74 protein-coding genes (1 of these 74 running past the window's edge) are annotated in these 115,343 nt (G+C 71.3%); 35 read left to right on the plus strand and 39 right to left on the minus strand.

From position 1 onward, the window contains the following. Positions 1 to 103 precede the first annotated feature (103 nt). The 4 genes from OO52_RS15395 to OO52_RS15410 all read left to right on the plus strand — a co-directional run bounded on the left by OO52_RS15395 (position 104) and on the right by OO52_RS15410 (position 2,693). Positions 104 to 349 carry a thiamine pyrophosphate-dependent enzyme gene (locus OO52_RS15395; RefSeq protein ID WP_030644354.1) on the plus strand — a complete coding sequence of 82 codons (246 nt, stop codon included), beginning with the start codon at positions 104 to 106 and terminating at the stop codon, positions 347 to 349. Positions 350 to 363: 14 nt separating this feature from the next. Next, positions 364 to 1,152: an acetolactate decarboxylase gene (budA, locus tag OO52_RS15400; protein ID WP_030644357.1), complete on the plus strand. Its 789-nt coding sequence runs from the start codon at positions 364 to 366 to the stop codon at positions 1,150 to 1,152. A 400-nt stretch (positions 1,153 to 1,552) separates the two neighbouring features. Continuing rightward, positions 1,553 to 2,017, plus strand: coding sequence for a cupin domain-containing protein (locus OO52_RS15405; RefSeq protein WP_030644360.1), 465 nt, complete (start codon positions 1,553 to 1,555; stop codon positions 2,015 to 2,017). Between the two features lie 109 nt (positions 2,018 to 2,126). Further along, a complete protein-coding gene (locus OO52_RS15410) occupies positions 2,127 to 2,693 on the plus strand; it encodes a TetR/AcrR family transcriptional regulator (protein ID WP_030644362.1) in 567 nt (188 codons plus the stop codon). 224 nt (positions 2,694 to 2,917) lie between these two features. Here the strand turns inward: OO52_RS15410 and OO52_RS15415 are convergent, their stop codons facing one another. Beyond that, positions 2,918 to 4,390 (minus strand): pyridoxal phosphate-dependent decarboxylase family protein, encoded by a 1,473-nt coding sequence (locus OO52_RS15415; RefSeq protein WP_051818410.1) that lies wholly within the window; start codon positions 4,388 to 4,390, stop codon positions 2,918 to 2,920. Positions 4,391 to 4,490: 100 nt separating this feature from the next. Here OO52_RS15415 and OO52_RS15420 point away from each other — a divergent pair, with 100 nt between their 5' ends. After that, positions 4,491 to 5,048: an Lrp/AsnC family transcriptional regulator gene (locus tag OO52_RS15420; protein ID WP_199819928.1), complete on the plus strand. Its 558-nt coding sequence runs from the start codon at positions 4,491 to 4,493 to the stop codon at positions 5,046 to 5,048. A 61-nt stretch (positions 5,049 to 5,109) separates the two neighbouring features. Continuing rightward, entirely contained in the window at positions 5,110 to 5,475 is a 366-nt protein-coding gene (locus tag OO52_RS15425; RefSeq protein WP_030644368.1) for a response regulator, read from the plus strand. A 67-nt stretch (positions 5,476 to 5,542) separates the two neighbouring features. On the opposite strand, the gene OO52_RS15430 is transcribed toward OO52_RS15425, so the two are convergent. The 3 genes from OO52_RS15430 to OO52_RS15440 all read right to left on the minus strand — a co-directional run bounded on the left by OO52_RS15430 (position 5,543) and on the right by OO52_RS15440 (position 9,778). Beyond that, positions 5,543 to 6,202, minus strand: a complete 660-nt coding sequence (locus OO52_RS15430) for a response regulator transcription factor (RefSeq protein WP_030644371.1) — start codon at positions 6,200 to 6,202, stop codon at positions 5,543 to 5,545. A 132-nt stretch (positions 6,203 to 6,334) separates the two neighbouring features. Further along, positions 6,335 to 6,892, minus strand: coding sequence for an isochorismatase family cysteine hydrolase (locus OO52_RS15435; RefSeq protein ID WP_030644372.1), 558 nt, complete (start codon positions 6,890 to 6,892; stop codon positions 6,335 to 6,337). Positions 6,893 to 6,946: 54 nt separating this feature from the next. Continuing rightward, a complete protein-coding gene (locus OO52_RS15440; protein ID WP_030644375.1) occupies positions 6,947 to 9,778 on the minus strand; it encodes a helix-turn-helix transcriptional regulator in 2,832 nt (943 codons plus the stop codon). A gap of 634 nt (positions 9,779 to 10,412) precedes the next feature. Here OO52_RS15440 and OO52_RS15445 point away from each other — a divergent pair. From OO52_RS15445 to OO52_RS15455, 3 genes are all read left to right on the plus strand, one after another. Continuing rightward, positions 10,413 to 11,027: a hypothetical protein gene (locus OO52_RS15445; protein WP_030644377.1), complete on the plus strand. Its 615-nt coding sequence runs from the start codon at positions 10,413 to 10,415 to the stop codon at positions 11,025 to 11,027. A 113-nt stretch (positions 11,028 to 11,140) separates the two neighbouring features. Continuing rightward, a complete protein-coding gene (locus OO52_RS15450) occupies positions 11,141 to 11,545 on the plus strand; it encodes an SsgA family sporulation/cell division regulator (protein ID WP_030644379.1) in 405 nt (134 codons plus the stop codon). An 89-nt stretch (positions 11,546 to 11,634) separates the two neighbouring features. Next, complete coding sequence (locus tag OO52_RS15455; RefSeq protein ID WP_030644381.1) at positions 11,635 to 11,913, plus strand: WhiB family transcriptional regulator; 279 nt, start codon at positions 11,635 to 11,637, stop codon at positions 11,911 to 11,913. A gap of 673 nt (positions 11,914 to 12,586) precedes the next feature. Here the strand turns inward: OO52_RS15455 and OO52_RS15460 are convergent. Continuing rightward, positions 12,587 to 13,348, minus strand: coding sequence for a type VII secretion system-associated protein (locus tag OO52_RS15460; RefSeq protein ID WP_234339533.1), 762 nt, complete (start codon positions 13,346 to 13,348; stop codon positions 12,587 to 12,589). A 63-nt stretch (positions 13,349 to 13,411) separates the two neighbouring features. Next, on the minus strand, positions 13,412 to 31,171 hold the full coding sequence (locus OO52_RS15465; RefSeq protein WP_030644385.1) for a hypothetical protein: 17,760 nt from the start codon (positions 31,169 to 31,171) through the stop codon (positions 13,412 to 13,414). Between the two features lie 984 nt (positions 31,172 to 32,155). On the opposite strand from OO52_RS15465, the gene OO52_RS52650 reads away from it, so the two are divergent. Beyond that, positions 32,156 to 33,085 carry an RICIN domain-containing protein gene (locus OO52_RS52650; RefSeq protein ID WP_234339534.1) on the plus strand — a complete coding sequence of 310 codons (930 nt, stop codon included), beginning with the start codon at positions 32,156 to 32,158 and terminating at the stop codon, positions 33,083 to 33,085. 108 nt (positions 33,086 to 33,193) lie between these two features. Here the strand turns inward: OO52_RS52650 and OO52_RS15480 are convergent, their stop codons facing one another. The 8 genes from OO52_RS15480 to eccD form a co-directional block, all read right to left on the minus strand. Beyond that, the gene (locus OO52_RS15480) at positions 33,194 to 33,538 is read right to left on the minus strand and encodes a hypothetical protein (RefSeq protein ID WP_030644391.1); all 345 of its coding nucleotides are present in this window, start codon (positions 33,536 to 33,538) and stop codon (positions 33,194 to 33,196) included. Next, positions 33,531 to 33,953, minus strand: coding sequence for a YbaB/EbfC family nucleoid-associated protein (locus OO52_RS46015; RefSeq protein WP_051818412.1), 423 nt, complete (start codon positions 33,951 to 33,953; stop codon positions 33,531 to 33,533). Before OO52_RS46015 ends, OO52_RS15480 begins: the two co-directional genes overlap by 8 nt. A gap of 60 nt (positions 33,954 to 34,013) precedes the next feature. Beyond that, a complete protein-coding gene (locus tag OO52_RS15490; protein ID WP_030937472.1) occupies positions 34,014 to 36,866 on the minus strand; it encodes an AAWKG family protein in 2,853 nt (950 codons plus the stop codon). Between the two features lie 31 nt (positions 36,867 to 36,897). After that, the gene (locus OO52_RS15495) at positions 36,898 to 37,365 is read right to left on the minus strand and encodes a type VII secretion system-associated protein (RefSeq protein WP_030644402.1); all 468 of its coding nucleotides are present in this window, start codon (positions 37,363 to 37,365) and stop codon (positions 36,898 to 36,900) included. A gap of 42 nt (positions 37,366 to 37,407) precedes the next feature. Then, positions 37,408 to 37,704, minus strand: coding sequence for a WXG100 family type VII secretion target (locus OO52_RS15500; RefSeq protein ID WP_048910276.1), 297 nt, complete (start codon positions 37,702 to 37,704; stop codon positions 37,408 to 37,410). A gap of 65 nt (positions 37,705 to 37,769) precedes the next feature. After that, on the minus strand, positions 37,770 to 38,171 hold the full coding sequence (locus OO52_RS15505; RefSeq protein WP_030644406.1) for a hypothetical protein: 402 nt from the start codon (positions 38,169 to 38,171) through the stop codon (positions 37,770 to 37,772). A 124-nt stretch (positions 38,172 to 38,295) separates the two neighbouring features. Beyond that, entirely contained in the window at positions 38,296 to 39,816 is a 1,521-nt protein-coding gene (gene eccB, locus OO52_RS15510) for a type VII secretion protein EccB (protein WP_030644408.1), read from the minus strand. Between the two features lie 18 nt (positions 39,817 to 39,834). Beyond that, on the minus strand, positions 39,835 to 41,235 hold the full coding sequence (gene eccD / locus OO52_RS15515; protein ID WP_030644410.1) for a type VII secretion integral membrane protein EccD: 1,401 nt from the start codon (positions 41,233 to 41,235) through the stop codon (positions 39,835 to 39,837). A 300-nt stretch (positions 41,236 to 41,535) separates the two neighbouring features. On the opposite strand from eccD, the gene eccCa reads away from it, so the two are divergent. Then, the gene (gene eccCa, locus OO52_RS15520) at positions 41,536 to 45,567 is read left to right on the plus strand and encodes a type VII secretion protein EccCa (protein WP_078876819.1); all 4,032 of its coding nucleotides are present in this window, start codon (positions 41,536 to 41,538) and stop codon (positions 45,565 to 45,567) included. Between the two features lie 364 nt (positions 45,568 to 45,931). Here eccCa and OO52_RS15525 read toward each other — a convergent pair whose 3' ends face one another. Continuing rightward, entirely contained in the window at positions 45,932 to 46,960 is a 1,029-nt protein-coding gene (locus OO52_RS15525) for a S8 family serine peptidase (RefSeq protein ID WP_234339535.1), read from the minus strand. A gap of 725 nt (positions 46,961 to 47,685) precedes the next feature. Here OO52_RS15525 and OO52_RS46020 point away from each other — a divergent pair. The 3 genes from OO52_RS46020 to OO52_RS15540 all read left to right on the plus strand — a co-directional run bounded on the left by OO52_RS46020 (position 47,686) and on the right by OO52_RS15540 (position 56,045). Beyond that, positions 47,686 to 50,784 (plus strand): hypothetical protein, encoded by a 3,099-nt coding sequence (locus OO52_RS46020; RefSeq protein ID WP_051818414.1) that lies wholly within the window; start codon positions 47,686 to 47,688, stop codon positions 50,782 to 50,784. Positions 50,785 to 50,855: 71 nt separating this feature from the next. Continuing rightward, positions 50,856 to 52,658: a hypothetical protein gene (locus OO52_RS52655; RefSeq protein ID WP_234339537.1), complete on the plus strand. Its 1,803-nt coding sequence runs from the start codon at positions 50,856 to 50,858 to the stop codon at positions 52,656 to 52,658. 36 nt (positions 52,659 to 52,694) lie between these two features. After that, on the plus strand, positions 52,695 to 56,045 hold the full coding sequence (locus OO52_RS15540) for a right-handed parallel beta-helix repeat-containing protein (protein WP_030644419.1): 3,351 nt from the start codon (positions 52,695 to 52,697) through the stop codon (positions 56,043 to 56,045). Positions 56,046 to 56,644: 599 nt separating this feature from the next. On the opposite strand, the gene OO52_RS15545 is transcribed toward OO52_RS15540, so the two are convergent. Then, positions 56,645 to 58,045 (minus strand): hypothetical protein, encoded by a 1,401-nt coding sequence (locus tag OO52_RS15545; protein WP_234339539.1) that lies wholly within the window; start codon positions 58,043 to 58,045, stop codon positions 56,645 to 56,647. A 1,017-nt stretch (positions 58,046 to 59,062) separates the two neighbouring features. Between OO52_RS15545 and OO52_RS15550 the strand changes: the two genes are divergently transcribed. The 3 genes from OO52_RS15550 (at position 59,063) to OO52_RS15560 (ending at position 62,854) form a co-directional block, all read left to right on the plus strand. Continuing rightward, entirely contained in the window at positions 59,063 to 59,473 is a 411-nt protein-coding gene (locus tag OO52_RS15550) for an SPW repeat protein (RefSeq protein ID WP_030644423.1), read from the plus strand. A 72-nt stretch (positions 59,474 to 59,545) separates the two neighbouring features. Then, the gene (gene ftsH, locus OO52_RS15555; protein WP_030644425.1) at positions 59,546 to 61,504 is read left to right on the plus strand and encodes an ATP-dependent zinc metalloprotease FtsH; all 1,959 of its coding nucleotides are present in this window, start codon (positions 59,546 to 59,548) and stop codon (positions 61,502 to 61,504) included. Between the two features lie 303 nt (positions 61,505 to 61,807). After that, positions 61,808 to 62,854, plus strand: a complete 1,047-nt coding sequence (locus OO52_RS15560) for a PAS domain-containing protein (RefSeq protein WP_030644427.1) — start codon at positions 61,808 to 61,810, stop codon at positions 62,852 to 62,854. Between the two features lie 171 nt (positions 62,855 to 63,025). Here OO52_RS15560 and OO52_RS15565 read toward each other — a convergent pair whose 3' ends face one another. After that, complete coding sequence (locus tag OO52_RS15565) at positions 63,026 to 64,423, minus strand: CHASE3 domain-containing protein (RefSeq protein ID WP_030644428.1); 1,398 nt, start codon at positions 64,421 to 64,423, stop codon at positions 63,026 to 63,028. A gap of 182 nt (positions 64,424 to 64,605) precedes the next feature. Between OO52_RS15565 and OO52_RS50760 the strand changes: the two genes are divergently transcribed. The 6 genes from OO52_RS50760 (at position 64,606) to OO52_RS15595 (ending at position 71,100) form a co-directional block, all read left to right on the plus strand. Continuing rightward, positions 64,606 to 64,806 carry a hypothetical protein gene (locus tag OO52_RS50760; protein WP_030644430.1) on the plus strand — a complete coding sequence of 67 codons (201 nt, stop codon included), beginning with the start codon at positions 64,606 to 64,608 and terminating at the stop codon, positions 64,804 to 64,806. Positions 64,807 to 65,573: 767 nt separating this feature from the next. Continuing rightward, positions 65,574 to 67,205 (plus strand): peptide ABC transporter substrate-binding protein, encoded by a 1,632-nt coding sequence (locus OO52_RS15575; protein ID WP_030644432.1) that lies wholly within the window; start codon positions 65,574 to 65,576, stop codon positions 67,203 to 67,205. Between the two features lie 5 nt (positions 67,206 to 67,210). Further along, the gene (locus tag OO52_RS15580) at positions 67,211 to 68,134 is read left to right on the plus strand and encodes an ABC transporter permease (protein WP_030644434.1); all 924 of its coding nucleotides are present in this window, start codon (positions 67,211 to 67,213) and stop codon (positions 68,132 to 68,134) included. After that, positions 68,127 to 69,095 (plus strand): ABC transporter permease, encoded by a 969-nt coding sequence (locus tag OO52_RS15585; protein ID WP_030644436.1) that lies wholly within the window; start codon positions 68,127 to 68,129, stop codon positions 69,093 to 69,095. The genes OO52_RS15580 and OO52_RS15585 overlap by 8 nt, the downstream gene beginning before the upstream one ends. Before the next feature lie 9 nt (positions 69,096 to 69,104). Further along, entirely contained in the window at positions 69,105 to 70,079 is a 975-nt protein-coding gene (locus OO52_RS15590; protein ID WP_030644438.1) for an ABC transporter ATP-binding protein, read from the plus strand. Further along, positions 70,072 to 71,100, plus strand: a complete 1,029-nt coding sequence (locus OO52_RS15595) for an ABC transporter ATP-binding protein (protein ID WP_030644440.1) — start codon at positions 70,072 to 70,074, stop codon at positions 71,098 to 71,100. The genes OO52_RS15590 and OO52_RS15595 overlap by 8 nt, the downstream gene beginning before the upstream one ends. A gap of 304 nt (positions 71,101 to 71,404) precedes the next feature. Here OO52_RS15595 and OO52_RS15600 read toward each other — a convergent pair whose 3' ends face one another. The 7 genes from OO52_RS15600 to OO52_RS15630 all read right to left on the minus strand — a co-directional run bounded on the left by OO52_RS15600 (position 71,405) and on the right by OO52_RS15630 (position 81,781). Beyond that, positions 71,405 to 72,769 (minus strand): ParB/RepB/Spo0J family partition protein, encoded by a 1,365-nt coding sequence (locus tag OO52_RS15600; protein ID WP_037629044.1) that lies wholly within the window; start codon positions 72,767 to 72,769, stop codon positions 71,405 to 71,407. After that, a complete protein-coding gene (locus OO52_RS15605; protein WP_030644444.1) occupies positions 72,766 to 74,019 on the minus strand; it encodes a ParA family protein in 1,254 nt (417 codons plus the stop codon). The genes OO52_RS15600 and OO52_RS15605 overlap by 4 nt, the downstream gene beginning before the upstream one ends. 221 nt (positions 74,020 to 74,240) lie before the next feature. Next, positions 74,241 to 77,261: an alpha-mannosidase gene (locus tag OO52_RS15610; RefSeq protein ID WP_030644446.1), complete on the minus strand. Its 3,021-nt coding sequence runs from the start codon at positions 77,259 to 77,261 to the stop codon at positions 74,241 to 74,243. A gap of 66 nt (positions 77,262 to 77,327) precedes the next feature. Then, positions 77,328 to 78,599 (minus strand): glycoside hydrolase 5 family protein, encoded by a 1,272-nt coding sequence (locus OO52_RS15615; protein ID WP_106971993.1) that lies wholly within the window; start codon positions 78,597 to 78,599, stop codon positions 77,328 to 77,330. A gap of 33 nt (positions 78,600 to 78,632) precedes the next feature. Further along, the gene (locus OO52_RS15620; RefSeq protein WP_030644450.1) at positions 78,633 to 79,571 is read right to left on the minus strand and encodes a carbohydrate ABC transporter permease; all 939 of its coding nucleotides are present in this window, start codon (positions 79,569 to 79,571) and stop codon (positions 78,633 to 78,635) included. Then, positions 79,568 to 80,479: a carbohydrate ABC transporter permease gene (locus OO52_RS15625; RefSeq protein ID WP_030644452.1), complete on the minus strand. Its 912-nt coding sequence runs from the start codon at positions 80,477 to 80,479 to the stop codon at positions 79,568 to 79,570. The genes OO52_RS15620 and OO52_RS15625 overlap by 4 nt, the downstream gene beginning before the upstream one ends. Positions 80,480 to 80,485: 6 nt before the next feature. Then, the gene (locus OO52_RS15630; protein ID WP_030644454.1) at positions 80,486 to 81,781 is read right to left on the minus strand and encodes an ABC transporter substrate-binding protein; all 1,296 of its coding nucleotides are present in this window, start codon (positions 81,779 to 81,781) and stop codon (positions 80,486 to 80,488) included. 282 nt (positions 81,782 to 82,063) lie between these two features. On the opposite strand from OO52_RS15630, the gene OO52_RS15635 reads away from it, so the two are divergent. Continuing rightward, positions 82,064 to 83,074, plus strand: a complete 1,011-nt coding sequence (locus OO52_RS15635; RefSeq protein WP_420711391.1) for a LacI family DNA-binding transcriptional regulator — start codon at positions 82,064 to 82,066, stop codon at positions 83,072 to 83,074. Between the two features lie 791 nt (positions 83,075 to 83,865). Here OO52_RS15635 and OO52_RS15640 read toward each other — a convergent pair. The 7 genes from OO52_RS15640 to OO52_RS15670 form a co-directional block, all read right to left on the minus strand. Further along, positions 83,866 to 84,921 carry a class I SAM-dependent methyltransferase gene (locus OO52_RS15640; RefSeq protein ID WP_030644458.1) on the minus strand — a complete coding sequence of 352 codons (1,056 nt, stop codon included), beginning with the start codon at positions 84,919 to 84,921 and terminating at the stop codon, positions 83,866 to 83,868. Positions 84,922 to 85,105: 184 nt separating this feature from the next. Further along, on the minus strand, positions 85,106 to 88,474 hold the full coding sequence (locus tag OO52_RS15645; RefSeq protein ID WP_030644460.1) for a S8 family serine peptidase: 3,369 nt from the start codon (positions 88,472 to 88,474) through the stop codon (positions 85,106 to 85,108). A 178-nt stretch (positions 88,475 to 88,652) separates the two neighbouring features. Further along, positions 88,653 to 89,174: a hypothetical protein gene (locus tag OO52_RS15650; protein ID WP_037629045.1), complete on the minus strand. Its 522-nt coding sequence runs from the start codon at positions 89,172 to 89,174 to the stop codon at positions 88,653 to 88,655. Positions 89,175 to 89,394: 220 nt separating this feature from the next. Continuing rightward, positions 89,395 to 90,651: an ABC transporter permease gene (locus OO52_RS15655; RefSeq protein ID WP_030644463.1), complete on the minus strand. Its 1,257-nt coding sequence runs from the start codon at positions 90,649 to 90,651 to the stop codon at positions 89,395 to 89,397. A 104-nt stretch (positions 90,652 to 90,755) separates the two neighbouring features. Continuing rightward, on the minus strand, positions 90,756 to 91,532 hold the full coding sequence (locus OO52_RS15660) for an ABC transporter ATP-binding protein (RefSeq protein WP_234339551.1): 777 nt from the start codon (positions 91,530 to 91,532) through the stop codon (positions 90,756 to 90,758). Between the two features lie 176 nt (positions 91,533 to 91,708). Then, positions 91,709 to 92,884: a hypothetical protein gene (locus tag OO52_RS15665; RefSeq protein WP_051818416.1), complete on the minus strand. Its 1,176-nt coding sequence runs from the start codon at positions 92,882 to 92,884 to the stop codon at positions 91,709 to 91,711. Beyond that, the gene (locus tag OO52_RS15670; RefSeq protein WP_030644473.1) at positions 92,865 to 93,575 is read right to left on the minus strand and encodes a hypothetical protein; all 711 of its coding nucleotides are present in this window, start codon (positions 93,573 to 93,575) and stop codon (positions 92,865 to 92,867) included. The genes OO52_RS15665 and OO52_RS15670 overlap by 20 nt, the downstream gene beginning before the upstream one ends. Positions 93,576 to 93,687: 112 nt before the next feature. On the opposite strand from OO52_RS15670, the gene OO52_RS15675 reads away from it, so the two are divergent. Both OO52_RS15675 and OO52_RS15680 read left to right on the plus strand, forming a co-directional pair. Continuing rightward, positions 93,688 to 94,446 (plus strand): response regulator transcription factor, encoded by a 759-nt coding sequence (locus OO52_RS15675; RefSeq protein WP_030644474.1) that lies wholly within the window; start codon positions 93,688 to 93,690, stop codon positions 94,444 to 94,446. Beyond that, entirely contained in the window at positions 94,436 to 96,331 is a 1,896-nt protein-coding gene (locus OO52_RS15680) for a sensor histidine kinase (RefSeq protein ID WP_030644476.1), read from the plus strand. The genes OO52_RS15675 and OO52_RS15680 overlap by 11 nt, the downstream gene beginning before the upstream one ends. A gap of 446 nt (positions 96,332 to 96,777) precedes the next feature. Here the strand turns inward: OO52_RS15680 and OO52_RS15685 are convergent, their stop codons facing one another. Both OO52_RS15685 and OO52_RS15690 read right to left on the minus strand, forming a co-directional pair. After that, a complete protein-coding gene (locus OO52_RS15685; RefSeq protein WP_030644478.1) occupies positions 96,778 to 97,740 on the minus strand; it encodes an SDR family NAD(P)-dependent oxidoreductase in 963 nt (320 codons plus the stop codon). Between the two features lie 189 nt (positions 97,741 to 97,929). Continuing rightward, a complete protein-coding gene (locus OO52_RS15690) occupies positions 97,930 to 98,964 on the minus strand; it encodes a DUF4331 family protein (protein ID WP_030644480.1) in 1,035 nt (344 codons plus the stop codon). 608 nt (positions 98,965 to 99,572) lie between these two features. On the opposite strand from OO52_RS15690, the gene OO52_RS15695 reads away from it, so the two are divergent. After that, positions 99,573 to 99,935 carry an SsgA family sporulation/cell division regulator gene (locus OO52_RS15695; RefSeq protein ID WP_234337862.1) on the plus strand — a complete coding sequence of 121 codons (363 nt, stop codon included), beginning with the start codon at positions 99,573 to 99,575 and terminating at the stop codon, positions 99,933 to 99,935. 183 nt (positions 99,936 to 100,118) lie between these two features. After that, positions 100,119 to 100,709 (plus strand): hypothetical protein, encoded by a 591-nt coding sequence (locus OO52_RS15700; protein ID WP_037629046.1) that lies wholly within the window; start codon positions 100,119 to 100,121, stop codon positions 100,707 to 100,709. Positions 100,710 to 100,908: 199 nt separating this feature from the next. Here the strand turns inward: OO52_RS15700 and OO52_RS15705 are convergent, their stop codons facing one another. Beyond that, positions 100,909 to 101,736, minus strand: coding sequence for a PrsW family intramembrane metalloprotease (locus OO52_RS15705; RefSeq protein WP_030644487.1), 828 nt, complete (start codon positions 101,734 to 101,736; stop codon positions 100,909 to 100,911). 324 nt (positions 101,737 to 102,060) lie between these two features. Here OO52_RS15705 and OO52_RS15710 point away from each other — a divergent pair, with 324 nt between their 5' ends. Further along, a complete protein-coding gene (locus OO52_RS15710; RefSeq protein WP_030644489.1) occupies positions 102,061 to 102,729 on the plus strand; it encodes a hemerythrin domain-containing protein in 669 nt (222 codons plus the stop codon). A gap of 292 nt (positions 102,730 to 103,021) precedes the next feature. Here the strand turns inward: OO52_RS15710 and OO52_RS15715 are convergent, their stop codons facing one another. Beyond that, positions 103,022 to 103,771, minus strand: coding sequence for a TetR/AcrR family transcriptional regulator (locus OO52_RS15715; protein ID WP_030644491.1), 750 nt, complete (start codon positions 103,769 to 103,771; stop codon positions 103,022 to 103,024). 134 nt (positions 103,772 to 103,905) lie between these two features. Between OO52_RS15715 and OO52_RS15720 the strand changes: the two genes are divergently transcribed. The 3 genes from OO52_RS15720 to OO52_RS15730 all read left to right on the plus strand — a co-directional run bounded on the left by OO52_RS15720 (position 103,906) and on the right by OO52_RS15730 (position 107,312). After that, positions 103,906 to 104,817, plus strand: coding sequence for an SDR family NAD(P)-dependent oxidoreductase (locus tag OO52_RS15720; RefSeq protein WP_037629047.1), 912 nt, complete (start codon positions 103,906 to 103,908; stop codon positions 104,815 to 104,817). Between the two features lie 133 nt (positions 104,818 to 104,950). Continuing rightward, the gene (locus OO52_RS15725) at positions 104,951 to 105,958 is read left to right on the plus strand and encodes an aldo/keto reductase (RefSeq protein ID WP_030644496.1); all 1,008 of its coding nucleotides are present in this window, start codon (positions 104,951 to 104,953) and stop codon (positions 105,956 to 105,958) included. 388 nt (positions 105,959 to 106,346) lie between these two features. After that, on the plus strand, positions 106,347 to 107,312 hold the full coding sequence (locus tag OO52_RS15730; RefSeq protein WP_420711390.1) for an amidohydrolase family protein: 966 nt from the start codon (positions 106,347 to 106,349) through the stop codon (positions 107,310 to 107,312). Positions 107,313 to 107,412: 100 nt separating this feature from the next. On the opposite strand, the gene OO52_RS15735 is transcribed toward OO52_RS15730, so the two are convergent. Then, the gene (locus OO52_RS15735; RefSeq protein WP_030644500.1) at positions 107,413 to 108,477 is read right to left on the minus strand and encodes an NAD(+)/NADH kinase; all 1,065 of its coding nucleotides are present in this window, start codon (positions 108,475 to 108,477) and stop codon (positions 107,413 to 107,415) included. Between the two features lie 227 nt (positions 108,478 to 108,704). On the opposite strand from OO52_RS15735, the gene OO52_RS15740 reads away from it, so the two are divergent. Further along, positions 108,705 to 109,985: a helix-turn-helix transcriptional regulator gene (locus OO52_RS15740; RefSeq protein WP_030644502.1), complete on the plus strand. Its 1,281-nt coding sequence runs from the start codon at positions 108,705 to 108,707 to the stop codon at positions 109,983 to 109,985. Between the two features lie 13 nt (positions 109,986 to 109,998). Here OO52_RS15740 and OO52_RS15745 read toward each other — a convergent pair whose 3' ends face one another. Further along, positions 109,999 to 110,772 (minus strand): GNAT family N-acetyltransferase, encoded by a 774-nt coding sequence (locus tag OO52_RS15745; RefSeq protein ID WP_231408398.1) that lies wholly within the window; start codon positions 110,770 to 110,772, stop codon positions 109,999 to 110,001. A 502-nt stretch (positions 110,773 to 111,274) separates the two neighbouring features. Between OO52_RS15745 and OO52_RS15750 the strand changes: the two genes are divergently transcribed. After that, positions 111,275 to 114,013, plus strand: coding sequence for a helix-turn-helix transcriptional regulator (locus OO52_RS15750; protein WP_030644507.1), 2,739 nt, complete (start codon positions 111,275 to 111,277; stop codon positions 114,011 to 114,013). Between the two features lie 48 nt (positions 114,014 to 114,061). Here the strand turns inward: OO52_RS15750 and OO52_RS15755 are convergent, their stop codons facing one another. Further along, entirely contained in the window at positions 114,062 to 114,538 is a 477-nt protein-coding gene (locus OO52_RS15755; RefSeq protein ID WP_196946713.1) for a hypothetical protein, read from the minus strand. A 287-nt stretch (positions 114,539 to 114,825) separates the two neighbouring features. Between OO52_RS15755 and OO52_RS15760 the strand changes: the two genes are divergently transcribed. After that, complete coding sequence (locus OO52_RS15760) at positions 114,826 to 115,215, plus strand: response regulator transcription factor (RefSeq protein WP_048910283.1); 390 nt, start codon at positions 114,826 to 114,828, stop codon at positions 115,213 to 115,215. Here OO52_RS15760 and OO52_RS15765 read toward each other — a convergent pair. Next, positions 115,205 to 115,343, minus strand: partial view of a response regulator transcription factor gene (locus OO52_RS15765; protein WP_030644519.1) — the 3' portion only. The gene runs 521 nt beyond the window's last position; 139 of the gene's 660 nt are visible here — the last part of the coding sequence; its start codon lies off the right edge, out of view; the stop codon is at positions 115,205 to 115,207. The two genes, OO52_RS15760 and OO52_RS15765, sit on opposite strands and share 11 nt — an antisense overlap.

Raw genomic sequence — 115,343 nt, forward strand, 5'->3', positions numbered from 1 at the left:
CACATGTTCAGGCGAAGGCCGCTTCCATGTACGGCGGATACCGGACCGAGTGATCAAGTTCGACGCACCATTCGACGTCGGCCGTTAAAGATCAAGCTATGACATGGTCGGTTTCCAGCAGGACCTCAAGTACGGGCGCAGGAGCGGGGTCGCCCTCGGCGACTACGACGCCGTCGCCTACGCGGAGGCGTTCGGCGCCCGGGGCGTCCGCGTGCGGAGCATGGAGGAGTTCGGCGACGCCCTGCGCGGGGCGCTCGAGGCCGACGGACCCACGATCATCGACGTGCCGGTCGACTACTCGCGCAACACCGAACTGGGCGAGCACCTGATCCCCGGCGCGTTCGAGTGAGGAGAGAACAGGACATGACCCCGACCGAAGCCGCGGCCGACCGGCTGCACCGGTTCGTCTCCGCGCTACGGCGCCTGCCACCGTTCCGCGGGGCGCCGCCGGCCCTCTACCAGACCTCGACCATCGCCGCCCTGCTCGCCGGGGTCTACGACGGTGACCTCACCGTCGCCGGCCTGCTGCGCCACGGCGACTTCGGCCTCGGCACGTTCGACGCGCTCGACGGCGAGATGCTCGTCCTCGACGGGACCTGCTACCGCCTGCGCGCCGACGGCTCGGTCGAGGAGGCCGGCGGGGAGGAACTGACGCCCTTCGCCGCGGTGACCCGCTTCCGGCCCGAACGGCGTGCCAGGCTGTCGGGGCCGCTGACCCGGGCCGAGACGGAAGAGGCCGTGGGCGGACTGCTGACCAGCCCCAACATGGTGCACGCGGTACGCATCGACGGACGCTTCACCGAGCTGCGCACACGGACCGTGGCCCGGCAGCACCGGCCGTACCCGCCCCTCGCCGAAGCGACGGCCGGCCAGGTGGAGAACACCTTCTCCGAGGTGCCCGGCACACTCGCCGGCTTCTTCACCCCCTACTACGAGCAGGGTGTGTCCGTCGCCGGCTACCACCTGCACTTCGTCGACCGGAGCCGGACGCGTGGCGGCCACAGCCTGGACTTCACGCTCGCCGACGGACGCGTCACCGTCGAAGCGATACCGGAACTGCGGCTGCGGCTGCCCACCACCGAGGAGTTCCTGCGGGCCCGCACCCCCTCGACCCCCGTGGACGAGCAGATCCGCCGCATCGAGAACGGCTGACCGACGCGGTCGTCCCGGGAAGTCTCCGGACACCCTGAGCGGGTGTCCGGGGCGTGGCCGGGGACGTCAGCGGCGCGCGGCGTACCGGGCATCGGGGTGGCCGCCCCGCCCTCTTCCCAGGAGCGAGGACGACCACCCCCTCTTCTCCGGGAGCGGGCGCCAGCCGACAGGCACCACGTCCGCGGAGAGTCTCCCCAGTATCCGAACGGTCGGGACGGGGCCGGAGTTCACGTTCCGTGGAAGAACGTACCGGCGAATCCCGTCGGGACACCCGCGGCACACGTGTCCGAGTGGCCGACATTCACCCTTGTGTGTGCGCGGAAACGTGTGATTGCCTCGCAGAAAGAACGGTCGTTCTGCCTGCGCGGCTCCGACCGCGCCCGACAAGGAGGAACACACGATGATCGACCGACGCCTTCTGCTCCGTACGAGTGGCGGCGCGGCGGCCGGCGCGCTCGGCGCCCTCGCCCTGTCGTCCACCGCCGCCGCGGCGGCCGAGCCGGCCGGGCACTCCACCGCCCACCACCCGGTGGACCCCGATCCCACCGCGGGCGTGACGCGCACCCTGCTCCAGGAGCACCCCTCGCCCGCCGAGGGCTGGGAGGCCGTGCAGACGCTCGTGCAGATCCCGCGCCACAAGGAATCGGGCCGGCACAGCCACCCCGGCATCGAGGTCGGCTACATCATCCACGGCGACGTCCTGATGGAGTTCGACGACAGGCCGCCCCTCAGGCTGCGCACGGGGGACCCGTTCTTCATCCCCGACGGCGCCGTCCACAACGCCCGCAACGTCGGCACGGTGACGACGATGATGCTCTCCACATACGTCGTCGACGAGACGAAGCCCCTCGTGACCACCTACTGACGGCGGGTGGGCGCACCTCGTGGGCCGGGTGCGCCCCGGGCACCGTGGTGACCCATGGGATCCACCTGTGGGCCGCCCGCCCGGTGCGGGCTTTCCGTACCCTGCTGCCATGACGTCGGGCGCCACCCACCACACGCATCCGCGAGACCGGCTGCTGGGCACAGCGGCCCGGCTGTTCTACGAGCACGGCATCCACACCGTCGGCGTGGAACAGCTGGTCACCGAGGCCAAGGTCACCCGGGCCACCTTCTACCGCCACTTCGCCGGCAAGGAGGGCCTGGTCCTGTCCTACCTGCGGCAGCGGGACGCGCGCGTGCGCCAGGAGGTGGCCGCCATCCTCTCCGCCCACCGGGGACGCGAGGCCCTGCTCGCCCTCATGACGATGACCGGTGACAGCGTGCGGCGGCCGGGGTTCAGGGGCTGCGGTTTCCTCAACGCCGCCGCCGAACACCCCGACCCCGGGCACCCGGTGCGCCGCTGCGTCGCGGAGCACCGCCGGTGGTTCCTGGACGTCCTGCGAGGCGCGGCCGAGGAGGCGGGCCACCCGGACCCCGAGGGCGTGGCACGGGCGCTGGTCGTCCTGCGGGACGGGGCGATGGCCGGCGGGTACCTCGACGACAGGGGGAACGTCGCCGAGACGCTGCGGAAGACGACGCAGAGCCTGCTGGACACCTGACCGGCCCGGGTGCGGCTGACCGGCCCGGGCACTGGGCGGCTCTCCGGGGAAACGGCGTCACCGGGCACCCATCCCTCACAGGTGCCCGGTAACGCCTGCCGCGGTCCGTGCGTCCCTGGGGGCCGCGGCGTTTCCTCGGGGGTAGGACATATGTTTCTCCCTGCGGACGGCCGACGCGATGGAGCGGGCCCCATGTTTCCGCAGCGGTGTGTGTAGGGCCCTCCCTACAGGTGCGCCTGGGTGACGCCGCTCTCGGGGTGGAGGGCCAGGCCCAGTTCGTCCGCCACCTCCAGCACCGTCTGCACGGCGTCGGGGGTGGTCCGGAAGTTCACGAAGCAGGTGCGCAGGCAGGTGCGGCCGTCGACGACGGCGGGTGCGAGGAAGACACGGCCGTCTGCCTGCATGGCGTGGGCGAGGCGCTCGTTGTGGATGTCTAGTTCGGCGTCGCTCATCCCGGGAACGAGGTGCCGGAAGCAGACGGTCGACAGCATCGGCTCGTGCAGCAGCTCGAACGAGGCGTGCGCCCGCACCTCGTCGGCGAGCAGCGCGGCGTTGGCGAGCGTCCGCTCGATCCAGGCACGGAACCGGTCGGCGCCGTGCACCCGCAGGGACAGCCACAGGCGCAGGGAGCGGAAGGGGCGCGAGTACTCGAAGGTGTGGTCGACCGGGTTGGCGGTGTCCTCCTGGTGGAGCATGTAGCGCTCCTCGTGGCCGAACGCCGCCCGCAGCGGGCCGCGCCGCCGCAGCAGGACCACGCTGCAGCTCTTCTGCACGCCGAGCCACTTGTGCGCGTCGACGGTGACGGAGTCCGCCCGGTCGAGCCCGGTGAACAGGTGCGCGGCCGTCCCGGTGGCGGCGGCCGGCAGGCCGTAGGCGCCGTCCACGTGCAGCCACACGCCCTCGCGCTCGCACACGTCGGCGATCGCGGCGAGCGGGTCGACCGCCCCGGTCAGCGTGGTGCCGGCGGTCGCGACGACAGCGACCGGGGTGCAGCCCTCCGCCCGGTCGCGCACCAGGGCCGCGCGCAGCAGGTCCGCCCGCATCCGGCGCCGCCCGTCGGTCGGTATGCGGCGCAGCGCCCGGCGCCCCAGTCCCGCCGCCTCCACGGCCCGTACGACGGAGTGGTGCGCCTCGTCCGAGCAGTAGACGGTGGCCCGACGGCCGGCCACCCCCTGCTCGCGGGCGCCCGGCAGTGCCTGCTCCCGCGCCGCGAGCAGCGCGGTGAAGTTGGAGGTCTGGCCGCCGCTGGTGAAGTGTCCCTCCGCCATCGGGTAGCCGACGAACTCGGCCACCCAGCGCACGGCCTGCTCGTCGAGCAGATCGGCGGCCCCGGCGGCGGTCGCGAGGTTCGCGTCGTACGCGGCGGACAGCGCCGAGGCCAGCACACCCGTCTCCAGACCGGTGGAGCCGACGTAGGCGAGGAACAGCGGTCGCGACGGCGACACACTGGCCTCCAGGACGCGCACCGCGTCGTCCAGCGCGGCACGTGTCTCGCCCGGCAGCTCCGGCAGCGCGCCGCCGAGCCTGCCGACCAGCTCCGCGTCCACGTGCGGTTCGCTCGGCCGCGGGCGGTCGAACGACTCCCACGCCGTCGCCAGGTGGTGGCGGAGGTCGTCGAGGAGCCGCGCCCGCTCGGCCGGCGCGGCGGGCGAGTCGCAGAACGGCACGGACAGAGGGGTTTCAAGGGATCGAGCCATGTCGGCAGCGTGCAAAACACGTGTGCGTTCCCGCAACAGAGCAACTTGGCACTGAGCAGTATGATACGTGTAATAAGCACCGAACATCAGAATGGTCACCATGGATGCTCTCGACGCCCGTATCCTGCTCGCCGTCGACGACGACCCCGACGCCACCGCCCTCGCCCTCGCCAAGCGGCTGGGCATCGCCCGCAACACACTCCACGCCCGGCTCCAGCGGCTGCGGACGAACGGCGCCGTCCGTGAGTTCTCCCGTCGCGTCGATCCCGCGGCCCTCGGCCACGGCCTCGTCGCCTTCGTCTCCGTCGCGCTGAGCCAGACCACCGGGCGCCGGGCCATCGTCGCGCTCGCGGCCTTCCCGGAAGTGGTCGAGATGCACTCCACCACGGGCGAGGCCGACCTGCTGCTGAAGATCGTCGCCCGCGACACCGAGGACCTGCACCGCATCTCCGGGGAACTCCTCGACGTTCCCGGCGTCGTGCGCACCAGCACGGTCATCTCGCTGCGCGAGGAGCTGCCGCCGCGTACCCGCGCGCTGATCGAGCGGGCCGCCGAGCGGGGAGGCGAGCCCGGGCGGCCGAGGCGGAACCCGTCCGAAGCCGCCCGTCCGGTGAGGGCGGCCACGAGGGCCCATGCGGAGGTCCCCTTGCATGAGTGATACACAAACCGTAGGGCTCCCCCTATGGTCCCGCCGTCCGACCGTTGGGCATGCTGATGCCATGTGCATCAACATCGTCGTCGTCGACGACGACCCCGGATTCCGCCGCATCGCCACGACGCTGCTGACGGCACGGGGCCTGCGTGTCGTGGCGGAGTCCCGGGACGGCGCCTCGGCCCTGGCCGCGGTGCGGGCACACCGCCCCGACGGACTGCTGCTCGACCTGCACCTGCCGGACCTGGACGGACTGAGCGTGGCCCGTCAGCTGACCGAGGAGGACGATCCGCCGCGGATCGTGCTGACCTCCACGGACAAGTCGTTCTGGTCGCAGGAGGAACTGCAGAGAGCGGGAATCGAGTCCTTCGTCGCCAAGGACAAGCTGTTCGACGCCGACCTGCGGGGCCTGTTCGCCCGCTCCGCGTCGTAAGGGCCCGACGTGCGGGGCCCCGTCCATGAGCCGGGGCCGGCTCGGGCGGTGAGCCCCGGCGACCCCGTCACTGTCCGAGGTAGCGCAGCACCGCCAGCACCCGCCGGTGCTGCCCGGAAGCCGTCTGGCTGAGCCCCAGCTTCATGAAGATGCCGGTCACGTGCCGCTCCACGGCGGCGACGCTCACGAAGAGCTTCTCGGATATCCCGGTGTTGGAGTGTCCCTCGGCCATCAGGGCCAGGACCTCCCGCTCCTTCGGCGTCAGCGCCGCCAGCGGGTCCTCCGGGCGCTTGCGTCCCAGCAGGGCCGAGATCACGTCCGGGTCCAGGGCCGAGTCACGGGCCACGACCCGCTCGACGGCGTCTATGAGGATCTGGGGACTGGCCACCTTCTCCTTCAGCAGGTAGCCCACCCCGCTCGGATCGTCCCCGACCAGGTCGAGCGCGTAGGAGGCGTCGAGGAACTGGGAGAGGACGATCACGGCGGTCTCCGGCCGCGCCGCGCGGATCTTCCGTACGGCGTCCAGGCCATCGGCCTCCAGGGCCGGCGGCATCCGGATGTCGGTGATCACCACGTCGGGCCGGTGCTCCTCGGCGGCGCGGACGAGGTCCACCGCGTTGTCGACGGACGCGACGACGTCGATGCCCGCGTGGCGCAGGATGGTCGCGATGCCCTCGCGTACGATCGGCTGGTCTTCTCCGAGCACCGCCCGCAGTGGTTGGCTCATGTCGGAATCTTAGCCTGCGGTGTGTCGTGTCGAGTTGACGAGGAACGTGATCGGCACCGATCGTCGCGCCGGACGGGACATCACCCCGGCCACCAGTAGGCGGCCGGGGCGATGTCCGGGCGGGCGCGAGGCTCAGCTCGCGTCGGCGAGAGCGGCCAGGACGTCCTTGGTGGTGCCGGTCTCGGCGATGCGCGGGTAGATCTTGGCGATGGTGTGATCGTGCGCCGCGCCGTCGGTGTCGGTGACCGCGTCGAGCGGAACCGTGACGTGGAAGCCCTGCTCGTGCGCGTCACGGACGGTGGACTCCACGCCGCTGCTGGTGGCGATGCCGGTGACGACGACCTGGGTCACGCCTCGTTCGCGCAGCCACTCGTTCAGGCCGGTCTTGGTGAAGGCGCTGCGCGAGTACTTGGTCACCAGGTGGTCGCCGTCGGTGGCGCCCAGCTCCGGGACCAGTTCGGTCCACTCCGCAGTCGGGGTGGGGAAGCTCGCGCCGAGGTCGTTGCGCCCGGCGGGGCCTCCGGCGACGTTGACGAGGACGACGGGCAGGCCGCGGCGGCGGAACTCCGCGAGCAGCTCGGCGTTCCGAGCGAGCACATCGGCGGCCGGGTGCGCGAGGGGCAGTCCGACGAAGCCTTGTTCCGAGACACCCGGCTCCCCGTGGGCGACACCTGTCGTGGGCGACCTCAGATACGCGGTTCCCTCCCGCGTACCGTCGAGCGTGCCGGGAGTGGCGCCGGCCGCTCACGCGGAGACCGCTGTCGAGTCGACCTCTCGCGCGTAGAGGCGCGCCAGCTGGACCCGGGAGCGGACGCCGAGCTTCTCGAAGGCGTGCCGCAGGTGTGTGTTCACGGTGTGCGGGGAGAGGAACAGCCGCTCCGCCGCCTCGCGATTGGTGGCACCGTGGGCGATCAGCCGCACCACGCCGAGTTCGGACCTGGTCAGCCCGCGCCATTCCGGCTCCGGGGCGGCAGGGGCGGCGCCCGCCGTGCTGAGCAGCCGGACGCCGAGCTTGCGGAGCCGGCCGTGCACCCGCCGCGAGTCGCGCTCCGCCCCGCACGCGGTGTAGAGCCGGAACGCCTCCTCGAAGCGGGACCGGGCCGTGGCGGCGTCGGCCGCGGCGCCGCACTCCCCGGCGTCCTCCAGGGCGCGGGCCCGCAGCAGGGGACGGGCGGCCCCATGGTGTTCCGCCGCCTCGGCGAGCAGTTCCGCGTCCCGGGTGAACAGGCCCCGGGCGTGCGCGGCAGCACCCGCGAACAGCGGCAGGCCGGGGTTGAGCCGGGCCCGTTCCTCGGCGAACTCCACCGCCGCGGCGGCCAAGTCGCGCTGCCCGGAGGCGAGCGCGGCCGCCACGAGCAGCACCACGTCCCCGGCGTCGAGGCAGGTCGCGTGGAGGAAGCCGCGGCGCAGGTGGGCGGCGGCCGCGCCGAGCTGGTGACGGGTCAGGGTCTCGTCCCGGTACAGGGCGGTCAGGACCGCGATCCACGCACCGGCCCTGCGCACCTGCCGGTCCTCGCCCTCCGGGCAGGCCTCCGCCAGGGCCGAACACGCCTCCAGCCCTTCGTCGTCCCCGGTGTGGAACGCGATCCGGGCCCGGGTGCACAGCACGGCCGCCTCACTCGCCGCGGACGTCCCCGGCGCGTGCGGTCCGGTCCCGGCCGCCGCGAGTTCCCGTGCCGCCTCCGGCAGCCGGCCGCCGTCCAGCAGCAGCCGGGCCCGCGCGGTGCGCCACAGCGGCAGGTACGCCCGCCGGCCTCGCTGCTCCGCGTCGGCCAGTCCGCCTTCCACCAGGTCCGTGGCGGCCGTGTCGTCGCCGGCCATGCCCAGCAGGGCGGCCCTCCAGACCGTCGACAGGACCACTTCGGGGAGGGCGGGTCCGTACGCCGGGTCCAGTTCGGCGGCCGTCGCGGGCACCGAGTCGCTGTGGCTCAGCGCCTCGGTCCACCGCTGCCGGTGGCAGGCGCTCATCGAGCGGAGGGTGCGCTGGGTCAGGTCGTTCAGCGGGTGTGTGCCGCGGGCGCGCGCCAGGGACCCGGCCAGCGCTCCGCCGGCCTCCTCGGCCTCGCCCGCCAGCAGACGGCTCAGCAGCGTCGTCGACAGCAGCTGGTCCTTCACCGGCTGCGGCACGCCGCGGTGGCCCAGGGCCCGGCGCAGATGCGCCTCGGCCTGGGCCACCGGGAACCGGCCGCCCATCCGGGTCAGCTCCAGGCACACCCGCGCGTGGGTGGCCGCGTCCGGCGGCACCTGGACGACCTCGCGGGCCAGGGCGCGGGCCTCGTCGGACTCGCCGGTCTCCCACAGCAGCGGAATCAGGCGCGCCGCCAGCCGCATGCGCCGGGGTGCGGCGTCATGGCTCAGCTCCAGCGCGCGGCGCAGGTGTGCCGCCGCCGTCGCGGGCGAGTGGGGCGCCAGTTCCCGGGCAGCGGCCTCCAGGACGCGGATCGCGTGCTCGTCGCCGGGCTCGGCCAGTTCGGCGATCTCGGCCGCGAGCGCCACCGCAGGCGTGCCGTCCGCGAGCCGCAGGTCGACCGAGCGCCGGCGCACGGACAGCCGTACGGGCGGCGGCAGGGTGGCGGCGACGGCGTCACGCACCGACGGGTGCGCGAAGGCGAGATGGTGCTGCTCGGCCCGCATCAGCCCGGCCGCCAGCACCTCGCGCAGGGGGCGCAGCAGGGCGGACTCGCCGCGGCCGAGCACCCGGGACAGGTGCCGGACGGTGAGGCTGTCGCCCAGCGCGGAGGCGATCAGCACCAGCTCCTTCGCCGGCTGCGTCAGCTGGTCGAGCCTGTGGGCGGCGAAGACCCCGGCCACCGGGTCCTCACCGGCACGGGTACCGCCGGTGGTTCCGGTCCGCGAGGTGAGGAGTGCGCACAGCTGCCGGACGGCACCCGGCAGGCCGCCGCACAGGGGCAGGTACGGATCCGCCTGCGGGGCCCGCGGCCCCAGCAGGTCCCGGACCAGCAGCCGTACGGTGTCCGGGTCCAGGGGCGCGATGTCGAGGGCGACCGCCCGCTCGATGAGCAGATCGCGCCGCAGCGACTCCACGGCCGGCACGTCGAGGTGGGACCGCGCGGCGAGCACCCACAGCAGCGGCAGCCCGGCGAGCCGCGCGGTGAGCCGGCGCACCGCGAGCAGGGTCAGCTCGTCGCAGTGCTGCACGTCGTCGAGGACGACGACGAGCGGCCGGTCGCGGGCGAGGTCCCGCAGGCCGTCCTCCACCCGCCGCAGCCACTCGTACGGAGAACCCGCCTCGGGGTACGGCCATCCCGGCTCGCACCGCGTCGAGCCGAGGGCCTCCAGCAGCGGAGCCAGCGGTGGCATGCCCTGCCCGGCGACGCCGCTGCCGGTCAGGACCAGCGCCCCGGCCGCCTCCTCGGCGGCCGAGGCCAGCAGACGGGACTTCCCGGCGCCGGCGGGCCCCTCGATCCACAGCACCCCGCCCTCCGCACGGTGGAGGAGCCGCAGCACCCGCTGACGGAGCTGCTCCCGCTCGCGCCGGTGCCCGCGCGGGACCGCCGCGGGCACGGGGACGGCGGTGCCGTCTGTCGTCGGCGGGATGTCAGTCGCCCGGATCAAGGCAGCCTCCAGTGGTCCGTGTGCCGTGCGGCCGGCGCGGTGCTCCGTGCTGTGCGGCACGGGCGAGCCGAAAGCGGCCTGCCGCGTCCGCACCTCGTCGAGGGCCCGCACACGTGGTGTGTCCTCGGTGCGTGACACAGGATGTGTCGCCGTCGCGTCCAGTGGCTGTCAAGCACACCTGAGAGGCGCAGGGGGGCGTACTCCACGGGTGATGTGGGGACAACCCGACGTCTGGACGTGTTCCACCCCGGATCCGGTCGGCGCGGCCCGGCCGGCGCGAGCGCATCGCCGCACGTCACGCAGCCGATGCTCGCCGCGGTGTGGGGTGGGCCCTACACAGGCGTGGGGGAGCCCCTAGGAAGGCAGAGGGAGCACACGACAGACCCGGACGCGGCCCGCTTCGAGACTAACGCTTGTATCCGGGGGGTTCCCGGCCGGCCGACCCGCCACCACGGGGGTCGGAGGGCCGGCTTGCGGAAGGGCGTTGTACCGGGCCGACGCGATGCGACGGACAGCCGCCAACGCTGGACACGTTTCGCGCCGACCGACCCGCCGGAACCGACACGTTTGACCGACAGAACAAGATAGGCCCGCAGCGCACCGGACGCCTGCGGCTGACGAACGGGAACTGGGCATGGCACAGCTGGAAACCATTCGGGCCGAGGTCCGTCACCCCCTGGGCAGCACGGGCGTCCGGATGGTCGCCGGCCCGGGCGGTGGCCTCACCCGGGGGGCGATGCTGGCCGGTTCGCTGGTCTCGGCCGCCGTCGGTGGCGCGCTGATCCTGGCGCCCGTCCGTACGGTGACGCAGGCCGGGGAGTTCTTCGGCGTGCACCTGGCCGTCCAAGGGATCCTGCAACTGCTGGCGGTCCACGAGTCGAAGGCGTCGGCATCGGTCCGCTGGATGCTGTCCGCCGGAGGCTTCGCCGCCCTGCTGCTCGGCGCCGCTCTTTTCCTCGGTTGGACCGACACCGTGTTCCTGCTCGGGCTGTGGACCGGCTGCGGCTGGCTGATGCGGGGACTCACCATGGCCGTCTCGGCCACCTCGGCCTCGGTGAGCCACGTCTTCGTCTACGACGACGTCCTGAACGCGGTGATCGTCTCGGCGGGTCTGTTCCTGACCGCCTTCCCCTTCTCGTCCCTGGGGCAGCTGGCCGACGTCGGCGGCTCCGTACTGATGGCCATCGGCGCGGTCGAGGCGTTCGCCGCCGCACGACGGCACCCCCGCACCCTCCGCGCGATCGACTGAGGCGAGCCCCGGCCGGGGCGGCGCACTCGCAGACAGCCGCGCGGCGGGACCGCAGGAGCACGACAACCCACGTTTCCAGGCCGGTCGACCGGCCGAGCCCCGAGGAGGCGACCATGAAGAAGTGCCAGCTCTCACTGGAGGTCACACACTGGGTGACCTCGGACCTCACCCTCACCCTGAACTCCGAGATCTCCTACGACGCCCATGACCCGCTGGCCGTCACCCTGGTCCTCGACGCCGACGGCGAGCGGCCGGTGCGCTGGGTCTTCTCCCGGGATCTGCTGGCCGACGGCATGTCCGCCCGGGTGGGCGAGGGTGATGTGGTGCTCTGGCCGGTGTGTGACCTCGACGGCGAACCGTCCACCTTCTGCGTGCGGGTGGGAGGCGCCCACACGGCGCTCTTCGAGATTCCCGCCGAACCGGTCACGACGTGGCTCGACGGGACCTACACGATGGTGCCGCGCGGGGCCGAACTGGACGGGGTCGACTGGGACGAGCTTGTCCAGCTGGCGGAGTGAGGCGTCCACCGCCGGCACAGCACGAGCGAGCGGATACCGGGACGTGCGTCCCGAACGACTGTCACACACCCCTCATGGAAAGGAAGACGATGCCTAGCAACCCGCGGCCCCTCCTCAGCGACTGGCAGTGGCAGCAGAGTGCCGCCTGCCGCGGCATGAGCAGTTCCACCTTCTTCTCCCCGCCGGGGGAGCGGGGGCGGGCGCGCCGCGACCGGGAGGAGCGTGCCCGGCGCATCTGCGGCCGGTGCGAGGTCGCCGACATCTGCGCGGCCACGGCCCTCAAGCACGGGGAGGCCTACGGGATCTGGGGCGGCATGTCGGACGTGGACCGCCGGCAGTTCGACAAGGGCACCGCGGGCGCGGCCTAGACCGACGCCGGCCGTGGCAGCGTCGAACGGGTGGAGGTACCACCCCGCTGACACATCGCCCGCCTGCGCGGACCGTGGCGTTCGGAAAGGCCGGCCTTGTGACATGTCCGAGGAACTGACGAGGCCCTTCGAGGTCCGCTGGGACGACGTCGACCTGAACGGTCATCCACCGTGCTCCGCCCTCACTCAGACCGACGACGCGCGAGCTGACGAGGACCCCTTCGAGCGGGGAGGAGGCGGCCGTCGTTCGCACCCTGGGGGCGCGGATCGACCTCCGCGCCCGCAGGATCGCCCCGCCGCCGTCCGGCCTGCCGGCCGCGGTGTCGCCCGCGCGGGCGGACGACCATGCACTGATCACGTCGGCTTCATGAGCGGGTTGAGGGGGCGGGCCGGGGGTGAAGCGGCCGCCCTCACGCCAGGGAAGAACGCGGGGCGGCCGCTCCCTTCCTGCGGCCGGGCCCGCCGCTGAACACACCGGCCGCAGGAGTCCTTCGGACCAGGCTGCCGTTGGCGCCCGCCGTCCACTTCTGCCCGCTGCTCCCGTTGCACACCTGGAGCGCCGAGGCCGCTACAGCCCAGCTCGCGCACCGGCTTCTCGGGCAGCTCCCGCCGGCATCCATCTCCTCGGCCGGGCCGGCACGGCGGGCGGCGTCCGACCGCCGTGCCGGTGGGGTCAGGGACCGACGGAGGCCTGAAGCGGCTCCTCGGCCTCCGCGGACTGTGTGGGCACGGGCACGAAGGGCGGTTCGAGGTCCGGCGACAGGTCTTCCGGGCGCTCGGCTTCGGCCGACGACCGGGCCACCGCCTCCCGCACCGCCTCCCGCAGCGCCTCGGTCCGCACGCGCATGGCGACCGGACCGGCGGGGTTGAGGTAGAACTCGTGGCCGTCAGGGAGCCCGTCCAGCAACTCGGCGACGGGCGCCGTATGCGCGGTCAGGCGGCCGACGCCCAGCAACTGGTCCGGGGCCGTGTAGACGGGGACCACCTCGGCGCCGTCGTGGGAGAGGGCGGTGACGAAGGAGCCGTCCAGCGTGGTGAGGACGGCGACCTCCTCGGCCTCGACGAGGGCCTCCAGGACTGCCCCGACAGGTCCGAATCCGGTCGCCGCCGCCTGCATCGCCTCGTCCACCGGATCCGTCGGTTCGGCCCAGCCGAGGGCCAGGGGGGAGGGCCGGTAATCGTCATTCGGACGCCAGGCGACGATCAGCCCTCTGGAATCGGTCTGCCACTCGCCGACGATCGCCCAGGACGGCACATCCTCCTCGTCCGCCCAGAAGGGATCGACCTCTCTGAGCCACTGGCCGCGGGCGAAACGGGCGGCGCTGATGATCTCCGGTGGCGGGATGGGCAGGGCGATGGAGTCGGAGTCGTCATGTGTGTCGTCGGTGGGTGCCGGATCCATGTTCCGCCCGCCGAGTGCGTGCTGCTCCGTCATGCGAAATTCCTGTCACATAGGCACTGTGCGAACAGTGGCGATCGACTTGGTACGGGATCGGCCCTACCTGTTCGGCAGCGCTCCTCCGAAGGCCGTGTACATGGCCATCCACTGCGGGCTCACAGGGTGTCCCTCTACCAGGCGTGTGAAGACTTCTGCGACGAATTCCATCGGGTTGTGACCGGCGTATCCGGGTGCTGTGCCGATGGTGGTGGCGCCGGCGGCAAGATGTTGTGTCCTGTCGTCTTTCCAAGTCGACATGTCCAACTCTTCGTAGAGGGAGGAATTGCGATCAAAATGCAGAGCGTGCCCGATCTCATGTATGAGGTCGTGTTCGGACACGGCAGACCGGGTGAGAATCACCATCGCTCGCGGGGCCAAGAAGAAGGCCACCCTGTTGTCGTGAAAAATTGCCGTGCCGCCGCTGGCATCGATCGGGCGTACCTCCACGGTCTTGTCCTTGTGAATGACGTAGTGTGAATGGTTGTATCGTGATACGTGGACCTCGATCTCGGGGACGTCAAACCTCGTGAGGACCTTCTGAAGCGCCGCCGTGTATGTTCTCAGTACATGCCTCGTGAAACCCTCGCCGGAGACCGTGTGCAGCGTAAAAGCGGTGTTTCCGACCTTGTGCCTGCTGTAACCCGGCTTTCGTATCACGGCGTCCTGCGTGCTGTTTCCGTGCCTCTCCTGGTATTCGAAGAACGAGCTCAGCGGCGGATACTGGCTTCGTAGGTAATCTTTCTCATGCTGCGACAAGGGGCCTGAGTACTGTGTGACAGATCCTTGCCTTGCGGCCTCCGTCATGACTTGGTATTGCTGAAGTCTGATGTCATACCGGGGCTTGAGATATTGCGGGAGGATGGTGCCTTCCCTGCCTGTCGGATGATTACTGAAGCGTGGCGCGCCACTCAAAAACTGGACTGCTTTGGGCGCAACGGCCAGATATCTGTCGAGATCGGGTGCCATTACCGGCCTGGCAGGCGTCTGGGTCATCGGGTGCGGCCGCGAACCCGCAGGCTGCGCGTGCATCGCGCCTTGGGGGTGAACGTGTGTCGGGGCATGCGCCTGCGGACCGCCCTGCGGCGGCGCGCTCACGGCCATGGGCTGGAACTGGTGAGGAACGCCGCTGACCTGACTGTTCCCTGCGGCCGGCCACTGGCTCGTGTGGTGCGCGCTCACGGGGTAGGGCTGGAGCGTGCCGTAGGGGTTGGCGACAGGCGGATTGTGCGCGTTGCCTGTCCGTGTCCTCGACGAGCTACGGCCACGCGGCGGCTCCGCGTGGAATCCGGATGCCGAGGGCGGTCGTCCGGGCCCGCCGCTCCCCCATGACGCCTGCGGGTCGATCGGCTGGACGTGCACCGGGCCCTGCGCGTAGGAGGCGTGCCTCTGCGGGCCGCCGTGCCACGTCTGGCCCATGCCCATGCCCTGGAACGAGCCGACAAGGCTGTCGACACTGACCTGGCTCGACGAACGCCTGCGGCCCGGCGCCGGAGCGCCGGCCGAATAGTGCTGCGCAGTGCCGTGGGCGCTTCCCGGATACTGCTGGTGCGCGGTGTCCGGGCGGGCCGACGAAGACGACCGGTGCCGGGACGGACCGGCAGCGTACTCTCCAGCCGCGGACGGCGGCCGCTCCGGGGCCGGACCGGTCCAGGGCACGTGCTGACCGGTGAACTGCGGGTGGAGCGTGCCCTCGGGATGGGCGACGCCGTCCCTCTTGCCACCGCCACGGGAAAGCGAACGCCTGAAGGCATCTCCGATGCGTCCGACGAGACTGCGACTCCTCGAGCGGCCCCGGCCCGACCCGTCGGCGACCGAGGCGACACTGCGGTGGGAGTCCCGGCTGCTGAAGCGTTCCAGGCCGTGGCCCATGTCCAAGTGGCCCGCCGAAGTGATCCGCTGCGCCTCTCCGGCCTCCGCGAGCAGCCGCTCCCGCAGCTTCCGTACCTTGCTGCCGATGGAAGTGGAAGCCTTCGCGGCACTCGTTTTCTGGAATGCGTCGATACTGCTGAGAACCGGCCTGACGTCTCCACCATGCGCACGCCACGCCAGGAGGCCGTCACGGATCGCGACGATCTTCCTGTTCTTCAGATCACCCGGTGAGAGATCCGCCGCCCAGTGGTCGTAGAACTCACCCGACGGTCGCGCCGGTGCGTGGGGCGGGAAGACCGGCTGGTGCCGGCCGAAGTCCGGCTGCGCATAGGGCGCGTGAGAAGTGGGCGCCTGCACGTCACGACCGCCCTCGGTGACCGTTCGGGTCACCTTCCGCAGGCTGGGCATACCGCCGCCGAGCCCGGGCCCCTCGTACCGCTGCACCTGCGGCAGCGGCTCGCCGTTCGTCACCTCGAACCAGTGCGCCTCCGCCTCGGACAACGCGTGACCGGCCCACACGTACTCGTCGTACGCCTGCGCCAGGCGCACGTCGTCGTCGACGCCGCCCACGCCTTGCCCGATCTGTTCCCGTATCCCCTCCAGCACCGACTCGGCACGTGCCAGATCGAGCCGGGCGGACGTGAGCGCCGCGCCCGCGTCGATCACCGCGCCCTCGTCCCGGGCGCGGTCCACGTCGTCGCCCTCCCGGACGTAGGCACGCTCCTTGCCCGTGTCCACCGGCGCTCCGACGGCATCGTCGACGTCACGACGGTCGGGGCCGGAAGTGTCCGGACCGAGGCCGAGGAACCTCTCGCCGGGGTAGGGGCCTTCCACGAGGGACTTCGTTGCCGAGGTCGTCTGGCCGCTCCCCGAGGACGACGTGTCCACTGCCGCGTGGACGCCGCTTCCGGAGGGCGAGGCGTCCACGGCGTTCGAGCCGGTCGCGACGAACCTGTTGTCGTGCTCGGGTCGTCCGGGGCTGCCGGCGAGGCCCTTGGGGTTCGCCTGGGGAAGGCCGAGTCGGTCTCGGAGGGTGCGGGTGTGGGCGTGGGCCAGGGCGTCCGCTGCTGCGGGGTCGTTCTGGTGGTGGGCGAGGATGTGTGCGATGTCGGTGAGGGCAGAGTGGGCGGCGGGGTTGGTGTGGGCGAGGCCGCCGTCCAGGTTCGGCGGCACGTCGATCGTGGAGCCGACGATGTCGGAGGCTCGCAGGACGAGGTGTTTGTAGGTGTCCTCGTCCAGTTCCTGCCGGAGATGGTCGTGGATCGCTTCCGCCTCGTCCGCCGACAGCAATCTGATTTCCAGGGACGGCGGAGTGATGGCGGGGACCGGTACGTCGGGTTCGATGGCCCGGGCCTTGCCCTTGTCGCCGGCGCTGTCGTGGGCGGTGACAGCGTTGCCGGCGATGGTGAGGTGGGTCTTGATCAGGCCCTTCAGCGTCTGGTAGCCAGAGGCCTCCTGGCTGTGCGACCGCAGCGGACGGTTGAATTCGAAGTCGTGCGGGTTCTGCTCCAGGAGCTTGTATGAGCCGTGTTCCGCGAGCCCGTCGAACACCTGCCGTTCCATCGCCTTGCCCAGAACGGAACCCTTGTCGGCGAGCGCGCTCACCGCGTCGAGAGAGAGGGTGTCCGCGGCATCGCCCCACGCGATGCGTGCGCTGCGGTTGTAGTACCAGTCGCGGGGATGGAGTGCCCAACTGCGCGGGGCCCGGATCGCGTCCATCGTCGCGTTGAGCCGATGGGCATAGGCGTGCTGGTAGACGGCGAGGGCCTTGACCCTGCCGTCGAAGCCCCGCTCGGCCAGGTAGGCACCCAGGTAGTGCTGTGCGGCGAACAGCGAGAGGCCGCTTTGGGTGTAGTCGATCAGCACGATGTCCTTGCCCGCTTCGAGATACGGGTGGACGAACTCGTCGAAGTGCGCGGAGAGCAACCGGCGCTGGATGTCGGTGAGCGGCGGATGCCCCGCGTAGACGTCCTGGAAGATCGACCGCCTGCCGTCCACCGGGGACGGGCGGAAGCTGGACAGCGGAAACGACTGGGCGGAATGGCCGGTCTCCTGCAGAGCGGCGATGATCGCCGCGGGGCTGCGGCCAAGACCCAGATAGAAGTGCGTGGCGGGCGGGTACTTCCCGGTGATCAGCGCAGACGTCTCCACCACGGCGTCGATCACGGTGTCCTGGTCGGACTGCAGCTGGGTGTGAGCGGTCCGCCTCAGGTCCCCGAGCAACTGCTGGATTTCGTGTGCCTGGTAGACGACCTCGCCGTCCCCGGTCCCGTACAGGTGTTCGTCGACCGCTTCGCGTATCGGACCCGGGGGTACGTACAGACCCTCGTTGGCCAGCCAGTCCCTGACGCCCCTGGGTGTGAGACCGACCCTCCGGCCGTCGTCGAGCACACGGAAGACACGCGACGAGGGTTCGTACGGACGTGATGTGTAGGTGGCCGCCGTCTCACCGCTGGGGTACGTATAGACGACGGGCACTTGCCTTTCGTAGGGAATCACCCATGGCTGCTCCCCGGGACCGGAATACGTCCCGGCCGCTGTCGGCCGGGAATTGCCGGGAGGCACCGCCGCGCCTGTGTCGGCAGTCGTCGAGGATCGGCCCCCGACAGACGGTCCGGCTTCAGGGGTGTCGGCATGGTTGCCGTTGCGCTGTGGCCGGGGGCCGCTGCCGAGGCCCTTCGGCGCGGCCTGGGGCAGACCCAGTTCCTCGCGCCGGGCGATGGTGTGCTCACGGGCCGCATCGGCCGCTGCTGCCGGGTTGTCCCGGTTCCGCGCCAGGATGGCCGTCACCTCGGTCAGCACGGAGTGGACGGCTGGGTCGGTGGCGGCCAGGCCTCCGTCGAGACGCGGCGGCATGTCGATGACGGAGCCGGTGATCGCGGAGGCATGCGAGAGGATCTCGAGGTAGCTCTCGTCGCCCAGCTCATCACCGAGGAGACCGTCGCTGTCAGGGAGGATCTCCCGCCCCTTGCCCTTGTCCGTCGTGCTCGGACTGGTGCTGGTGTCCGCCCGCGTAGGTGCGGGTTCGGTGTGGTCGCCGACGGCTGCTTCCGTCTGCTCGGGCTGGCCGAGTTTCTCGTTGATGAGGGTGTAGAGGGTGTGGGTGATCGTTTCTACCGAGGCGCTGCCTTGGAAGAGAACGTGGAAGTCTTCGTGGTAGACGGGGGGAAAGCCTTGCTGGAGGAGTAGTTTCGGCAGGACGAGGCGGATGTTGAGCCGGCTGTTCGCGTCGGTGAAGGGGTGGATCACCATGAGGGCGCGGACGGCGCGGGCGATGGCACTGAGCTGTGCGGTCCGGTCGTTCCCGGCGTGCGCGATTTCTTCGTAGTACCGTTCGTAGACGGCGTTGACCATGAGTGGTGCTTGTTCTCCGCTATGGTTCGTGTTGAGCGCACCGATTCCTTTGCTGTAGGTGGAGACGGCCTCTTCTTTTGCCTTGGGGTCGTAGTAGGCGACCAGCCGCCGGCCGAGCAACCTTTCTTCCAGGATGTCAGCGCTGAGGTCGGCGTATCGCACGAGCCGGCCCATTTCGTCGCGGATTTCGTTCCGGAGCGGGAACGCGGTCTTGCCCGCCGACCACGTGAATTTTCCGGGGATTCCGCCGGTGAGGATCGCGTGCATCCGCTGATGTTCGTCGGCGTCCAGGCGCCTGGTGAGGACCTTCGGGTTGTCCAGAACCTCTCGGTAGGCGCGGATCATGTTCTTCTGGTAGCCGGGAGAGCCCTTGATGCCGGGGTTGCCGAAGTCGAAGTACACGCCGGGGTCGTTCAGGAGTTCCGGCCTGCTCCGGGCTTGTTGCAGTGCCTCGTCGTGTTTCGCAGGGTCGATGTAGAGCCGCCACCAGTCCTTTTCCGGCATGTGCTCGGACAGGAGGGTCGGCCTGGTTCCGGTGGCGGGTTCGGACGGCCGCGGGCTCTCTTCATCGCCGGACATGGCTTTGGCGATGCCGTGCGCTATTTCTGTCGCGGTGTGGTCACCGTGGAACATGTTCTGCAGTTCCACGGATGTCGCCGGAGGGAATCCCTGTTCGAGCAGGAGTTTGGGCAGGAGCAGGTTTTCATGGAGGATCTCGCTGCCCTGGGCGAGGCCGAGCATGGTGAGTGCGCGCATGGTGCGGGCGATGGTCGTCAGGATTCCCATCTCGTCACTCGAGTCGGTGGCGGCGATGTCCTGGTAGTGCCGGGTGAAGACGGCGTCGATCAGGTGCGGGATCTCCTCAGGGCGGTAGTTGGAGATGACCCAGGGTCCCTCTTCGGTAGTGATGATCTCCAGGAGGGAGTCGCTCGTCTCGAGTGAGGCGTGGTTCCTGGTGATCAGGGGCCGGCCCAGGAGTGTTTCTTCGAGGAGGTCGGAACTGACATGTCCGGATTGCGGGGGACGGCTGCCCCAGCCCTGCTGGGACCAGGGAATCCGGTCGTCGTTCTCGAGGCCGTTCACGAGTGAATACAGGCGCGCGTATTCTCCTGAGTCCAGAGGCCGCGCCACGGCCTCCTGGTCTTCAAGGACCTCGTGGTACGCGTTCAGCATCCGCTGTGTGTGGCCCGGTTCGTACGCGTCGTAGTAGTCACCCGGATTGCCTTGCCCTCGGGCCCGGCGCCAGTCGGACACCACGGTGTGCTGATGAGCCGCGGGGACGTGGATCCGCCACCAGTCCGCCTCGTCGACCATCTCCGACAGCACGGCCGCCCCGTCCAGCTCCCCAGGGGGCGATGTGCCGACTGCAGCCTGCACCGGTACACCGGAGTCACCGTCTGCCCCGTCCGTCCGCCCCGCGACCGCGTGCACCGGGGCATCGTCGGCTGCGGCACTGCCGTCCGAGTGCCCGGCGGTTTCGCCGGCGAGTCCGTCGATCTGGTCCGCGCCCGATTCGACGGCGTGCGCGGACGGCCCTCGCGTGGCGGACGACGGAGAGGTCGTGGCGGAGGTCTCATGCGTGCCCGGGGCGGGCGCGGTCAGCAACTCCATCACATGGTCACTGATGCTCCGCGGCGGTGTCGCGGTGGGCGCTGCGGGGGCGGTGTCGGCGTGGGTGTCGTCCGTGGCCGCGAGCTGGAGGCGGGACGGTCCGGCCTGCGTGGTGTCGGACCGGGTGACCACGCCGTCGTCACCGCCGGGTACCGGTCCGCCGGCCAGGCCCTTCGGCGTCGCGTGGGGCAGACCGTGGGCGTCGCGGACGGCGGTCGCGTGGGCGCCGGCGATCTCGTTGCCGGTGGTCTGGTCGTGCTGGTGGGCGGCGAGGATGTGCGCCACGTTCGTCAGCACCGAGTAGGCGGCGGGGTGGGTGTCGGCGAGACCGCCCTCCAGACGGGGCGGCATGTCGATCACGGAGCCGACGATCCCGGAGGCCTGCCGGATGACGTCCTGGTAGGTGTTGTCGTCCAGTTCCTGTCGGAGGTGGTCGTGGATCGTCTCGGCCTCGTCCGCGGTCAGCAGTCCGACGTCGAGGGATGGCGGCCTGATGCCGGAAATCGGCAGGTCGGGTTCGGTGGCCCGGGCCTTGCCCTTGTCGCCGGCGGTGTCATGGGTGGCGACAGTGTCGCTGTCGATGGAGAGATGGGTTTTGACGAGGCCTTTCAGTGCGTGGTAACCGGTTGCGTGTTGTGCGTGTTCCAGCAGGGGGCGGTTGACTCGGAACGTTTGCGGGGTCTGCTGAAGCAGTTTGTAGGACCCGTGTTCCGCGAGGCCGTCGAATGCCTCTTGCTTGAAAGCCTGTCCGAGGACGGGGCCCTTTCCGGCGAGGGCGCCTTCCGCGCCCAGGGCGAGGGTGTCTGCCTTGTTGCCCCATTCGATGCGGTGGCTGGTGTTGTAATACCAGTCGAGCGGCTGCTTCAGCCAGCTGCGAGGGGCCCGAATGGCGTCCATGGTCGCGCCGAGGTTGGCGGCGTCGATGTCCTGGTGCAGGGCGAGTGCTTTGACCTGGCTGTCGAAGCCCCGTTCGGTGAGGTAGTCACTCAGGTAGTGCTGTGCGGCAAAGAGTGAGAGGCCGGTCTGGGTGTAGTCGATGAGGACGATGTCCTTGCCCGTTTCGATGTGCGGGCGGACGAACTCGTCGAAGTGGGCGTGGAGCATCCGGCGTTGTTCGTCGGTGAGTGCCGGATATTTTTTGAACGCGTCGCGGAAGATGGACCAGTCGTTGTCTTCCGGGGCGGGGCGGAAGTCGGACAGCGGGACGGATCCGGCCTGGTGGCCGGTTGTCTGCAGGGCGGCGATGACTGCTGCGGGGCTGCGGCCCAGGCCCAGGTAGAAGTGCCGGGAGGGCGGGTACCTGTCGGTGATCAGGGCCGACGTCTCGACAACGGCGTCGATCACGGCGTTCTGGCCGGTCTGCAGTTGTGTGTGAGCGGCGGATCGCAGGTCCTGCAGCAGTTGTGCGGTGTCGTGCGTCTGGTAGACGACTTCTGCGCCCTCTGCCTCGTAGAGGTGGTAGGGGACCGCTTCGCGGACGGGGCCGGGCGGGACGTTGACGCCTTCCTCGACCAGCCAGTTCCTGACCTCTACCGGGGTGAGTCCGGTCTTCCGGCCGTCGAGCATGCGGAAGACGCGGGGCGAGGGCGCGTACGGGACCCGTACGAATTGTTTCTGAGGTGCACCGGTGATGGGGTCGACGACGGGCTGCCCGGTTTCCGGGTCGACGTTGGCGACCGCCACGTACCTGCCGTCGGAGACCATCCACGGTCGCGTACCGGGGCGGGACGAGGTGTGAGTGGTGGCCGTCCCGGCATGGTCAGCGGATCTCGGCTCGTTCGTTGTGCCGGTCTCACCAGTTTCATGCCCGGACTCCGCGTCATACCAGACGCCGTCAGAATCAGAATCAGAATCGGCAGGGGAATGGCCGGAACCCGGCGTCTCCGTTGTCCGCTCGGCGGTGGAAGGTGCGGGCTCGTGGTCGGCGGTCGTCGGCGTGGGCTGTTTCGGGGTGGGGGGTGAAAAGCCCAGGTAGGTGCCGATCTGTGCCAGGTCTTCGTGGGCGAAGCCCCGGTCGGTCCTCGTGAGGTTGGTGCTTGTGAGTGTCTCGTACTTCGTCGTCGCCGAGTCGGGCGCGTTGCCGCGCCATGGCAGTGTTTTCGGTTCGCCTCCTGCCTGGCTCACCTCGTGGGTGACCCATTGTCCGGTCAGTGTCGGCACCTTTGAGATGGTGATTCGCTCGTAACCGACGGTCGAGTGCCAGGGTTCCAGGCGGCCGGCCTGGAGATTTCCGGCTTCCTCCAGGTAGCGGACCTGGTGGCCGATCAGTGCGTAGGGTTCGAGGTTGCCGCTGCGGAAGCCGAGGTGCTTGAGGTCGGCGCCTTTTTGGGCGAGGGAGTCGAAGACCTTGAACTGGTCGGCGCGCGTGGCGTTGGGGAAGTGGCTGCGCCACGCCGGCTGTTTCCAGAACTCGGTGAGGTCGAAGACGTTCGGGTGCGTCTGGGCGAGTTCCTGGTAGCGGTCGGCTCCGCTGGGCCGCTTGTCGCCGGCGATGATCACCGTCACGTCGTCCGGCAGCGCGTCGATGATCTGCCGGAGGCCGGTGACGCTGGTGTCGTGCTGGGGGTGCGCCCCGCCGTTCTTCCCGCTGAACCTGGACCACAGGACGACGTACTTGTCGTTGTCCGGCACGCCTTGCTTGGCCAGGAACGCTTTGGCCCGGGTGTCAGGGGTGCCGCTCAGGCCCCAGGCCGCGCGGATCTTGTTCCGTTCGTGGCCCTGGGTACCCCAGCGCTCCGTGACCTCGTGCGTGGAGTGTGCGACCGGCCGCTGGAGGTGAACGCTGCGCAGATTCTCCGGGACCGGCGGATCGGCCAGCTCGTGCGGCAGCAGCTCGTCCTTGCGGGTCACCGACGTGTAGAGCCCGTGGGGGTCCTCGGAGTACAGGACGTGCACGCGGGCGAATTCGGCAGCCCGTTCCTTCTCGAACCGGGTCCGCAGATCCTTCTCTCCCGCGGCCAGTGCCTCGGGAGCGATTCCCGGTTTGTTGCGCAGCTTGATGAGGTCCCGCTGGTACCGCGCCTGTATGGCGGGCTCGAGGCTGTTGCGCAGGAAGCCCCCCACCTGATCGGGGTGCTTGGGACCGGTCAGAACGGTGACGTGGAGTTTGGGGTTGACCACGAGCGCGGCGGCCGTTCCGAACATGTCGCCCGTGAAATTTCCCGCGGTCACGATCATGTTGCGGTGCGGACCCGGACCGGCACGGAAAGTGCCCTTGAGATCATCCAGGGTCTGAGTGAGGTGGACGATCTCGTGCTCGTCGGCGCCGAATTGCTTCCACTGCTTCGTCAGCGCGCTCATGTTCTTCGGGCCTGAGAGCTTGGCGAGTTCGGTGGTGAATTTGCCGCTCAGCGACGAGTTACCGGCGGCGGCCGTGCCGGTGTTCATCCTCCTGAAGGCGGCGCCGCGCTCGACATCCAGTTTCTGGTGCAGCTTCAGCGAGCCGGCCGGGTCCTGCCGCAGTGACCACAGCAGGTCGAAGAGGTCCTTCTGCTGCTTTTCGCCGGAACGGACCGCGAACGAGAACGCCTTGTCCACCACCGCGTCCAGGTCGGACGCGACCACGATGCCGTCGATCTCGACGGTGTCCTTGTACGAGGTGTTACTGGGTCCGACGGTGATTTCCACGTCGTTGACCCAGCCCGTGAGGGCCCGCTTGTCCTTGGCATCCGGTTTGAAGGGCTCGGTGAGCCTCACCTGCGGACCGGCGTCGACGATCGCCTCGTTCAACCGGTCGGCGAGCGCCGCCACATGCGGTATCTCCGCACGGAAGTCGAGGTCCGCCAAGGGGCGCGGGCTGCCGTGCTTCAAGACGATCTGCCCGCCGCCGGCCAGCATCACCGGCTGCTGCAGCTTGTCCTTCATCAGCTGACTGAACCAGGCGCCGGTCGCGAACTTCGCCTCGTTGCTGACCTGCGGAGCAGCGGCCTTCTGGGACGAGGGGCCGTCGACCTGGCTCGGTGCGGCCTCGGGCAAGGACTGCTCGGAGGACTTCAGTTGCAGCTGCAGGCTCAGCGTCCTCGGCTTGTTGTCCACCTCGTAGGCGAGGAGCAGCTTCTGCTTGCCCAGCTTCACGGGGGCGTCGTCACCGGTGAAGCTGACAGCGGTGCGGTGCTCGCCGGCCCCGATCGTGTCGACGAGCCGGTCCAGGAGCGCGGAGATCGGGATGGAGGTGCCGTCGATCTCCAGGTCGAGCTTCTTCCCGCTGCCGGCCGCCTTCTTGAACGCGCTTTCCAGCGCCTGCGCGGCCGTCGCGGTGACCTGCAGCTTGGGGGAGGCCCCGCCAGACGCCTTCGGCCCGCCGCCTTTGCCGGGCCGGGACTTCCCGGCATCGGCGGCCTTGGCGGCGCCGGTCGCGGCCTTCGCGGGTTCGCCTCGCTCCGCCTTCGAGCGCGACGGCCCGGCCCCGTTCGCGTCCGCCTCGGCGGTGCCGTCCGCGCCGTGGACGGGACTGCCTCCCAGGCCCTTCGGTTTCGCGGGGGGCAGGTCGAGGGCGTCGCGGACGGCGGTGGCGTGGGCGGTGGCGATCTCGGTGCCGGTGACGGGGTCGTGCTCGTTGGCGGCGAGGATGTTCACCACGTCGGTGAGGACGGAGTAGGCGGCGGGGTGGGTGTCGGCGAGGCCGCCGCCCAGCCGCGGCGGCATGTCGATCACGGAGCCGGTGATCGCGGAAGCCTGCGCGACGATCCGCCGGTAGGACTCGTCACCCAGCTCCTGCCGGAGCTGCTCGTGAACGATGTCTGCCTCGTCCGGCGACAGCTGCCCCTCATGCTGCCCACCGGAATCGACCGCCCGCCCCTTGCCCTTGTCCGGACGGGGTGGTGTTTCCGCGCCGGGCATGTGCTGCCCGGCCGGGAGGTCGTCCGTGGCGGGCCGGTCTCCCACCACGGGTCGCGTCCCGGGCTCGGTGACATCGCGGAACGTCGGGGCGTCGTAGGTGTTGAGGGCCGCCTGGAGCCGGGCGTGTTGCTCAGGGGAGAGATCACCCTTGCTGAGCTCCTGGACCAGGACTTCCTTGTACGGGTTCTCGTCGACTCGTACGTTCCGGACCGTGATGTCGGGGGACTGCTGCGGTGGCCGGTTGAAGACGGTGACGGGGTCCCGGTCGGCGAATGTGGCGACGGTCAGGTCTCTGACCTGGATGGTCTTGCCGTCGATGACGGCGACGGTCTGGTCGGGTCCGACGAACGCGTCGACGAGCAGACCGGCGGAGACGCCGGACCGGGCGGCGCCCGACGTGCGGAAGCCGTGCTCGGCGTCCTCGGGGGTGGTGGAGAAGGTGACGAAGGCGGTCGACTCGACGCCGTCGTGGCGCGGGAACTGCGCTTCGCCTGCCGGGAGTATGGTGACCGGCTCTCCCTGGTACCCCGTCCGGGGTGCGGTCGCGGGGTGGACGCGGTGGATGGGCAGGCCGCCGTTGAGGAACTTGGTGACCAGGTTCGCGACGGCGGGGGTGACGGCGCCTTGGGCGTCGATGTGGGTGTTGCTGATGAAGACGGTTCCGCCGTCGGCGGTGTCGAAACGGTGGAAGCCGTTCTCGTCGGTCATCGGCTGGGACACGTCGCCGAGGAGCACGTGGTGCTCGTGCGGTGGGGTGAGGGGTTCCGGCGTGGCGAGGGGTTCCGTCGGGGTGGGGACGGGTTCCGCCTGCGTGAGCTGGTGCTGGGACACCGGTTCGTGCGCGGGCCGCTGTGGTTCCGGCGGCCGCTTGTCGGCAGAGCGCCAGGTGCCGTGTTCCGTTCCCAGTCGCCAGGAGAGTTGCCGGGCGGCGTGTTCGCCTTGTGTGTGGTAGGTGGCCGCGATCAGGTAGCGGAAGGAGCGCAGCAGGTCGTGCATGGCTGCGCCGGTTTCGGGGTCCTGCTCGTTGGACGGTTTCTGGTGGTCGAGGGCGACGCGCAGTTTCGCCCATGCCTGTGCGGCGTCGAATTCTTCCCGGGTGTTGTAGACCGGTTCGTGGGCGAGTCGGCTGAGTGTTTCTTTATGTGTGTCGGTGAGTTCGGTGACGGGTGTGTTCGCCTTGCTCCAGGAACGGTCCACGTCGGCCTGCATCGTCTCGTGGAATTGGGACGATGCGTGGGCCTCGGGTTTGAAGACGGCGTTGAGCGTCTTAGCGAAGGAGAAGTTCGTCGGGCGGGAAGCGACCGGGTCGCTGCCGAGCACCTTCGTGAGGAAGTCCTGGGTGAAGGTGAAACTGTTGTAGGAGGAGGCTTTGTACGGTGTCGCGATGTTGTCGAGGGCGTACCGGTAGCCGGTGAGAACCTGAGCGGCGCCGACCGGGAACGTCTTGAGGATTTCGATGTCGGGGTCGAACGGGCGGTCGGAGTGCTCCAGGAAGAGGCTGCCTTCCTTCATCTCCCATCCCAGGGCGCCCGCGTCCTGCCGTCCCACCCCGAACCGCATGCCGATCAGCCGAGGGTGTCCGGGCAGTTTGATCCCGAGCGAGGGCCGGCCGTTCTGGTCGGCCATGACGACGACCTCGGCGTCCTTGGCGGCCGGGTCGGCGGCCTGTTCGGCGTAGGAACGCAAGGGTTCCAGCATGTGCTCGACCGTCTGCCGGATCTGTGGGTGGTCATGGCGGGAAGTGCCGTACTTCACGCCCAGATCGTGCAGGAGTTGCAGTGCCGCCGCTTCGCCGGCGTGGTGGTATTTCTCCGCTGCAAGAGTGCCTATGTGCGCGAGCAGGTCCAGCTGTCGCTGCTGGGTCCTGTCGGGTGTGCCCGACACCACGGGACGCTGGTGGTCGATGAACACCCGGTCCAGGGCCCAGCGCATCTCCGACGTGCGGTCATGGCTGTTCAGCCATGCGTGGGCCCTTTCCAGGTGGAGCCGGTCCTCCGGAGTGAGCTCCAGGAACCGTGGATTCTCGACCCAGTCCCGGTGCGTGCCCACGCGCATCTCTTCGATGAGCGAGTTCGGCGCGTTCACGGTGAGCTTGGGCATGTCCGCACCGGTCGCGGCGTGCACGAACTCCTGCGCGAACACGACACAGTTGTATTTGATCAGGTTGTAGGTCGTGCGGGATTTCTCCTCGGCGTACTGGTACGCCTTTTCCAGCTGTTCCGCGTCGACCTTGTACGACCTGAGGATCTCGGCCGAGAAATGATCGAAGGCGTCCGCGGCCTCGTGCGTGACACCGCCCGGCGCGGTGCCGTCCACGAGACGCCCGTGGGAGACGTCCTCGATGACTCGGAAACCGAGATTGACCGGCGCTTCACGTCCGGGCAGCCGCACGGCGACGAACGCGTGCCCGGTTCCCGCCGTCCTGATGAGTTCCACGATGTTGTGGGCGCCCGGATAGGACATCAGAATGATCTCCGCGTCCTCCGGATCCTTCGCGCCCTTCACACCCTTCGCCTTCTCGGCCTTCTGCGCGGCGGCCTGGGCGATGTACGACCGGATGGGCCGCATCAAGTCGCGGAAGTCCTCCGGCAGGTTCGGGTTCTCGTCCGCTGCCTGCGCGAAAAGTGATTCCGGGGCGTCGTCGTGGGTGTCCGTGACGGCCGCGGCGTGCGGCCGGAATTCCTCACCCGGCTCCGAAGCGTGCCCGGTCAGGACCTCGTCCGGGCCCCTGGCGCCATCGGACTCCACCTCGACCACGAAGGGATGCTCCGTGGAATCACCGTGGCCGGAACCGTGACCGTTCGGGAGTTCGTACAGCTCCACGTCGTCGTCGGACAGCTCCTCGACCACGAGGGCGTCGTCTTCCGGCACGTTCCTGACGGCGGTGGGGAGGCCCTCGTCCGTCTCCGTGACATGACCGACCACCGTCTCCGGCCGGTCCTCGAAATCGAGGTCGTCGAAATTCAGCTCGTCGAAACGACGCTGAATGTCCTCCATCAACTGCTCAATGGTGTTCCCGTCCCGACTGGGACCGGCCGTCGGGAACCGCTCAGGCGACTGAGGGAAATCCGCCTCGTCCAGGTCGACTCCGCCGGGCAGGCCCGTGGTCCGTCGTGTCCCGTAGCGCTGGGCCAGGTCCAGGGAGAGCGCGCGGGCCGCGTCAACGCTGTCCGTGAGCAGGCTGTGGCTCAGCAGGGTGACGAAGGCACCGAGCAGTTCCCGGCGCTCGGCCGCGTCGGGGTGGTGACCGTCGAGGAACCAGGTGTGATCGTTGGACACCTGGGTGCGCGCCCATTGCTCCGCCCTCGCCAAGTCCTCCGGCGGCACGGTCCCCAGGAACGTCTTGGCCGTGTCCAGCGCCGGCCGGTCCTCGACCTTCAGCGCCGCCTCGTCCGGGGTACGGGCATGTGTGGCCGCCCCTGTGACGGGGCGCTCCGGTCCGGAGACGGTGATGCCGGCGGACCGCGCCTGCTGCACGGCGGCGTCGACGTCCTGCGGTGTCCCCCGCAACAGCTTCTGGGCGACGATCGCCACGTGCCGGTCCGCCGGGGCCAGGGCGCCGAAGTCGTCGATGTGCCGGCCGAAGCGCGTGATCAGCAGGTCCGCGTGCTCGGGCGCCCCGCCCAGGAGTACGTAAGCCTCCGTCACCGCGGTGCGCAGCGGTGCGGGGAGTTCGTGATCGGCGGACGTCTTCCCCCACAGCCGGTGGAACGATCCCAGCGCGTCGGTGTCCTCAGGACGTCCCGCGCCGTCCTGTTCGAGTCCGGCGTCCTGGTCCGCGGGCCTGCCCGGGGCGGACGTGCCGGAGCCGGCCGGGACGTCGTTTCGCACCGGCTGGGACCCGTCACCCGGCCTCACCGGCACGTCGGGATGCCCAGCGGCCTCGTGCGGCGCGGTGCTCTCCTGCGGCGCGACCGTGGCCTCGTGGGGCGCCATCGTGGCCTCGTGCGGCGGCGCCGCGTCGGTCCCCGGGTGCTGGGTGTCGGCGCCGAGGAGCACCCGCTCGACGTCGTCGCGCGCGTGCCCCGTGGCCGGTGACTCCGTGCTGTCCGGCGCATGGCGTCCGGGCGCCCGGGTTTCGCCCGAGGAGACGGTGGACATGCGGTCGGACCGGGTCGGGTCCGGCTGCGATGTGCCGGTCTGCGCACGGGACGTACCCGCGGACGGGTTCTGGGTGGTGCCTTCGGTGCCCGGTCGGCCGGGTTCTCCACCGGCCGTGCTCGTGGTGCTGATCCGGGTCGGGGCGGAGGACGGTGTCCGGCCGGCCGACGGCAGGGCGCCGGGTCGGGCCGTGGCCCCGCCGGTCGTGGGGGGTGTGGCCGCCGCGGCGGGGTTCTGCGTTCCCGCGCCGGCCACGGGAGCGCCGGAGCCGGTCGCCGGGGTGGGCCCGGCGTTCGAACTCGTCGGCAGGGGAGTGCCCGTCGCCGCCGGTCGAGCGGCGGGGGAGGGGACGGGGGAGGGGACGGGGGAGCCGGGCGACGTCTGTGCTGCGGCGGCCCCGGGGCCACCGTGCGACGGCGCACCGAGCGCCGGGGTGCCGACCGTGGGGGCGTTGACGGTCGGGATGTTGATGGTCGGGATGTTGACGGTGGGGGCGTTCAGCGTCGGGACGTTGAACGACGGCGCGTTGATGGCCGGCGCCGAGAACGAGGCGCCGGTGGACGTGCCGTGGGCGGGCGGCGCTGTGAACCCTCCCGCGTTCGGACCACCGGCGAGGGTGACCTCGTTCGCGCCCGGCGACTGCGTGTACTGGGGCGGCGCGGTGAAGGCGGGGTCGTCGGCGGTGTGGGTGTTGGCCTGTCCCGGCAGCAACTGCGGGAGTTTGACGTTCAGGTGGAGGGCGCCCTTGATCCCGCTGTGCACGGCGCCCAGGATGGGGTGTTTGGCGCGGCCGAGGATCTCGCCGCCCAGGGCGCCGATGGTGGTTTCCTTGCTGGTGGTGAACTGGCCCTGCTCGATGTAGTTGACGATGCCCTCGGACAGGTTCTGGTAGCCCGCGCCGAACCCCAGCTCGACGAGCAGGTGCGCCGGCTTCTGCTTCCACAGCGACGGCATCGCCTTGCCGACACCGGTGGACAGGGCCGAACGCAGCGGCTCGTACTGGGCCCCCAGCTTCTCCATCGGCTCCAGCGACGCCCTGAGGGCCTTGGAGAGAGTGCCGCTGTTGGCGTGCGCCAGGAAGGCACTCGCCCAGTCGGTTCCCATCTCACGCGCGAGGTCCGCCCCCAGCCGAGAGCCGAAGGCACGCTCGAACTGGTCGCCGACCGCCGTGCGGAACGCCTGCTGGGTGTCCTTGCCGACCACGCTGTGCGCGAGATCGATGCGCATCGGCACGGACAGCTTCGCCAGCTCGGGCCCGAACCAGCCGGAGAGGCCGGCGAGGTCCTTGTCCAGTGGAGCGTCGGCGAGCCCGCTGCCTGTCTTGACCCCCGGTGCCGGTGCCCCGTCCGCAGCGGGCGGGGCGGACTTGGCCGGAGTCGAAGGAGCGGGATGCTTCAGGGAGTTCTCGATCGACTCCTGCATCGACTTGATCGCGGCGGGTGAGAAACCCTTGGAGACCAGCTTGTTGATCGAACCCGTGATCGACGGCACCACGGACCCGATCGCGCCCTGGATCGCCCCCGACAGCACCGCGCTGTGGTGGTACTGCGACCCGGAGTTGGTGTGCTCGCCCTTCAACGCCAGGATCCACTGGGCCAGCCCGTCCAGCGCCGTGGACAGCGTCAGGTTGGTCACCATGTTGATCGCGGCGTGCGTCAGGAACCGGCGCAGCGTACTGCCGAACAGGAACTCGAAGATGTCCAGCAGGATGCCCTGCTCGATCGCCGCCCCGATCGGGTTCCACTCCCACATCATCAGGGTGATCGCCCACTCGAGCAGGAACGCCAGCACCTGGAGGACGATCATCATGTTGGTGTAGTCGAGCTGATAGGCGAACTCCCGCGCACCTTCCGCCAGCTGGGCGGCCGTGTCCCGCAGTCCTGAGATGTAGTCCGCCCCGTCCCCCGACATGAACGTCTTCATCGCGTCCACGTACGCCTGGGGCCAGTCACCACTCGCGCCCTGCGCGGTCCCCCCGGTGATCTCCGCCAGCAGACTCTGGAAACCGTCCAGGTACTTGACCAGCTCCAGATGGGGTTGCTCCACCTCATCACGCATACGCTGCGACGAGCCCAGCGGCACAGACATGCCAGCCACGAAGACCACGATCGGGTTGTACCAGGGCTCCTCAGTCACGACATCCCCATGTGTGCACACTCTCGATCGGCGCCCGCCTGCGCCGGTCGCGGACCCGGCACACGCGACACCTCGCGCAGGACGGGACCCACCACCTGTTATACGCGTGGACGTGTGTGTCAGTTTCGTCCGGCCTGCCGGGAAACCGCTCACGGTCCGGCGATGATACGTAAAAACATGTTCATATACGGGCAACTCCTGGTGTGCCGCCGCTTGATGAGTCCTAACTCACACGTGCTGTACCCTGCGGTACTCGAATCCGTTATGCAGGTGTGGGAGTAGGCAAGGTGTGCCGAAGACCTGGTGCATCGGATCGGCCTGGGCTCCCTCGGAAGGAAGCACATGAAGTCTCCAGATCCGCCGCGGCCCGCCCGCGCGGCTCCGGCAAGTACACCTGTCGCCGCCGGCGCGGCACCCGGTCCAAGCCTCGCCGGCCGAGAACGAGTTCCTCCGCTGCCCACGGAGTCAGGGGCCGCGTCACGGACGTCTGCCGCGCGGTCGGACGGGCGGACGGGACCAGCGGTCCAGCCCGTCGACGGACCGCGGGGGGCCGAAAGCGAAAACAAAGAGGACAGAGGCGGACGGGAGGAAGGCGCGAAGGAGAAGCACGAGCAGAAGCCGGGCGCTAAGGAGAAGCACGAGCAGAAGCCGGGCGAGGAGGGGAAGGAGAGCGATCCGCAGCCCCAGGCCGAGGTTCCCCACACGGCGCTGTCGGCGGAGCGAGGCACCCCTCCCTCTCCTTTGTCGCTGCTCTCGCCGCGAGGCTCCCGGCGACGGGCCGAGGCCGACGAGGCCGACGAGGCCAGGAGGCCCGGTACGCCGGCCGTCACCACGGGCCTGGAGGCCGAGGAGGCATCCCCGGGAACCGGCCGTGACCCCGACATACTGACTGGCGTGACCCCGGTCCAGGACGCGGCCGGGACCGATTCCGCCGGCGCCGGGGCAGCGGTGGGGCGTCGCGGCGCCCGTGCCTTTCTGCGCGGCAGCCACCGCACCGTGCTCACCGTGGCGGCGGTCACGGGTGTCGTCCTCGTGGCCGGCGTCCTCGTGGGCCTGCGGAGCGGCGGCGCCGCCCACGACACCGCCACGCCGGATGCCGCCGCCTCGGTGCTCGACCCGGACTCGGGCTCCGGTTCCCGAGCGGGGGTGCCCGGCGCTCTGCCACTTCCGTCCGGTCACACGACCGGCCCCACTCCCGACGGCACTCCGGCCGGGCACGTCGGCAAGGGCGACCCGGCAGGCGGCAAGGACACCGGATCCGGCTCGGGCAAGGCAGACTCGCACGGCGCCGCCTCGGGCTCGCACGGCGACGGCAAGGGCGACAGCACCTCGTCCTCGACGGCCGGCGACCAGCCCGCCGCCCATCGGAGTCAGACTCCGGGCAGCACGCACCACTCGACGGCTCCGGCCGCCCCCGCAGGTTCGAGCGCACCGAGCGTTTCGGGTGTGGAGGTGTACAGCCACGACTCCAACCGCTGCATCACCGTGGTCGGCGGTCAGGGCAAGGACGGATCGCCGCTGGAGATCCGGGACTGCACCGGCTCGGCGGCGCAGAAGTGGACCATCCGTTCCGACGGAACGATCCGCGCCTTCGGGCTGTGCATGGACTTGGCGGGCGCGTCGACCGCCAACGGCACGGTCATCCAGCTCGCCTACTGCAACGGAGGTCCCGCTCAGCAGTTCGACCTCAACTTCAGGCACGACCTGGTCAACGTTCCGGCGGACAAGTGCGTGGACGTGACCGACGCGCAGACGGCCAACGGCACCCGCCTGCAACTGTGGAACTGCAACGGTTTCGACAACCAGAAGTGGTCCAAGAGGTAGCGGGGCGGGACAGAACGGGAAGGACCTCACCTCGCGCCCTTGCCATCGGCGCGTGGTGAGGTCCTTCTCCGTGTTGTGACGCCCTTCCGGACCGGTTCGCAAGTCGCCTCAGATGTGCGGGCGGAAGTGCGACGTGTCCTTGATGGCCTCGGTGTTGTCGCTCTGGGTCTTCTCGAAGTTCCGGCCGGCGTTGTACGTCATGTCGCCGGCACTCTGCACGGCCTGGGCCAGCATACGTATGCCCTCACGGAGCGGGGTGTGGTACTGGACGTAGTTCTGGACGTACTGGCGGCCGTAGGAGTCATTGCCCCACGGGGGATCGGCCGGGTCGAACGCGGTGGCGTTCGCGAACTGTTCCGCCGCGTTGCTCGTGCTCTCCGCGACCTGGCTGGTGGCATCGCCGCCGACCTGGATGCGTCGCGGGTCGGCGGCGAAGACGGCTTCGTCAGCCACGCTTGTCACCCCCGGTGGCCGGCGGGGCGAGCACTTCTTCCAGCGTTCCGCCGTCGAGGAGCCTGTCCAGGTTGAGGCGGTCGAGGACGCCGCCGCCCGCGGCGCCCGGACCGGTGCCGCCCACGGATTCCATGATGGCCGTGGCCCGCGAGGTCACCTGGGCCCGGGAGGCCGCCATGGCCTCCAGCACACTGGCCGCGAGCGCCTGCCCGGTCATCTCCTTGAACTTGTTGTTGGGGAAGCGCAGCCCCGACGGCGTCCCGTCGGTGCCGATCGTGATCTCGACGGCGCCGTCCCGGGACCGTGCCGTGACGGAGATCGACTTGATCTGCTGCCTGGCTTCGATGAGGGCTTCGCGCTTCTTCATGAACTGGGCGAGTGCTTGCTGCTGCTGTTCTTCCAGCGATGAACTCATGAGTGCTCCTGTGCTGGTGCGGCCGCTTGCGGGAAACGGCTGACGATCCGGATGCCGGGGTCAGTGGCCGATCGACGCGGGGAGGCCGCCTTCCTCCGTGCCCCACACGTCCTTGCCGTTGCCCGACCAGGCGGACTGGGTCGCCTGCCGGGGGCCGCCGGGACCGTAGGCGGACTCGGTGGAGGGCCGGCGGGGGCCGAGGAGTTCGTCGGAGTCGGTCTCCTCCTCCTCCCATTCCTCGGGATCCTCGGCGGGGGCACCCTGCTGGGCGAACGCGGGCCCGCCGTGCGCGTACACGGCGCCGTCCATGTCGTTGCCGTCGTAGAGCTGGCGTTCCCGGTCGCCGCCGCCCTGCTGGTTCCCCTGCTGGCCGCCCATGCGGTTCATGCCGGCCATCATCATCATGGGCGAGAGCAGGCCCATGGCGTTCTGGCTGTCCGAAACTCCGCCGGCCGCCGCACCCACGCCCGTACCCGCACCCGCGGCGATGCTTCCCGCCTCTGCCGCGAGCGCCTTGTTGGCCTCCGTCGCCGCCGCGCTCTCCGGGCTCGGGATCGTCTGGTACCGCCCGTCCGAGGTGGTCACCAGTCCGCTGCCGTCCGTGTGTTTGAACTCGGTGACGCCGTTGGGGTGCCTGGTGATGGCGGTGCCGTCCGGCGTGTGAGTGGTGACCCCGCCGCCGCTGTAGGTGGGGATGTGGACGGACGGCATGTCCAGCTTGCTGCCGCCGGGGCGCGGACTCGTGCCGTATCCCGTGGCCTCGGTGGTGGTGATCCTCCCGTTCGGGTGCAGCGTGGTGGTACTCCCGTCCGGGTTGTGGGTGATGATGTCGCCCTTGCCGTCGACGGAGATGGTGCTGCCGTCGCCCGTGGTGATGGTCTTTCCGGGGTCGAGATGGCTGGTGGTGGTGTGCCCCTGTGCGTCCACGCTGGTCACGTCCCCGTTGGGGTGCACGGTGACCTTGGAGCCGTCCAGGTTGTCGGTGGTGAGGCTGCCGTCGGGGTTGATGTGGGAGACGGTGCCGTCGGGCGAGGTCAGCTGTGTCTCGCCGCCAGGTTTGACGATCTCCGACGCACCGTTGTCGAACGTGGTCGTCTTGGTGCCGTCGGGTGCCGTCTGGGTCAGACTGCCGTCCGCGTTGCGGGTGATGCTGGTGCCGTCCGGGTTGCTGAGCGACTCACCGACGCCGAGGTGGCTGGTGGTGGAGTGCCCCTGCGGGTCCACGGTGGTCACGTCGCCGTCGGGCGAGATCGTGCGGCTGGTTCCGTCGGGGAACACCGAGGTGATGCTGCCGTCGGCGTTGCGGGTGAGCGTGTTGCCGTTCGGGTACCTGGTCGTCACGCCGGTGGGGGTACGGGTGGTGGTGCTGCCGTCGATGTTGCTGATGGGCAGTCCGGAGCCGAAGTTCGTGAGGCCGCCGACGTTCGCCGGCATGGTGACGTCCGGTATGTCGCCGCCCAAGCCGCCGTTGCCGGTGAAGTCCGGTGCCTTGGTCGTGAACTGGTCGCCCAGCCCGTTGCCCAGCCCGTGCGAGGCGTCACCGTTGCCGGTGAGGTTCGCCAGGCTGTTGCCGAGGCCGTTGCCCATGTTGTTGAGGCCGTCGCCCAGGCCTTGGAAGCTGTTGTTGAGGCCGTCGCCCAGGCCCTTGAAGCCGTTGTTCAGACCGTCACCGAGGTTATGGATACCGTCGCCGAGCTTCTTCAGGTTGTCGTCCAGGCTGCTGTTGCTCGAGTCGTTGCTCTCCTGCTGGACATCCGAGGTCAGTGTGGAACTCGTGTCGCTGAAGGAGTACGCCGGATTCCACGACGGGTCAAGCACACGTGACCAGTCCTTCTGGAGGGTCTCGAGCACCTGCCGGGCAGGTGCGTCCAGATTGGTCTCGATGTTGGTGATCCAGCGGTTCTGGGCTTCCTGGACCATCGCGTGCCAGGTGGAGGTGGCGGTCAGTCCGCCGAACGCGGTGTCCTCCGAGAAGTCCGACGTGAACGCCGCGCCGATGATCTGGCTGGTTTGTGTGTTGACTCTCTCCAGGATCTGGCGAGAGTTGTGATCGATGATCCAACGCCCCACCTCCACGAACACCTGGTTGAGCACGTCCAGCGGATCCGCGGGAATATGCTGCTCCGTCTTCGAACCGTCCGGCAGCGAGGTGGTGATGGGCTTTCCCTGCTGCCAGTAGAAATCGGAGTAGATCTTGTGCAGGTCCGTGTATGCCTTGTACAGGGATTGTTCAGCCCCGATCAGGTCGTCCCCGTGCAGTGTCTTGCTGACGAATCCTGTGGAAGGGGACCGGTGCTGCGGACTAAATCCCGGCGGCTGGAGTTGCGAGATGTAGTTCTCGTACTTCTTGTGGATGTCGTCGATCAGGAGCCAGAACGCGCCTGCGGCGTTCCCCTTCCAGGCCGCACGCTCACTGCCGAGTTGATGCTTCCAGTCCGCGAGGACCGCGGCCTGCTGCCTGAAGAAATCCCCTGCCGCGTCGAACGACCAGGCCAGCTCGGCGAATGACTTGAGCTGCACACCGTCCACCGAGGGCGCACCGTCTGCCCCGGCGCCGAGATCGCCCTTCACCGAGGAGTAGTTCGTCAGCAGGTTGGTGAGAGAAGCGTCCGATCTGCCCCAGTACCCGTGAAACGAGGGATCGTCCAGGTAGGCGATATCGACCCGGCACTTGCGTGCCGCCTTGCCGCCGCCACTCGTGAAGAACTCGAAGTGCCAGCCTTTGTTGGGCTCCTTCGGCACGATCAGGGCGAAAAAGTCGTCCTCGCTGTCAAACTGCTTCCCCCCTGGCTTGAACGAGTAATTGATCCAGGGGATGCCACTGTCTCCGCTGACCTTTGTCACGTCATCGCGCTTGACAGGTGGCCAACCAGTCAGCAGGTGCAGGATGTCTTCCCAGCTCTGTACGGCCATCGTCCTACTGCTCCGGGAAAGTCATGGGCCGTCAGAGCCCCAGGGAATTCTGGCCGCCGCCGGTGCCCGATCCGGAACCGGAGCCCGTGCCGCCGCCAAGTGCCGTCTGATAGTCGCTGATCGCGTGCATGAACTTCTGCGACTTGACCTCTGTGAGGTTGTGTTCCTGGGCCTGCTTCATGTCCTTGATCACACTCTCCAGATTGGCCTGGAGCTTCGTGAAGGCGGCCTTGTGACGGCTGAACACGGTGTCGATCGCGGTGGCGGCCTTCTGGGCATTCGCGCAGATGTTCTTTCCACCGGTCTGGTCGTCACCGGCCATGGGGCCGATGGCCAGAATCTGAGGTTTCTTGCTGACGTCGTAGAGCGAGGTCGGGTGCGCGTCGGGCGACCGGATGTCGTCCAGTTTGCGGAGGAAGCCGCTGACGTCGGTGTCGATGAAGCTCTGCAGAGCCGCGAAATCGAGTTGATCCAGGTGGTGGTTATCGTTACCGGGCATGGGCGTCTTCCTCCCGCTTCGACGTGTCGTGGTGAAAGGGGGTTACATCTTGATGTCCATGAACCCCTCGGCGTTCGTCTGGACCACCTTCTTGTAGTTGTCCGAGACGTCGGTCAGGGTCGTGTAGAACCTCTGCAGGATGAGCGACAGGTTGTCCACCTCCTGGTTCCAGGTGGGCAGGACCTTCTGGTAGTAGACGTTCTTGTCCTCACCCTGCCACTCATTGATCACCTGCTGGATGTTGTTCTCCAGCTCGTGCATGGTCTGCGCGATCGCCTTGGTCTGCTCCTCCATGGCCTGAGCCGACTGGCCCACCTGGAGGTGATCGATGTCGATCATGATGTCTCCTCGGAAGTCTGGTTGTTCTGCGAGGCGGCGCCCCGTGAAGGGGCGGTGCGGCTGCGTCAGCCGGCAGGGTTGAGCGCTCCGTAGGTGTGGTCCGCGGTGGTGCCGGTGCTGGTGGCTGTGCTCATGACGCCCTGGCCGTAACCGGTCAGGCCGCCGCCACTGTTCACCACGGCCTGGAGGTTGGCCTCCTGCACGTGCTCGTCGCGCTGCATGCTCTCACCGAGCGTGTTCTCCATGGCGATGCAGGTGTTCTTGATGCGGTCGACTTCGGCCAGCCAGGTGTCGATCACCTGGCCCATCGTGTTGCCGTCCTCGCCCTGGTAGTGGGTGGCGAGCGCCTGGCGGTGCTGCCTGACGACGTCCTGGGTGTTCGTCAGGCCCTGGCGGGCCTGCTCCAGGAAGCCGATGGACTTGATGTACGCCTCTTTTGACGACTTCTGCTGGCCAGAGTCTGCCATGGTCTCTCTCCTGGTGTCGTGAAGGCTCCGGCAGCCGGAGCCGGGATGTGCCGGGCGACAGGTTTCGTGATGCCGTAACCCTCGCCATCACATGAGGACGAGATACGTGCCTGCGTGGTTCACACTAACTCGTGGGCGACGAGCCTGTCTTCGGTGCCTGCTTGTTGCCGGATCCGCACACAGGTGTGCCGGTGACAGCCGCCCGACCGCTTGCCGACGCCTCGGGCGACAGATCAGGGCCAGTGGGCAGCATGTTCAGCAGGGAGGCGGGCAGGCCCTCCGCCGCCGACAGGTCGTACCCCAGGTCCTTGGCCGCGTCGGCCGTCGGTACACGGTACTTGACGCCGTTGTCCGTCACGAGGTACGTGGTGGTGCCCGTGCCGTTTCCGGAGCTGCTCAGCGCGTGCACCAGGCTCCCGCTCCCCGGCGCCACCGCGATGCCGTCGACCGGCAGACAGGCGGGTGCCAGCGCCTTCAGCGGCGGCAGGGCCTCCTCGATGACCGTCTTCGCCGGCACCAGCGACAGGGTCACCTTGATGCTCTTGGTGCCCTGCGGGTCCAGGCCGACACACACCCCGGCGGAGCCGGGCACGCTCAGGAGCGTGGGCGGCGCCGACGGAAGCTGTGCCCCGGCCTGTCGTACGGCGGAGCCGGTTGCCGAACCGGTGGGAGCCAGAGCGCCGCTGAGCGCCTGCGGCGACAGGACCAGCTCCTTGGGCGCCCCGCCCTGATAGGCCTTCTGCTTCGTGTCGGGGTCGCTGAGGGCAAGCGCCGCCTGGGTCGGGGTGATCGGGGTGAGACCGTCCTCACCGAGCACGTAGTAGCGCTTCGCGGACCCGGGCGTCTCGACGGTGAACACCTGGCCGACACGGGTGGGCTGCCCGTCCAGCTTCGGGCCGCTGCCGCCGAGCCCTGTCACCGGCGGAGCCGCGAGGTCAGGGCCGGCGGGCACGGCGTCGAGGAACGCGGCGGACACGGTGGTCGGGCTGACGCCTCCGTAACCCAGCGCCGCCAGCGCCGTCTTGCCGCCGGCCACCTTGAACCGGTTGTCCTGCCACAGCAGATATGTGTCGCCGTCCGGCCCCGCGACCAGGACGGCCTGGTCCGTCCGTACGCCCGAGCCGTCCGGCTCGGCATCGACGGCGAGCACGGTCAGCGGCTTGTGCGCCCCGGAGTCGGTCGCGGTGGTGGCGGCGCAGACCTGCCAGGGGTGGGCGTTGAGGTTGTCCTGGGTGGGCAGCGAGTCGGGAGCGCCGGGTATGCCGACCTCGGTGCCGTGCCGGGCCGAGCCGAGGGAATTGGCGGACACCGACACGGTCGACATGTCGGCACCCAGCAGCAGCCGCGCGGAGGGGTAGTTCAGCACCGTGTGCAGCCGGCCGTCATAGACGTACCGGGTGCCGGTCTCCTTCTCGACGATGAGTGCCTTGCCGCTCTGCCAGGTCGTGTTGCCGCCCGGCTTGACCAGGCCGAACACCAGAAACCCGGCGGATACGACGCCGGCGATGGCCAGTCCGTAGGTCATTCCGCGGTTGGTCCGCCGGGTGGGCGGCTCCACCACGTCGGGGTCCGCTCGCAGGAGGCCCGAGGTCAGCCGGGACACCAGGAACTGGTGCGCCACGACCTGGTCGCGTCGGGACTGCATGATGACACCTCCTCAGATTCAGCCGAACATGCTGCGCAGGCGCTGGTAGATGTCGAGGACCCACAGGGCCAGGGGGAGCAGGGCGAGGGCGGTACCCGACTGGAGCAGATCGCCCGCCCGTCCCCAGTAGGGCAGCAGCCGTCGTCCGGGCACCGTCCAGGAGACGACCGCGGTGAGCGCCGCGCCCAGGAGCAGCGTGGCGGTGCCGAGCAATTGCCCTCTCTCGCCGTGCCGGACGGCGAGCTCGAAGACCAGCAGCACCGTGCCGATGCCCGCCGGCAGGGTCAGGGCGATCCGCTGCCAGGACGTCCCCAGGCTGCGGCCGTGCAGGGCGAGCAGAAGGGCGAGGACGAGCACGGTGACCGTCTCGGGCCAGCCGGGGCGGCGGGCCATGGCCGTGAGGGCGGCGAGGCAGACCACGCCCACCGCGCCGTACAGACCGGTCATCCAGTGGTCGACCGCGCGGCCGCCGTCGGCGACGTCGGCCTCGGTGCGGGGCTCGATGCCCTCCTGGAGCTGGCCGGGGTTGGTGGGCAGCGGGGGCAGGCGCAGACCGGAGAGCGAGAAGGACATCATCGGAATGAAGGCGCCCAGGAGCACGGCCGCGCAGGCGACCGCGGCGGCGGCCTGGTGGGCCGAGACGTCCAGCGTCACCATGAGTGCGCCGCCGAGCACCGCCGCCAGCGACAGCACCCCGCAGGACGCGAAGACCACGGGGTAGCCGGAGACCATCGCGGTGGCCAGGATCAGCCCGACGGTGCCCGCCGCACCCGCGGCGAGCAGCTGGGCGCCCCCGGTCCGGGCCGAGCCGCCCCCGGCCTGTCCGCCGCCCACCAGCAGCAGGCCGGACTCCGCCAGGAAGGCCGCGCCGAACAGGCCCAGCAGCACGCCGCCTTGCGGGTCGTCCAGCACCCGGGCGGCGGAACCCGCCCCGGACAGCGCGAGCAGGGCCGCGCCCGCCGCGAGGATCACCCGGTCGCCCGGGTCGCCGTCGGACACGACGAGCAGTGCCAGGCAGCCCAGCAGGGCCGAGGCCATGACCAGACGCAGCACCCACCGGCTGACCTGCGGGCTCCACGCGTGCGGCAAGCCCTGAACCACCGCCGACACGGCTTCGAGCAGGCTGTCGTAGCGCACCGGGGGAAGGGCCTCGGTGTGGGGGCGCAACACCAGTGTCTCGCCCTCGCGCAGGTCGAGGGACTCGGGTGTGCCCTCGGTGTCCAGAGGGTGCCCGCCGAGACGCTGCAGGACCCAACCGCCGTGTTCCAGGCCGTGTTCGGCCAGGTCCTCGCCCGCATGCTCCACGATCACGGGCATCAGGTCGGCGATCGGGACGTCAGCCGGGACGGCGAGGTCCAGCACCTTGTCAGGGGCGCGCACCGTGAGACGGCACAGGCCGTTCAGCGAGCCATCGCTCATGGGGGCAACAGCCTTCCGGAGGAAGTTGTACGGCCGTCCCACGTCGCGGTCCGAGGACCACGACGTGGCACGGCGAGACGGTCGAAAACGTTTGTCCGCACGGGCGCGGACACCGGTCTGCCGGGTGGAGCGTGGTGTTCGTGGCTTGCGCTGCCTTCGCCAGAAGCACCTGGCAGCAGATACTCTCATGTCCACAAGCGTCTCTTCACCGGAGCCCCGGGGTCACACGTATCTTCCTGTCGCCCTCGGGCGGGGCCCTGTCGAACCTCCCTGTGCACATTGAAGGAGAGCCAGTTGAGTGTGGTTTTCTTCCGCAGGCCGGCCCGCCGCCGGGGCCCGGAGCTGCCGGACGGTGAGCTGACGCTGCAGGAACCACCGACGCTCGCCGAGGCGCCGCCCTCCTCCGCGGCCAACATGCTCACCTATCTCCCGATGGCGGGCATGTCCGTCGGCATGGTGCTGCTCTACACACGCATCGGCAGTGGAACGGGACCGATCATCTACCTGGTGGTCGGGCTGATGCTGCTGTCGATGATCATGATGCTGGTCGGGCAGCTGGTGAAGTCCGGCTCCGAGCGCAAGCACAAGATGCAGGGCGTACGCCGGGACTACCTGCGCTACCTCGGCGGTGTCCGGCACAGGGTCCGGGCGGCCGTCGTCGAACAGCAGCGAGCGCTGGCCTGGAAGCATCCCGAGCCCACCGCCCTGTCATCGTTCGTGAAGACGACCCGGCTGTGGGAACGCCGCACCACCGACGACGACTTCGCGGAGGTACGCGTCGCGGTCGGTGAGCAGCGACTCGCGATGCAGCTGGTGAACAAGGCGGAGAAGCCGGTCGAGGACCTCGACCCGCTCACCGCGCACGCCCTGCGCTCCTTCATCAACGCCTACTCCACCGTGCCCGATCAGCCCATCGCCGTCTTCCTGCGGGCGTGGTCCCGGATCCTGTTCCGAGGCGAGCGGGAGAAGGTGCTGGGGACCGTCCGGGCGCTGCTCGCGCAACTCGCGACGCTGCACACTCCGCAGAGCCTGCTGATCACGTTCTGCGTGGCCCCGGAGAACCGCGCCGAGTGGGAGTGGGCCAAATGGCTCCCGCACGCGCTGCACGCCCAGGAGACCGACGGCGCGGGACCGGCCCGGCTGATCACCTCCACGGTCGCGGAACTTGAGGATCTGCTGGGCGAGGAGCTGACCGACCGCGCGCTCTTCGAGGCGGGCGCCTCGCCGCACAAGGACGAGCCGTACCTGGTCGTCGTCCTGGACGGCGGCCAGGTGCCCTCCGGGCACCGCTTCGAGCGCGCCGGTTACCGCAACTCCGTGGTCCTGGACGTGTCCGGCACCCTGGCCTGGAAGCCCGGTCGCACCGTGCTGCGGCTTCTGGTGGAGGAGACCGAGAACGCCGGCGATGCCGCCGCGACCGAGACGTACGACGAGGTGAAGGTCGTCCGCACCGACCGCAACCGCAAGGAGATCTCCATCCCGCTGGGCCGTGCCGACCGGCTCGGCCCGGCCGCCGCGAGGGCGCTCGCCGCCCAGCTCGCCCCGATGCGTACCGGAGCCACGGCGGAGGTCGCGCAACCGCTGTCCACCGACATCCAGCTCACCACCCTGCTCGGCATCACCGACCTGTACCGGTTCTCCCCGCAGGAGTACTGGGAGCGCCGCGCCGCCCAGAACAAGCGGCTGCGGGTGCCCATCGCGGTCGGCGCCGACGGCCGTCCGGTCGAACTCGACATCAAGGAGTCGGCGCAGGACGGCATGGGCCCGCACGGCATGCTCATCGGCGCCACCGGCTCCGGCAAGAGCGAGCTGCTGCGCACCCTGGTCCTGGGACTCGCCCTGGCCCACTCGTCCGAGACGCTGAACTTCGTCCTCGTCGACTTCAAGGGTGGTGCCACCTTCCTCGGCTTCGACGCGCTGCCGCACACCTCGGCCGTCATCACCAACCTGGCCGACGAGGCGGCGCTGGTCGACCGCATGCAGGATGCCCTGCGCGGCGAGATGCAGCGGCGCCAGGAACTGCTGCGCTCCGCCGGCAACTACACCTCCGCGCTGGACTACGAGAAGGCACGTGCCTCGGGCGTCCCGCTGGAGCCGCTGCCCAGCCTGCTCGTCGTCGTCGACGAGTTCAGCGAACTGCTGTCGGCGCACCGCGAGTTCATGGACCTCTTCGTCGCCATCGGCCGGCTCGGCCGGTCGCTCGGCGTGCACCTGCTGCTCGCCTCGCAGCGCCTCGACGAGGGACGCATGCACCAGCTGGAGAGCCACCTGTCGTACCGGATCGGTCTGCGGACGTTCTCCGCGATGGAGAGCCGGGGTGTGCTCGGGGTGCCGGACGCCTACGAACTGCCCTCCCAGCCGGGTGCCGGTTACCTCAAGAGCGGTGTCGAGCCGCTCACCCGCTTCCGCGCCGCCTATGTGTCGGGCGCCTACCGGCAGCGGGTCGGCGCGCTGGCTCAGGAGAAGATCGCCAATCAGGTGATGCCGTGGACCGGCGACTGGGTGAACGCGCGTCACGAACCGGCGCCGGAACCGGAGCCCGCCGCCGGGGCGGAGGGCGACGACGCGGACGACACCAGCCTGATGGCCGTGGCCATCGAACGGCTCCGTGACGCCGGACCGCCGGCCTACGAGGTCTGGCTGCCGCCGCTGGGCGCGCCGCCGACCCTGGACGCGCTGCTGCCGCCGCTGGTCCCCGATCCCGACCTGGGGCTCACCACCGCCGACTGGGAGGGCCGTGGCAAGCTGAGGGTCCCGCTCGGCATCGTGGACAAGCCGTTCGAGCAGATACGCGACCTGCTGATGGTGGACCTCGGCGGTGCCGGTGGCCATGTGTCCATCGGCGGCGGTCCGCAGAGCGGCAAATCCACCCTGCTGCGCGATCTGATCACTGCGCTGGCCCTCACCCACACGCCGCGCGAAGTGCAGTTCTACTGCCTGGACTTCGGCGGTGGCTCGCTCAGCTCCCTGTCCGGCCTGCCGCATGTCGGCGGCGTGGCGGGCCGACTGGACGGCGAACGGGTGGCGCGGACGATAGCCGAGATCTCGACGCTGCTCGCGCATCGGGAGCGGTTCTTCCAGGAGCACGGCATCGATTCGATGGCCACGCTGCGCCGGCGCCGCGCGGCGGGCGAGTTCCCCGAGGAGCGGCACGGCGACGTCTTCCTGGTGATCGACGGATGGCAGACGGTACGGCAGGAGTTCCAGGACGTCGTACCGCTGCTCGGCCAGTTCGCCACGAACGGCCTGAACTACGGCATCCACCTGGTGACCACCACCACCCGCTGGGTGGAACTGACCGCCGCCGTCCGCGACCAGTCGGCCACGAAGCTGGAACTGCGGATGGGTGACCCCCTCGACTCCATGATCGACGTCCGGCTCTCCAAGAACGTCCCGCGCCTTCCCGGGCGCGGCCTGACGGTCGGTTCGAAGCTCCACTTCCTCACCGCCCTGCCGCGCATCGACGGCGTCGACGACCCAGCCGATCTCAGCGACGGCGTCGCCGACCTGGTCGCGGCCGTGGCCGAGGGCTGGCCGGGTCCCGCGGCGCCGCCCGTGCGGATGCTGCCGACCATGCTCAGCGCCCGCGATCTCGCCCCCGCGCCCGCGGAACGCCGGCTCCAGTTCGCGCTGGGTGTCGAGGAGACGGAGCTCGCCCCGGCCTGGCACAACTTCGTCGAGACACCGCACCTGGTGGCCTTCGGCGACACCGAGTCGGGCAAGACGAACCTGCTGCGGCTGATCGCGAAGGGGGTCACCGACCGGTTCAGTCCGGCGGAAGCCCGCATTCTCGCGGTCGACTTCCGTCGCGAACTGGTGGAATGGGTGCCCGAGGAGTACCGGCTCGGGCACGCGGTGTCGGTGGACCAGCTGGACGAGTACGTGCAGGGCGCGGCCCGGGCCATGACGACCCGGGCGCCCGGCGCGGACATCACACCCGCCCGGATGCGTCTGGCCGACTGGTGGGTCGGGCCCCGGCTGTTCGTCCTCGTCGACGACTACGACCTGGTGGCCTCCCCGGGCCGCAGCCCGCTGGACCCGCTGCTGCCGCACCTGCCGCTGGGCTACGAGGTGGGCCTGCACGTGATCGTCACCCGCTCCGCGGCGAACTCCATGCGTGGACTGAACGACCCGCTCGTGCGGCGCCTGCTGGAGGTCAACTCGCCAGGTCTGCTGATGTCCTGCCCGCCCACCGAGGGTTATGTGTTCGGCAACGTCAAGCCGCGTCTGCTGCCGGCCGGCCGTGGCAGCTACATCACGCGCCGCAGCGTGACGCAGATCCAGACCGCCTTCCTCGACGACGTTCCGGCGGAGGTGTCCACGGGCCGGTGACCGGCCCCCACCCGTGTCGTCACCGCGGGCCGGGTCGTGCGGTCGTTGCACGCCCGGCCCGCGGCCGCGCTCCCTCACGTTCGTGTTCGCCCGGCCCCGGGGCGAAGCCGTCGAGCTCGGGCCGGGCGGCGCACGTCAGGGACCGGTGCCCGGCGACCCGGCCGTATGCGCGACCCCACCACCGCCCGCGATGAGGGCCTCGGAGCCCGCGTCCAGCACGTGCGTGGCGGTCTGTGTGGACGACGGCCGCCTCGGACCGGGACGCGACGCCCGGCACGTACCGGGCCGTCGCGAACCTCTCCTGCGGCGCGTCATGAGCAGCGGGGAACGCGCCACGACCGGACGGCACACGCCCCACGCACTGTCACGCACCGACTCGTCGGACCGACCCGCCTCCGGCTGCCCGGCGCGAGGCCCGGATCCGGGCCAGCGTCATCGCGCCGATCGCCAGCACGCCCAGCAGCAGGCATGCTCCGGTCACCGCCCACGCCCGGGGAACGGCGGCGCTCCTCGGCGCGGCGTCCGCGAGGTGTACGGCGTCCTGCTTCGGTGAGGGCGCCGGGGCGGCCGTGGGCAGCACCGAGTTGAGCGCGCTGACGGGGTCCAGCAGCGGCACCGAGGCGTGCGAGGCGGTCGCCTCGAGCCGGGCGGCGGTCTGGGCCGCGGTCAGATGCGGCAGGTGGGCCCGCACCAGGGCGGCGGTGCCGGCCACGAAGGCGGCTGCCACGGAGGCGCCCCCGGAGACGTAGTTGCCCGTGCCCTTCGGTCCGATGCCGGTGATCCCGTCGCCGGGCGCCGCGAGGTCGGCGTGCACGGGTTCGGGTACGCCGTCGGGGCGGTCCCCGGTGATGTCCACGTCCATCACCGACAGCACCCCGTTCGCGGAGGCCGGCCAGTACGAGGAAGGCGGCGGGGCGGAGGCCTGTCCGGTGGCGCTTCGGGGATCGGTGTCCGGCGCGGCCGGGGCCACCACCAGAACGTCCTTGGCCGCCGCGTGCTCGACGGCCGTCCGGAGCGAAGGGGTGCTCTCGGGCAGCGCGGCGGAGACGAGCACCACCCGCGCGCCGGCCGCGACGGCCGCCTCGATTCCCTGGGCGACCTGGCCGGCGCTCGCCTTGCCCCGCTCGTCCGTGCCCCGTTCGGCGATGACACGCGCCCGGGGCGCCACCCCCGTGAACCCGCTGCCCGGTACGGCCGACGCGGCGATCACCCCCGCCAGGAACGTCCCGTGCCCCACACAGTCCTGCGCTGCGGCGCCGCTCGCCTGGACACGTCCGGTGAGACCGGCGGCCTGGGGCGACACACCCGTGTCCACCACGCCGACCAGCACGCCGGAGCCCTGGGTGTAACGGCCGGCCTGTGCCAGGTTCAGAGTCAGCTGTGCCCAGGGCACGGCACTCACCTGTGTCGGTGAGGCCTTGGTACATGTGTCGGAGTCGGAGCTGAAGGATGAGGGTATCAACGGCAGCTTCGGTCCGGCCGAGGCTGTCGCGGAAGGTGTGGGCGCCGTGTCCGCGGCCGCGGCACTCACCGTGGGGACCACGGTGAGTGCCGCCCCGAGGAGCGGGGCCAGCACCGTCAGGCGGGGCGTGCCGGGCCGTGGCCGGTGCGTGCGTCCTCCCCGCTCGCTGGGAGGAAGACGCAGGTGGGAGGGGCTGTCGTCGGTCATGTTCGTCGAATTCCCTGGCCGTTGGTGACCGGTTGGCATGCCATGGGGCAGGCGGAGGCGGGGCGGGAGCAAGGGCACGGGCGGAAGCCGACCGGGCCTTCTTCGCGGCTGCGGTGTCCCGCTGGGCGGGGACGCAAGGACATGCTAGTCAGTCGACGTCGGCCGCTCGGTGGAGATGTGACGATCGTGTCCCAACCCGGACACCTTCGTTCGCCGGCCATTGCCAGCGGGTAAGCTGCGCACAAGAGATACGTGTGGCAGCGGACGGGCCTTTCCCAGCCGCGTGCGACCGTACGCGAAACACCTGTTTACCGTTCGGTGCTGGCTCGGCGCAGTCCCGCGCAGTGTCTGACACCTCCCGCTTCGGGAGCGTGCCAACGCCACTTGAGCGGGATGTGACCAGAAGACTGTGAGGATCGGATGACCGCCGTCCTCGTGAGGAGCGTGCGATGATCCGGCGCGGCACTGGTCGGCGGGGCGGACACTCCGACCGGCACGCGGCCACCCGTCTGACGGTCTCGCGTGCCCGCGACCACGTTCACCTGGTGCACTCGGGCGGCACCCCGCCAGGGCGGCTCACGGACATCTCGGAGTGGCTCGGCCCCGCTCGCCCCGACGAAGCGGTCGTCCTGGTCGGCGCGGCGCTCGGTGAGGAGGGTGTCGAGGGACTGTGCGAACGGCTCGCCCCGGTGTTGCAGGAGTCCAAGGAGCAGGACGTACGGCTGCTGCGGCTGGTGATGTCGGCGGGCGCCGACGAAGCCGAGGGACGCCCTTCCACGGCCAGGCTCATCTGCGAACGGTGGGAACTCGACGTACTGGCGACCGCGGGCCCCGCGGTCGTCGTCCCGGACGGCACCCTCTTCTCGCCCGACCTCCCGGACGCGCCCGGCGGCTGGTGGCACTTCTCCGTCGGCCAGGTGCCACGGTCCGTGGGCAGCCGGCTGCCGATCCCCGACTGGGAGTCCGCGCTGCGGCGGCTGGAGCACAGCCCGGTCCCCGGTCATGTCGTGGAGCCGGTCCCGGCCGGCCTGATGATCCGTCCGGCGGGCGCCGCCTCCGCCGCCGTGGACACCCTGCCGTACGCCGTCGCGCCCGACCCGGACCGGCCCCATCTGCTGATCGACGCGCCGAACGTGCCCGCCGCTGGACTGGCGACCATGCTCGCCGCGCTGCCGGGCCGCGTGCGCAAGGACATCCGGCTGGTGTCCCTGGACGGCCGCTCCATGCTGGAGACCGGCCAGGCCGTGGCGGACCTGCTCGGGACCGGGGTGCAGGTGGCCAACGGGGTACCGGTGGTGGTCGACGGCGACGGCGCGGGTGACGACGCCGCGGGCGAGTCCTCGACGGAGCTGTACATGGTGGACGCCGACGGCACGCCGACCTGGCGGCCGTTCGCGCAGGCGTTCGTCTGCGAGCCCGGGGCCGAAGGACGGGAGGGGAGCGCCCGGGTCACCGAGTGGCGGGCTCCCGCCGCGCTGCTGGAGGGCACCGACCCCCGTGGCCTGCCGTTCGACCAGACCTGGAAGGTCGCGCTCACCCCCGCCGGACTGTGGGCCGGCCCGCGCGGCGGCGAGCCCCCGCTCGTCGCCGCGACCCGTACGGCGGATCCGGACGCCGTCGCCATCGAACTCGGCGCACCGCGCCGGGCGATCGACGACTCGCTCTGGCCCGGACTCGACCGGTTGTTCGGCGAGCTCGGCCCAGAGGTACGGGAACGGGCCGTCGTCCATGTCCACGGCGTCCTCGGCAGCAAGGGCATGGAGAACCTGCGGCGGCTGACGATCCGGCACAACTTCTCCCTGATGCCACAGGCACCGGGGGAGGCCGAGCCGCCCGCCGCCGAGGTCTTCCCTTCGCTGGGGAGGCCCGCGCGGCGGACCGGGGCCGCGCAGGCGGCGGAGGCGGAATTCGATCTCCCGGACCGCGAGCCGGGACCGGAGGTGCCGGCGGGTGCCGGGGAGCTGGTGACCGAGACCAGGTCCGCGGACCTCGACCCGGCACCCGTTCCCGAGCCCCTTCCCGCGCAGGCACCGGGCGGACCGCGGGAACGGGTACGGCCGTCGGCGGCTGCCCGTCCATCCTCCGTTCCCGGCCCCTCCGCGGTACCGGCACCCGTACCGGCCGAGCGGGCATCCCTCGGCCCGTCCGGGACACCGACGGGCAAACCGTCCGTGCCGTCGACGGACGAGGCCGCGACACGGGACGTCGAGGCGTCGCCCGTGCCAGCGTCGCCCGTGTCCGCGTCGCCCGTGCCAGCGTCGCCCGTGTCCGCGTCGCCCGTGCCCGCGTCGCCCGTGCCCGCGGCGAGCGGGTCCGCGCTGTCCGTGCCTGCGGCGAGCGGGTCCGCGCTGTCCGTGCCTGCGGCGAGCGGGTCCGCGGCGACGGTCGGGAATGTGGCCGCTTCCCTGGTGGGCGGGTCCGTGACGCGGGAGAGCGAGGTGTTTTCGCCTGCGGTGAGCGGGTCCGAGGCACCCGGCGGGGAGGCGACCGCGTCCCTGGTGGGCGGGTCTGTGACGCGGGAGAGCGAGGCGTTTTCGCCTGCGGCGAGCGGGTCCGAGGCACCCGGCGGGGAGGCGACCGCGTCCCTGGTGGGCGGGTCCGTGACGCGGGAGAGCGAGGCGTTTTCGCCTGCGGCGAGCGGGTCCGAGGCACCCGGCGGGGACACGACCGCGTCCATCGCGGGCGGGCCTGCGGCGCCTCGGGGCGGAGGCTTCGAGGCCGCGGCGTCGGGGGCGGCTGGGGACGGCGCCGTGCCCCCGGCTTCCGGTTCCCGGCCCGATCCGGTTCCGCGCGCGGTCGGCCGCGCCCGCGGTACCGACACGTCGGCGGAGCGCGGCACGCCGGACACCGACCACGCGAAGCTCCGCGCCCAGCTGGGCCCCTTCTGGGAGCAGCACCGCGCCGCCGTGGCGGAGATCACCGGGCGGCTGTTCAAGACGCAGCCGCGTGACCAGTCCGACGCCGCCATCGCCGAACTCGTCGCCGTGCACGTCTACATGACGGCAGTCGACGACGCACGGCTGCGGGCCGCGCTGGCGGACGGCGACGAACAGAGCCGGACCCTGCTGCGGTGCCTGCGGTCCGGCACGCGCCGCCTGCCCTCCTACCGGGGCGCCGTGATGAGCACCGCCGGGGAACTCGTCCAGCGCCTCACCCCGGACGCGGTGGGCGAGGAATGGGAAGGCGCCGTTCCGGTTCGCGGGGTGTCCGTCGGACGCACCTACCCGGGGCCGGCCGCCGATCACCTCCTCATCTGGTCGGTCACCGGCCGCCGTACCGGCACCCGCGCCGACGACGACAATCAGGACATCCTCTTCGCCCGGGAGTCCCGGTTCCGGGTCCTGGGCGTCGTCCGCCACGGACCGGCCACCGTCGGTCTCCTCCAGGAGATGCCGCAGCAGGCACACACCCCCTCCCCGCACCTGGACGCGGCTCTGCTCAACCGCCTGCGGGCCGCGCTCGACCTGCCCGCCGCCCCGCACCCCGGGGAGGGCCATCCGCCGGAGACACCGTCCCGAGCGGTGCCGTTCCCGACGACGAGCACCTAGCGGGCCGTACCCCCTCAGCAGCAGTCAGTACCGACCGATCTTCACGTCCACGTCCCGCCACCAGGAGCGTCATGACCCCCCGAACGCCGAGGTCCACCGCCGAGCCGATAGCGACGACCGGCACCGCCCAGACCGGACGGCGCGTCCGCCGCGCCGCGGCGCTGCCCATGCCCGACGGAGCGAGCATGACCCCCCTCGCCCCGGCGGACCCGCTGGGCACCGGGCAGGACGAGAGCACGCTGCGGTCCCTCTCCTCGGTGCTGGCCGCGTCCCGTACGGCGGAGAGCGAGCCGGAGCCCGACCCGGCCGCATGGCGTCCCCAGGGGACCGAGGAAGCGGGTCAGGAGTCCGTGGCGGGCGGCGCGACGGCCACGGCCGGTGGACCCCCGCGCCGTCCCGGCGGTGGCCGGCTGGCGTCGAAGGTCACCGAACGGCCCTTCCTGGTCGCCGCCGCCGTGGCCGGCGCGGTCGTCGCGGCCACCCCGTTCCTGGCGACCCACGCCAAGGACCACATGACGACCTACGAGGGCCTCGGCAAGGCCGACCCGATCGCCGCGGAGGGCGGCAGCGCCGACCAGCGCCCCGACGCCTACCCCAGCCAACTGCCCATCCAGGAGCCGGGCACCGGCGGCGAGGCGCCGTCCGCCGACAACCTGCTGGACCCCGACGCCAGAGCCTGGCACGGCTCCGGCGGCACCTCCGCGGCCGGTGACGCGCGGACGGCGGCGGACGCCCCGGTGGTGCCCGGTGTCCTGGCCGAGCACGGCTCCGGTGCCGGCACGCCCGCCTCCGGCGCGGTGGTCACGCCCGCACAGCACGGGCCGGGCGCACACGCCCTGACCTCGGCCGCCGGCGGCACGCCGGTGTCCCCGGCGGCCGCCGCCCCCGCGAAGGGCGCCCCCGCGAAGGGCGCCCCCGCGAAGGGCGCCCCCGCCAAGGACACCCCCGCCAAGGACAGTGGCGCGTCCGCGCCCGCCTCGACGACCGGCACTCGGACCCCGGCGAAGACGACGGTCATGGCCGCCGCCAAGCCCGCCACCGGCACCACGGTGAAGTCCGACACGGGCACCAAGGCGAAGCCCGACACCGGCAACACGGCGAAGCCCGCCACCGGCACCGCCCCCGTCACCGCACGGGCGGCCGCGACGGCCTCGGCCGGTGCCGGCGCCGCCACCACCGAGAAGCCCGCGGGCACCCGGACGACGACGGACGAGACCACGGCCGAGGCCCGTCAGCGGGCCACGGACACGGCCTCGGACACGGCGACCGACACCGCCAAGGCCACGGACACGGCGACCGACACCGCCAAGACCACGGACACGGCGACCGACACCGCCAAGACCCCGGACACGGCGACCGACACCGTCAAGACCTCGGACACGGCGACCGACACCAAGACCACGGACACCGCCACCGGCACCTCGGACACCGGCACCCCGGACACGGCGACCGACACGACCAAGGCCACGGGCACCACCACCGGCACCGCCACCGGCACTTCCTCCGACCAGGCCGCCGACCCGGCCCCCGCCCCCCAGTGGAGCACCAAGGTCATCACCTCCACGTTGACCCTGCGCGCCGGCGAGTCGGTGCACTCCGACCGGATGCGCATCACCATGCGAGCCAGTGGTGACCTCGTCATCTCCGACGAGAACGGCACCGTCCGCTGGTCGTCGCACACCACCGGGCAGAACAACTACGCCACCTTCAAGGCGGACGGCGAACTCGTCGTCCGGTCCGCCTACCAGCACACCCTGTGGTCCTCCCGGACGGGCGGCCACACCGGCGCCAAGCTGGTCATCCAGAACGACGGCAACGTCACGATCCTGAGTTCCGGCGATCAGACCCTCTGGGCCGCCGGCACCCAGCACTGAGCCCACCGCGAACACCGCGAACACGAAGGAGCAGGCGTGGCCCGCCATCTGATCACCGTCGGCCAGGAGAACGGGTGCGACCACACCACCATCGGCGCGGCACTCGCCAACGCCCGGCCGGGGGCCGTCATCAGCGTCCGGCCGGGCAGCTACCGGGAGACCCTGGTGGTGAACAACCGGGTGACCATCGTCGCCGAAGGCCCGCGCGGCAGCGTCGAGATCGCCCCCGACAAGGGCGCCGCCGTCACGCTCGCCGCCGACGCCGTGATGCTGACCGACCTGCTCCTGCGGGGAGGTGAGGGCGAGCTGCCGGTGATCGACGCGGTCCGTGGCCAGGTCGCCCTGGACGGCTGCGAGGTCCTCGGAGCGGGCTGGACGGCCCTGCTCAGCCGTGGCAGCGGCTCCCTCGCCGTACGGTCCTGCCGGATCACCAACCCGGTCGGAGCGGGCGTGGTGGAGGCCGGCACGACCGGCAGCGTCATCGCGGACTGCCTGATCGAGAACCTCGGCACCTCCGGTGTGGTGATCAGCGAGCAGGGCCGCGCCGATGTGCGCAACTGCCGTATCCGGGACGCGCGCGGCAACGGCGTGCTGGCCAACGGCCAGTCCCGGGGCGTCGTGGAGGACTGCGAGATCACCGCCGTGGAGAAGCCCGGACTCGCCCTGGAGGGCGGTACGTCGCTGCGGGTGGTACGCACGACGCTGCGCGAGTGCTCGGTGGGCGTGCACCTCGCGAGCTCCGCGCGCACCGAGCTGTCCCACGTGCAGGTGTACGACTCCACCAGTCACGGCTTCGTGGTCGCGGAGCGCTCCGACCCGCAGCTGTCGTACTGCGAGACCTCCCGCACCCGGGGCAGTGGCCTGTACGTCACCGGCCGCTCCCGCGGCTACTTCGTGAACTGCGCGTTCGACACCGCGGAAGAGGCCGCCGTCCACGTCGACGAGTCCAGCACCCCGTCCCTGACCGGGACCCGGGTGACGAACAGCAAGACCGTGGGCGTGCTGCTGGAGGGCGAGTCCGCCGCGGAGTTCGACCAGCTGGACGTCGTACGGGCCGGCGGGAACGGGGTGTCGCTGTCGACCGGGGCCAATCCGCTGCTGCGCCGGGCCCGGATCACGGAGGCGCGCGGCGCGGGCATCCTGGTCGCCGGGAACAGCCGCGGCCGGTTCGAGGACTGCGAGGTGGGCGACTGCGCCGGGCACGCCCTGCGCGTGGAGGGCGGCGGCAGTCCGCACATGGGAACCTCCGCCCTGCGCGGCGCGGGCAGGTCCGGGGTCTGTGTCGGCGCAGGCGGGCGGGTCACGCTGCGGGACTGCGAGATCTCCGGCTGCTCCGCGTCGGGAGCCGCGGTCGAGGAGGACGGCGATCTGTCGCTCGTCCGCACCCGGGTGCTGGGCAGCGGCGGTCACGGCGCCCTGGTCGGCGCGGGCGGCCGGGTCTCGCTGAAGTCCTGTGAGTTCAGCGGGAACGCCGGGGACGGCATCCGGATCGACACCGACCGCTCCGTCGAGGTCACCGACTGCACCGTACGCTCCAACCGTGGCGCCGGCATCAAACGCGCGCCGTCCCGGGGCGAGTTCACGCTCTCCGGTCTCACCAGCGTCGACAACAAGTCACCGGACGAGGGCACCGACCCGGCCGCCGATCCGGTCGTACCCGAGCACGCCGGGGCCGGTGCCGCCGCCGGCACGGACGGCGGGGCGCCGGAGAACGCCCTGGTCGCCGAGTTGAACGACCTCGTCGGCCTCACCAACGTCAAGGAGCAGGTCAACATGCTCGTCAGCCTGGGCAAACTCGCCCAGCGACGGGCCCAATTGGGGATCCCCGCCCCGCCGATGAGCCGTCACCTGGTCTTCGCGGGGCCGCCCGGCACCGGCAAGACCACGGTGGCCCGGCTCTACGGCGGCATCCTGGCGAGCCTCGGGATGCTGTCGTCCGGCCATATCGTCGAGGTGGCCCGCGCCGACCTGGTCGCCCAGGTGATCGGCGGCACCGCGATCAAGACCACCGAGGTGTTCGAACAGGCGCAGGGCGGTGTCCTGTTCATCGACGAGGCCTACACCCTGCTGTCCGACAGCAAGGGTTCCAGCGTCGACTTCGGCCAGGAGGCCATCGACACCCTGGTGAAGCTGATCGAGGACCACCGTGACGACACCGTCGTGATCGTCGCGGGCTATCCGAAGGAGATGGAGGACTTCCTCGCCGCCAACCCGGGCCTGGCCTCGCGTTTCACCCGGACCATCGAGTTCGAGAACTACTCGGTGGAGGAACTCGTCACCATCACCGAGTCCATGTGCGCGGGCCACCGCTATGTACTGGACCCGCTGACCAGGGAGGCTCTGGGGCTGCGGTTCTCCCGGATGCGGCGGGACGCGACCTTCGGCAACGGCCGTGCCGCCCGCCAGGTCTTCGAGGAGATGGTCGACCGGCAGTCGCTGCGGCTGGCCACCCTGCCCGAGGCCAGCGAGGCGGACCTGATGCTGATGCTGCCCGAGGACGTCGGCGCCGACCTCGCCGAGGAACTGCGCACGGAGGTCAGGAAGAAGGAGCCCGGCGAGTCCGACGTGCTGGCCAGGCTGCGCGCCATGACCGGTCTGGGGGCGGTCAAGCGCGAGGTCGGCGGCATCGTGAACCTGCTCACCAACTACCAGCAGCGTGCCGCGCTGGGACTGCCGACCCCCTCGGTCAGCCACCACGCGGTGTTCTCCGGTCCGCCCGGCACCGGCAAGACCACCGTGGCCCGGCTCTACGCCGACCTGCTGAAGTCCTTCGGAGTGCTTCCCCAGGGCCAGCTCGTCGAGGTCGCCAGGGCCGACCTGGTCGGACGCTACATCGGTCACACCGCGCAGCTGACCACCGAGAAGTTCGAGGAGGCCGTCGGCGGTGTGCTCTTCATCGACGAGGCGTACACCCTGACGCCCGAGAACTCGCCGCAGGATTTCGGCCGGGAGGCCGTGGACACCTTGCTGAAGCTGATGGAGGACCGCCGTGACGAGGTCGTGGTGATCGTCGCCGGCTATCCGGCGGAGATGGCCCGGTTCCTGGAGTCCAACCCGGGCCTGGCCTCCCGTTTCTCCCGGCACGTCACCTTCGAGGACTACTCCACCGACGAGCTGCTGTCGATCATGGAGGAGCAGGCGTCGACGGCGGGCTACGTGTGCGCGCCGCAGACCAAGGAGGCGCTGCGCATCCACCTCGACGGCCTGCCGCGCACCAAGAGCTTCGGCAACGCGCGACTCGCCCGACAGCTGCTGGAGACCATGATGACGCGGCAGGCGGGCCGACTGGCCTCCCTGCCCGCACCCGACCTGGAGGCGCTCACCACGTTGCTCCCGGAGGACCTGCCCGAGGCGGCGCTGGTGGCGTTGCCGGGCACGGAAGGGTGAGGTGCGGTGACGTCCCCATGGCGAGCGGCGTCGGCCGGGCGCCACGGGCGCTGCGCGGACCGGGTGCGATGACTGCGCCACCCGGGAGGCGATGCCGAGCTGCGGGCAGATCGGGTACAGGTGTGCGCCGTTCCGGCCGGCCTTGAGAGTGCCGGGCAGGTCGTCGTCACCGGCGGGCGCCGGCCCGGTGACCGACCGTGCGGTCGTCCCGGCCTCGGCCGTCGCCTTCGTCGAGGCGGTGGCGCGGAGACACGGCGGTGCGTCGGTGACCGTCGGCTCCGACGGCCGCCGCGGTGATGCCGGCGACGTACTGACCGCACCCGGTCCCCGGCCGCTCCGGTCACCGCGGGCAGTGCCGTGGGACCGCGGTCCGCGACGCCGCACGACCGGAGAGAGGAGAACTGCGTGAGCCGGGGCATGCGGACCCCTTCGGCGTCCGGGGCGGAGACGGGGATGTTCCCGTCCGGGACGCCGTCAGCGGGGCCGGTGCCCGGTGCCGGAACCGGTACGCACACAGCCCGTGGCATCGTGGCCGGCTCCCGGTTGTGACCGGTGGGAGCCTCTTCCGGCGTCGAACGGCTCACGGTCCGCTCACTGGTTCAGGGCCTTCCGACGGGCTCCGGCCGGTGCGACGTCACGGACACGGCGTGCCGCAAGCCGTGCCGGACAGTCAGCCCGCGCAGCCGCTCATCGTCCCGTGCGCCGAGAACGCCGTGGACGTGCACCACGGCCCTGACACAGACCTCGGGCTCCAACTGCCCGAACAGCGTCCCCAGCTCCGGCCACAGGGAGTCGTCGAGCGGACCGTGCGAGTCCCAGGGCCCGAGGTCGATGGCGACGGCGTCGGCGCGGGCGGGGCGGGCGGTGACGAGGAACGGCGGTTCGGCGTCACGCGGTCCGATCCACAGGCCCGACGGGGTCACGCAGGCCTTCCAGTCCCGGCCCAGCGACAGCGCGCCGGGCTCGGTGCCGCTCAGTACCGCAGGCACCCGCCATTGCGTCACGCGCGCCGGCCGGCTGCCCTCGCCCATCGCCGGCCCGTGGGCCAGGGTCCGGGCGAAGGGCCGCCAGGCGGGCCGGCCCTCCTCGTCGAGCAGGTACTGGTCCGCGGCGGCGTCGCCGGCCGAGACGCCCTCCGGGACGGCCCTGCCGTTCATGACGGGCACTCCCACCGCCACGTCGACTTCGCGGCCCAAGAGGGCCGACACCCCCTGAGCGGTCCGTGACATCGGCACTCCCGCCAGGGAAACCAAGCGTAGCGAGCCGCGGACCTGCTCGGGGAGCGCCCCCAGGACCACCGCGAGGACGGCGGCGGGAGTCTGCGGCGAGGTGACGATCAGCTGCGGCCGGCCGTACTCCGGCGGTACCGCGTGCAGCCGGGCGTGGGTGGCGGGGGACACCGGTCCCGCGGGCCGTACGGCCAGCCCGGCCGGTACGGGTTCGACGATGTGCCCGGCCAGTACCTGGCGGCCCACCCGCCGCACCGCGATCTCCCAGTCGGGAATGGGCAGATGACTGCTCACGTGCCGGGTGGCCGAGCCGGGCGAGAAGTGCCACCAGCCGCCGGGACCCCCCGGGTGGCCGGGTGCGAAGAGACAACCCGCCGTCGTCACCAGTGCGGACCCGGCAGTGGCCAGGACGTCCATGCCCCAGCGTTCGCTGATCAGCCGGGCCGGCGACGGTCTGTCGCCCACCTCGTGGGCGCCCTCGGACATCACCAGTGTCAGCAGGCGCACCTGCGCCTCCCGGCAGGCCTCCAGCGCGGGCGCCAGCAGCCGGCCCAGGCCTTCCGCGCCGTCCTCGACCGAGGGCACGCCGACCACGACGACCGCCTCGTTCGGCCGGGTGGGGCCGAGCCGGTCGGCGAGCCGAGTGAGCCACACCGGCGGTCTGCTCCCCGAGTGCACCAGATACAGGTGCTCGCCGACGGGAGTGACCGTGGACGCCGTCGCCGTGTCGTGTCGAGCGCGGCCCGGGTCTCCCGCGGGGATGACGGTCATGCGGCCTCACAGTCCATGGTCACGACGGAAGGAGACACGGATGGCACGACCCGGACCCGCATGGTGAACTCGTTGTGGTCCCCGTGCTCACATATGCCCGCCGAACTCCGGTCCCGGCACACGTATCTCGGGGCCGGAGTCTACCGCGAACGGGAGTTGGCGCGGTGAGCCGTTTCCTCCGGCAGCGACGGCGCTGTGGCCGTGGTTCCGGGCATGTGAGACGCGCAGGTCGCTGCGCGGGGCGGCGGGCCGGGTGGGGTTCATACGTGCCTGTTCCACCGGGGGGCGAAGAGCACCGGCGACGCGGACACCGGCCGGCCGGGTGGTACGCAATCGGCAGGGGCTGACGTGCCGCGTCGGCGAACGGCCAGTCGGATGACGTATGTACCCCCCAATGGGCGATGCCACATCCTGGGCAGGGGTATGCCCTCGTCCTGGGTGTGCCGCCCGGCACCCTCAAGAGCCGTCGGCACAACGCCCCGCCCAAGCTGCGCGCGGTCGCGCGGACCGAGGCGGGGCAGTGGCGGACCAGGGTCGGGCCATCGGCACCGCTCGTCGTCTGCGGCATCGGTCCCGCCCGGCGGAAGGTGCGGCGCCGGCGTCGGCGTGACGCGGCCGGTCCTGGTGGGTGACGCACCTCTCCAGAGCCGAGTCGGCCGCCGGCGGAACGTCTCGCCCCCGCTCGGTGCCATGCTGCCTCCGGTCGCGCCCCGTGGGCCGGCCTGTGGGCCGCCCGGGGAGTACCGGATGTGGGCGCCCGACCGGAGCACGCCGGACGCGGCGGGATCGGCGTCCCGCCCAGCTCGATCTCCCCGGCCGCGTAGCGGCTGGTCGAGCGCGGTTTCTGCCCGGACGACCCCTGCCGGCGAAACCACCGGCCAATCACTCACATGTGTGATGCGCCCGCCCAGGGGCCGACAACACCATGTCGTACACAGCGCCGGCGCCGTGAGGTGTCGACTGGAGCGGCGAGTGAGGAGACCTCAGGTGCCTGGCTTCACCCGTGGAAGGGACGACATGGCGTGGCATCCGGATGCCTTCGAGACGCGGGCGCGTCGCGTCCGTGTCCTCGGCGGCCACGAGGTGGCGCTGGTCAACGGCCCGGTCTTCCTGGTCGGCCTGTTCTACGCCGTGTCCCCGTGGGTGCTGGGCTTCGCCGCCGCACACCACGACCTCGCCGTGCACGACCTGGTCGTGGGCTGCGCCATCTGCTTCCTGGCCGTCGGCTTCACGGTGGCCCCCGAGCGCATGACCGGGCTGAGCGCCGCTCTCGGGGTGACCGGCCTGTGGATGGCGTGCTCGCCCTGGGTGGTGGTCCGGCACCCCGGACGCGCCGCCGCCGTCGACGGCCTGATCCTCGGCGCGCTCGCCCTGGTCCTCGGCCTGCTGTCCACCGTCCTGGTCCGGCGCGCCAACCGCGTCCCGTGACCAGCCACCCCCGTACGCACCCTTACCGGCCCGTCCGCTGACGGGCACCGCGTCCCCGCAAGGAGAAGTCCGATGGCCGCACCCGTACCGCCCCGACACGACCCGCGGGCCCCGTGGCGCTCCGAGGGGGTGCCGGGCGGGCCACCGACGCCGGACGGCCGGCGCTCCCGCAACGGCTGCCTGGTGCAGATCGTGGTCTTCCTCGCCATCTACCTGGCGACCGGCCTGCTCTACAACAACATGCACGGCGACGGCACCACGTCCATCGACTACACCGCCTTCACCGCGCAGCTGGACGCGGGCAACGTCAAGACCGTCTACTCCCAGGGCTCGCAGATCCAGGGAACGCTGAAGAAGGCCGGCAAGGTGCCCGGCGACGACGGCGCCACCTTCGTCCGGTTCAAGACGTACAAGCCCGCCTTCGCCGACAGCGACGGGCTGTGGCGGGAGATCACGCGGCAGAAGGTCTCGGTCTCCGCATCGCCGGTGGCGCAGGGGCCGGGCCTCGGCCAGTCGTTGCTGGTGTCGCTGCTGCCGACCGCGCTGCTGATCGCCGTATGGGTGTTCGTCGCCCGCAAGGCGGCCGGCGGCCTCGGCGGCATGAGCGGGATCCTGGGCCGCAAGCCGCCGAAGCCGGTCGAGGCGGAGCAGGGGCGCACGACGTTCGCCGACGTGGCCGGGATCGACGAGGTCGAGGGCGAACTCAACGACGTCGTCGACTTCCTCAAGCGGCCCGAGGCCTACCGCCGCCTCGGCGCGAAGATGCCCCGCGGCGTACTGCTCGCCGGTCCCCCCGGCACCGGCAAGACGCTGCTCGCGCGCGCGGTGGCCGGCGAGGCCGGGGTGCCGTTCTTCTCGGCCTCGGCGTCCGAGTTCATCGAGATGATCGTCGGCGTGGGCGCCTCCCGGGTGCGCGAGCTGTTCGCCGAGGCCCGCAAGGTGGCCCCGTCGATCGTCTTCATCGACGAGATCGACACCATCGGCCGGGCGCGTACCGGTTCGGCGGTGGGCGGACACGACGAGCGCGAGCAGACGCTCAACCAGATCCTGACGGAGATGGACGGCTTCTCCGCCTCCGACGGGGTCGTCGTGGTCGCCGCGACCAACCGGGCCGAGATCCTGGACCCGGCGCTGACCCGGCCCGGCCGGTTCGACCGGGTGGTGACCGTCTCCCCGCCGGACCGCAAGGGCCGCGAGGCCATCCTGCGCATCCACACCCGGTCCATGCCGCTGGCCGGGGACGTCGACCTGGCCAAGGTCGCCCGTACGACCCCGGGCATGACCGGCGCCCAACTGGCCAACCTCGCCAACGAGGCGGCGCTGCTCGCGGTCAAGCGCGGCCGGGACCGCGTCTCCGGGCACGATCTGTCCGACGCCCTGGAGAAGGTGCAGCTCGGTGCGCAGCGCCCGCTGGTGATGCCCGAGGAGGAGCGCAGGCGCACCGCCTACCACGAGAGCGGCCACGCCCTGCTCGGCATGCTCCAGCCCGGCGCCGACCCCGTCCGCAAGATCACCATCGTGCCGCGCGGCCGGGCCCTCGGTGTGACCCTGTCGACGCCGGACGCCGACAAGTACGCGTACACCGAGGAGTACCTGCGTGGCCGGATCATCGGCGCCCTCGGCGGCATGGCGGCCGAGCGGGTCGTGTTCGGCGTGATCACCACCGGCGCCGAGAGCGACCTGGAACAGGTCACCAACATCGCGCGAGGGATGGTGGCGCGGTGGGGGATGAGCGACCAGGTGGGACAGCTGTCGGTACTGCCCGCGGACAGCCAGCAGCCCTACGGGATGTCCGCCGCCCCGCGCACGCTGGACCTGGTCGACAGCGAGATGCGCCGGATCGTCGAGGAGTGCTACGCCGAGGCGTGCCGCACCCTGGAGGAGAACCGCCACCGCCTGGACGGTCTGGCCATCGCCCTGCTGGAGCACGAGACGCTGGAAGAGGCGGACGCCTACCGTGTCGCGGGCATCATGCCCGCCGCCGCGGAACGGGAGGATGAAGCGGACACGAGCCCGGCGGCAACCGGCTGACCGGCCGCGCGCTTCGGCGGGCCGTCCCCTCCGGCACCGCGCCGTACCGGCGCCGCCCGTGTACCCCCCCGACGTCATCGCGGCGAGGTGCAGGCCCCGCGCCCACACGCCGAGCGGCTATTTCAAGTCAAATGACGGATGCGTCGACCGGGTGCGGCTGTGAGAGTCGATGCAGGCGGCGCCGGCGCAGTCAGGTGCGCGGGTCCGCCTCGGGTGGGACGTGGGGCGGCCGCTGGCCGCCGGCGCCGCTCTCCGACGCTGCGAGGGCAGGGTGCCGAGCCCTGGGGGGAAGGAAAGAGCGCGATGACGTCGATCGCCGATGAGCTGGAAAGCGTCTTTGACGTCATACGGCAGCCGGTCTGGGCCGTGGACACCGATCATTCGGTGCGCTACGCGAACCCCGCCGCCGCCGAGGCGATGGGATACGGCCGTCCGGCCGACCTGCTGGGCACCGACGGCCGTCCGGCCACCGCCTCCGGGCAGCCGGAGACCGCCGGGGTGCCGCAGACCGCCGGGCGGCCCGGCCCCGTACGCGGGCGGGGCGCGCTCACCCGGGTCGACGGCTCGCTCCTCCCGGTCGAGTGGACCCTGGTGCCGCTGTCCAGGCCGGGCGGCGACGCGGCCCTGTACGTCTTCCTGCCCCTGGCCGAGCCGGCGCTCGCCGAGCCGGCGCTCGCCGAGCCGGCGCCCGCCGAGCCCGCGCTCGCCGAGCCGGCCCCATCCGGCCGCTGCGTCCGGGACGAGGGGTCGCCGTTCCCGCTCCTCGCGCACCGGCAGGTGGAACGACAGCACCAGCACGCCCGGACCCTCCAGCACACGGTCCAGGAACGCATCGTGCGAGCCCTGCTCGGTCTGAGCCTCGCACGGCAGGAACTGGGCACGGCGCCCGCGCGGGCGATCGGCCTGCTCCACGACGTCGCCCGCGACACCGAGGAGGCCCTGGCCGGGGTCCGGGAGGTCACCGACGCCCTGAGCCCCGGAGCCCTGCGCGCCGGAGGCCTCCCCGCCGCGCTCGCCGCGCTCGCCGGGCGCTGCCCGGTGCCGATGACCGTCTCGGGGACCCTGGCCGGACGGCTGCCCCGGCTGGTCGAGTCGCACCTGTATCTCCTCGTCGCGGAGGCCGTCGAGCGAGCCGTGGACAACGGCCGCGCCGGCCGCGTCCGGGTGACCGCCGACCTCGGGACGAGCCTCGTGGTCACCGTCGTGGACGACGGGGCGCCGCCCGTCGGAGCGGCGGACCTGGCGGCGCTGGCCGCCCTGACCGAGCGGGCCGCGGCCCTGGACGGCACGCTGAAGGTGCGGCACACCCCCGGCACCGGAACCACCGTCACGGCGGTCGTCCCGCTCTGACCGGGCGGCCGTACCCTCGCGCCGTGCCCGCACATCGGCCGGGCCCGGCACGAAGACCGTCACTCGGCCGGTGATGCCGTCCCACGTCGGCGTCCGGGCGCCGTGCGGGCCCGCGCCGCCGCCCGTCGGCGCACGTGTGAAAGCGCGGGCACGGCACACATGTCCGTCGGTTCAGGCCGGTATCGGGATCTGGATCAGGATGGTGGTGCCGCCGCCGGCCGGGGAGTCGATGGCCAGCTTCCCGTCGAAGGCCGCCACCCGGTCCGCGAGCCCGGTCATCCCGCTGCCGGCGGTGGCCTTGCCGACGCCGCCGACCCCGTCGTCGGCGACCTTGATCCGCAGCACGTCCCCGAATTCGAGGGTGACGTCGATCCGGGACGCCTGTGCGTGCTTGACCGCGTTCGTCACGGCCTCGGCGACGACGAAGTACGCGTTCGACTCGACGGTGGAGGAGATCCGCCGCTCGTCCCTGCTCTCGACGACGGTGGGCACCGGGCACCGGGACGCCAGGTCCTGCACCGCCGCCACCAGCCCCTTCACCGTCAGCACGAGCGGATAGATGCCGGAGGCGAGTTCCCTCAGCTCGTTGATCGCCGTCTGCGCGTTGTCGATGGACTGGTCCAGCAGATCGATCGCGGACGTCTCCGTGTCCGGGATCAGCTCCCGCGCCAGCCGGAGCCCGATCATCAGGCTCACCAGACGCTGCTGCGCCCCGTCGTGCAGGTCCCGGGCGGTACGCCGGTGCACGGCCTCGGTGCTCTCCATGATGCGTCTGCGGCTGTCCTGGAGGGAGGCCGCCATGGTGTTGAAGGAGGTGCCCAGTGCCCCGATCTCGGCCACCCTGCTGGGCGGCACCCGTACGCTCAGGTCCCCGCCCGCGAGTTCCTGCGCAGCGGCCGCCGCCCCGCGCACCGGCCGTACCACCGCACGGTGCTGGAGCACCGTGAAGACGGCCACGAGCGCGGTCGACGCCGCGAGTCCTATGGCGGCGGCGAGCACCGCCTGGTGGCTGTTGGTGCCCGCCGCGTCCGTGCGCTCCGCGAGCTGTGCGCGTTCGTCGTTCATGTAGTCGTGGAACTGGGCCCGCAGGGCGTCGACGCGCTGTTTGCCCTCGGTCGTCTCCTTCAGGCCGGACGCGGCCGGATCACCTCGCCTGACCATCTCGACCAGCGGGATCGAGTAGTCGTTCAGGAAGGACTTGACGCCGCGCGTGATCCGCTCGGCGGCGCGCCGCTGTCCCGGGGAAGTGGTGCTGTCGGTGAACCGCCGCTCCTCCGCGGGCAACGCCTTGCGCGCCGCCTGCCACGGCTGGAGGAACTCCTCCCGCCCCGTGATCACGTAGCCGCGCTGCCCTGTCTCCAGGTCGAGGAGCAGCTGCTCCATGCTGCCGGCTTCGACGAGGGCCGTCCGGGAGGCGCGCCGGGCCGAGACGGAGCTGTTCGCGTCGGAGATCGCGAACAGCAGGACGGTGAACGCCACACCGATCAGCAAGGCGAGCAGGCCGCTCGCCGCGACCGTGAGGCTCGTCAGCCCCAGCCGCCGGCCCGTTTTCTCCTGTCGTGCGCCCATGTTCCGCCTGCCCGTGAATGGATTGAGACACCTAGAGTGTGCAATGTATCCACGGGCGAGCAGAAGACATGTCCACATAGCAGGCGCGGACGCGCGCCCGCGAGATGTGCGCCCGGTGCCGTCGCCTCGTGCCGTCGGCCGGCGGTGCACCGGCTCGAAGCTCCGGCGCGCACGAACCCGGCGTGGACCACCAGGCACAGCCCTGCCGAGGGGCCTCCGGCCGTCGCCGGCTGCTCGTCGTGACCGGGGGGCTACGTCAGTGCCATGCCCTGACCGCGGCCGCCGTCGGCGCCGTGGCCGGCTCGCTCGTCCTCTGCGAGGTGCTCAGGCGCCGGGTGCTCGACCGGCCGGATCTCGTCGGCGCCGCGCGCTGTGGGCCGTAGGCGCGGGCGCCTACTCGGTGGCGGCCGGGTGGCGCCGCCCCAGCGACACGATCGGCGCCGACCCGCTGGTCCTGCCGCCGGTTCACCGCGGCGACCGCGCCGGCGGGAAGGGGACTGCCGATGAGCCGGGCCCGCACCGGCAGGTGGATCGTCTCTCGCGGCTCCGGGGCCGCGCGCAGGCCCGCGTGGTCCGATGCGGGCCTGCGCGTCGAGCGGCCCGGACTCTCCGTCGCCCGTGGCCTCACCGCTGTCCTGGCCCGCACCGGCCGGGCCCTGCCCGCCCGCACCGGCGGGCTCCTGGACGCGGGTCCCACTCCGGGACCGGCTGATTCCAGCCGGGCGTCGCTTGCGCGGCGGCCACGCGCCGGCCGCGGACTTCAGCGCCGCGGCCACCCTCGCCTGCCCGCCCTGCCGCGCCACTGCGACCTGGGGCGCTCACCCGCGGGCGCCGGAAAGCCGGCGGCGGGCAGGCGCTGGGAGAACTCCGTGCCGATCGGACGGGCGCAGGACGAGACGCCGACCGCAGCGCACCGGGCGGACCGGGTCCTCAAGCCACATCACCGTGACGTCCCAGGGCGCCGCCGTAGGTGTGAACCGCACACGCCGGGACTCGTTCCAGCGCACACCTCAACCGTCACTCGGACCGCCGCGCAAGGTGTCGAGGGGCGCATATCGCGCAAACATGTGATGTCGGCCCCAGCGGGTCATGTCTACCTTTTCGAGCGAATACATGTCCGCGGTCACGGTCCGTCCCCGAGGAGAGACCCATGCGCGCAGTCACCTATGCCACCTGGCCGGCCCTCGCCGCGGCCGCGGCCCTCACCCTCACCGCCTGCGGCGGCGGTGGCGGATCGGACGGCGGCGGCAGCGGCGACGCCGTCCTCAGCGCGGTCTGGGGCGATCCGCAGAACCCGCTGGAGCCGGCCAACACCAACGAGGTGGAGGGCGGCAAGGTGCTCGGCATGATCTTCCGGGGGCTGAAGCAGTACGACCCCAGAACCGGCAAGGCCGAGAACGCGCTGGCCGAGAGCATCACCACCAAAGACTCGCGGACCTTCACCATCAAGGTCAAGAAGGGCTGGAAGTTCAGCAACGGCGAGCCCGTCACGGCCAAGTCCTTCGTCGACGCCTGGAACTACGGCGCGAGCCTGAAGAACAACCAGAAGAACGCCTACTTCTTCGGCTACATCGACGGCTACGACAAGGTCCACCCCGACAGCGGGAAGCAGACCGCCGACACGCTCTCCGGCCTCAAGGTCGTCGACGACCACACCTTCACCGTCAAGCTCAGCCAGAAGTTCTCCACGTTCCCCGACACCCTCGGCTACGTGGCGTTCGCGCCCCTGCCGAAGGCGTTCTTCACCGACCACGCCGCCTGGCTGGCCAAGCCGGTCGGCGACGGCCCGTACACCATCAAGTCGTACACCAAGGGCTCCGAGATGCAGCTGCGCAAGTGGGACGCCTACCCCGGCGCCGACAAGGCCCAGAACGCCGGTGTGGACCTGAAGGTGTACACCGACAACAACACGGCCTACACCGACCTGCTGGCCGGCAACCTCGACCTCGTCGACGACGTCCCGGCCCAGCAGCTGACCAACGTGCACCGGGATCTGGGCAACCGCTACCTGAACACCCCCGCAGGCATCATCCAGACCCTCGCCTTCCCGTTCTACGACAAGGGCTGGAACACCCCCGGTGCCGCGAAGGTCCGCAAGGGCCTGTCGATGGCGGTCAACCGCGCGCAGATCACCAAGACGATCTTCCAGAACACCCGCACCCCCGCCACCGACTGGACCTCCCCCGTCCTCGGCGCGAGCGGCGGCTACCGGAAGGGGCTGTGCGGCGACGCCTGCGACTACGACCCGGCCGAGGCGAAGAAGCTCATCAAGGAGGGCGGCGGCATCCCCGGCGGCCAGCTCAAGATCACGTACAACGCGGACACCGGCTCGCACAAGGAGTGGGTGGACGCGGTGTGCAACTCCATCAACAACGTCCTCGGCGACGACAAGGCCTGCGTCGGCTCCCCGGTCGGCACCTTCGCCGACTTCCGCAACCTGATCGGCCAGGACAAGCTGACCGGGCCGTTCCGGGCCGGCTGGCAGATGGACTACCCGCTGATCCAGGACTTCCTCCAGCCGCTGTACTACACGAACGCCTCCTCCAACGACGGCAAGTGGTCGAACAAGCAGTTCGACAAGCTCGTCGACGAGGCCAACGCGCAGACCGACCCGCACCGCGCCGTCCAGCTCTTCCAGCAGGCGGAGGGCGTCGTGCGGGACAACATGGCGGCCATCCCGCTGTGGTACCAGAACGGCAGCGCCGGCTGGTCCGACCGGCTCTCGCACGTCGCGCTGGACCCGTTCAGCGTCCCCGTCTACAACGAGATCAAGGTCGGCTGATCCGCGTGGGGCGGTATGTGGTCCGGCGGCTGCTCCAGATGATCCCGGTGTTCATCGGGGCCACGCTGCTGATCTTCCTGATGGTGAACGTGCTGGGCGACCCGGTCGCGGGCCTGTGCGGCGACAAGGCCTGCGACCCGGCCACCGCCGCCCGCCTCAAGCGCGAGTTCGGCCTCGACAGGCCGGTGCTGGAGCAATACGTGACCTACATGGGCCATGTCTTCACCGGTGACTTCGGCACCGCCTTCAACGGCGAGAAGGTCATCGACCTGATGGGCAGCGCCTTCCCGGTCACCATCCGGCTGACGATCGTGGCGATCCTCTTCGAGATCGTCCTCGGCCTCGGCCTCGGCGTCCTCACCGGTCTGCGCCGGGGCCGCCTGCTCGACACGGCCGTGCTGCTGCTCACCCTGATCGTCATCTCCGTGCCGACGTTCGTCACCGGCCTGCTGCTCCAGTTGCTGTTCGGCGTCGAGTGGCGCTGGATCTCCCCGTCGGTGTCCCCGCAGGCGGCCTTCGGCGAGCTGATCGTGCCCGGCCTGGTGCTCGCCTCGGTGTCGCTGGCCTACGTCACCCGGCTGACCCGGACCTCCCTCGCGGAGAACCTGCGCGCCGACTACGTGCGGACCGCGATCGCCAAGGGCCTGCCCCGGCACCGGGTCATCGTCCGGCACCTGCTGCGCAACTCCCTCATCCCGGTGGTCACGTTCATCGGCACGGACATCGGGGCGCTGATGGGCGGGGCGATCGTCACCGAGCGGATCTTCAACATCCACGGGGTCGGCTACCAGCTCTACCAAGGGATCCTGCGCCAGAACACCCAGACGGTCGTCGGTTTCGTCACCGTCCTCGTCCTCGTCTTCCTGGCGGCCAACCTGCTCGTCGACCTCCTGTACGCCGTACTCGACCCGAGGATCCGCTATGCCTGAGCAACCGCCGTACGAACCCGAGGGCGCCGTCGCCGGGACCGGCACGGGCGGCGCGATGGACCTCGCGGCGAGCGAGGCCCGCTCCCTGGAGCCGGTGACCGCCGACCCCCAGGGCAAGCCGCGCGGCCTCTGGTCGGACGCCTGGCGCGACCTGCGCCGCAACCCGGTGTTCATCGTCTCAGGGCTGGTGATCCTCTTCCTCGTGGTCATCTCCGTCCGGCCGTCGCTGATCGCGTCGGGCAACCCCCTCGCGTGCGACCTGGCCAAGGCGCAGCAGGGCTCACAGCCGGGCCACCCGTTCGGGTACGACGGCCAGGGCTGCGACGTCTTCACGCGCACCGTGTACGGCGCCCGCACCTCGGTCACCGTGGGCGTCCTCGCCACCCTCGGGGTCGCGGTCCTGGGCTCCGTGCTCGGCGGCCTCGCGGGCTTCTTCGGTGGCATCTGGGACGCGATCCTGTCCCGGATCACCGACGTCTTCTTCGCGATCCCGGTCGTCCTCGGCGGTCTGGTGCTGCTGTCGGTGATCACCAGCAACACCGTCTGGCCGGTGATCGGCTTCATGGTGCTGCTCGGCTGGCCGCAGGTGTCCCGGATCGCGCGCGGCTCGGTCATCACCGCCAAACAGAACGACTACGTCCAGGCCGCCCGCGCCCTGGGCGCCTCCAGCTCCCGCCTGCTGCTGCGGCACATCGCGCCGAACGCCGTGGCCCCGGTGATCGTCGTGTCGACCATCGCGCTGGGCACCTACATCTCCCTGGAGGCGACCTTGTCCTACCTCGGAGTCGGGCTCAAGCCACCGACCGTGAGCTGGGGCATCGACATCTCCGCGGCCTCGCCCTACATCCGCAACGCCCCGCACATGCTCCTGTGGCCGGCGGGCGCGCTCGCGATCACGGTGCTGGCCTTCATCATGCTCGGCGACGCGGTGCGCGACGCCCTCGACCCGAAACTGAGGTGAGTCGTCGTCATGCTGCTCGAAGTGCGTGACCTGCACGTGGAGTTCCGGACCCGGGACGGGGTCGCCAAAGCGGTCAACGGCGTGTCCTACGGCGTCGACGCGGGCGAGACCCTCGCGGTGCTCGGCGAATCGGGGTCGGGCAAGTCGGTGACCGCCCAGGCCGTGATGGGCATCCTCGACACACCGCCGGGCCGGATCACCGGCGGCCAGATCCTCTTCCAGGGCAAGGACCTGCTGAAGCTGAAGGAGAGCGAGCGGCGCCGGGTGCGCGGCGCGCAGGTGGCGATGATCTTCCAGGACGCGCTGTCGTCGCTCAATCCGGTGCTGCCGGTGGGGGACCAGCTCGGCGAGATGTTCGTGGTGCACCGGGGGATGTCGAAGAAGGACGCGCGGGCCAGGGCCGTCGAGCTGATGGACCGGGTGCGGATCCCGGCGGCGAAGGAGCGGGTCGGGCAGTACCCGCACCAGTTCTCCGGCGGCATGCGCCAGCGCATCATGATCGCGATGGCGCTCGCGCTGGAACCGGCCCTGATCATCGCCGACGAGCCCACCACCGCGCTGGACGTGACGGTGCAGGCCCAGGTGATGGACCTGCTCGCGGAGCTGCAGCGCGAGTACCGGATGGGACTGATCCTCATCACGCACGACCTGGGCGTGGTCGCGGACGTGGCGGACCGGATCGCGGTGATGTACGCGGGCCGGATCGTGGAGCAGGCACCGGTGCACGACATCTACAAGACGCCCGCCCACCCCTACACCAGGGGTCTGCTGGAGTCGATCCCGCGCCTGGACGCCAAGGGCCGGGAGCTGTACGCCATCAAGGGTCTGCCGCCCAACCTCATGGACATCCCGCCGGGCTGCGCCTTCCACCCGCGGTGCCCGATGGCCCGGGACGTGTGCCGTACCGACGCACCCGCCCCGCAGCAGGTGGGCGACCACCGGGTGAGTGCTTGCCACTTCTGGAGGGAGTGCCTCGATGTCTGAGCCGATCCTGGAAGTCAGCGGGCTCGTCAAGCACTATCCGCTCACCCAGGGCATCCTGGTCAGGAAGCAGGTCGGTGCCGTCAGGGCCGTCGACGGCGTCGACTTCACCCTCGACAAGGGGGAGACCCTCGGCATCGTGGGGGAGTCGGGCTGCGGCAAGTCCACGGTCGCCAAGATGCTGGTCAGCCTGGAGCGGCCGACGGCCGGCGCAATCCGGTACAAGGGCGAGGACATCACCAGGCTCTCGGGCCGGGCCCTGAAGGCCGTACGCCGCAACATCCAGATGGTGTTCCAGGACCCGTACACCTCCCTCAACCCCCGCATGACGGTGGGCGACATCGTCGGGGAGCCGTACGAGATCCACCCCGAGGCGGCCCCGAAGGGCGACCGGCGCCGCAGGGTCCAGGAACTCCTCGACGTCGTCGGCCTCAACCCCGAGTACATCAACCGCTACCCCCACCAGTTCTCCGGCGGCCAGCGCCAGCGCATCGGCATCGCCCGCGGTCTGGCGCTGCGCCCGGAGATCATCGTGGCCGACGAGCCGGTCTCGGCGCTCGACGTCTCCGTCCAGGCGCAGGTCATCAACCTGCTCGACCGGCTGCAGAGCGAGTTCGACCTGTCGTACCTCTTCATCGCGCACGACCTGTCGATCGTGCGGCACATCTCCGACCGGGTCGCGGTGATGTACCTCGGGCGGATCGTGGAGACCGGCACCGACGCCGAGATCTACGACCGTCCCACCCACCCCTACACCCAGGCGCTGCTGTCCGCCGTGCCCGTCCCGGACCCGGAGGCCAGGGATGACCGGGAGCGGATCATCCTCACCGGAGACGTGCCCTCCCCGACGAACATCCCCTCCGGCTGCCGGTTCCGCACCCGCTGCTGGAAGGCCCGCGAACGCTGCGCCGTCGACGTCCCCGTGCTCGCGGTCCCGGAGCCGTTCCGGCACACGACCGGCCCCACCGCCCACGCCTCCGCCTGCCACTTCGCCGAGGAGTGGACAACCGGGCCTGCCGTGTAGGGACTTCCTCATCCCGTCCGCGTCCCGATCGTGGGGTGTGCCCCATGGCGGCGGAGGCCGTGCGGCGGGAGAGTGGAGGTGTTCGGTTCGGACGTTCGGTTCACATGTGATCCGGGCCGTGCCGGATCCCGGCGATCGGACACACCTGACCGCCTAGGACCATGTGTGGCGCAGCGGCCCCGTCCCCCCGGGGGCTGACCGCCACCTTCCCCGCGGTGCGGGCCCGGTGTCTGCGGCACCGGGCCCGCACCCACGTCGGCCGGTCCGTCGGACAACGGAGCGGGGCGGACCGGGGCCCACCGGTTCAGTCGACCTGGGCGGTGGCCTGGTCGGCGAGGCGCTGCGCGAGTTCGCCCAGCCGGGCGGGGTCGCGCTTGAGTGCCCAGACGCCCAGGAAGTCGATGAGGTCGAAGAACGTGTCGTCGCTCTCGATCTTCCGGTCCAGCAGCATCGCGAGGGAGCCAGGCTCGTCGTACGGCAGGGTCCGGGCGGCCTGCCCGTTGGCGGCCGGGGTCGGGGCGCCGCCGGAGGGGGCGGCGGCCGTGGCCGCAGGGGCGAGGGGCGGGACCGGCTTCGACGGCACCGGGGAGGGGACGGCGGGTGACGCCTCCGCTTCCGGGCCCGCCTCGACGCTGCCCACCGGTGCCGGCGGCGCCTGGACGGTGTCGGCGGCGGCTGCCGGGATCCGTGGTGCCTGGACCGTCTCGGCGGTGGGTGCCTGGGCCCGTGGTGCCTGGACCGTCTCGGCGGTCGCCGGTGCCGGCGGCTGGACGGTGCCGGAGGCGGCTGCCTGGGGCGGCGGCGCCTGGACCGGTACCGTCGGCGGTTCGTCGCGCACCGCCGGCGCCGCGGCCTCGGTGACCTGTCCGGCACCGGACACGGCCGGGTAGCCGTGCTCGGCCGCGCCGGAGTCGGCCGCCGCCGATTCCGCCTGGCGAGCGACCTTGCGGGCCGCCTTCTCCGCCTCCTTGCGGGCGCGTTCGGCCTTGAGCGCTTCGAGTGCCGCCATCTGCTGGTCGGCCGGCTTGTTGCCGACGGCGCGCAGCAGGTCGATGGGCTCCTGGCCGATCCGCGCCTGGAGTTCGGGGGTGAGCGTGAGCAGCGCCAGCCGTTGCGACACCCAGCCCTGGGAGCGGTGCAGCCGCTTGGCCAGTGCCGTCTGGCTGCCGTGGATGGCGAGCAGCCGCTGGAGGGCCCGGGCCTCGTCGAGTTCCTCCAGGTCCTGCCGGTGGATGTTCGCGACCAGCGCGGATTCGAGCAGCTCCTCCGACGTGCTGCCCTGCTCGTCGCTCACCATGACCTTGACGGTGGCGAGGCCGGCCTCGCGGGCGGCGGCCAGGCGGCTGCTGCCGTCGATGACGACATGGGTGGTGTTCGGCTCCAGGTCGCCCGCACGGTCCGGGTTGGCCGCGAGATAGGCGTCGCGGTTCATGACCGTGATGGCCTGCTTCTGGCCGTGGGTCCTCAGGCTGCCCGCGAGGTCGGTCAGATCGCCCAGCTGCGAGCGGGGGTTGTCCGGGTTGGGGCTGATCTGGTGGACGGGCAGCTCGTTGGGCGGAGCCACGCCCTCGGTCGGCACTCCGGTCGCGGCGGCCACGGCCTGCCGGCGTGCGCTGACGGGCCGGGCGCCGCCGAAACGTCCGGCGCCCAGCTGGTCGGCCTTGCTCATGAGATCTCCCGGGCCAGTGCGCGCATCCCGATGGCCTGCTGTGACTTGGGGGCGTAGGACAGCAGGGGCTGTTTCATGCGGACCGCTTCCTTCTGTTCCTTCAGGTCGCCGATCAGTCCCACCACCCTCGGATCCTTTATGTCGACCCAGCCTTGGAGCGAGGAGGTGGCGATGTAGCCGCGGCGCGAGTCGTACAGGTTGACGACGATACCGAGGTAGTCGATGTCGATCTGGAGGTCGTCGCGCAGGTCGTCGATCTGCGTGGTGAGCAGTTCGTAGGCGTCGGCCGAACTGTCCTCGGCCTGCACGACGATGAGCGCACCGGACTGACCGGGCTTCTCGCCGTCGCGCCGCCTGCCGTAGTAGGCGGCGGCGTCCATGCTGAGGCCCAGGCTGGGCGGGCAGTCGACGATGATGACGTCGTAGTCCGCCTCCAGCGGGGCGAGCGCCCGCTCCAGCGCGGCCTCGCGGGCGCGTACGGCGGACAGCCGCACGTCGAGGAGGAAGGCGTCGTTGCAGGCGGGCAGCAGGTGCAGCCGGTCGCCGAAGGTCTCCTCGTCGATGGGCACGATGAGGTCGCGCAGGTCGCCCTTGGGGTCGCCCGCCATGTGGTTGGTGAGGCTGTCGCCGTTCATCGGCAGGGGGGCGGCGCCGAGCTGGTTGGTGAGGTGGCACTGGGGGTCGAAGTCCACCAGCAGGACCCGCATGCCGAGGCCGGGCAGGTTCTCGATCTCCAGGGGCTCGTCCTCGCCCTCCTCGGCCTCGCTGGCCCGCAGTGCCTTGGCGAGCGCCTTCGACACGCGCACGGCGTGCAGGGCGTTGGGGGACTCGGCGAGCGCCTCGCCGACGCCGGCCGTGATGGCGGTCTTGCCCACCCCGCCCTTCTGGTTGCAGACGATGATGCGCCGGGTGACGCTGGGCCGCTCGACGTCGGGCGCCGGGTTGGAGTCCAGCCACAGCTTGACGGACTGGGCGAGTCCCTGGATGAGGGAGACGCTGCGGTCCGCCGCCACCTTCCGGAACGTCTCCCACTGTCCGGGCGGGAGGAAGGTGGAGAAGGAGTCGGCGCCCGCGGTGTCGACGGGTTCGGTGGCCGAGGCGAGGGCGCACCAGTCCCTGATGCCCTGTTCCACGGCCGTCTGGATCTCGATGCCGTGCTGGGCGGCTCTGACTTTCAGGTCCTGCCGTAGCTGTCCCGGCAGCTTGGAGACGACCTTGTCGCGGTCGCCGGAGGAGGCTGGAGAACTCATGGGGGTACCTTACTAACGCTCGTGATCGTTCGCGTCGCCGACACGTTAGTTAAGCCGACTGCCTGACGGCCCGTACGGCCCGTCACGACGGCCCGGGGACGTCGTTCGCGCGCCATGTCCCCGGAGGGGCAACGGAGTTCGCCGACCCAGGGACCGTTCTCCCCGCACCGACCGCGGCGCCGGCCGCGACCCGTGTCGGGCCGCGGCCGGCGCCGCGTCGCTCAGGCCCGCCGCAGTCGCAGCGTCACCAGCTCGAACGGCCGCAGCCGTACGGTGATCCGGTCGCCGTCCCGGTCCGGGGCGGTCGCGGTGGACACCGGGCGCTCCAGCAGGTCCGTCACCGTCACCTCCGCGACCTCGAAGCCGGCCGTGAGCGTGGCCCGCGCCCGGCCGCCGTGCGCCTCGTGGAAGCGGACCACCACGTCCCCGCTGCCGTCGTCGGCGAGCTTCACCGCCGTGAGCACGACCGCGTCGTCGTCCACGGTGACCAGCGGAGCGACCTCGTGGGCGCCGGTCAGACGCCGTTCCGGCAGATTGACGCGCCAGCCCTCGCGCACCGCGTCCCCGATCCCGGCGCCGGGCACCAGGGCGTGCCGGAAGCGGTGGACGCCCTGGTCGGTCTCCGGGTCGGGGAAGCGAGGGGCACGCAGCAACGACACCCGGACCGTCGTGGTCGTACCGCGGTCGCCGTCGGACCGCACGGTCCGGGTCACGTCATGGCCGTACGTCGAGTCGTTGACGACGGCGACGCCCCAGCCGGGCTCCTCCAGGTGGACGAAGCGGTGGTTGCAGGCCTCGAACTTGGCCGCCTCCCACGAGGTGTTGGTGTGGGTCGGCCGGTGGAAGTGCCCGAACTGCGTCTCGGAGGCGTACCGCTCGGCGTGCAGGTCCAGCGGGAAGGCCAGCTTGAGGAACTTCTCCGTCTCGTGCCAGTCGACCTCGGTGTCGATGACCAGCCGCCGCTCGTCCGCCCGCAGCGACAGCACCTGGGTGACCCGGGAGTCGCCGAAGGCCCGGACGACCCGCACCGACGCCCCGTCGTCGCCCGGCAGCACCGACTCGGCGTCGGTGAGGTCGGTGACGGTGTTGCGGTAGAACTCGTCGACGTCCCAGGCGTCCCACATGTTCGGGAAGTCGGGGTGCAGCTGGAGCAGGTTGGCGGCCCGCCCCGGCGCGACCGTCTCCCGGCCGGCCGCGATGTCGTACGCCGACACCACCAGGCCCCGGGCGTCGACCTCGATCCGCAGCAGACCGTTGTCCAGCGTGAACCCACCGCTCGCGCGCGCCGTGAGCGTGGTGCCGCCGGTCACGGCCGGGGTCGCGGCGCCGCCCGCCGGGACACCGTGACGGGCGTGCGGGGCCGCGTTGAAGACCAGCTCGGTGCCGCCCTCGCCGGCCAGGGCACGCTGGGCGCCCTCGATGATCGCGGTCAGCTCGGCGGCGACGCGGTCGTACGTCGCCCGTGCCTCCCGGTGCACCCAGGCGATGGACGAGCCCGGCAGGATGTCGTGGAACTGGTGCAGCAGGACCGTCTTCCAGATCCGGTCCAGCTCCTCGTAGGGGTAGGGGAAGCCGGTGCGCACGGCCGCGGTGGCCGCCCACAGCTCCGCCTCGCGCAGCAGGTGCTCGCTGCGCCGGTTGCCCTGCTTGGTCTTGGCCTGGCTGGTGAGGGTGGCGCGGTGCAGTTCGAGGTACAGCTCGCCCACCCAGACCGGCGGCTCGGGATACTCGGCCTCGGCCTTCTCGAAGAACGCGCGCGGGGTCTCCCACTCGACGGTCGCCGAGCCTTCGAGGTCGCGCAGCCGGGCCGCCTTGGCGACCATCTCGCGGGTGGTGCCGCCGCCTCCGTCACCCCAGCCGGTGGGCGCGAGCGAGTGCCGGGCCCGGCCCTTGTCCTTGAAGTTCTTCGCCGCGTGGGCGATCTCGCTGCCCTTCATGGAGCAGTTGTAGGTGTCGACGGGCGGGAAGTGCGTGAAGATCCGGGTGCCGTCGATGCCCTCCCACTGGAAGGTGTGGTGGGGGAACTTGTTCGTCTGCGACCAGGAGATCTTCTGCGTCAGCAGCCACTTGGAGCCGGCCGCCTTGATGATCTGCGGCAGGCCCGCGGCGAAGCCGAAGGTGTCGGGCAGCCAGGCCTCCTCGTTCTCGACGCCGAACTCTTCGAGGAAGAACCGCTTGCCGTGCACGAACTGCCGGGCCATCGCCTCCGAACCGGGCATGTTGGTGTCCGACTCCACCCACATCCCGCCGGCCGGCACGAACCGGCCCTCCGCGACGGCCTTCTTCACCCGCGCCCACACCTCGGGCCGGTGCTCCTTCACCCACGCCCACTGCTGCGCCTGGGACATGGCGAAGACGAACTCCGGCTCGTCCTCGATCAGCGCGGTCATGTTGGACGTCGTACGGGCCACCTTGCGCACCGTCTCCCGCAGCGGCCACAGCCAGGCGGAGTCGATGTGCGCGTGCCCGACGGCGCTGATGCGGTGCGCGGACGGCACGGCGGGGGCCGACAGGACGCCGGTGAGCTGCTGCCGGGCCCGGTCCGCCGTGCCGTTCACGTCCTGGAGGTCGACCGCGTCCAGCGCCCGGTCGACGGCGCGCAGGATGTCCCAGCGGCGCGCGGAGTCCACCGGCAGCTCGGCCATCAGCTCGCCGAGCACCTCCAGGTCCAGCACCAGCTGCCACACGGTCTCGTCGAACACGGCGAGGTCCATGCGGGTCAGGGTGTACTGCGGCTCGCTGCCGGCGGTCTCCTTGTCGCCCAGCTGGGTCGGCAGGAAGGGGTGGTAGTCCAGGATGACCGGGTTGGAGGCCGCCTCGATGTGCAGCCGCACCTCCTCGCCGCCCGCCACGGGCGCCCCGATCCGCACCCACTGGTTGCGCGGGTTCAGGCCCTTCACCGGCGTGCCGTCGGGCCGGTAGACCAGGCCCTCGCACTGGAAACCGGGCATGTTCTCGTCGAAGCCGAGGTCCAGCAGGGCCTCGACGGTCCTGCCCGCCCACGCCTGCGGCACGGTGCCCGTCACCCGGAACCAGCTGGTGCCCCACGGAGCACCCCACCGGGCGCCCACCTCGATCGGCTCGGGTTCGGCGGCCAGGCCCTCCGCGACCGGCACCGGCTCCCCGGGCGCGTGCCACACCGCTACCTGGAGCGGTACGGACTCGGGGTACACGGCGGGGCGGATGCGTTCGTCGAGGACCCGCTTGAGGCGGGCTTCCACCAGAGTGCGGTCGTCATGCATGCGGGATGCTCCGTTGGTCGTACGTGAAGAGGCTGGTTACCAGGGTGGGTGACGGGCGCGGGTGTTTCACGCGGAATCGGACGCCCGCGCCGTTCCCGCCCCCGCTGCGGGAAGCACCTGCCCGGCCGTGACCACCTCGGTGATGCCACGCGCCCGGAGATGGTCCGCGTCGTCGGCGCGGACGTCGAGGACGGTGGTGGGCCGGGCCCCGTCGGCGGTCAGCCGGAAGAAGGCGTCGTACAGGGCCCCGCCCGGAGCGAGCGCCGTACGCCCCTCGGGATCGGCGGGTACGACGAGGGCGGTCGTGCGCGGTGCCGGGGTGCGGTGGGTCCGGCGGGCCGCGTCGGCGAGCACCCGCGCGATGTCCTTCGGCCGCCGGTCGTTGGTCAGCAGGCCGAGGCTGTACTCCAGCTCCGGGAAGTCCGCCAGGCCGCGCGAGACGTCGTGGGAGCACCACCAGGTGACGCCCCACAGGTTGGGGCAGTCCAGGGCGTTGGCGACGGTCGCCTCGGCGAAGGCGGCCGCGTGCTCGGCGGGCACCAGGGGCGCGGGGGCGCCGACCTCCTGGAGCCACACCGGCCGGTGCGGGTCGTCCGCCCACGCCTTGCTCAGCTCGACCAGGTAGGCGGCGTGGTGCTCGCTGGGTACGGAGGTACGGCCGTGACGCTGGGCGGTGCCGTTGAACACCCAGGAGTGGACCGCGGTGACGCCGCCGTACCGGGCGGCCTGCGCCGGGGTGAACGGCATGTCGTGCTGGTACCAGGTGGCGTCGTACTCGGCGTGCAGGTGCAGCCGGCCGGGGGCGCCCTCCTCGCACGCGGCGAGCATGCGCTCCAGCCAGGTGTCGATCTGCTCGGGCGTGGCCCGGTCGGGGTCGGGATGGGGATCGGCGCTGAACTGGTTGACCTCGTTGCCGACGGTCATGCCGATGAAGTTGGGCCGGTCGGCGAGGGCGGCGGCGAGGGTGCGCAGGTAGGCGGCCTGACCGTCGATGACGTCGGGGTCGGTGAACAGGTTGCGGCGGTGCCAGGTGCGGGTCCAGGCGGGCAGGAAGTCGAAGCTGGACAGGTGGCCCTGGAGGCCGTCCACGTTCACGTCCAGGCCGCGTTCGGCGGCGGCGTCGGCGAGGGTCACGAGCTGCTCCACCGCTCGCGGCCGGATGAGGGCCCGGTTCGGCTGGAAGTACGGCCACAGCGGGAAGACCCGGACGTGGTCCAGGCCGAGCGCGGCGATCGAGTCCAGGTCGGCGCGTACGGAGTCGAGGTCGAAGTCGAGCCAGTGGTGGAACCACCCTTCGCTGGGGGTGTAGTTGACGCCGAAGCGCACGGCAGGGGGCATGCGGATGTCCTTGAGCTGGGGGGTGGCGGGGGCTCAGCCCTTGACGGCGCCCTCGCCCACGCCGCGGAAGAAGTACCGCTGGAGGCAGGCGAAGAGGACGATGAGCGGAGCCACGGCGATGATCGTTCCCGCGGCGACCAGGCGCTGGTCGTTGGCGAAGGTGCCGTGCAGGTAGTTCAGGCCGACGGTGAGGGTGAACTTGGACGGGTCGCCGAGCACGATCAACGGCCACAGGAAGTCGTCCCAGGCGCCCATGAAGGCGAAGATCGCGACGACCGCGAGGGTGCCCCTGACGGACGGCAGCGCGATGCGCAGGAACCGCTGCCAGACGTTGGCACCGTCGACGAAGGCGGCCTCCTCGATCTCGTAGGGCAGGCTGAGGAAGGCGTTGCGCATCAGCAGCACGTTCAACGCGCCGACGCAGCCGGGCAGCACCACGCCGATCAGGGTGTTGTTCAGCTCCAGCGACCGCATGGTCGTGAACTGGGCGATGATGATGCTCTCGGCGGGCACCAGCAGCGCCAGGATGAAGACCAGGGTCACGGCGCCGCGGCCCCGGTAGCGCAGCCGGGCCAGGGCGTAGCCGGCGAGGGCGGAGCCGACGCAGTTGGTGACCACGCTGGCGACGGCGACCTTCAGGGAGTTCAGGGCGTAGTCCCAGACCGGGATGACGTCGGCGACCCGGCTGTAGTTGTGCAGGGTGGGGTGCTCGGGCAGGAACGACGGCGGGGAGCTGTAGATGTCCTCCGTCGGCCCCTTCAGCGAGGTCGACAGCTGCCACAGGAACGGGCCGATCGTCAGGGCCAGCACGGCGAGCAGCATCAGGTAGCGCAGGACGAGTTCCCAGGGCCGTACGCGGCGGCCGGTGTCGTCGGTGAGGCGAGGGCGGCGGCCGGCCCGCCGGGGGGTCCCGGTCGTGGGGTGGCCCGGGCGGGCGGTGTGCTCGCCCGGGGTGCTGAGGGTGTCGGTCATGCCTGGGCCTCGTCCTTCCGGTCCGCGCGCAGCACCAGCAGCATCAGCACCACGGTGATCAGGAAGACCACCACGGAGATGGCGGAGGCGTAGCCGACCCGGCCGGTCAGGCCGGTGCCGGTGCGCTGCACGAGCATGACCAGGGTCGTGTCCTCGCCGCCCGGTCCGCCGGTCGGGTTCGCGATCAGGTACACCTCGGAGAACACCTTGAAGGCGGAGACCGAGGAGAGCGCGGCCACCAGGACCATCGTGGACCGCAGGGCGGGCACGGTGACGCTGAGGAAGCGGCGGACCGCGCCCGCGCCGTCCACGGCGGCGGCCTCGTGCAGTTCACGCGGCACGTTCGCGAGCGCCGCCAAGTAGACGATCATGTAGTAGCCGAGGCCCTTCCACACCGTGACCGCCATGGCGCTGAGCAGGATCAGCCACTGGTCGCTGAGGAACCCGACCGGCCCGGCGCCCAGGGTCTCCAGCAGCGAGTTGATCAGACCGCGATCGTCCAGCAGCCACACCCAGATCAGGCCGACGACCACGATCGAGGCCACGACCGGGGTGTAGAAGGCGGACCGGAAGAAGGCGATGCCGGGGATGTGCTTCTGCACCAGCAGCGCGAGCAGCAACGGCAGGATCACCAGCGCCGGGACGACTCCGACGACGTACAGCGTGCTGTTGCGCAGGGCGACCCAGAACTGGTCGTCGTGGAGCATCTCACGGTAGTTGGCGAGACCGACGAAGTGACCCGGGATCAGGGTGCGACGGTCGGTGAAGGAGTTCACCACGGTCGACACGAACGGGTACAGCACGAACGCGGCGGTGACCAGCAACCCGGGCGCGGCGAACAGCCACGGACTGGTGGGCAGCTGGCGCCGCACCCGGGAGCCCCGGCGAGCAGGGGAGGAGAGGGCCACGGCGGATCAGCCCTGCTTGAGCAGCTGGTCGCAGGCCTTGACAGCGTTGTCGAGCGCCTGCTTGGGGCTCTCCTTGCCCTGGAGCGCCTTGGCGATCTCCTGCTGGAGCGCGGTCTTCATCTGGTCGCTGAACACCACCGGCGTGTAGTTCACGGCCGTCTTCAGCGACTTGGCGGCGGCCACCCGGACCCGGGTCTCGTCGGTGCCGTCCTCCTTGGTGAAGTACGGGTCGTTCAGGGAGCCGGCGGTGCTCGGGAAGATGGCGACCTGCTTGGCGAAGGCCATCTGGTTCTTCGCGTCGGTGACGAAGTGCGCGAAGGCCACGGCCGCGGGCTTCTGCTTGGACTGCGCGTTCACCATCACGTTCTGCACGTACATGTTGACGTGGCCGGTGCTGGTGATCTGGTCGGTGATGCCGATGTTCTTGTACAGGGTCGGCGCCTGCGTCTTGAAGTTCTTCAGGTCCAGCGCGCTGCCGGGGTTCATGGCGACGGCACCGGTGAGGAACTTGTGGCCGGCCGACTCGGGCGTGGCCGTCAGGGCCTGCGGGTCGAGCGCCTTGGCGTCGTACAACTCCTTGTACTTGGTGAGGAGTTCCACACCCTTGGCGTCGTTGAAGGAGAAGGCGGTGCCTTCCTTGTTCACCAGCTGGACGCCGTAGCGGCCGAAGTCCTCGACGGACGGCACGTTGGCGAGGGTGGCGACCTTGCCGTCGGTCTTCTTGGAGATCTGCAGGCCGTCCTCGAACAGTTCGGCGTACGTCTTCGGCGGCTGGTCGGGGTTGAGGCCGGCCTCCTTGAACAGGGCCTTGTTGTAGAACAGCGGCCCGGTGTTCAGGTACCAGGGGAACGCCCAGGTGCCCGGCAGGCCCGGGATGTCGGTGCTGCTCCACGCGCCCGGCAGGTACTCGCTCTTGTACTTCGCCGCCGCCTTGTCCTTGTCCAGGTTCAGGGCGAGCCCGGCCCTGGCGAGCGGGGCGGCCAGGTCGGGGGAGACGTTGACGACGTCGGGCAGCGTGCCGCCGGCCGCCTGCGCGCTGAGCTTGTCGGCGTAGCCCTCGGCGGGCTGGTCGACCCACTTCACGTGGGTGCCCGGGTACTTCTGCTCGAAGTCGGCGATGACGCCCTCGAAGTACGACTTGAAGTTCGCCCTCAGGTTCCAGGTCTGGAAGGTGATGTCGCCCTGGATCTTGCCCGAGGCGTCGCCCGACGAGCTGTCGTCGTTCCCGGAGCCGCAGGCACTCAGCGGCAGCAGGGCCGCGACGGTGACAGCGGTGGCGAGGGTTCTGCGGGATATGCGCACGGCTGGAGGCTCCTTCGGACAGCGGGCCACGGCGACGATGCCGGCCACGGGTTCAGGGGCAGACATTGCATCCTTCGGCGGAAAAATGTCAATGGATCGCGGCGAAAACTTGCTCAGGCTGAAGAAACTCGCAGGTCAGAGCGTTGAGTAAAGGCGGGGCAGGGACCTTGCCGCTGACCGCTAATGCGCTTTAGGCTGGTCTAGCTCAAGCGCATTAGTGCTCAGTGGCAGAGAATGGGAGCGGAAGTGGCGGACAAGCGTTCACCGGCGCGCCGGCCGACGATGAAGGACATCGCGCGGCGGGCCGGGGTCTCCGAGAGCGCCGTCTCCTTCGCCCTCAACGACCGGCCCGGCGTCTCCGAGGTGACCCGGGCCCGGGTGCGCCGGGTGGCCGAACAGCTCGGCTGGCGGCCGAGCACCGCCGCGCGCCAGCTGTCCGGCGAGGGCGCGGCCACAGTCGGGTTCGTGCTGGCCCGGCCCGCGCACACCCTCGGTGTGGACTCGTTCTTCCTCCAACTGGTCTCGGGCATCCAGGAGGTGCTGGCCGAACGCCATCTCGGCCTGCTCTTCCAAGTTGTAGAGGACATTGCCGACGAATGCGCGATATACCGGGCCTGGTGGGCCGAGCACCGGGTCGACGGCGTCCTCATGGTCGACCCCCGCACCGACGACCCCCGCCCCGGCCTCCTCGACGAACTCGGCCTGCCCGCGGTGGTGATCGGGGGCGCGCCGGCCGGGCTGAACCCCCGGCTGTCGGCGGTGTGGGCCGACGACGCCGGCGCGATGGCCGCGGTCGTCGGGGAACTGCACGCCCTGGGCCACCGGCGGATCGTGCACATCGCCGGCCTGCCCGGCCTCGCGCACACCCAGCGGCGGATGCGCAGCCTGCGGGCCGAGGCCGAACGGCGCGGCCTGACCGAGGTCCGCTCGGTGACCACCGACTACTCGGACGCCGAGGGGGCCGCCGTCACCCACCGGGTCCTGTCCGGACCCGACGCGCCCACCGCGCTCATCTACGACAACGACGTGATGGCGGTCGCCGGGGTGGCCGCCGCGGCCGAACTCGGCTTCTCGGTGCCCGAGGACGTGTCGGTGGTCGCGTGGGAGGACTCCGCGCTGTGCCGGATGGTCAAGCCCTGGCTGTCCGCGCTGTCCCGGGACAGCGTGGCCTTCGGCCGCACCGCCGCGCGAGAGCTGCTCTGGCTGCTGGACGGGTCCTCACCGGGCACGGTCCAGGTACCGCTCCCGAAACTGATCGCCCGCCAGAGCACGGGGCCTGCACGGGGGGAGTGAGTGCGGGGCGGGGTTCGCCGATCCGGGTGGGGTGCTTGAGCGGGGGGTTGGTACCGCCGGTCCGTGTGGGTGCGGGGCGGGGGCGGGTACGCCAGTGCACGTGGGGGCTTGAATCCAGTACGGTTCCGCCGGTCCCGGTGGGGGCTTGAGTGCGCGCGCCACCACCGCCCCGCCGGTGACCAGCGCGACCGCCAGCCGTTGGGCCGGGGCGAGGGAGTGCGCTGGGCGGGTACCGCCGGTCCGGGTGGGGCGCTTGAACGTGGGGTCGGTACCGCCGGTCCGCGTGGGTGTGTGCGTCGGGGGTGGGTACACCGGTGCGCGTGGGGGTTTGGGCCCAGTGCGGTACCGCGGTCTGGGTGGGGCGCTTGAGTGCGGGGTGGGTACCGCCGGTCCTGGTGCGGTGCGTGGGTCGGGGGCGGGTACGCCGGTGCGCGTCGGGGCTTGAGTTCAGTGCGGTACTGCGATCCGCGTGGGGTGCTTGAGTGCGGGGTTTGTATCGCCGATCCACGCCGGGGGCTTGGGTCGGGGTGGGCACAGCCGGTCCACGTCAGGAGCTGGACGGGTGTGATTTGCTCGCTCGCTGTACGTGTGCCGTCGTAGCGGGCGGGGACGCGGCAAGCGGGGCCGAGCCCCGCACGGTGCCCGGCCCTCTCGCCGCCGGGGTGGCCGGGGGAGTGGCCCGGCCGCCTTCTCCGTCATGTCGCGCCGGCCGGCGGCCCGGCCCACCCGCGCTTGGCCGCGGCGCGGCGCCCTTGTCGGTTACAACCGTCGCCTCGGACTGGACGGCCTTCTCAACGCTTGACGTCGTAGATGCGGTTGGTGGGGGTCTCGACGGCGAGCCGCCAGCCGTGCAGACCCACCTCGGCGGCGATCGCCTGGAGGGCTTCCGGCCCCGGGTGGTTGCCGAGCGCGTGCGGGCCGCCCTGCGACATGGCCGCCGGCAGGCACAGGACAGCCGAGGTGGAGGCGAAGGACCGGCCGATCGGGTTGATGTTCTCCCCGGGCTCGGCCGACACGTTCGGCTCGACGACGAGGCAGCTTCCGTCGTCCGCGAGGGCCTTCTCGGCGCGCTGGAGTGCCGCACCGGGATCGCCGAGATCGTGGAGGCAGTCGAGGAACGTGATGAGGTCGTAGTCGCCACCGGGGAAGTCCTGCGCGGCGGCGACCTCGAAGGTCACCCGGTCGGCGACGCCCTCGTCCTCGGCCAGCTTGCGGGCCGTTTCGATGGAGGGCTCGTGGAAGTCGAAGCCGTGGAAGCGGGACTGCGGAAAGGCCTTTGCCATGAGCACCGTCGAGTGGCCGAAGCCGCATCCCACGTCGGCGACCGAGGCGCCTCGCCGGAGCTTGGCCTCGACGCCCTCCAGGGCGGGCAGCCATTCCTGGACGAGGACCGCGTCGTATCCGGGCTTGAAGAAGGCGGCGACGCCCTCCGCCAGTTCCGGCCCGTAGTCCCGCCAGCTCACGCCGCCACCGTCGCGGTACGCGTCCGCCAGTGCCGCTTCGGCGCCGTAGAGGGCCTTCAGCATGGTGAAGCCACCGCCGACATACGTCGGCAGGGAGGAGTCGGCCAGTACCGCCGCGTGCTCTTCCGGAAGGACATACGTGTTGGTCCGCGGGTCGTGCACCACATACGCACCGGCGACCTGCGCCGCCAGCCACTCCCGGACGTACCGCTCGACGAGTCCCGTCTTCTCGGCCAGCTCGTCCGAGGTGAGCGCCCCCGCACCCGACATCGCCCGGTACAGCCCGAGGCGGACGCCCAGAGACGTCGACACCCCCGCGAAGGCGGCCGCCTGGTCGGCGACCACCCGCTCCAGGAACTCCATCACGCGATTCTCATCCGACATGTGCACGTACTTCCGTCCGGCGCCGCCGCGAAGCGGCCGCGCTGCTGAGGGCAGGTGGTGGCGAGGAAAAACCTCTCATTCTGCAAACGTGTCGGAGTTCCTCCTGGTTCACACCGCCCGCCGGACAGGCTGCCGGCCGGGGCGGTGTCGCCGCCCCGGCCGGGTCATGAGGAGGGTCGGCGGGTCACCGGGTGATGAGGTAGGCCCGTTCGATCGTCTGGACCAGCGTGTTGCCCTGGGCGTCGGTCAGCCTGGCCCGCAGGGACACGGAGCCTGCCGTGGCCGGGTGCTTCAGCGACAGGTGGGTGCCGCCGACGGCCTCGGCGGGCTGCCAGGTGTTCCCCTCGTCGTACGACACCTCGAAGGCGAGCTTCCTGGGCTGCTGCCCGGCGGCGGCACCCTCGATGCGGAACGGCACGTCGAACCTCTGACCGGCCTTCGCGGTGCTGGCCAGGGTCAGCCTGGGGTGGAAGCGCACCACGGACAGCGGCAGCGCGGACCAGGCGCCCTCGGGTGTCTCGTGGGAGCGGAAGGTCCATTCCGTCCTGACACGGGTGCTGACCGGCGTGCTCGCCGGGTCACGGGAGGTGTCCAGGGTCAGCTTGTACGCGCTGTCCCCGGCGGGAACGGTGTAGGTGGCGACGTCGTCGGTCGGGGAGATGCCGTGCGGGTCGGAGATCTCCTTGCCGTCGGCCTGGAGCGAGGTCTCCGCCGGGGCGCCGGCGATGGTGTTCCAGTGCCCGGCACCGTCGTTGAACTGTGGCAGGTAGGCACTGATGACGTTCCCGTTCCGCGCGATGCCGGGCGTGAACGCGGACGGCGCGGTGCCCGTACCGCCCAGGGCCGGGCCGAAGACGCCGACGTTGAACCGCTCGGCGTACCTCCTGCCGGCCTGGTACGTCCTCGTGCTCCAGAGCTGGGCGTCGGGGCCGTCGCCCGCAAGGACGATGAAGTTCCACTTGATCCTGTCGCCGAGGACGTAGTCGGTGCCGCGCAGCGGGAGGTCCACCGTGACGGGGGAGCCGAGGGAGGTGAACTCTCCGCCGGGTGCGAAGGTCTGGGCCAGGATGTCCGCCCTCTTCCCGGTGGCGGGTGAGCCGACCCGGAGATCGACCGTGGCGAGCTGCTTCCACTCGACCGTGGCGTCGAAGCCGCCCAGCCGGCCGGTGCGTTTCCAGGCCAGATGGTAGTTCACCGGCGTGCCAGTGTCCTGGTGGCTCCAGGTGCCCGAGTACTGGGCGAAGGCCTGGTCCGCGGGCAGGGCGGACCCGAGCTGTCCGACCGTGAAGCTCTGGAAACCGGGGAAGCCGTAACTGACGAGGCCCTTGTCCAGGCCGTCGCCCCGCTGCCAGCCGACGACGAGCCCGGCGTCGATGTTCTTGGCCGTCGGATCGGGCAGGGTGGCCTGGACCGGCCGGGTCTGCCGGGCGTCGATGGTGACGGTGGTGTCCGCGTCCAGCCGCATCCTCGGCTGGAACACCAGCGCGTGGGTGGCGGAGTCGAAGCCCGGGTGGATCATGCCGCTCAGGGAGTAGTCGCCCTTGGGCAGCCGCACCGTGAGTTCGCCGTCCTCCTCGTCGGCGTAGGAGGCGTGGAAGTCGGAGTCGACGCCCTGGACCTCGGTCACGGCGTCACCGGTGGGGCGGCCGTTCTCGTCGATGTGCTTCAGCGTCAGGTCGTACATCTCGACCTCGCGCTCCACCCCGACGGCGGTGCGCACGCTGACCTTGTCGTCGGCCGAGGTGGCGGACACCGAGCCGCCGAACGTGCCGTCGGTGCTCCCGGCCCGGGTGTCGGCCGTGACGTTGGCGCTCGCCTCGCCGCCCGCCGGGACGGTGACCCGCTGCGGCGAGACCGTGAACATGCCTTCGGCGGCGGGCTTGCCGTTCACCGACAGGGCGTCCACGGACAGGTCCAGGGTGACCGGCTCCGTACCCAGGTTGCGGTACGTGAGCTGCTTCGTCACCGGCTTGTCGTCGTCGTGCGGCCACTCCTGCCTGCCGAAGTCGAGCGGTCCCTGGTCGGTGACGACGCTCTGCTCGATCGCCCGGGCGACATCGGTGCGGCCGGTGCCCTGCTGGAAGGAGCTGTACGCGCCCGGCTCGGCGGAACCGGTCAGTACCGCCTTGAGCCGCTCGCCGTCCCAGTCGGGGTGCTGCTGGGCCAGGAGGGCGGCGGCGCCGGCCACGTGCGGGGTCGCCATGGAGGTGCCGTCGAGTGTGATGTAGCCCGGTATGTCGGAGGGGTACGCCCCCTCCAGTCTGCTGCCGGGGGCCGAAGCCGCAGTGATGGCGACACCGGGCGCGGTCAGGTCGGGCTTGACGCCGCTGTCACCGACGCGCGGGCCGCGGCCGGAGAAGTCCGCGAGCCGGTCCGACTTGTCGACGGCGCCCACGGTGAGCGCGGACTCGGCACTGCCCGGGGAGGTGACCGTGTGCTCGCCCTTCCCGTCGTTGCCGGCCGCGATGACGAACAGGGTGTCGGTCTCGGCGGAGAGCCGGTTGACCGCTTCCTCCACCGGGTCGATGCCGGGGGTGTCCTCGCCGCCGAGGCTGAGGTTGACGACGTCGGCGCCCTGGGCCACCGCCCACTCCATGCCCGCGATGACGCCGGACTCCTCGCCCGAGTCGTTGTCGTTGAGCACCTTGCCGTTCAGGATCTTCGCGCCCGGGGCGACGCCCTTGTACGTGCCGCCGGACTTGGCCCCCGTCCCGGCCACGGTGGACGCCACGTGGGTGCCGTGGCCGAAGTGGTCACCGGTGTCCGGGGAGCCGGAGAAGTCCTGCTCCGCGATGACCTGGCCCGCCAGGTCGGGGTGACTCTTGTCGACCCCGGTGTCCAGGACGGCGACCTTGACGCCGGTGCCGTCGTAGCCGGCGGCCCAGGCTGCCGGGGCGCCGATCTGCGGCACGCTCCTGTCGAGGGTGCCCCGGCGCTTGCCGTCCAGCCACACCTTGTCCACCGCCGTGGAAGCGGTGAACTCCGCCCCGGCCCGGGCATCGGCGTCGGTCCGGGCGCCGGTCACGGCGTCCCAGAACTCGGCACCGTTCTTCTTGACGGTGTGCATCGCCGCGCCGTCGATGACGGGCAGCGCACGGTCGATCTCCGCCCCGGCCCGGGTGAACGTGCTCATCGAGCGTTCCTTGCCGTGCCGGAAGGTGACGATGAGGGGCAGGTCGGAGCGGTGCGCGTCGTCGTAGCCGTCCGCCACCAGCTGCGTCACGTCGAAGAGCCGTGCGTCCAGCCTGCCGCCCGCCAGCAGCAGTTCGGCGTCGCCGGGCACGACACGTGTGTGACCGGCGACCTTCCGGACCGAGAACGGCACCCGCTCCCGGCCCTTCGCCCGTTCCACCCCGGTGACCCGGCCGGTGCCGTCCATCATGACCCGGTCACCGGTGATCAGCGTCACCGTCTTCGACGCCTCGGCCGCACCGGTGCCGTTCGCGCCTTGGGCACCGCCCGGTGGTGCCGCGGCGGCTCCGCCGACTAATCCTGAGGTGAGCGCCACGGCGAGGCCGATGGCGCCCGCCAGGTATCCGCTGGGTCTGCGCATGGAAGTAGTCCCTGTCCTTACTCCTTGGAGGAAGCACAGAGACTGGTGCGACGATGTTTTGATCCGATGAGTAAAAGATCTCGATCGCACAAAGCGGCTCGGCATCGTTCACACGCGGATGCCGGCGAACTCGGTGCGTGGGGTCCGCGAACACGCCCCCCGGTGGGTTTCCGACGGGTCAGTCGTCGCCTTCGCCCACCGGCCCGGCCGCGTCTCCGATGGCCACCCGCAGCTCGTGCATGCCCTGCAGAATGTCGATCAGGGCTTCTTCCGCCCCGCTCAGAGCCCGTCGAGTTCCGTCCTCGTCGCCCCGGTCCGCGTGCACCTGGGCGCCGAGCGCGTACACCGCCGTCATGACCGCGGCGAAGGCGGCCTCCCGGCCGGGTGGCAGTTCCTGCGCCTCGGGTTCGGAGACCTGCACCGCGGTGCGCTGCAGCCGGTTCGTCAGGACGTTGACCGCGAGGTCGGGGTTCGCTCCCAGCTGCTCCCCCCAACCGAGCAACGTCTCGAGGACGTCCTCGATCTCCCCTTCCTCGGTCAGACGGGTCGCGGCGGCGATCTCCAGCTCCGTCTTCGCCAGCAGACTGCCCAGCAGGCGCAGGCGGTCCTCTTCCTGCGGCCCCTCGGGTCGCTGTGCCGGCTCCGGCTCCGGCTCAGCCGCCAGAGCGGCCAGCGCCGCGTGGATCTGCTCAGTACTCACCGGCCGGTCGCTAGGGATGCTCACGCTTCCAGCTTCACCCAGCGAATGCCTGCCCGTCCCCGTGGCACGTACGAGTCCCCGGCGAGTTCGACCACCCAGACCAGCGCTTCACCCGAGCAGACCGAAGAACGGGGGGCACCGGGTACCAGAACCGGCTCGCGCCCTCGCCGTCCGCCGCGCCTCCCGCTCGCGGAGCACGGTGGGGCGCCGCCCCTGTCTGTCATGTCGTGGCGAGTGCCTCGGTCGGGGTGAGCCGTGCGGCACGGATCGACGGGTACACCCCCGCCAGCATCCCGATGACCACGGCACCGCCCACACCCGCGCCGAGCACCGTGAGCGGGATGACGGGCCGCCAGCCCTCGTAGACGGCGTAACCGGCGGTGGCCAGTGTCCCGATCACGGTGCCCGTGACCCCGCCGAGCAGGGACAGCACCACCGACTCGGTGAGGAACTGACCTCTGATCTGGCCCCGGTTCGCGCCGAGCGCGCGCCGCAGGCCGATCTCCTTGCGGCGTTCCAGCACCGAGATGTACATGGTGTTCGCCACGCCGATCCCGCCCACGAGCAGCGCCACCCCGGCGAGGCCCAGGAACAGCGAGGAGAAGGCGCTGTTCGTCGCTCGCTTCGCCGCCAGGGCGTCCGAGGGGCGGCTGACCTGCACCAGTCCCGGCAGTTCCGGGTACAGCGTGGCCGGCAGCACGGACGAGACCGCCTCGATGGCGTCCTCCTGCGCCTTGACGTAGACCACGGTCGGGTGCCCGTCGAACGCGAGGTTCTTCTTCGCCGCCTCCCAGCCGACCAGCACCGAGCGGTCCAGGTCCGGCGCGAGTGGCAGGGGATCGAGGATGCCGATGACCGTGAACCACTTCGTTCCGACGAGGATCTGCGGCGCCTGCCGGCCCGGCGGCAGGCTGGTCACGCCGAGGCGGGATGCCGCCTCGTAGCCGAGGACCGCCGTCGGCAGCCGGTCGGTCGCGGCGTCGAGGAACTTCCCCGTCCGCACCCGGCCGTTCACCACCGGCAGCAGGCCGTCGCCGCTGGCGAGGACCGTGAGGCCCAGTCCGTCGTTGGGGTCGGTTTGGTCCGAACGGTGCACCAGCCGGTGGGTGTTGGCGACCTGGCCGGTCGCCGTGACCGGGCCGATGCGGGCGGCCATCTTGTCGGCGGAGGCCGGCAGTACCACCGGAGGGTTCTGGTCGGGCTGGGCGACCGCGCGGAGCATGTTCGTGCCGAGCGCGGACAACTGGTCGTTCAGCGCCCGCTGGCTCGACGCCGGGATCCCCGTCACGAGGACGAGGGTCGCGATGCCGATGGAGATGCCCAGCGCGGACAGCGCGGCACGCAGCCGGCGGGTCCGGACGCCGAGCAGCCCGAGCCGCAACACGTCCGACGGGCTCTGCCGGACCGGACGGGCGAGCCTGTCGCGGGCGGCGGCGCTCACCGGTTCTCTCCCGAGGGGCGTGCCGGCGGCGTTCATCGGTTCTCTCCCCGGGGCCGGGCCTGTGGCGCTCACCGGTTCACTCCCCAGGGACGTGTCCGCAGCGCTCACTCGTTTTCTTCCCGGGGTCGGGTCTGCGGCGCTCATCGGTTCTCTCCCGGCGCCGGGCCGGTGGCGGCGTCCTGGGGCCGTCCGGACGCCGTGAGCCGGGACGACGGCGCGGGGCCGGCGCCCCGGTCCGCCACCGGGTCCCGGCGCGGTCCCGTGTCCCTGACGATCCGTCCGTCGCGCATCTCCACCTGGCGTGGCAGCCGCGCCGCGATGTTCCCGTCGTGCGTGATCACGGCGATGGTGGTGCCCTCTCGGTTCAGTCGGACGAGCAGGTCGAGAACGGCCTGGCCGTTGGCGGAGTCCAGCGCGCCCGTCGGTTCGTCCGCGAGCACCAGAGCCGGCTCGCCCACCAGCGCGCGGGCGATCGCGACGCGCTGCCGTTCGCCGCCGGACAGCTGGTGCGGCAGATGCCCGACCCGGTGGCCGAGCCCGACCCGTTCCAGCGCGGCGAGCGCGAGCGGGGTGCGCCGTCTGCGTGGCACCCCCGCGTACAGCAGGCTGGTGGCGACGTTCTCCGCCGCGGTCAGCCCGTCCGTCAGGTGGAACTGCTGGAAGACGAAGCCGAGCCGGCGTCCGCGCAGCGCGGACAGCCGCCGGTCGCTCAGGGACGCCGCGTCCTGCCCCGCGATCTCCACGGTGCCGCGGGTGGGCAGGTCGAGCGTTCCCATGATGTTGAGCAGCGTGGACTTGCCGGAGCCGGAAGGGCCGACGATGGCGAGCAGTTCGCCCTCGTGGATGGTCAGGGACACGTCGTCGAGCGCGGTCACACCGCCGGGGTACGCCTTGGTCGCGTTCGTGAGCCGCAGCACGGGCGACGGTTCGGCGGGTCCGGCCGCGGCGGGTACGGCGTGGTGGGACAGCGTGTCGTCACCCGGGAGGAGCGTGTCGTCGCCGGCGGGCGCTGCGGCCGTCGCGGCGTGCGCACCGGTGCCGAACCCCGCGTCCTCGCGGCGACCGCCCTCGCGGTACTTGCCGTGGCGGGCTCTCACGACGCCGTCACCACCCGCTGCCCTTCCTCGATCCCGGTGCCCGAGACCTCGACCTGGCCCCTGGCGAACAGCCCCGTCTTCACGGCGACCAGCTGCCCGCCCGGGCGCTGGAGCGCGTAGCCGCCCTCCTGGAGCGCGAGCAGGGCGCCCACCGGCACGGTGAGGACGTTCTTGCGGGTCTCCGTCGTGAAGGTCACCCGTACGGATGCCGCGTCCAGGTTCTCGACCGAGGCGCTGTCCTCCGGCACCACGGTGACCCGCAACGACGGCGAGGTGTCGCCGTCGGACGCGTCGGACGCGTCACCCGGGCCGCCTTGGACCGTCGTACCGACCGAGGTCACCTTGCCCGGTACCTGCTTGGTGTCGGGAAGGGTGATGAAGACCTTGTCACCCTGGTGGATCCGGGCCGCGTCACCGGCCTCGACCGTCACCGCCACCGACTTCCGCAGGGAGGTCACCGACAGGACGTCCTCCTCCGCCGGGTCGCCGAGCTGGGCCTTCACCGCGCCGACGCGGACCGCGCCGGGCAGCACGACCACCTGGCCCACCGAGAGCGTCCCGGTCTGCTGCCGGCCCGTGTCGCGCTGCCAGCGCTTCAGCGCGTCGAGGAGGGACGGCGTCAGGACGGCCCCGGGGGCTTTGCCCGTGCCGGTGGACGACTGCGTGGTGCGCGGCTCGGGGCCGATGTCGTAGCCGAGGGCCTTCAGGTTGTCCGCGAGGACGGTCACGTCGGCGCCGCTCGCCCCGGCCTTCACGGCCGCCCCGTCCAGCGTGCGGAACACCGGGGTGTCGCCGTAGAAGACCGTGACCGGCTGGTCGTCCACCCAGTACAGGGGCTTGCCCCGGGTCACCGTCGAGCCGCTCGCCGGCAGCTTGGTGATCAGGCCCTTGCCCGCGCCCTTGACCGTGACCGCCGCGCCGTAACCGAGCGTGCCGGGCAGCGCCTTGCTGTCGGACAGATCGGTGCGCCGGACGAGGGTGGTCTGGGCGGACGGCACCCCGGCGGGCCTGGCGTGGCCGGCGTCCCCGTGCCTCTTCAGCGCGACTCCGCCGTAGACCCCGCCCGCGACGACGGCGAGGACGGCGACGGCGACCGCGATCCGGCTGCCGGTCCGTCTGCCGGCGTCGGTGGACGAGTGCGCGCCCCCGGCCTCAGTTCTTGCCCTTGCCACCGAACGCCTCCATGCGGCAGTCGTTGTCGGCCTTCTCGTTCGGGAGACCGCCGCCGTCGTCGTCACCGGTCCAGCCGTCGGGGCTCCCGTCGGATGCGAAGACCTCGTGCACCTTGAAGCCCTTCGACCTGAGGCACTTGACGTAGGCGCGGAAGTCATCCGCGTAGTGCGGGTTGGTCTCGGGGCGCTCCTCGACCGGCTGGAGCGGCATCTTGTTCAGGCACGCCTGGTACTGCGCCTTGTACTCGTCCGTGACCTTGTGGTCGTCGAGCGGGGGCGCCTGGCCACCGGGGTGATCGACCCGCTTGGTGTTCATCGGGACGCCGTGGGCCTGGAGGCACGCCCAGTACGTGTCCCAGAGCCGGTCGATCTCCTCCTTGGAGCTGTCGAGGCGCAGCTGCGGGCGCTTGGCGTCGATGGCGGCCGTGGAGGACTGATCGGAAGAGGAGGCCCCGGACTTCCCGCCGTTCGACGAGGGGGTCGTCAACGAGGCGATGCCGCTGTCCGATTTCTGCCCGCCGTCGGTACTGCTGCTGCCCCCGCCTCCGCCGCCGCAGGCCGTGAGGGCGACGCCCGCCGTCAGGAGGGCGGTGGTCAGGATGGCGGCCCGGACGCGGCGCGTCCGACGCGGGGCGCGCGCCGTGCCGGAGGGGCCGGCGGCGGAGTGCGGCCGGTCTGTCTCGTTGTCCATGGCGCCAGAGGCTGCCGGGGGATTGTCAGAGGTTTGTCAGGAAGCGATGGTCCTGCCGTGTTCTCGTCCGCGGGGCGTTCGAGGAGGTCGCGGGTGTTCCTAGACTCCTCACATGTGTGCGCATGTTGTCGTCGCTGAGGATGACGCCAAGCAGGCCGAGTTGATCCGCCGCTACCTGGAACGCGAGAGCCACGGCGTGACCCTCGTCCAGGACGGCCGGGCCGCGCTCGACGAGATCCGCCGTCGCCTGCCCGACCTGCTGGTGCTCGACGTGATGATGCCGGGGCTGGACGGGCTCGACGTCTGCCGGACCATCCGGTCGGAGGCAGGCCTCGAAGGGCTGCCGGTGCTGATGCTGACCGCCCGTTCCACCGAGGACGACCTGTTGCTCGGACTGGACCTGGGCGCGGACGACTACCTGACCAAACCGTTCAGCCCCCGTGAGCTGATGGCCCGCATCCGGTCGCTGCTACGGCGCAGCGCGCGCACCCGGGCGGCGGCCGGCGCGGAGGGCGGTACGCCCGGCGGCGACCTGCTGACCGTGGGCCCGGTGACCGTCGACCCGGCCCGGCACGAGGTGTGGGCGCACGGTACGAGGATCTCCTGCACACCGGGTGAGTTCCGGCTTCTGGAGGTGCTCGCGGGCCGGCCGGGGCAGGTGTTCACCCGGGCGCAGATCCTGGAGCGGCTGCACGGTTTCGACCGGTACATCACCACGCGGACGGTCGATGTGCACGTCATGAACCTGCGGAGGAAGATCGAGGAGGATCCGCGCCGGCCGGTGTGCCTGGTGACCGTGTACGGGGTGGGCTACAAGCTCTCCGACGACAGGCGTCCGGTCCGGTCCGGGGACGTGCGCCATGCGCCGTGACCTTCGCCGCGGCCACCCGTCCGCGGGCCCGGGTTCCGCCGTGCCCCTGAGGCGCAGCCTGCTCCTGCGCCTGCTCGCCGTGGCGGCGCTGGTGTCGGTGTGCTCGATTGTGGCCACCGGGTGGGTGGTCGTACGAACGACGGCCGTGGCGATCCGTCAGGAGCAGGGCAAGGACCTCGCCGACGACACGAAGACGTACGACGCGCTGATCGGCTACGCGGCGCGGCACCGGAACTGGGACGGGGTGGGGCCCACCGTGGCCGAGCTGGGCCGGTCGACCGGGCACCGGATCGTTCTGCGGGACGGCGACCGGACGCTGGCGGACTCCGCTCCGGTACCCGGCCGCCCGTACGTGCCCTCCGCCGAGCCGACCGCCGTCATCGACCCGCTGTCGGTCGATCCGCGACGGCTGCCGGCCGTGGCGCGCGACAGCGGGATCGACCCACGTGTCGTCGGCCCGTACCGGCTGTCGCACGGGGAGAAGACAAGACTGCTGGGTACGGCCCGGGAGATCGTCGCGTGTCTGCGGGCGGCGGGTGCCACGGCGCGGGTGGTGGTCGGCCCCAGCGGCCGGCCCACCGTCCGGACGCCGGACGGACAGCCCGCCGTCGACCGGTGCGGGGAGGCGACGCTGAACGCCCCGATGCCCTCGGAGCGCAAGGCGCTCGACGCCCTCGACAACCTGGTCGACGGCTGCCTGGCGCGGCGGGGACGCAGCGGGGTGACGGTGCTGCTCGACGGGTCCTGGCAGGCGGCACGCACGGAGTCCCGCGGCTCCACGGGCCCCGCGCCCGGCAAGGACGTGCGGGACTGCGTCGCGAGCGGCCGTGCGGAGCAACTGCGGCCGTACGTGGCGCCCGCCGCTCAGCTCTACGTCAGCAGCCCCGGCGACCGGACCGCCACCACCTTCCTCGACCTCTCCGCGCCCAACAAGCTGCGGATCGCGTGGGGCGCGGCGCTCGTGCTGCTGGTGACGGTCGCGGTCACGGCCTTCGCGGGCATCCGGCTCGTCCGGCCGCTGCGCAGGCTCACACTGGCCGCACAGCGGATGGAGGCCGGGGACGTCTCGGCGCGGGTCGAGGTGACGGGCGGCGACGAGATCGCCCGGCTGTCTGCCGCGTTCAACGCGATGTCACAGCGGCGCGAGCAACTGGAGTCGGCCCGCAAGGCGATGGTGAGCGATGTGGCGCACGAGCTGCGCACGCCGCTGAGCAACATCCGCGGCTGGCTGGAGGCGGTCGAGGACGGCATCGTCCCGCCCGACGAGGAGCTGGTGGCCTCGGTGCTGGAGGAGGCGGTGCTGCTCCAGCACGTCATCGACGACCTGCGGGACCTGTCGGCGGCCGACGCGGGAGAACTGCCGCTCACCACCGAGCCGTTGAACGTGGCCGACGTCCTCGCGCAGACGGCTCAGGGCCACGGCCCGCGTGCCGAGGCCGCGGGGGTGCGGCTCGTGGTGGAGGCCGACCCGGAACTGACGGTGCCGGCTGACCCGGTACGGCTGCGGCAGGCGGTCGGCAACCTCGTGTCGAACGCCATCCGGCACACACCGCCCGGCGGCACCGTGCTCCTGAAGGCGGCCGGTGACCTGGCCGTCCCCGCCGAGGCCGGGAGGACAGCGGGGGCCGCCACCACGGCGGGGGTCCGGATCGAGGTCTCCGACACGGGCTCGGGGATCGCGCCCGAAGACCTGCCGCACGTCTTCGACCGTTTCTGGCGGGCCGAGAAGTCCCGCTCGCGCCAGACCGGTGGCAGCGGGCTCGGCCTGTCGATCGTGCGCAAGCTGATCGAGGCACACGGCGGTACGGTGGAGGCCCACAGCACCCCGGGCACCGGCTCCACCTTCACCCTGCACCTGCCCGGGCTCCCCTCACCGGCACGCTGAACGGCGGCCGTGGACGCGGCGGCCCTCGGGCGTGGAAGCGGCCCGGCCGGGCCCGGGTCCGGCCGGGTCTCCTGGACCGGGCGACCGGAGTGGGCCCGTGCCCTCGGCGCAGACGGTCGTGGCGCCGGCCCGTGCGTCGCGACCGCGGGGAGGAGCTGCCGGCGCTGCGGCGGGGTGCGGTCGGTGTGGTGGGAGTGGTGAACGGCCGGGCGGGCAGTGGGATCCGCACGCGCTGGAGGTCCGTCCGGCCGAACGCGCCCGAGGATGCCGGCTTGCCGGAGCAGCGGGTGCTGCCCCCTCACGTGAGGCGCGAGCACGACCGGGTGCCGGCGGAGGCGGTGCGGGAGGCCGGGCGGGGCCACGGCGGGATGCTGGTCCCGGTCGGTGAGTCCTCGGCGGGGAGGACGCGGACGTGCGGGGAGGCCCCGCGGCCGCCGGTTGATCGGTCAGTGCGAGGAGAAGGCGTCGACGCCCGTCAGCTCCGCCGACAGTGCCCAAAGACGCGCCGCCTGGTCGGGGTCGCTGGCCCAGGGCTTGACCCCGTAGCGGCCGCCGTCCTGGGGGGCGGGCGGCGCGATGTCGCAGTCCTCCAGATACACCCCGCCCTTGCCGTCGAGCAGGGGGGAGGTCGCGGCCCACAGCTGGGTGGATGCGCCCTGCTCCGGAGTCTTGAAGCCGGACGGCTCCAAATCGTTTCCGTCCTTGTCGACCAGACCGTTCGCGATGCGCTCCTGCTGCGAGAGGTGCCGCAGCAGCGGGCTGTTCACCGCGCCGGGGTGGACCGAGAAGGCGCGCACGCCGCGCTCGGCGGCCAGCCTGTCGAGGTGCACGGCGAACAGGGCGTTCGCGGTCTTGGCCTGCCCGTAGGCCAGCCAGCGGTCGTAACCCTCGGTGAACTGCACGTCGGCCCAGTTCATGCCCGCGTTGTGATGACCGATGGAGGACACCGAGACGACACGCCCACCGCCCCGCTCGATCGCCGGCCAGAGGCGGTTCACCAGGGCGAAGTGTCCGAGGTGGTTGGTGGCGAACTGCGCCTCCCAGCCGGGCCCGACGCGCGTCTCGGGGCATGCCATGACGCCCGCGCCGTCGATCATGATGTGGATGTCACGGCCGGAAGCCGTCATCCGGTCCGCGAAGGCCCGGACACTGTCGAGATCCGCCAGGTCGAGTGTGCCGATCTCCACGTCGTCAACACCTGCCAGTGCTTCCTCGGCCGTGTCAGGACGCCGGGCGGGCACGACAACGTGTGCGCCCGCCCGGGTGAGCGCCCGTGTGGTCGCCAGTCCAATGCCGGAGTATCCCCCGGTGACCACTGCGAGCTTGCCTGTGAGGTCGACACCTTCCAGCACCTCGGCGGCCGTGGAAGTGGCGCCGAACGGGGAGGAGAGAGGGGTTTGAGAGGTCATGTTTCAAGCGTAGACCTTTGAGTGTTTTGTGCGGCTAAATGAGCGTAAAACATATTCGGCGAACGTATGTACTCACACGTATCGCGAGGCGGCCGCGAACACGTGCAAGCCGCCCGGTGGCACCCCGGCCCAGAGGAGAAGAGCCGTGCGGACCTGTTCGGGCCCGCACGGCCTGTTCCGTCAGACCGTTCACGCCGCCGGCGGGACGTACGGGAAGGTCTTGGTGGGCCGGGCCGTGACCGACTCCTTGCCGATGCCGAGCGTCACCGGGGTGTTGCAGGCGAGGGAGAACATCACGTCGGGCGCGTTGTCGGTGAGGGTCCGGCCGTTCCACCGCGAGAAGCCGTACGACGCCGGCGTACCGACCACGTAAGGCAGGACGTTGGGCAGGATCCGGTCGACGACCGTCCTGGCGTAGGCCTCGGGGTCCTCCGCCGTGCCGTAGGCCCTGACGACGCCGGCCACCGACTCGGTGAGCGCCTTGCCGTACAGTTCGACGTCCTCGGCCGGCACGTTCTCGTTGAGGCGGTCGCCGAGCGTCTCGTCGTACTGGGTGAACAGCGGGTGGACCATCGGCAGACCCGCGCGGTTGATCGGACGCCAGCCGCCGGCGTCGGTGGCCAGGAAGGCCACGGCCCACACATCGATCCGGTGATCGTGTCCGGCGATCGGCAGCAGCTCCTCGTCGGCGACCTCCAGGACGATGGAGTAGACGGTGTGCCCGGCGAAGAGGTTCGTCGCCTCGGCGGCGTTCCAGCCGGACAGGTCGACCTTCGTGCCGTCCTGCAAGGCGTGGCCGACGGCGTGCAGGACGTCGGGCTCGATCCAGAAGGGGTCGCCCGCCTTGCCGACCCAGGCCCGGCTGCCGCCGGGAAGCTCCAGCGTCTCACCCGTACGGCCCTCGCCGAGCAGTGTGCCCTCGGCGAAGTCGGCGCGGGCGTCCGGGCCCGCCAGCCGGCGCACCTGGTAGGTCTGGACACCACTGGCGTCGGCCTCGTCGAAGGTGAAGCGGTACGTCACGTCCTCGGCCGCGTCGCCATTGGAGTCGATCTTGAACTCGTACTTGCCCTCCGGGTGCAGACCCCGGGGTATGTCCTCGCCGGCGAGCGAGTGGCTGTGGTCGGTGACGAAGACAGTGCCCTGCTCACCTCGGAAGACATAGAGGTCCGTGATGTCCAGACGAGGGTCCTGGCGGGCGATGGGGGAGTCGAGGTGGTGGGACATGTCGTCTCTCGCTTTCGTTTCGAAGCCGACCCGCCGTTGCCGTGGCCAGTGGATGCGTCCGCCGGCGCACTCGGCTCGAGCCGCACGTTGTGGTCCTCAGTCTGCTGAGAGTGGGCGGGACAATCTGTCTGGCCGTCACCAAGGTGACCCGAGCGTCGCCCATACGGGGGCCGTGGGGTTAACCCCACGGCCGTGACGGCCGGACAAGGGCGCCCGGGGCGGTCGCCCGAGTGGGCGCGTGGCGGCCGCACAAGCGCGCCGGTGCCGTCCCGATCCGCGCGTTCCCCCAGGTGGGAGCGGGCGACCCGGACCCCGAAGAGTCCTGGGGACCGCCCCCGAAGGGTCCTGGGGACCGCCATCGTCAGATGACGTATGGGAAAGCGCACGGTCCGGTCAGCATGATGAGGACCGCGGCGGATGCGCTGACGCATTCAGCCGGCGCACCAGTGGCGGTGAGTGTTCGCGTTCATGACCGGGCGGCCGTGATGCGGCGGTCGGCATCCAGTCCGCGCGGTGCCGCCCAGGGTGGCGCGGCGGCGATCCGGCTCGGTCTTAGGAGGTAACAGATGAGAAGGTGCCACCTGACCGTCGAGTCCAGACATTGGGTCGTGCGACGGCTTTCCGTGCCGATCAGCTGCGAGTTCTCGTTCCGTCCCGGAGATCCGTACGCCGTCACCCTGATCTTCGACGCCGACGGTGAGCAGCCGGTGCGCTGGGTGTTCTCCCGGGAACTGTTGAGCGAAGGCCTCACCGCCAGGGTGGGAGAGGGTGATGTCGTGGTGTGGCCGGAGTACGCCTCGGACGGTGCGTCGAAGATATGGATCCAGGTGGGAAAGGCGCGGCACGAGGCACTCTTCGAGATTCCGGCGCTGCCGGTCGCCCAGTGGCTGGCGAGCACGTACGCCCTGGTGCCGCGGGGGCACGAGTCAACGGAGGTCGACTGGGACGGGTTGACCCTTCTGACTGAGTGAGGTGTTTTGCATTCGCCCTGACGCTCTCATGGATGACCCAGTCAACTTGCCCGGAGTGACGTCAGGCAACAGCCAGGCAAAGAGTCAAGGCGTAGTATCAACTTCAGCGCCTGAGGACAGGCCCCCTCAGTGACCGCTATGCGCGCGCCTTCACTCGTAAGCCGAACCAGGAGGGTCCACGGCATGCCTGACTCCCAGACGAGCACGACGGAGCTGGTGACGCAGTACAGCTCCCAGCTGGCAAGCGACCTCGCACGCAACGTCCAGGAACAGGACCGGATCCGGAGCGAGATCGACCAGCTTCAGGGCCGTCTGCTGGCGCTGCAGCATGACCATTCCGTACTCGCGACCATGCAGCAGGCCCTGGAGAGCGGCATCCCGATGCAGCAGGCCGCGGCGTCCAAGGGCGGGCCGGGGGCGGGAACCGATCATGACTACGGGCTGCCCGGCGGTTCGGCGGGCCCCAGGAGGCGGCAGAACAAGCCGACCCTGGTGGCCCTGATCCGTGCCTACCTCGCACAGCAGTCGGAGCCGTCCTCCGCGGCCGAGATCGCGGCGGCCCTCGGCGAGGCCCACCCGGACCGGGTCATCAAGACGACCGTGGTGCGTACGACCCTGGAAGGACTCGTCGCCCGGAGCGCTGCCCAGCGCCTCAAGCAGGGCCACTCCGTGTTCTACGCCGCCCTCGAGCCGACCGACGAGGAGAAGACGGCGAGGGAGGGCGGGGAGGAGCAGGGCGCCGCCTCCGGCGGCCGTGCGTCCTCGAAGGACTGAGATCCTGGCCCGGCCGTGGGACGGCGTTCCTGGTCCCCGGGGGACGCCGCGCGGTTCCCGCCGTTCCCCGATTTCGCTTGGTCGAGACGGCCGCGAAGCCGACTTCCGCATGTGACACATGTCCGGGAACTCTCTCGAGCGGCCCGGACCTGTGGTGGGTACTGCCCGGACCGTCCGCCACGGACGGTCCGGACCCGTGTCATCCCACCGCCACCGGCGCGGGCACCCGGCCGGGAGCGGCCAGCCGGTGTGTGGCGTACACCAGCAGGGACAGGCTGATCGCGGCCAGCACGCCGTAGGCGATGTCACTGTCCAGGGTGTCCCACAGGGTGTGCAGGGTGACCGCGACTACGTAGACCGACACGAACAGCGCCGTCGAGCGGCGGCGCCACCCGTGGGCCGCGGCGGACCACAGGGCCGCGGCCGTCAGGCCCGTCCAGGCCATGTGCGCGGCGGGGCTCAGCAGCCCGCGCCACACCAGCAGGTCGTCCACCGCCGACAGGTCGCCGTTGGAGTTCACGAGTTCGACGAAGGCGTAGCCCATCGTCTCGAAGACGGCGAACCCGGCGCCGGAGGCGACACCGATCAACAGCCCGTCACCGGGGTGCCGGTCGCGCAGGACCAGGAGCAGCAGGGCCGGGACGATGAGTTTCGCCGCCTCCTCGATCACTCCGACGGCGACCATCGGCAGGACGTCCAACAGCCGTAGTGTCCGGTACTCCAGGAATCCGGCCGTGGTCACGCCGATCGCGCCGCCTGCCAGGGCGGTCACCGCGACGACCCCCATGCCGGCGCCGAAGTCGAGCCGGCGGCCGGCCACGAAGGCGACGAAGGCCGACGGCACCAGCGCCGCTCCGAAGAAGATCAGGGCGGGGATCAGGTTGGGGTTCTGCGTGGAGATCAGGGCCGAGTGGATCAGCCAGAACAGCAACAGGCCGACCAGCAGGACGGCGACCCAGCCCCAGCGGCGGCCGATGCGGGACAGCCCGCTCTGGTCGGACCGGACCGAACGGTATGAGAGCGACACGGGCACGACTTCCTCCCCGAAACGTGGATGAGCCGACAGTGCCCGGTCGCGCGACGGCCCGCATCGCACGTTCGTGCCAAACGGAGGTGAATGGGGAGCCGACGGCTCCACCCGTTCCGGAGCGCGGTGGGTCGGCGCGCCGCCCCGCTGTCGGAGCAGTCACAACGCTCGGCGACGACATGACACTCATCAAGAGTCAATATGACAAGGGATGGTGTGCCACTAAACTCCACTAGACTCATGTCACTGTCAACCGGCCGTCATGCATCACAACGCCGCGACACAGAACTCCATTTGCTGACACTCCCTGAGTAGGTATTGGTTATGCCCCACACATCCACCGACCGCGCCGACGTCCGAGACATGCTGGTGGTCCACGAGGCCTTCCGGCAGAGCTATGCCCGTCTCCCGGGACTGGTCAGGGAGGTCGGTCCCGGTGACGTCGAGCGGGCCGCCGTCGTCGCCGACCACGCCCGGCTCATCGAGGAGTTCCTCCACCTGCACCACAAAGGGGAGGACGAGCTGCTGTGGCCCAAGCTCCTGGATCGTGCGGGCGATCGGCTCGGTGACGCGGTGGCCGTCCTGGAGAGCCAGCACGAGGAGATCGCCGCTCTGCTCGCCGAGTCGGCGCAGCGGCTGGCGGTCTGGCGGGCGCAGCCGGAGAAGGAGTCGGGTGAGCGGCTCGCCGGCTCCCTGGAGCGGCTGGGGAGTCTGCTGACCGAGCACCTCGGCATAGAGGAGAAGGACGTCCTGCCGATCGTCCCGGAGTACGTGACGGCCAAGGAGTGGCACCAGCTCGGCGACCACGCGATCAACGCGCTGCCGAAGAGCAAGCTGCCCATCGTCTTCGGCATGCTCGCCTCGTACGCCGACCCTGACGTCGTCAAGCTCATGCTGTCGACGGCTCCGCTGGTGCCCCGGCTGATCATGCCCGTCGTGGGCCCGAAGGCCTACGCCCGGCATGCCCGCAAGGTGTACGGGGCGGCTGCCTGAGCCGGCCGGGCCGGGACGTGGAGCTCCCGGCCCGCGCGGGAACCGCCCGCCGGGCGCCGCTCGCTCCTGTGGGAGGCGTGGGTGCGACCGAAGCAGTCAGCACCCGGCCTTCACCTCAGACACATGACTCCGATAGTGATGTCACTATCACTCACCTGTGTGATGCGCCGCCCGGGGGCCCACGGCAGCATGAGGTCTCGTAGCGACCGCCTGGACGGCGGTACGTGCGGCGGACACCCCGGTGAGGAGACCTCATATGACGAACTCCGAGCGGGCGGTGACGGCCGTCCGCCTAGTCGCCGCCGCTGCCCGGCCTGCCGGTCAGGCGGGCGAGCCACTCCGTGAGCAGCAGGTGCTCGCCCGGGGTGAAGGGCTGCCGGAAGTCCTCCTCGTCGAGCAGGGCCTTGAGCGCCACGGCGTGCCGGGCACCACGGTCGGCGCGCGACTCGGCCGCACCGGTGTCCCGCTCGTCCGCGATCAGGGCCGCGAGGACGGCGTCCCGCGTGTTCTCCGACAGGCCCTCGTGCTCGGCGAGCAGTCCGGCGGAGCTCGCGCTGATCAGTGTCACGGTCACGCCGATGCCCGCCGCGTGGATCATCGCGGCCGCGGCCTCGACGCTCATCCGCAGTCTGCCCGCCTCGGCGACCCGGGTGACGAGCTGCAGCAGGATGTCGTACGCCTTGCCCATGGCCGTGGCGCCCTCGCCCGGCCGGGGGTCGGTGTACAGGAGCCGGTAGAGGGCCGGGTTGGCGAGCCCGAAGGCCACGTGCAGGTCCCACCCGTGCCGCAGTTGCTCGACCGCGTCACCGGAGGCGAGGTTGGCCTGCTTCTCGGCGAGGTAGGAGGCGAAGCCCCGCTGCGCGACCTCGTCGAGGAGCCCCTGCATGTCACCGAACTGCCGGTAGATGGTCTGGGCCTGTACGCCCGCGGCCGCGCTGACGGAACGGGTGGAGACCGCTTCCCGTCCGCCTTCGGCCAGCAGGTCCGCCGCTGCCCGCAGGATCCGCTCGCGCGGCTGCGGCATCGTCTCGGTTGCTGTCATGCAATCGATGATAACGGTTGACCGTGATCGATGCTGTTGTTATCGTCGATGTATCAAATACGTGATCGCCGATCACCGAGGAGGCCCCCTGGTGGGCCACGGCTCGGAGGTGGTCGCAGTCAAGGAGGAAGATCGTGTCCCCTGCACCCCAGAACACCCAGGCGCAGACGGTCCTCGTCACCGGCGCGGGCACCGGGATGGGCGCCCTCTCGTCCGTCTCGCTCGCCCGGGCCGGGCACCGCGTCTTCGCCTCGATGCGTGATCCCGGGGGCCGGAACGCGCAGAAGGCCCAGGCGCTGCTCGCGCAGACCAAGGACGCGCCGGGCGAGCTGTCCGTCATCGAACTCGACGTGCTGTCGGAGGAGTCCGCCTCGGCGGCCGTCGAACAGGTCGTGCGGCAGGCCGACGGCCTCGACGTCGTCGTCCACAACGCCGCCCACCTGCTGGTCGGTGTGACCGAGGCGTTCAGCCCGGAGGAGGTGCTGCGCGCCTTCGACGTCAACGCCGTCGGTGCCCTCCGCGTCAACCGGGCCGTTCTTCCGGTGATGCGCCGCCAGGAGTCGGGCCTGCTGCTGTGGATCGGCTCGGGCACGACCCGCGCCATCCCGCCCTTCCTCGCCCCCTACTCCGCCGCCAAGGCCGCCTTCGACGCCTTCGCCGAGTCGACCGCCTGGGACGTCGCCGCCTACGGCATCGAGACCACGATCCTGATGCCCGGCGTCTTCACCCACGGCACCGCGCACTTCGCCAACGCCGCCTTCCCCGCCGACACCGGGCGCACGGCCGCATACGACAAGATCGCCCCGTTCCTCGCCTCGATGGGCGAGGACACCGAGCGGATGATGGTCGACGGTGTGAGCGCCGACCCGCAGATCGTCGCCGACGAGGTCGTCCGGGTCGTCGGACTGCCCGTGGGCCGGCGGCCGCGCCGGACCGTCGCCGACGGCTCCGACTACGGCGCCGAGATCATCAACGGCGCCGCCGAGGAACTGCGGCTGCGCCTGGCCCGCCGCATGGGCGTCACCGGCCTGCTCGACCGCCTGTGAACCGGACCGTCCCACGACCACCCGCGGTACGGAGGCGCCCTGTCCGCCGACCCGGGAACACGCACCGTGCCGCGCACGCACCTCGAAAGCACCACCCCTCCCACACACCGTTCCTCGCACAAGGAGAACCGTCATGACCGTGACTCGGCGCAAGCTGGGCCTGTCGGGCCCGGAGGTTTCCACCATCGGCCTGGGCGCCATGGGCATGTCCGACCTGTACGGTCCGGCCGACGACGCGGAGAGCATCGCGACCCTGCACACCGCGATCGACGCGGGCCTGAACCTCATCGACACCGGTGACTTCTACGGCTCGGGCGCGAACGAGATGCTCATCGCGCGTGCCCTGCGCGAACGACGGCGCGAGGACGTCGTCCTGAGCGTCAAGTTCGGCTCGCGCCGCACTCCCGACGGCAGTTTCCAGCCGGTCCCCTACGACGTGTCGCCGGAGGCCGTGAAGGACCGGCTCGCCTACTCGCTGCGGCGCCTGGAGACCGACTACATCGACATCTACCGCCCGGCCCGCCTCAACCCGCAGATCCCGGTGGAGGAGACCGTCGGCGCGCTGGAGGAGATGCGCCAGGCCGGTTACATCCGGCACATCGGGCTGTCGGAGCTGGGCGCCGACACCATCCGGCGCGCCGCCGCCGTGGCTCCGATCAGCGACCTGCAGATCGAGTACTCGCTGCTCTCGCGCGGCCCGGAGGAGTCGATCATCCCGACGCTGCGGGAGCTGGGCATCGGCCTGACGGCGTACGGCGTGCTCTCCCGCGGCCTGCTGAGCGGCCACTGGTCGCCCTCGCGCGAGCTGAGCGGGAACGACTTCCGCGCCCACTCGCCGCGCTTCCAGGGCGAGAACCTGGAGGCGAACCTGCGCCTGGTCCAGGCGCTGGGCCGGGTGGCCGAGCGCCTCGGGGCCACCACCAGCCAGGTGGCGATCGCCTGGGTGGCCGCCCAGGGCGAGGACATCGTGCCGCTGGTGGGCGCCCGGCGCCGGGAGCGGCTGGCGGAGTCGCTGGGTGCCGCCGGCCTCAGCCTCGACGCGGAGACACTGGCCGAGATCGAGAAGGCGGTGCCCGCGGGCGCGGCGGCCGGTGAGCGGTACGCGGCCCCGATGATGGCGACGCTCGACAGCGAGCGCTGACCGCCGTACTCGCACCACCGGAACCCCTGCGGAGCGGGGGCGATCACCCGGCCCGTGCGGGGCGGGGGTCGTCCCCCGCCCCGTGCCGAGCGGGGGACGACCCCCGCCGCGTGCCCGCCCCCAGGCCGGATGCGGCGCCGTATGCGTCGTCCGCGTCCCGCGGCGCGGGGACAGGAACAGTCGCGTGCCGATCTGCCTGTCGGCCGGACCCCGTGCGGCGAGCGAGGCGGTCTCCCGCTCCTGCGGCGTGAGACGGCCGGACCCCGTGCCTCCGGTCGCCGAGACGGAGCCGGTCCGGCCGGCCCGCCCCATGGCTGCCGCACCGCACCCGGCTACCAGTCGTCCGCAGGCCCCCGCAGCGGCCCGCATCCCGATGAACGGAGGACTCGTGCACGTCTCAGCGGAACCCCTGGTCGACGTCCATGCCCATTTCGTGACACCCGCCTACGTCGAGGCGGCCCAGGCGGCCGGACACCGGCAACCCGACGGCATGCGCGGCTACCCGGCCTGGTCGGTGGCCGAGCACCTGGAGCTGATGGACTCCGCCGGGATACGGACCAGCGTGCTGTCGATCTCGTCCCCGGGCACCCACTTCGGTGACGACCGCGCCGCGCGGGCACTGACGCGCGAGGTCAACGAGTTCGCGGCCGACGTGCTGCGCGCGCACCCCGGACGGTTCGGGCACTTCGCGTCCCTCCCCCTGCCCGACGTGGACGGCGCGCTGACCGAGGCCGCTCACGCCCTGGACGTCCTCGGCAGCCACGGGGTGGCCCTGGAGACGAACGCCGCCGGCATCTATCCGGGCGACACGCGCCTGGAACCCCTCTGGCAGGAACTCGACAGCCGGGCGGCCGTCGTGTTCGTCCACCCCACCTCGCCGCCCTGCCACGAGCACGTCTCGCTGGACCGGCCCCGCCCGATGCTCGAATTCCTCTTCGACTCCGCGCGCACCGTCTCCGACCTCGTCTTCTCCGGAGTCCTGCGGCGTCACCCCCGCATCCGGTGGATCTTCACCCACGGGGGCGGCGCGCTGCCGCTGCTCACCGACCGCATGGAGCTGTTCCGCACGGTGTTCGGCGTCGGGTCCGCCGACGGTCCCCCCGTGCAGGAGCAGCTGCGCGCCCTCTGGTTCGACATGGCCGGTACCCCCTTCCCGCACCAGGTGCCGGCCCTGACGCGGACCTTCGGCCACGACCGGCTCCTCTACGGCAGCGACTACTGCTGGACCCCGGCCGCCGGCACCCTCGCCCAGGTCGCCTCCGTCGACGCGGCACCGCAGCCCGAGGCCGGGACCTGGCGCGAGCTGACCACCCGGAACGCGGCCCGGCTGCTTCCGTGGGTGGCGGACGTGTGACGGGCCGGCGTACCGCGTGGCCGCCCACCTCCCGGTCTCGCGGGCCGTGGCCGTCCTCGCGCGGGCCGCGGCCACTCGGCCGCCGCCCACGCGGAGCGCCTCACCGGACGGCCGGCGGCGGTGGCAGGCGCAGGCCCGCGAGGTCCGGCGGGACGGGCGTGTCGGGCCGGAAGAACGGCGCGGACGGCCCGTCCTGCGCCGTGGCGGGGGCGTCGGTGAGGCGGAACCGGTCCCTGAGCCGGCCGTAGAAGTCGGTGGGGTGCAGGCGGATGAGCCGTACGCGGTCCGGGGCGCGGAAGACGCCGATCCAGTCCCCGGGGTCGAGGACCCCGCGCAGCTGGCCGTCGACGCTGACCGCGGCCTGTCCGGAGTGCGGCAGGACCCGCAGGGCGACGGGTTCGTCCGGCGCGACCACGATGCTGCGGTCGAAGGTCATGTGCGGCGCGATGGGGGTGAAGACGACCGCTTCCATGTGCGGGGAGAGGACGGGACCGCCGGCGGCGAAGCTGTAGGCGGTGGACCCGGTGGGGGTGGCGACGGCCAGCGCGTCGGCCGAGTAGGACGCCAGCAGCCGGCCGGCGATGTAGACGCCGACGCTCACCTGGCGGTCACGGGACAGCTTCTCCAGGACGACGTCGTTGAGGGCGTTGACGTCCAGGGGGACGCCCCACCCGTCGCCCTCGGTGCTCTCGGGCCGGACCCGCGGGGCGGGCAGCGCCGGGCCGCGTCCGTAGAGCAGCAGGGCCTCCAGCCGCGGCGGGATCTCCAGGGGCCGGGACGCGCGCATGGTGAGGGTCATCCGCTCCTCCACGGTGGCGTGCCCCTGATGGACCGCGTCGAGGGCGGCCCTCACCCCGTGCACGGGCACCTCGGTGAGGAAGCCGACCTTGCCCAGGTCGACGCCCAGCACCCGGGCACCGCTCTTGACGGCGATCCGCGCGCCGCGCAGGAAGGTGCCGTCGCCGCCGAGGGTGACGACGAGATCCGGGTGGCCGGCGGCCGCGGCCTCCTCGCGTCCGCCCCGGCGGTGGTGGTCCTCGGCCCACACATCGATGTCGGTGCACGGTATGCCGTGGGCCTCGCTCCAGCTGTGCACGGTACGCGCCGCCTCGCGGGCGGCGGCCCGCCCCTGGTGGACGACGAGACCGATGCGATGTACGGGCATGGTGTCCTTCCGGAACAGTGACTCCGCGGCCTCAGTGAAGGTGAGTGTGCTGCCTTACGGATGATGTGAGGTCGCGGAACAACCTTGACATCACTTCCTGCGTGATGTCCTGCCGATGCCGCGGGATTCTCCCCGCGAGCGGTGTCGGCCGCCCATACCTCCGCAGTCGGTGCGTTGCCGGGCAAGCCCGCCTTGATGCTCCCCGGCCCCTGGGGCAGACTTCGGGCGTGGAACAGCCCGGCGCGCAGCCCGAAACCCTGGTGGGGCGCCTCCCGGAGGCCGATTCCCTGCGGCAGTTCGTGCACCGCGCCCGGACGGACGGCGGCGCGCTGCTGGTGTCCGGCGATCCCGGTGTCGGGAAGACCGCGCTCCTGGACGCGACCGCCGAGACCGCCCGGTCGTCGGGGACGACGGTGCTGCGCGTGACCGGTACCGAGTTCGAGGCGGAGGTCAGCCACGCCGGACTCCACCAGGCCCTGCTCCCGCTGGTCGATCACCTCGCCGGACTGGGCGACGAGCAGGCCGCAGCGGTACGGGTGGCGCTGGGCTTCGAGACCGGTCCCGCGCCGGACCGGCTCCTGCTGTGCGGTGCCGTGACGATGCTGCTGCGCACGACGGCGGCCCGCACACCCTTGCTGCTGGTCCTCGACGACGTGCCCTGGCTCGACCGTGCCGGCGCGGTGGTCCTGAGCTTCGCCGCGCGCCGGCTCGCCGGCAGCAGGACCGGGCTGCTGGCCGCTTTCCGGACCGGTTCGCCGGGCTACTTCGACGTCTCCGGACTCCCGGAGCTGACGGTGCGGCCCCTGGACGACGAGGCTGCCGGCCACCTGCTGACCGAACGGTTCCCCGGTCTCGACCCGCAGACGCGGGTCCGCGTGCTGGACACCGCCCAGGGCAATCCGCTCGCCCTGCTCGAACTGCCCCAGGCCCTGGAGGAGACGCGCCGCGGCCCGACCCGGTCCCTCCCCCGAGTGCTGCCGCTCGGGCAGCGGCTGCAGCGGCTGTTCGCCTCCCGCGTGGCGGTCCTCGCGGCGGCCTGCGCGGCCGTCGTGGCCCCCGACGAGGCGGCGGCGAGGCTGTTCGAACAGGCCCTGACGCTGCCCACGGCCGACGCATGGCCCTTCGACACCGCCCGGATCCGGCTGCTGTACGGAGAACGGCTGCGCCGCTCCCGGGCGGCGACCGAGGCACGCGTCCAGCTCAGACTGGCGCACACGGCCTTCCAGAAGCTGGGGGCCGTTCCGTGGGCGGCCCGCGCGGAGCGGGAACTGAGGGCCGCGGGCGAGGCCACCCGGACCGCCGCGGACGCCCGCGGCGTGGCCACCCTGACCCCTCAGGAACTGGAGATCGCCCGGCTGGCGGCCTCGGGCCTGAGCAACAAGCAGATCGCCGAACGGCTGTACGTCTCGCCGCGCACCGTCAGCACTCACCTGTACCAGATCTTCCCGAAGCTGGGCATCACCAGGCGGGCGGCGCTGCGCGACGCCATCGGCGGCGACGAGGCCTAGCCAGGCGGGGGGCTCAGGCCGGTCCGGAGAAGAGGTGGTACTCGGCCACGGTCTCGAAACCGAGGCGCCGGTACAGCGGCTCGCCCATCGCGCTGGCCCCGAGCGCGGCGAGCCGCATCCCCCGTTCCCGCCCGGCTCGCAGCGCCGCACTGGTCAGCGCGCCGCCGATGCCGAGCCGGCGGTGGTCCTGGGCGACGTGGACGAGGAAGATGCCGGCCACTCCGTGCGCCATGATGACGACGGTCGTACCGACCACCCGGCCGTCCAGCACCGCGGCGAGACGCACGATGTCCGCGTTGTCGGGGCGTTTCTCCTCGGCGTTGACCACGTCGGCCTCCAGCCCCGGCGAGACGCCCATCGAGGCGCTGTAGGTGCGCACCAGCTCCGTCAGCCGGTCGTGGTCCCCGACCTCCTCGACCCGCAGGCCGGCGGGCGGTTCCCCGGTCTTCTCCACGCGGTCCAGGGTCCGGGCCATCAGCGGTACGGACCCCAGCGGCGCGGCCCCCAGTCCGGTGAGCACCCGGGGGGTGTCCGCCGGGCTGTCCGGACCGGCCCACCACCACCAGGGCACGCCCGCGAGCCGGGCCCGCGCGGACGCCATGGCCTCTTCGGCGGCGTCCAGCGACCGCAGCCGGACGACGCCGTTGAACTGCGGCTGGGCCAGACCGCTGCGGAACACCTCCGCCTCTTCCTCGGTCCGCTCCTCCAGGCCCCATCCCATGAGGTACTGCCGGAAGTTGGCGGTCACCCGGGCCAACGAGTCCGCCGCGGCCGAGAGGGATTCCATGCCCGTCGCCTCCATGACGTGCGGACGCCTCGATCCCCCTGGGCGGCCGGAACCGTTGGAAGGAAGCGGCCGGTGCCGGTGAAGGGGCGCGACGTCGATCGACCGGATACGTCGGCCCCTCGCCACTCTGCGGAGGGGCGGCGTGATCCGCGAGCCGGCCCGCGGTCCGCCCAGGGGGCCCGCGTCGGCACGGCGTTGCGGAGATCACCATACGCCGGTGGCGGATACACGTACAGCACGGGCGACGTCGGCGGCACCGGCCCCTTCGACCGCTGACCGGAAGGCCCTGAGGCGCAGACCACGACCGCCTCCCTCCATATCCCCCCTTGCGCCTGGGGAGGGGCCTTCGTGACCTCCGGTCCGCCCCAGGGCACGTGCTAACTTCTGGTGATCGGTGGGGGCGGTTCTCAGCCGCGAAGAGGCGGGCCGGGGTGAGGCGCCAGGCGCTCACCCGTTCGTGGGGGGTGCGGCCGGTCTGGTGGTGAGGGCATTGGACGGGGACATGCTGTACGGGCGTGAGGCCGAGCTGCGGCTGCTGTCGGACCTCGTCTCCCGCGGCTTCGAAGGATCGGGCGGTGCCCTGCTGCTTCGTGGAGAGGCCGGCATCGGGAAGACCGCGCTGCTGCGCGCCGCCCGGGAAGCCGCCGTCACGCGCGGCGGCCGTGCCCTGTCGGCGCTCGGCGTGCAGTCCGAGGCGTCCGTTCCCTTCGCCGGACTCCACCAGCTGCTCAATCCGGTCCTCCTCGATCACGCCTCGTCCCTGCTGCCCCGCCAACGGCAGGCACTGTTCGCCGCATTCGGCATGGCCGACGGCGTGGCCCCCGAGATGTTCTCCGTCGGACTCGCCTCGCTGGAGTTGATCAGCGGCCTGGCCGACGAGGCCCCTGTCGTCCTGCTGATCGACGACGCCCAGTGGATCGACAGGCCGAGCAGCGAGGTCCTCGCCTTCGTCGCCAGACGGCTCGAAGGGGAGCGGGTCGCCATGCTCATGGCCGTGCGCGAGGGCCACGACACCATGCTGAACGAAGCCGGTCTGGCCGAGATGCAGCTGACCAAGCTCGACGACGACGCGGCGGCCGCGCTGCTCCGGGAACGCGCGCCGCGACTCGCTGAATCCGTCCGCCAACGGCTCCTGGCAGTGGCCGCCGGCAACCCGCTGGCGCTGGTCGAACTGCCGGCCGCGCTGCCCGGGGACGGAAGCGTCCCGCGGACACTGCTGCCCTGGCTGCCCATCACCCGTCGCCTGGAGCGGTCCTTCCTCTCCCGTGCCTCGGAACTGCCCCGCCCGACCCGGACCGTGCTGCTGATCGCCGCCGCCGACGACGGAGGCGACCTCGCCGAGATCCTCCGGGCCGCGGAGATCCTGGCCGGCACGGCCCTCTCGGTGACCTCGCTGGAGCCGGCCGTCGACGCCGGGCTGATCGAGATACTGGGGCACGAGGTCCGCTTCCGGCACCCCCTGATCCGTTCCGCCGTCTACCACGCGGCCACCCCCTCCGGACGGCTGAGCGCGCACGCGGCACTGGCGAAGGCGCTGGCGGGACATCACGAACGCCGGGCTTGGCATCGTGCGGCGGCCACCCCCGGACCGGACGACGATGTGGCGCTCGACCTCGAACAAGCCGCCTTCAGGGCACTGACCCGGGGTGCTCCGCGCGCCGCGGCCGAGGCACTGTGGCAGGCGGCCCTGCGCAGCCGTCCGCAGACACACCGGGGCCGCCTGCTGCTGCGCTCGGCCGAGATCAACTTCGAGCTCGGCGAGGCCGTCACGGCACGCGGGCAGCTCGCCGAGGCGAAATCCGCCGAACTCGGCAGGGAGGAAAGGCTCCGCCTCACCCTGTGGACAGAGGCGCTCGACGAGGAGAGCTGGTTCAGCCCCGAGCGGGTACGGGCCTTCGCCGACGTGGCGGACCAGCTGGCCGGCGCCGACTCCGCCGGTGCCGCGCTCGCGCTCAAAGCACTGTGGCCCTTGTCCATCGGGTGCTGGTACGGCAACCCGACGGAGGAGACACGCGGCCTCGTCGTGAAGGCGGCACGGCGCCTGCAGCGGGACGACAGCGAACCGATGGCCCTGTCCATCGCCGCCTGCGCGGACCCGGTGGGCGAAGCGGCCTGGGTCATCGACAGGACGAGCCGGATCGCCCCGGGGGCCGTGGACGACCCCGCCGAGCAGCATGCGCTCGGTGCCTCCCTGACCGCGATCTGGGGGTTCGACCTGTCCTGGCCCTACCTGGGCGCGGCCGTCGACGGCCTGCGTCAGCAGGGCCGCCTCGGACTGCTGGGCGAGGCCCTCGCGTCCCAGGCGTGGGCGGCGATCCCCCTCGGCAAGCACCGGCTGGCGCGCGCCGCGGCGGACGAGTCGCGGCGACTGTCCCGTGACACCGGCCGGCCGCGCTGGGCGTACGTCGCCGACCTGGCTCTGGCCACCCTCGCCAGCGAGCGCGGCGAGTTCGACACCGCGAACGAACTCATCCGCACCACCGAGGCGGAACTGCTCTCGGTGGGCGCGCAGTCGATCCTCGGCTTCGCCCAGTTCGCCAGAGGGCGCCACGCCATGGTCAGCAAGCAGTACAACGACGCGTACGAGCAGCTGGCGCGGGTGCTGGACCCGGCCGACATCACCTACCACCCGTTCGTGGGCTACTGGGGCATCGCGGACCTCGTCGAGGCAGCGGTCCGCACCGGCCGCAAGGACGAGGCGGAACGCCATCACGCACGGCTCACCGCGCTGGCAGAGAAGACGACCGCTCCGTTCCTGGTGGCCATGGCCACCTGTACCCACCCCCTCGTCGTCGCCGACGACCAGGCGGAGCCGCTCTACCGGCGGGCCCTGGACAACCGGTTGCTGGCCAACTGGCCGCTGCACCGGGCACAGCTCCTGCTGGCCTACGGCCGCTGGCTGAGGCGCCGACGCCGCATCCTGGAGGCCCGTCGCCCGCTGCGGGCGGCCGTGGAGAGCTTCGACGCGCTGGGGGTCACCGCGTTCGGCGAGGACGCGCGGGCCGAACTTCGCGCGGCGGGTGAAGCCGTCGGCCGGCCGACACCGTCCACCGCGGACAGCCTCACCCCGCAGGAACTGCAGATCGCCAGAATGGCGGCGACCGGAATGACCAATCGCGAGATCGGCACCCGCCTGTTCATCTCCCACCGGACCGTGGGCCAGCACCTTCGCCAGATCTTCCCGAAGCTCGGCATCACCTCTCGCGGTCAGCTGCACCTGGCCGATCTCGGCGGCGAATAGGGGGAACGCGGGTGCGGCCCGGTGCGGATACCGGGCCGCGGGACGGCGTCATCGAACGTCCACGCGGGCGCCTGGCGTACCGCCCGCGGACGCCTTCGCGCCGCACACGTCGGCCAGGGGCGGTACGCCGCTCAGGACGCTCCGGGCGCCGTCCCGCTGGATCGTCCAGGCCGAGCAGACCGTACGGTCGCCCCGCTCACCGCGCAGGACCAGGTACCGGAGGTCCTGGTAGGACTCCGCCGTCAGGCGCAGGCCGGCGACCGGCCGGACGAAGAGCCGGGTGAAGTACTGGCTCGCGTACCGGGGGCCGACGCTGTCGGGTTCGAACAGCCGCTGGAAGGCGGCGGTGTCCCGGTCCCGGACGGCCGCCGTCGCGGCGGTCGCCAGCGCGCCGGTGCTCCCCGCCCCCCGGTCGGCCGGGGCCCCGCCGCCTTCTTCGTGGATGAAGTAGCAGACGACCGCCAGCCACAGGGCCACCAGGGCACAGACCACCCACAGCAAGGAGATTCTCGGAATTCGCAGCATGCTCGCATCTGCCGTCCGGAGGGGAAGGGAGTACGTCCGTCCACCAGGATGGCCGCCGCTCGCCCGCGCCGCGATGGAGCCGTCCCCACCGGCCCCGCCCCGCGGAGGTGGGGAGACCCCAAGGCCGGGATCGGGACCGCCGACGGTGACACCGGCTCGCTGTGCCCGGTGCTCCGCCCCGGGCGCCACGGACCGCGCATGTGCGGAAATCCCCCGTGCCGCGCCGAGCGGTAACGTGGGGCTGCCCCTATGGTTCATCACTCGGAGCACGAGGCATTCTGGTGAGCATGTCCGTCAACATCGTGGTCGTGGACGACGACCCAGGATTCCGCCGCATCGCGAGGCTGCTGCTGACGGCGCGCGGTCTGCACGTCGTCGCGGAGTCGGAGGACGGCGCGTCGGCTCTGGCGGCGGTGCGTGCCCACCGCCCGGACGGACTGCTGCTCGACCTGCATCTTCCCGACCATGACGGCGTGGCCGTCGCGCGCATGCTGCGCGAGGAGGACCGGCCGCCCCGGGTCGTGCTCACCTCCACCGAGCAGTCGTTCTGGTCCGCGGAGGAACTGGAGCAGGCGGGAATCGAGTCCTTCATCGCCAAGGACCGGTTGTTCGACGCCGATCTCCGGGGCATCTTCCGCCCACCGCCCGAGACCGGGGCCGAGAGCCCTACTGTTTGAGGTAGCGCAGGACGGCCAGCACCCGGCGATGCCGGCTGGATGTGGCCTGGTTGAGACCGAGCTTCATGAAGATCCCCGTCACGTGACGTTCGACCGCGGGGACGGTCACGAACAGCTGGCTCGCGATG

This window comes from Streptomyces flaveolus, from assembly GCF_000716535.1.
GTDB lineage: Bacteria > Actinomycetota > Actinomycetes > Streptomycetales > Streptomycetaceae > Streptomyces > Streptomyces flaveolus_A.

Bases quoted from the DNA above. Each gene is read 5' to 3' on its own strand.
- OO52_RS15395 (WP_030644354.1), top strand. From the start codon at position 104: ATGGTCGGTTTCCAGCAGGACCTCAAGTACGGGCGCAGGAGCGGGGTC.
- budA (WP_030644357.1), top strand. From the start codon at position 364: ATGACCCCGACCGAAGCCGCGGCCGACCGGCTGCACCGGTTCGTCTCC.
- OO52_RS15405 (WP_030644360.1), top strand. From the start codon at position 1,553: ATGATCGACCGACGCCTTCTGCTCCGTACGAGTGGCGGCGCGGCGGCC.
- OO52_RS15410 (WP_030644362.1), top strand. From the start codon at position 2,127: ATGACGTCGGGCGCCACCCACCACACGCATCCGCGAGACCGGCTGCTG.
- OO52_RS15415 (WP_051818410.1), bottom strand. From the start codon at position 4,390: ATGGCTCGATCCCTTGAAACCCCTCTGTCCGTGCCGTTCTGCGACTCG.
- OO52_RS15420 (WP_199819928.1), top strand. From the start codon at position 4,491: ATGGATGCTCTCGACGCCCGTATCCTGCTCGCCGTCGACGACGACCCC.
- OO52_RS15425 (WP_030644368.1), top strand. From the start codon at position 5,110: ATGTGCATCAACATCGTCGTCGTCGACGACGACCCCGGATTCCGCCGC.
- OO52_RS15430 (WP_030644371.1), bottom strand. From the start codon at position 6,202: ATGAGCCAACCACTGCGGGCGGTGCTCGGAGAAGACCAGCCGATCGTA.
- OO52_RS15445 (WP_030644377.1), top strand. From the start codon at position 10,413: ATGGCACAGCTGGAAACCATTCGGGCCGAGGTCCGTCACCCCCTGGGC.
- OO52_RS15450 (WP_030644379.1), top strand. From the start codon at position 11,141: ATGAAGAAGTGCCAGCTCTCACTGGAGGTCACACACTGGGTGACCTCG.
- OO52_RS15455 (WP_030644381.1), top strand. From the start codon at position 11,635: ATGCCTAGCAACCCGCGGCCCCTCCTCAGCGACTGGCAGTGGCAGCAG.
- OO52_RS15460 (WP_234339533.1), bottom strand. From the start codon at position 13,348: ATGACGGAGCAGCACGCACTCGGCGGGCGGAACATGGATCCGGCACCC.
- OO52_RS46015 (WP_051818412.1), bottom strand. From the start codon at position 33,953: ATGAGTTCATCGCTGGAAGAACAGCAGCAGCAAGCACTCGCCCAGTTC.
- OO52_RS15490 (WP_030937472.1), bottom strand. From the start codon at position 36,866: ATGGCCGTACAGAGCTGGGAAGACATCCTGCACCTGCTGACTGGTTGG.
- OO52_RS15495 (WP_030644402.1), bottom strand. From the start codon at position 37,365: ATGCCCGGTAACGATAACCACCACCTGGATCAACTCGATTTCGCGGCT.
- OO52_RS15500 (WP_048910276.1), bottom strand. From the start codon at position 37,704: ATGATCGACATCGATCACCTCCAGGTGGGCCAGTCGGCTCAGGCCATG.
- OO52_RS15505 (WP_030644406.1), bottom strand. From the start codon at position 38,171: ATGGCAGACTCTGGCCAGCAGAAGTCGTCAAAAGAGGCGTACATCAAG.
- eccB (WP_030644408.1), bottom strand. From the start codon at position 39,816: ATGCAGTCCCGACGCGACCAGGTCGTGGCGCACCAGTTCCTGGTGTCC.
- eccD (WP_030644410.1), bottom strand. From the start codon at position 41,235: ATGAGCGATGGCTCGCTGAACGGCCTGTGCCGTCTCACGGTGCGCGCC.
- OO52_RS46020 (WP_051818414.1), top strand. From the start codon at position 47,686: ATGATCCGGCGCGGCACTGGTCGGCGGGGCGGACACTCCGACCGGCAC.
- OO52_RS52655 (WP_234339537.1), top strand. From the start codon at position 50,856: ATGACCCCCCGAACGCCGAGGTCCACCGCCGAGCCGATAGCGACGACC.
- OO52_RS15545 (WP_234339539.1), bottom strand. From the start codon at position 58,045: ATGACCGTCATCCCCGCGGGAGACCCGGGCCGCGCTCGACACGACACG.
- OO52_RS15550 (WP_030644423.1), top strand. From the start codon at position 59,063: ATGGCGTGGCATCCGGATGCCTTCGAGACGCGGGCGCGTCGCGTCCGT.
- ftsH (WP_030644425.1), top strand. From the start codon at position 59,546: ATGGCCGCACCCGTACCGCCCCGACACGACCCGCGGGCCCCGTGGCGC.
- OO52_RS15560 (WP_030644427.1), top strand. From the start codon at position 61,808: ATGACGTCGATCGCCGATGAGCTGGAAAGCGTCTTTGACGTCATACGG.
- OO52_RS15565 (WP_030644428.1), bottom strand. From the start codon at position 64,423: ATGGGCGCACGACAGGAGAAAACGGGCCGGCGGCTGGGGCTGACGAGC.
- OO52_RS15575 (WP_030644432.1), top strand. From the start codon at position 65,574: ATGCGCGCAGTCACCTATGCCACCTGGCCGGCCCTCGCCGCGGCCGCG.
- OO52_RS15585 (WP_030644436.1), top strand. From the start codon at position 68,127: ATGCCTGAGCAACCGCCGTACGAACCCGAGGGCGCCGTCGCCGGGACC.
- OO52_RS15590 (WP_030644438.1), top strand. From the start codon at position 69,105: ATGCTGCTCGAAGTGCGTGACCTGCACGTGGAGTTCCGGACCCGGGAC.
- OO52_RS15595 (WP_030644440.1), top strand. From the start codon at position 70,072: ATGTCTGAGCCGATCCTGGAAGTCAGCGGGCTCGTCAAGCACTATCCG.
- OO52_RS15600 (WP_037629044.1), bottom strand. From the start codon at position 72,769: ATGAGCAAGGCCGACCAGCTGGGCGCCGGACGTTTCGGCGGCGCCCGG.
- OO52_RS15605 (WP_030644444.1), bottom strand. From the start codon at position 74,019: ATGAGTTCTCCAGCCTCCTCCGGCGACCGCGACAAGGTCGTCTCCAAG.
- OO52_RS15610 (WP_030644446.1), bottom strand. From the start codon at position 77,261: ATGCATGACGACCGCACTCTGGTGGAAGCCCGCCTCAAGCGGGTCCTC.
- OO52_RS15615 (WP_106971993.1), bottom strand. From the start codon at position 78,599: ATGCCCCCTGCCGTGCGCTTCGGCGTCAACTACACCCCCAGCGAAGGG.
- OO52_RS15620 (WP_030644450.1), bottom strand. From the start codon at position 79,571: ATGACCGACACCCTCAGCACCCCGGGCGAGCACACCGCCCGCCCGGGC.
- OO52_RS15635 (WP_420711391.1), top strand. From the start codon at position 82,064: ATGAAGGACATCGCGCGGCGGGCCGGGGTCTCCGAGAGCGCCGTCTCC.
- OO52_RS15640 (WP_030644458.1), bottom strand. From the start codon at position 84,921: ATGTCGGATGAGAATCGCGTGATGGAGTTCCTGGAGCGGGTGGTCGCC.
- OO52_RS15645 (WP_030644460.1), bottom strand. From the start codon at position 88,474: ATGCGCAGACCCAGCGGATACCTGGCGGGCGCCATCGGCCTCGCCGTG.
- OO52_RS15655 (WP_030644463.1), bottom strand. From the start codon at position 90,651: ATGAACGCCGCCGGCACGCCCCTCGGGAGAGAACCGGTGAGCGCCGCC.
- OO52_RS15670 (WP_030644473.1), bottom strand. From the start codon at position 93,575: ATGGACAACGAGACAGACCGGCCGCACTCCGCCGCCGGCCCCTCCGGC.
- OO52_RS15675 (WP_030644474.1), top strand. From the start codon at position 93,688: ATGTGTGCGCATGTTGTCGTCGCTGAGGATGACGCCAAGCAGGCCGAG.
- OO52_RS15680 (WP_030644476.1), top strand. From the start codon at position 94,436: ATGCGCCGTGACCTTCGCCGCGGCCACCCGTCCGCGGGCCCGGGTTCC.
- OO52_RS15685 (WP_030644478.1), bottom strand. From the start codon at position 97,740: ATGACCTCTCAAACCCCTCTCTCCTCCCCGTTCGGCGCCACTTCCACG.
- OO52_RS15690 (WP_030644480.1), bottom strand. From the start codon at position 98,964: ATGTCCCACCACCTCGACTCCCCCATCGCCCGCCAGGACCCTCGTCTG.
- OO52_RS15700 (WP_037629046.1), top strand. From the start codon at position 100,119: ATGCCTGACTCCCAGACGAGCACGACGGAGCTGGTGACGCAGTACAGC.
- OO52_RS15710 (WP_030644489.1), top strand. From the start codon at position 102,061: ATGCCCCACACATCCACCGACCGCGCCGACGTCCGAGACATGCTGGTG.
- OO52_RS15715 (WP_030644491.1), bottom strand. From the start codon at position 103,771: ATGACAGCAACCGAGACGATGCCGCAGCCGCGCGAGCGGATCCTGCGG.
- OO52_RS15725 (WP_030644496.1), top strand. From the start codon at position 104,951: ATGACCGTGACTCGGCGCAAGCTGGGCCTGTCGGGCCCGGAGGTTTCC.
- OO52_RS15735 (WP_030644500.1), bottom strand. From the start codon at position 108,477: ATGCCCGTACATCGCATCGGTCTCGTCGTCCACCAGGGGCGGGCCGCC.
- OO52_RS15745 (WP_231408398.1), bottom strand. From the start codon at position 110,772: ATGGAATCCCTCTCGGCCGCGGCGGACTCGTTGGCCCGGGTGACCGCC.
- OO52_RS15750 (WP_030644507.1), top strand. From the start codon at position 111,275: ATGCTGTACGGGCGTGAGGCCGAGCTGCGGCTGCTGTCGGACCTCGTC.
- OO52_RS15755 (WP_196946713.1), bottom strand. From the start codon at position 114,538: ATGCTGCGAATTCCGAGAATCTCCTTGCTGTGGGTGGTCTGTGCCCTG.
- OO52_RS15760 (WP_048910283.1), top strand. From the start codon at position 114,826: ATGTCCGTCAACATCGTGGTCGTGGACGACGACCCAGGATTCCGCCGC.